Below are 115,343 nucleotides of genomic sequence, written 5' to 3'. Positions count from 1 at the left end.
AACAGTAACAGGTGATGCGTTTGGTAATCCTGACTGTATCCGTATCAGCTATGCTGCAAGTCAAGAACAAATTAAAGAAGCAATACAGAGAATTAAAGAAGCTGTTAGCTAAAATTTTTTATAATATATAACCATAAAGCCCTTAATTTTTTAAGGGCTTTTTTTTACGAATAATAATAGAGAATTAAAATTAAAAGAAACATTATTAACAAAAGAGAAACAATTTGTTTTTTCCTTCTAACTCTATGCTCTCTTCTCATTTTTTTTCTAATATTTTGACAATATTGTGTGTTTAAAATTAAGTGATCAAACTTTTCTTTTTCCACTTTATTATGCTTACTTCTTTTATACACAAACTTCTCTCTCTTATTATTTTTTAATAAGTTTCTATTGTTTTTAATTACAGAAGAAGATGAACCACCAAACATAATAGTTGACATTTATAGTTAAACAAACCCTTTATATATAAGTAGCTATTTCGCCTAAAAAGTTACATATCAATCAATTATAAAAACAAAACCTTTTTTTTCAATATCAAATTAATTTCTTTTTTCTATCTTAGTATTTCATTGCTATTAAAAAGAAAAAATTCATGAAATATTTACAATGTAAATACAAATTCCTATTTGTATTACTTTTCATTTACAGCTATTCCTTTTATGCTCAAAACGAGACTAATAACTGGTATTTTGGGGAATATTCTGGCTTAGACTTTAACTTTGCTCAAGTAAATATTCAATATGACAGTAGCATGTCTACTCCTGCAGGTTGCTCTAGTATATCTGATAGAGATGGAAATTTAATGTTTTATACCAATGGTCAAACCGTTTGGAATAAGAATCATGAAATAATGGATAATGGTGAAGGGCTAAATGCCGAAATAGATAACAACCAATCCAGTATAATTATTCCAGATCCAAATAATGACAATATATACTTTATTCTTACTACAAAAATTAGCACAAGTGGCGGTGGGATATTTTTTTCTAAAGTAGTGTTTAGTAACCAAAATCCTTTAGGCGTTGTAACAGACAAAAATGTTACAATTACTACGTCTTCTACTGAACGAATCACTGCTGTTTACTCACCTGAGACTAACTCTGTTAAAGCTGTCGGAATAGGCAAAACAAACCCAAATAACGACAACTATAATGCTTTTTTTGTTATTACTGTCGGTGCTTACGGAGCATTTATTGACTCTTTAGCCTATCTATCCAATTACATAGTTTTAGATGAACCGTTTGAAAACACTTTAGGACCAATTAAATTTTCACCAAATGGAGAGTATATTGCTGTGGGAGATATCAGAACATCTACTTTCGTAAAACTATATAGTTTTAATATGGATAATGATGATATCAACCAATTAAGCTCTATAAATGCAGGCTATATTTTTACTCCTGTTAATGTTGAAGGTATTGAGTTTTCTGCAGACTCTAAAATATTATATTTTTCAGGTAATTTTAATGGAAATGGTTTTTTACACAAATACTTTATTGACGTAAACCAGCCATTTAACGATAAAGTTTTAATCGAATTTTCCAACAGAAGAAGTTTTGGTAACCTACAATTAGCAAGTAACTCTAAAATTTATATGACTAATTATTTAGCAGATAGACAACCCTACTCTCTTAAGCATCTAAGTGTAATAAATAATCCGGAAGATTTTGATAATATAGAATATAATCCTTCTCAAATAATATTTGAAGACTCAAGAACAACGCAAGGATTACCAAACTTTGTAACATCATATTTTAGAAATAGAATTATTGTAAAAAATGACTGTTTTTATACCACTCTTAACTTTTCTTTAGATGCTTATGCAACAATTACAAGTGCTACATGGGATTTTGGTGATGGCACAACAGGCACTGGTTTAAACCCATCACATCAATATCAAGAAGCAGGGACTTACATTGTTAAAGCAGTGATAACAGTTGGATCAAAAGTTATTGATTTATACAAAGAGGTTATAGCTTATCCAGTTATAAATCTTGAAGATTCTTACTCGATGTTACAATGTGATAACGACTTTGACGAAACATCTATATTTAATTTAAACGAAGTGCACTATGGTTTTGATATTGATGAATTAAACGAAGAAATAACTGATGGTTATCAACTAAATTTTTACACATCTATACAAGATGCTGAAAATGGTACAAATGAAATTGAAAATCCTGAAGCTTTTGAAAACACAACTAATCCACAAGAAATATTTGTTAAGATTACAACAGACAGAAACTGCGAAAACATTCAAAGTTTTTATATAGAAACACAATTTCAACCACTTGTAACAATTTCACCTTATATAGTTTGCGAAGATTCTGACGATGTTACTAATAATAATTTAGGCTATTTTGATTTTAATGAAAAAATGGATGAAATAAATACTTTATTAAACGTTTCAGAAACAGATCAAATTAGTTTTTACGATTCATATAATAACGCATTAACAAATAATAATCCGTTAGAAAGTGAGTACACATCAAGTAGTGGAGCTATTTGGATTATAGTTAGAGACGAAAACGGTAGTTGTGGTAGAATAGCTACTATGGATTTAATAGTTAATTCTTCAATAAACCTAGATATACAAGACTCATATCTATTATGCTATTTACAAGACAATCCAATATTAGATGGAAACAGCTCTAATAACACATGGACATGGTCTGATAGTAGCGGAAACATATTATCTACACAAAGACTATTTCAAATACAATCCTCAGGCGATTATAATGTTACAGTTACCAAAACAGAAAATGGATTAACCTGTTCTTACTCTAAAGATTTTACTGTACAAGAGCCTGAAAATGTTACTTTTAATAATATATCTATAGATGGCACAACACTTTATGTATCTGTTGATGGAAATAGTCTATATGAGTTTTCTTTAGACGACCAAACTTATGTTGGACAAGGAAACAATTATGTATTTCAAAATGTAACACCTGGTGTTATTGATGTTTATGTAAGAGATATTAATGATTGCGAAAGACCTATTAATACTCAGTTTTCATATATATTTTTCCCAAAATTCTTCACACCTAATAATGATAGAATTAACGATAAATGGATAGTTTATGGTATAAACGATAATCTATACAAAAAAGTAGAAATTACGATTTATGACAGGTATGGTAAAAGATTATATAATTATAGCCTAAAGACTATTAGACATGGTTGGGATGGCAAATACAATGGAACATTATTGCCTAATTCTGACTATTGGTATAAAGCAACATTAATTGACAAAAATGACCAAATAATTGAAAAATCTGGGCATTTTACCTTGAAAAGGTAACTACCTATTTCTCCAAAAAAACGGTGTAAATAAAATTAGCACAGTAAATAATTCTAAACGACCAATTAACATCAAAAAGCTAGACCACCAAAGTCCAATTGGTGGCAATGCTGCATAATTATTTACTGGTCCAAAAACACCTAAAGCAGGACCAACATTTCCTAAACTAGAAGCTGCAATACCTATAGAAGACTCAAAATCAAATCCCATCATAGAAAAACCTAATGCACCTGTAATGAAAGAAATCATGTAAAGAATAAAAAATCCAAGGATGTTAAATACAATAATACCAGAGACCGATTTACGGTTATATCTAACAGGCAAAATAGCGTTTGGGTGCAGTGTTCTTTTAAATTCTAAGAAACCGTTTTTTATCATTACTAAATGACGTACTACTTTAACTCCACCTGAAGTACTGCCTGCAGATCCACCCAAGAACATTAAACCAAAAAACATAACTGTTAAAAATGGTGTCCATAAAGAATAATCTGCACTAATAAAACCTGTAGTAGTCACAACTGTTAACACCTGAAATAAAGCATGTCTAAAAGCACTTTCTCCTTCTCCTAATACTTGTGGATGAGATATGCTTGACATTGAAATATCTGCTTTAAAATAAATTAAAAGAGAAGCAACTAGTGTAAAAACTGCTATAAATTTAAAATACAACTTAAACTCCTCATCCTTAATTATCTTTTGCACTTTTCCTTTAAACGCATAATAACTTAAAACAAAGTTAGTACCCGCTAAGAACATAAATAATATTATGATGTATTGAATTAAAGGATTATCATTCCAATAGGCAACACTTGCATTTTTAGTTGAAAAACCTCCTGTAGAAAGCGTACTCATTGAATGGTTAATAGCGTCAAAAAAGCTCATTCCTGCAACTTTAAGCAAAATTGTTTCAGCTGCTGTATATCCAAAATAAATTAGCCATAATCTTTTAGCTGTGTCTGTAATACGAGGATGTAATTTGTCTGCGCTTGGTCCTGGTGCTTCGGCAGCAAACAACTGCATTCCTCCAATTCCTAATAAAGGAAGAATTGCAACTGCTAAAACGATAATTCCCATACCACCAATCCAATGGGTTAGGCTTCTCCAAAACAGAACACCTTTTGGCACGACTTCTATATCATTTAAAATAGACGCTCCTGTTGTAGTAAAACCAGACATAGTTTCAAAAAAAGCGCTAGTAAAGTTGGGTATTGCTCCAGTTGCAACATAAGGTATTGCTCCAGAAAGAGACATTACAACCCAACCAAAAGCTACTACAATATAACCTTCTCGTTTATTCATCTCTTTATTATGGTTACGATGATGTAACATTCCAAAGAGACCAAAAATTAAGGTTACAATTCCTGAAAGAAAAATTTGTAACGTTACTCCATCTTGATAAATCAAACTTACCAAAGAGGATAATAACATAAAACCACCATTAAAAACTAATAGTAGCCCAAAAAAATAAAATATAATTTTATAGTTAAGATGAAGTCGCTTTCTCATGTAATTACAAGAATAATTTTTCTACTTCTTTAATAGATCTTGGCAAACAACAAACAACAATGTAATCTCCTTCTTTTACTTTAAATCCTCCTAAGGCTATTAATCCTTCTCCATTTCTAATAACACCACCGACAATTGCAGATCTAGGAAACTCTACATTTTTAATTAATTTATTGCAAATTTTTGATGTTGGCTTGACTTTAAACTCTAACAACTCTGCATTCATGTTGTTTAGTTTTGTCATTGCTATTACTTCTCCTTTACGTATATATCTAAATATATTGTTGGCTGCTAGAAGTTTTTTGTTAATAAGTGTATCTATTCCTATGGATTGAGATAATTCAAAATAATCCATATTTTCTACTAAAGCAATTGTCTTTCTTACACCTTTTGACTTAGCTACTAAGCAAGACATAATATTGGTTTCAGAGTTACCAGTTACCGATATAAATGCATCCATATCGTTAATATTTTCTTCTTCAAGTAACTCTACATTACGTCCGTCACCATTTATAACTAATACTTTTGGCAGCTCATCTGCTAGATCAAAAGCACTATCTTTATTGTTTTCTATAAGCTTAACATTAAACCCATTTGCAGATAAATCTCTACTAGTTTTAAATCCTATTTTACTACCGCCAAGAATCATTACATCTTTAATTGATGCATTAGTTTTACCTGTCATTTTACACAATTCTTGATCTCCACCTTCACTAGTAATAAACACTACGCTATCTCCTTCTCTAAACTCGGTATCACCACGAGGAATAATTGTGTATTGAGTTCCAAAACGTTGTATTGCTATAGGCACAAAATGAATTTCTGAAAACAATTGTCCTGCCTCTTTTACAGTTTTACCAACAAAATTAGCTGTTCTAGATAACGTTAAACTCACCATAGTTAATGCACCGTCTTCAAACTCATAACTATCTTTAAAAGCCGATTGATTTAAAAGTAATTCTATCTCTGATGCTGCTAAACTTTCTGGAGAAATTAGCTCGTCAATTCCAAATCTTGTAAAACCAACTTCATCTTTATGCTTAATAAACTCGGTATTAGAAATTCTTGCAATTGTTCTTTTTGTTCCTAATTGTTTAGCAAGGACACAAGCTGTAATATTTGTAGTTTCTGAAGCGGTTACACCTATAAATAAATCTGATGCTTCTACCCTAGATTCTTTTAAAATGGCAATAGATGTTGCATCACCTTTAATAACCTTAATATCAAGATGGTTATCTGCGTAAGTTAAGCTTTCTCTATCGGTATCAATTAAAGTAATTTCTTGAGACTCGTAAGACAGTAATTTTGCTAAATGAAATCCAACTTCACCTGCTCCTGCAATAATTATTTTCATAGATTGTATAAAATATGGGGTACAAAGATAAATATTTTAAATATTTAAGCCTTAAATAATTATCCTTTTGAAGTTTTAAGAGAATATGTAAAGCCTTATCTTTGCCAAAATTTTAGTTTTGACAAAAGTAAATCCTTATAAAAATAGTGACTTAGGCAAGAAAGAACAAGTCACAAAAATGTTTGATACAATCTCTAAAGATTATGATGGTTTAAACCGTGTTATTTCTTTTGGAATTGATATTAAATGGCGAAAAAGAGTTGTTGAAATAGTAAAAAAACAACAACCTAAAACCATTTTAGATATTGCTACAGGCACAGGTGATTTAGCTATAAATTTAGCCGAAACTTCTGCAGAAGAAATTGTTGGATTAGACATTAGTCCAGGAATGTTAGAAGTAGGAAAAGAAAAAGTTAAGGCTAAACAGTTAAACAATCGTGTTAAAATGATTATTGGCGATTCTGAAAACATGCCATTTGAAGACAACACTTTTGATGCTATAACTGTTGCTTTTGGGGTAAGAAATTTTGAAACTTTAGAAAATGGTTTAAAGGACATCTTACGCGTATTAAAACCTGGTGGTACTTTTGTAATTTTAGAAACTTCTGTGCCTACTAAATTCCCTTTTAAACAAGGCTATAAAGCCTATTCTAAATTTATCCTACCAAGCATTGGCAGACTCTTTTCTAAAGACAAAACGGCTTACAAATATTTAAGCGAAAGCGCTTCTGTTTTTCCTTATGGTGAAGCTTTAAACAATATTTTACGTAATATTGGGTTTATTAATGTGGAAGATAAACCACAAACATTTGGTGTAGCTACAATCTATACAGCATCAAAACAATAATTTACATGAAATATATTTTTTCTTTACTTTTTGTTGTATCAAGCATAACAACGTCTAATGCCCAATTATTTTCAAAAGAAAAAGTACAAAACCTACAAAGTGTAGACAAATCCACCTTAAGTTGGGGCTATTATTTAGGATTTAATAATTTAGACTTTAAATTTGATTATAACAACAATTTAGGCGACATACAAACTGAACGAAGTGTTGGTTTTAATGTAGGTTTAATTGGTAATTTACGCATTAATGATCATTTTGACTTACGTTTAGAACCTGGTTTAGTAATATCTCAACGTAACCTAAACTACTCTATTAATTACTTTGATAATTTTGAAGATGAAGTGTCTGATTCTGATTTACTACGAGAAGTAAAATCTACTTATGTATATTTTCCTTTACTTTTAAAAATTTCAACTAAGAGGATTAATAATATAAAACCTTTTATCCTAACTGGTATATCTACAGCTATTAACTTATCTAGCAACGAAAAAAATCCTGACGATAATTCTGCTGGAGAATTTAGAATGAAAAAAAACGCACAGTTTTATGAGCTTGGGTTTGGTATAGATTTTTACTTAGATCGTTTTAAGTTTACACCATCAATACGTGGTGTCTTTGCTTTAAATGACGAACTTATCAGAGATAAAGATCCAAATAGTCCTTGGACAAGTAACATAAACAAAATGCAAACTCGCGGAGTTTTTATAAATTTTACAGTTCAATAAAAATTTAATTACTCCTTCTAAACTCACTTAACAAAATAGCTCCTGCTGTAGCTACATTTAAGCTTTCTGTTTCTTGCAAATCTCCAAATCTTGGTATGCTAATGCGCTGATTTACGTGTTTTTCAATAGATTGACTAATACCATTGGCTTCATTACCTAATACTAAAATACCGTCGGCAGGTAAATTAGATGCGTAAACATTTTCACCATCCATAAAAGCTCCAAAAACAGTCTGTTTAGTTTCTTCTAAATAATGATTTAAATCTATATAAAACACATTAACACGTGTTAAACTTCCCATGGTTGCTTGCACTACTTTTGGATTAAAACAATCTACTGTTTCTTTACTACATAATAATTGTTTTACACCAAACCAATCGCAAAGTCTAATTATAGTTCCTAGATTTCCTGGATCTCTTAAAGCATCTAAAGCTACTATCAACCCTTTACTTTCTATTAAGGATAGTTTAGGAATTTCAAAAACCGCCAAAGCAGTATTTGGTGTTTTTAAAGCACTAATTTTTTTTAGTTCTGCTTCGGTTATTAGTGTTTCGTTTTTAACATTAAAAGTTTTGGTGGTAAATAAATCGACTAATTTAAATGTCGAATTTAAAAACTCATTAATCACTTTTACGCCTTCAGCAATAAATAAACCTTCTTGCTGTCTATATTTTTTTTGCTGTAAACGCGTTATATTTTTAATCTGATTTTTAGAAATCACTTTTATCTTAAATTTTTTATAAAGTAACAGAAAAAAAAGGAGTTTAGATATTTACACCTAAGCTTTATTCAATATTTAATGTATTTTTGAACTAGCCTTAAATAAGAGGCACAACTTTTGATTAAAATTGCTTAGCTTTTTAAAACATCATTGAAAACATTTCAACCAAAAATAATCGTTTTTTTATTAATTGTTACGCTATTTAACAGCTGTAATTCGGTTAAACGTGTTGGCGAAAACCAGCATCTTTTAACTGAAAACAATTTAATTATAAATGGAGAAAAAATAGCAAACGACACTATTTCTAACACTATTGTACAAAAACCAAACACTCGAATACCTTTAATAAAAACGCCTTTACGCCTATTTATTTATAATATAGCTAGACCTAATATAGATTCTATTTTAATGGAAAAGTATTACAACAATCCAGAAAAAATGGAACGCAAGTCAAAACTTCTTTCTAGAAAACAATTAGATAAACTTATAGAAAGCAAATCTAATTTTAATAAATGGATTAAAAATACAGGTGAAGCTCCAGTAGTAATCAATGAAGAGTTAACTAAAAAATCCACAAAAAATCTCGAAAACTATTATAAATCTAACGGTTGGTTTAATGTAAAAACCGATTATAAAATAAATAGAAAAGACAATAAAAGAGGAACAATTGACTATAAAATAGAAACAGGAAGTCCCTTTATTTTAGATACAGTATATGCAACAATCGCATCCCCATCAGTAAAAAAAATTTATGAAGAACATAAAAATGAAAGCTTTATAAAAGCAGGTAAACAGTTTAAAGACAATTATCTTTATAGCGAAGAAGATCGTATTACCAATCTAATGCGCAACAATGGTGTTTATCATTTTTCTCAAGATTACGTACGCTATGTATCTGATACTTTAAGAGGCAACAGCACTATGACTTTAGAAACAGTTATAGATAACCGCTTAATAAGAGAAGAAGACGAATCTAGACGAGAACCCTTTAAAATTTATAGCATAAAAGATGTAAATATCTATACCAATAGCTCTTTTAAAAACAGAAATGCAACTTTAACAGACTCTGTAAATTATGACGGTTACAATATATATAGCGTTGGTAAATTAAGATACAAACCTAAAGCTATTACTAATGCTGTTTTTATTTCGCCAAACACCATTTTTAAAGACCAAGCAAGACCATTAACATCAAGATTAATAAGCAATCTACGTACGTTTAAATACCCAAATATTGAATATGTAGAAAATCAAGATACTACGCTAACCGCAAATATTTATCTAACACCATTAAAAAAGTTTGAGTTAGGTATTAGTGCAGAAACGTTTCAAAGCAACATACAAACTGTAGGATTTTCTTTTAATCCAAGTTTATTAATTAGAAATGTGTTTAGAGGTGCAGAAACGTTAGAGCTTTCTGGATTTGCTTCTATTGGTGCTTCAAAAGATGCAAATAATGGTAATGATCAATTTTTTGATATTAATGAGCTTGGAGCTAATTTAAAACTAAGTTTCCCTAGGATATTCTTTCCTATTAATACCGAAAAGATCATTCCTAAATCCATGTTTCCTAGTACAAAAATTTCTCTTTCGGCTTCAAGCCAAACCAATATTGGTTTAGATAGACAAACCTTTACCGGCATATTTAACTACCAATGGTATCCTAGTAAAAAAGTTACAAATAGATTAGATTTTTTTAATATTCAATTTGTAAAAAACCTAAACACCGCAAACTACTTTAACGTATATCAAAACTCTTTTGATGCTTTAAATGAAATTGCTCAAAACAGTGGTTTTATAGCAACAAACCAAACCTTAGGCATACCAACACAAGCAGATAATTTTTTAAATGAAATTAGAAACGGAACATATAACAACACTTTATCTAATGACGATTTAACAGCTGCAAATGCAATTGCCGAAAGAAAAATAAGATTAACAGAAGACAACTTAATCTTCTCTACTAACTTTAATTACGTAAAAGATAGAAGAGATAATCTTTTAGATGAAGATTTTTCTATATTACGACTTAAACTAGAATTAGCAGGTAACTTCTTATCTACAGTATCTTCTTTAATTGGTGTAGAAAAAAATGACAATGATAAATACGAGCTTTTTAATGTAGCTTTTTCTCAATACGTAAAAACCGAATTTGATTATATCAAGCATTGGCGTCTAGGATACAAAAACGTTTTTGCAGTAAGAAGTTTTGTAGGTATTGCAATACCATACGGAAATTCGACCAACATACCCTTCTCTAAAAGTTTCTTTGCAGGTGGCGCTAATGACAACAGAGCTTGGACAGCATATAACTTAGGACCAGGAAGTTTAAACACGACTAACGAGTTTAATGAAGCTAACTTTAAAATTGCTCTTAGCGCAGAACAACGTTTTAACCTATTTGGTGATTTAAACGGCGCTTTATTTGTAGATGCAGGAAACATTTGGAACGTTTTTGATGATATTGAAGACGACCGTGCAACGTTTTCTGGATTTGACTCTTTAAAAGACATAGCTGTTGGTTCTGGTTTTGGATTAAGGTACGATTTTGGCTTTTTTGTACTACGTGGCGATATTGGATTTAAAACCTATAATCCTGCTTATTCAGAAGGCAATAGATGGTTTAAAGATTATAACTTCTCTAACGCGGTATATAATATTGGTATAAATTATCCTTTCTAAACAGGCTTAATTTTGCGATAACGTTTGCGTGGTTTTGTACCTAAAAACTTAAAAATAACATCTAATTTCCTTACTTTTACAAACATTACTAATTCAACAAATTAAATTAAAATGGCTCATAACATTAAACCTGGAGTTGCAACCGGAAAAGAAGTTCAAGAAATTTTTAAACTAGCTAAAGAAAAAGGCTTTGCATTACCTGCTGTTAACGTAATTGGATCTAATACAATTAATGGTGTTTTAGAAACTGCAGCAGAATTAAACGCTCCTGTTATTATACAGTTCTCAAATGGTGGTGCTCAATTTAACGCCGGTAAAGGTTTAAGTAACGAAGATCAAAAAGCTGCTATAGCTGGTAGTATTGCAGGTGCAAAACATGTACACCAAATGGCAGACGCTTATGGTGTTCCTGTAATTTTACATACAGATCACTGTGCAAAAAAATTATTACCTTGGATTGACGGATTATTAGACGCTAGTGAGCAACACTTTAAAGAAACAGGTAAACCGCTTTACAGCTCTCATATGATTGATTTAAGTGAAGAGCCTTTAGAAGAAAACATTGAAATCTGTAAAACTTATCTTGAGCGAATGAGCAAGATGGGAATGACTTTAGAAATAGAACTTGGTATTACAGGCGGTGAAGAAGATGGTGTAGACAATAGTGATGTAGACGAGTCTAAATTATACACACAACCAGAAGAAGTAGCTTACGCTTATGAAGAGTTAAGCAAAGTAAGTGATCAATTTACTATTGCTGCTGCATTTGGAAATGTACATGGAGTTTATAAACCAGGAAATGTAAAGTTAACTCCAAAAATTCTTAAAAATTCTCAAGAATATATTTCAGAAAAATATAATGTACCCCACAACCATATTGACTTCGTATTTCATGGTGGATCAGGTTCTACTTTAGAAGAAATTAGAGAAGCTATAGGTTACGGTGTTATAAAAATGAATATAGACACAGATATGCAATATGCATTTATGTCTGGTGTCAGGGATTATATGGGAGAAAAAGCAGATTATTTAAAATCTCAGATTGGTAGTCCTGATGGACCAGATTCTCCTAACAAAAAACACTATGATCCACGTGTTTGGCTACGTAAAGGAGAACAAACATTTGTAAGTCGTCTTAAACAAGCATTTGAAGATTTAAATAACGTAAATACACTTTAAACGTTAAATTTTAAAACAAATAAATCCTGCTTATATACTATAACCATTTAGTTAAGCAGGATTTTTTATATGTTTACAAGTCTAAAATTAACAGTTAAACATTTCAATTTTTTGAGATTAAATAATAAATACTGTAATTTTGTACGCTTGATTACTTAAAAACTAACTAATAGCAAAACCGGTTTTTCAAGCATAATTTTAAAACCGTAAATAAAAATCGTAAATCAATATGGCTTGGTTTAAAAGAAAAGAAAAAGGTATACAAACCTCTACAGAACAAAAAAAAGATACTCCTAAAGGCTTATGGTATAAGTCTCCAACTGGTAAAATAGTAGACTCTAAAGAATTAGAGAAAAATTTCTATGTAAGCCCAGAAGATGGATACCACGTAAGAATAGGAAGTAAAGAATATTTTGAAATTTTATTTGATGATAACAAGTTTAAAGAGCTAGATGCTAACCTAACATCTAAAGACCCTTTAAAATTTGAAGACACAAAAAAGTATCCAGACCGTTTAAAAGCTGCTGAAAAGAAAACAAATTTAAAAGACGCTGTACGTTGCGCTGTTGGTAAATCTAAAGGAAAAGATTTAGTAATTGCTTGTATGGATTTTGCTTTTATAGGTGGATCAATGGGTAGTGTTGTTGGAGAAAAAATTGCTCGTGCTGCAGATTATGCATTAAAGAAAAAACTTCCATTTATGATTATATCCAAATCTGGTGGTGCACGTATGATGGAAGCTGCTTTATCATTAATGCAATTAGCAAAAACATCTGCTAAATTAGGACAACTTGCAGATGCTGGTTTACCTTACATCTCTTTATGTACAGATCCAACAACTGGAGGTACTACTGCTTCTTTTGCGATGTTAGGAGATATAAACATTGCAGAACCAGGTGCTTTAATAGGATTTGCTGGACCACGTGTTGTACGTGATACTACAGGACAAGAGTTACCAGAAGGCTTCCAAACCTCAGAGTTTTTATTAGAGCATGGTTTCTTAGATTTTATTACACATCGTAAAGATTTAAAAAACAAAGTTAATAAGTACATAGACTTAATAACTAATCAGCCGTTAAGAGCTTAAAATATAAAAAAAAGACCTTTTTACAAAGGTCTTTTTTTTATAAATCATATATTTAATTTCATCCTTTTCTAAAGAAAATTTTAAAAGTAGTTCCTTTATCTACCTGGCTTTCAACTTCAATTTTTCCTCCCATAGACTCTACGTGATTCTTTGTTATAAATAAACCAACACCTGTTGCATCCTTGTTATAATGAAACGTTTTATAAAGTTTAAATAAACTATCTCCAAACTTATCCAAGTCTATACCTAAGCCATTATCTTTAATTTTTAAAATATTAAATTGTCCTTTTATTTCATTTTCAATAGTCACTTCTAATGGTCTTTCATTAGATCTATACTTAATAGCATTTGTCAAAAAATTAAGAATAACACTATCTAAATATGCTGGTATAGCTTTTATTTCACAATTAGCTTCAACTTTGTTTACTATTTTACAATCTATATTTTTAGCTAAAGCACTTACGTTGTAAATAGTTTTGCTAACGTATTCGCATAAATTAAGATTATCTAACTTATTTTCTTTAATTGTTTTTATTTTAGATATTTCTGTTAAATGAAGTACGGTATCATTTAAATTAGTGACCGAGTCTTTTAGCATTTTAAAATCTTCTCTAGGCTTTATTTCAGGAATATCCTCTTCAATAAAATCTACAAGCGTAGATAAATTAAATACATGAGTTTTTAAATTGTGGGTAATAATCTCTGTAAAATCAGATAAACGCTCATTTTGAATCTTTACGATATCTAGCATTGATTTTAATTTATTCTCATTTTTTATCATTTGACTTATATCTGATATTTGAGAAATAAAATATTGAGGTTTATCTAAATTGTCTTTAACTAAAGACACACTTAGCCTAGCCCAAATTACACGACCATCTTTATGAAAATATCTTTTTTTCATAGAATAGCTAGGTATAGTCCCTGATAGTAAAGATTTCATCTTAGATAAATCTATATCAAGATCATCTTTATGGGTAATCTCTTTAAAAGTCATACTATAAAGCTCTTCTTTAGTATAACCTAAAGTATTTAGCACACTAGCATTAACTTTTACCCATTCTCCCCTTAAACTAACAATAGCAATCCCTTCTTTAGCTTGGTTAAAGATATTTTCAAAAAGATCGTTTTTGACCTTTTCGATTTCGAAGTTCATAATATATTGATTTATAGCGATATAAAATTACATCATTAAGAGGTAAGTATCAAAAAAACTCGTTATAAACTCAAAAAAAATTAAAAAAATATCTAATTAGATGTTTTATACATTTAAACATAGAGTTTTAATAAAAATACTTATATTTGCCGCTCGAAAGATAACCTTTCGTGTACATAACAATCATTTACAATAATATTAGCATGTATTTATCAAAAGAAAAAAAAGAAGAAATCTTCGCAAAACACGGTAAAGGAGCAAACGATACTGGTTCTGCAGAAGGACAGATTGCATTATTCACTTACAGAATTAACCACTTAACAGAACACTTAAAAAAGAATCGTAAAGATTTTAACTCAGAGCGTTCTCTTGTAAAAATGGTAGGTAAGCGTCGTGCGCTTTTAGACTATTTAACTAAAAAAGATATCATGAGATATCGTGCAATAGTGAAAGAATTAGGATTAAGAAAATAATTAAAAAGAGGCTTCGCGCCTCTTTTTTTCATTATATAACTCGCTTTCGAACGAGTATAACTATCGGAATTGAAGAAGCTAATTATAGTTTTTCATTGGTCACACAACAACTACACAACAACACAACGACCATTGTTTAATTAGAATTAAAAAATTTATGATTCCAAAAACTTACAAAGAGGTCATTGACCTTGGGGACGGTAGAGAAATATCTATCGAAACCGGAAAACTTGCAAAACAGGCTCATGGTTCTGTTGTTGTGCAATCAGGAAAATGTATGTTATTATGTACAGTTGTTTCCAACTATAAAGCTGCAGACGTAGACTTCTTACCGTTAACAGTAGATTATAGAGAAAAATTTGCTGCTGCTGGTCGTTACCCTGGTGGTTTCTTTAAAAGAGAAGCAAGACCAAGCGACGGAGAAGTATTAACTATGCGTCTTGTGGACCGTGTTTTACGTCCATTATTCCCAAAAGATTACCACAGCGAAACTCAGGTAATGATTCAATTAATGTCTCATGACCCAGAAGTTATGCCAGACGCCATGGCTGGTTTAGCTGCATCTGCCGCTATACAATTATCAGATATTCCTTTTGAAACTCCTATTTCAGAAGTAAGAGTTGGACGTATTAATGGAGAGTTTATCATTAACCCAACATTAGCACAATTAGCAGAATCTGATATCGACATGATGATTGGTGCATCTGCTGATTCTGTAATGATGGTAGAAGGTGAAATGGATGAGATTTCTGAAGAAGAAATGACAGAAGCTATCAAAGCTGCTCACGAAGCTATTAAAATACAGTGTGAAGCACAAACAAAATTAGCTGAAGCATTTGGTAAAAAAGAAACCAGAGAATACGAACCAGAAAGAGCAGACGAAGATTTAGCTAAAAAGATCCACGATATGGCATACGATAAAGTATATGCTGTAGCAAAAGCAGGATCTTCTAAGCACGAACGTGGTGCTGCATTTGCAGAAATTAAAGAAGAAATAATCGCTTCATTCTCTCAAGAAGAAGTTGAAGATTTTGGCGATTTAATTTCAAAATATTACAGCAAAGCTGAAAAAGCTGCTGTACGTGACTTAACATTAAACGAAGGATTACGTTTAGATGGTCGTAAAACAACAGAGATTAGACCAATTTGGTGTGAGGTAGATTACTTACCATCAACACATGGTTCTTCTATCTTTACTCGTGGAGAAACGCAAGCATTAGCAACCGTTACTTTAGGTACAAGTAGAGAAGCTAACCAAATAGACATGCCATCTTTTGAAGGTGAAGAGCGTTTCTATTTACACTATAACTTCCCTCCATTTTCAACAGGTGAAGCAAGACCTATTAGAGGTACTTCTAGACGTGAAGTTGGACACGGTAACTTAGCGCAACGTGCTTTAAAAGGTATGGTACCAGAAGATTGTCCATATACAGTACGTGTAGTATCAGAAGTATTAGAATCTAACGGTTCTTCTTCTATGGCAACAGTTTGTGCTGGTACTATGGCACTTATGGATGCTGGTGTAAAATTAAAGAAACCTGTTTCTGGTATTGCAATGGGATTAATTACAGATACAGAATCTGGTAAATACGCTGTATTATCTGATATTTTAGGGGACGAAGATCACTTAGGAGATATGGACTTTAAAGTAACTGGTACCGCAGATGGTATTACTGCTTGCCAAATGGATATAAAGGTTAAAGGATTATCATATGAGATTTTAGTAAATGCACTAAAACAAGCTCGCGATGGTCGTTTACACATCTTAAGCAAATTAACAGATACTATTGCAGAACCTAATACAGATGTTAAAGATCATGCTCCAAAAATGGTAACAAGACGTATTCCTAATGAATTTATTGGAGCACTTATTGGACCTGGCGGTAAGAACATTCAAGAGTTACAAAAAGAAACAGAAACAACTATCGTTATCAACGAAGATCCTGTTACAGAAGAAGGAATTGTTGAAGTTTTAGGAGTTGGCTCAAAAGGTATAGATGCTGTTTTAGCTCGTATTGATGCGATGTTATTTAAACCAGAAGTTGGTAGCATCTACGAAGTAAAAGTGATTAAAATGCTAGATTTTGGAGCTGTTGTAGAGTATACAGAAGCACCAGGAAACGAAGTGTTATTACACGTAAGCGAATTAGCTTGGGAACGTACAGAAAATGTATCTGATGTTGTAAACATGGGAGACGTTTTTGATGTAAAATACTTTGGTATTGATCCAAGAACAAGAAAAGAAAAAGTATCTCGTAAAGCTATTTTACCAAAACCAGAAGGATGGCAAGACAGACCTAAGCGCGATAACAATAAAGGTGGAAATCGTGAACGCAACAACAAACGTGACGACAGAAAACCTAGAAATGACAAAAAAGACTAATTCTTTTTTAAAAACTAAAAAATTAAACCTCGTAATTCTTTACGAGGTTTTTTTATAAAGTTTTCTTAAAAATTAATTTACCAAAGTCTGCACTTTAGATTAAGGCGTAAATATGATAAACAATCATTTATTTATGCACAACTCAACACTTAACCAAAACAAATTTTTCAAATCAATTAAAAAACTTTTATCTACTCCAATAACCAAAACTGAAAACACTCAAAATAGAGCGATATTAATAAGTTCGTTTATTTTTATTGCTTTTGGACTGTACTTACTTTCTATCTTTTATGCAGACTTAGAGACATTCAATAATAATAGAAAAGAATCTTTATTGGGTCTAAGCTTTCTCATCATTGCTACTTCATTATTTATATACAAAGCGTTTTTTTTCATATATACCACATATAACTATTTTAAATATAAACCTATAGCATCTGTTAAAGATCAAAGTTTACCAACATGCACAGTAATCATTCCTGCATATAACGAAGGTAAACAAGTGTATGATACATTAATAAGCATTTCAAAAAGTGATTATCCAAAAAACAAACTACAATTAATAGCTATAGATGATGGTAGCTTAGACAATACTTGGTCATGGATTAAGAAAGCTAAAGAAGAGCTTAAAGATGAATTAGAAATTTTCAAGCAACCAAAAAACCAAGGAAAAAGGCATGCTCTATATCGTGGTTTTAATTTAGGTAAAGGAGACGTTTTTGTGACAATTGATAGCGACTCTATTGTAACTAAAGATACATTGCGCAACCTTGTTAGTCCATTTTCTAAAGATGAAAATTGTGCTGCTGTAGCAGGAAATATTAGAGTACTAAACAATAAAAAACGAATTATCCCTAAAATGCTAGATGTTAGTTTTGTAATGAGTTTTGAGTTTGTAAGATCTGCAGAAAGTAACTTAAACACCGTATTATGTACACCTGGTGCACTAGCAGCATACAAAAGAGATGCTGTATTAGCGTGTTTAGATAATTGGATTAATCAAAAATTTATGGGAAAACCATCTGACATTGGTGAAGATAGAGCTTTAACAAATATGATATTAAAACAAGGAAAAAATGTTCTATTTCAACGTAATGCTATTGCCTATACTAATGTTCCAGAAGAATATCCTGGACTATATAAAATGTTTATAAGATGGTCTAGAAGTAATGTAAGAGAAAATCTAGAAATGTCTAAATACGTATTTACTAATTTTAGAAAAAACAATAAACTAGGAGCAAGACTATTATTTATCAGTCAATTTTCTAATTTACTTCTAAGTTATCCATTTGTCTTATTCATGCTATTTTTTGTAATGGTTCATCCTTTATTATTTTTAGGTACTACTCTATTTAGTATTTTAATAATTTCATCATTCTCATTACTGTTCTTTTTTACTAGATATAAATCACTACAAGGGTTTTGGGCATTTACATATAGCATTGTGTACACATTTGCATTGTTCTGGATAACTCCTTATGCAATAGCAACAGCTAGAAAACCTGGTTGGTTAACACGCTAGTTAATATTAAAATAATTAATTGGCACAGACTATAATTTAAACTGACAAAACCTCATTTTTGCGACACTATGTCAGTTTTCAGTTTTATTAATTTTTCAAAATACACTAAGGATTTTACTCAATAATTGAGAAACCTTCAAACTTTACTTAAATAATTTTCACATATAACAATTCTCAAAATTAATTCTTTTTTTTGGGTGTTCCGTATAGTCCTTGTGCAATAATAAGTGTATAATATTTAAAACCAACACTTTAAAAAACATGAAAGTATTAGTTATTGGAGCAGGAAATATGGGATTAACATACTCTGAAGGTATGGCTAGCTCACCACTTTTAGGTAAGCATAATCTTAAAATATTTGATACTGATCCAAAAAAAATCGAAACTTTAAGTAAAGAACCTCATTTTGATGTTTATGATAATTTAGACGATTGTTTACCAAAAGCAGATATCGTTTTTGTAGCTGTAAAGCCATATCATAGCGAGGATTTATTTAAAGAAATGAAGCCAAAAATTAACAACCAACAAATTATTGTGTCATTAATGGCTGGTGTAACAATAGATACAATTAAAGAACAATTAGGCGCTATTAAAGTTGTAAGAGCAATGCCTAACCTTCCAGCAAAAGTTGGAAAAGGTGTAACGTCTTACACAGAATCTGACGCTGTTAGTAAAATAGAGTTAATCATGGTTAGAAACCTTTTAGATACTACAGGTACTTCTATTCATGTTAATACAGAAAAATTTATCGATGCCTCTACAGGAATTTCTGGTAGTGGACCAGCATACGTCTTCTATTTTATGCAATCTATGTTAGAAGCTGCATTAAAAATGGGCTTCTCAGATTACGATTCTAAGATTTTAGTAAGCAATACTTTTGAAGGTGCAATAGAACTTTTTAATCAGTCAGATTTATCTCCAAAATCTTGGATAAACAGAGTTGCTTCTAAAGGAGGTACAACTCAAGCTGCAATAGATAGTATGGAAGATAATAATGTAAAACAGTTAATACAAGATGCTGCATATGCTGCGTTTGATAGAGCTGTAGAATTAGGTAAAGACAAATAAAATGGACGACGATATTAAAAAAATTGTAGTAAAAGTAGGAACCAACGTTCTTACAAATAAAGATAACCGAATTTTAGGACCGGTTTTAAGAGAATTAGTACGACAAATTTCTGTTTTAAATGAAAGAAACATAGACGTTGTATTAGTTTCATCTGGTTCTGCAATTGCAGGAAAAGAAGTCTTAGGCGAAATCAAAGCAACAGATAAAGCTATAAGACGTCAAATTTATTCTTCTGTAGGACAACCTCGTTTAATGCGTCATTACTATAGTATTTTTCATGATTATGGGATGCGATGCGCCCAAGTTTTAGCAACCAAAAGAGATTTTGATGCTGGTAAGCACCGTGAGAACATGATAAACTGTTATCAAGGTTTATTGGCAGAAGGTGTAACTCCTATTGCTAATGAGGATGACGCCGTTTCTTTAAGTATGTCTATGTTCTCTGATAATGATGAGTTAGCTAGTTTAGTTGCAGAATTAATAGACGCAGATAGGTTAATAATTTTATCTGATACAGACGGATTATATACCGGTCATCCAGATGATGAAGATTCAGAAAAAATTACTGAGGTCACCGTTGATCAAAATGTAGAAAAATATGTAAAAGCTTCTGGTAAAAAAGAAGGCGAAGGACGTGGTGGTATGGCTTCAAAATTAAAAATAGCCAAGGGAACCGCTAAAAAAGACATTCCGACTTACATCGCCAATGGTAAAAGAGAAAATGTAATTGTAGACATTGTAGACGATAAAGAAATAGGAACAAAATTTATTCACTAAAAAAAATTGAAAATGAAATTATTAGATAAAAACATAAAAAATAAAGTTCTAGATTCAATGATAACTATTATTGATAAAGAACGACATCAAATTATAGCCGAAAATAAAAAAGATTTAGACGCTTTTGATAAAGAAGACCAAGCATTATACGACCGTTTAGTTGTTGATAATGCAAAGGTTGACGGTATGATAAAAGCCATACAAGAAGTTAGAGATCAAGAAGATCCTGTTGGACAGACTATTTCTGATTTAACTTTAGATAGCGGACTTAAAGTCACCAACAAAACAGCGCCATTTGGCACTATTCTTATCATTTATGAGTCTAGACCAGATGTAACTATAGAAGCTGCTGTTTTAGCCTTTAAAGCCAATAATAAAATCTTATTAAAAGGTGGTAAAGAAGCTGTGAACAGTAATATTATTTTAGAAAAATGCTGGCATCAAGCTTTAGAAGAGAATGGATTATCAAAAGATTGGATTAAATTATTACATTTAAAAAGAGAAGAAACTCAAGATTTCTTAAAAAACCCACCAGAAAAAATAGATTTAATCGTACCGCGTGGTGGAGAACGCTTAATTAAATTTGTTAAAGACAATGCTACTTGCGCCATATTAATTAGCGGAAGAGGTAACAACTTTTTATACGTTGCAGAAGATGCAGATTGGTTAAAAGCCGTAAAAGTAATCGTTAATGCCAAAACCGATAAAATTTCAGGATGTAACGCACTTGATAAAGTATTAATCGATAAGAATATTCCTGAATACGAAAAGAAAATTCAAGAGTTAGAAACCATGTTACACAAACTTGGTGTGGATATTTTAGTAGATGAAAATGTAAGTGAAATTCTTCCAAATGAAACCCAAGTGAAAGATAACAACATTTGGTACGAAGAGTTTTTAGCTATGAAAATTATGCTAGCAGAAGTTAATAATGAAGATAACGCTATCGACATGATAAATAAATATTCTGGAGGTCACTCGGCAGCAATAATAACAGAAGATAAAGAATTAGCTAAAAAATTCATGCAGCAAGTAGATAGTGCAGCTGTATACCATAATGCCTCTACACGATTTACAGATGGTGGGCAAATGGGTGTTGGTGCAGAGCTTGCTATTAGTACAGATAAGTTACACCATCGTGGTCCATTAGGATTAAAGCAATTAGTTACAAATAAATACTACGTCTTTGGTGACGGACACATAAGAACAAGTTAATTTTAAAAAAAATTAAACTTTTTTGTAACAAAAAGTAATTGTCTTACGTATAACTATTGATAGCAAATTATTCACATTAAATAAATCACTCTATTTTTAGATGAGACAACTTAAAATTACGAAGCAGGTTACTAACAGAGAAACTGCTTCTTTAGACAAGTATCTTCAAGAAATTGGTAAGGTAGACCTTATTACTGCAGATGAAGAGGTAGAGTTAGCACAACGTATTAAAGCAGGAGACCAAGTAGCATTAGAAAAATTAACTAAAGCTAACTTACGTTTTGTTGTATCGGTTGCTAAACAATATCAAAACCAAGGTTTAACATTACCAGATTTAATTAACGAAGGTAACTTAGGTCTTATCAAAGCTGCTCAACGTTTTGACGAAACTCGTGGTTTTAAATTTATATCTTATGCTGTATGGTGGATTAGACAATCTATTTTACAAGCGTTAGCAGAGCAATCTAGAATTGTACGTTTACCTTTAAACAAAATTGGTTCTATTAACAAGATTAATAAAACTTTTGCATTTTTAGAGCAAGCACACGAGCGTCCACCAAGTGCAGAAGAAATTGCAAAAGAGTTAGACATGACTATTAACGATGTTAAAGAGTCTATGAAAAACTCTGGTCGTCACGTAAGTATGGATGCACCTTTAGTAGAAGGTGAAGATTCTAACCTATATGATGTATTAAACTCTGGCGAATCACCAAACCCAGATAGAGAATTATTACACGAATCTTTACGTACAGAAATTGAACGCGCTTTAGAAACGTTAACACCTCGTGAAGCAGATGTAATAAGACTTTACTTTGGTTTAGGTAACCAACATCCAATGACATTAGAAGAAATTGGAGAAACTTTTGACCTTACCAGAGAACGTGTAAGACAAATAAAAGAAAAAGCTATACGTAGATTAAAACATACGTCTAGAAGTAAAATATTAAAAACTTACTTAGGATAATAAGTACGTTTTTTACCCTAACAAACAGTTAATCATAACTGTTCGTTTTTTGATTGATGAAAGAACCCGAAGCTGATTACTTCGGGTTCATTTTTTATACCTATTTTTGCCAAAACAACAACACAATAAAATAAAAAAATGTCTTCAAAACTAATTGCGCCATCATTGCTAGCAGCAGATTTTGGCAACTTACAACGTGATATAGAAATGGTTAATTCTAGTGAAGCCGATTGGTTTCATATAGATATAATGGATGGTGTTTTTGTTCCAAACATTTCTTACGGAATGCCTGTTTTAAAAGCCATATCTAAACACGCTAAAAAAACTATTGATGTACACTTAATGATTGTAGATCCTGATAGATATATTAAAACATTTTCAGATTTAGGAAGTGATATATTAACGGTACATTATGAAGCTTGTACACATTTACACAGAACAGTTCAAGCTATTAAAGCAGAAGGTATGAAAGCTGGTGTAGCTCTAAATCCTCATACCAACATAAATGTTTTAGAAGATATTATTAACGATATTGATTTAGTGTTAATCATGAGTGTTAATCCTGGTTTTGGAGGACAAAGCTTTATAGAAAACACTTACAACAAAGTAAAACAACTAAAACAGCTTATAAAAGATAAAAACGCTAACGTTATGATTGAAATTGACGGTGGTGTAACTAATAAAAACGCAAAGCAATTAGTAGATGCTGGTGCAGATGCATTGGTAGCTGGTAGTTATGTCTTTAAAAGTGACAACCAAATAGAAACAATTAAAGATTTAAAAGCTTTAGCTAACTCATAAAAACAGATAAAGGCTACCAATAGGTAGCCTTTATCATTTTTAACCCTTAAACAAATTTTAGTACTGATTAATTAGATATTTAATCAAATCAGTTGTGGTTACTATGCCAACTAAAATTTCGTTATCTACTACTGGTAAGGCATGAAATTCTTTTTTTGCTAAAATTTCTGCAACCTCTTTTATGGTTGTATCACTAGAAACTGTAATCAATTTCTTAGCCATTACCTGTTCTATTGTAAACATATTATATACTACAGTATCTACGTCTTCTGCATAATCATCTATTGCGTCTGCAAAACTAATACGTAATAAATCGGTATAGCTTAACATACCAACAATCTCTTTTCCTGATACTACTGGAATATGTCTAATATTGTTTTTTTTAAATAAGCTTTCTGCTTTTTCTAAGTCATCATTAGTTTTTAACGAGATGACATTTTTTGTCATTATTTCTGAAATTGGTGTTCTTTTTTTCATCATTTAAGGCTTTAAATTCTACAATAAATTTAAAATTTAAAACCCTTAAAAATTATGATAAAAGTCAGTAAACTAATAATTAGCAAAATTGAAATTAAGCATACGCTTTACAAGTCTATACAACTCAGGAAATTGTCTTTTAAACTCACCTGGAGTTTCAATAAAAGTTTCTATAATGACTGACAAAAACTCAAATTGATTGGTATAAGCATAATCTCTAAAATATTCAGATTCTATTAGACGATTTTTATAATCTTCATTTGTTTCTATAAAATGTGCAATATCAGAAAACCCATTAATAAAAATAGCTGCTTTAAGTCCTTTTTGATTTAAACAATCCAAATGCATTGCATGTACAAATTCATGTATTGCCACATTAAAATTATCGTTGTCTATAGAGTAACCGTGTAAAACATCTTCCCAAGACAATACAATTGCTTTATAAGATGGGTTAAACTCACCTTTATGCATGTTTTCATTAAGTTTAGAATAAAAAGCTGTAGGATACAATAAAACCTTATCAAGAAGTTTAATCCTGTAGTTTCTAAACCCAAAATTAAGCAGTGAAGATGTTGCAGCTATAATCACCTTCATTTGTTCTGTAATTTGCAATTCTTGCTTTCCAATAAAGGTTATTTCTTTTAAAAATGTAGCTACACGATGCTCAAAATAAACTTGATGTTTTGGTGAGAGTTTTCTATAGAAAGTATATTCGTTTTTTAAAATAGAAAGTTGTAATGGTGTTAGCTTTTTTAGTTTAAAATACACATGATTAAACAGTGGTTTTTTAAAACGTGAAGCATAAAAAAACTGAAATGCTCTAGCTAGTTTATACACTATAAAAATTGCAATTAAAACAACACCAATTGGTATGATATATTCATAAATTAGTTGTCTTTCTAACTCTTCTTGTTGTTTTGTTTGAAGTAATAATTGCAACAACATTAACTAAATAGGTTTCTTTTTTGATGAATTTGTGACTGCGACAGGAGTCGAACCTACAACCGCTGGAGCCGAAATCCAGTGCTCTATCCAATTGAGCTACGCAGCCTTTTTTTAGTTATGCTAATTTAGCTTTAACAATATTAGAAATGGTTTTACCGTCAGCTCTACCTGCTAATTCTTTACTTGCCATACCCATAACTTTACCCATATCTTTCATACCGTCTGCACCAGTTTTTGCAATAATATCTTCTACAATTTTTGCTACCTCATCTTCACTTATTGCTTCTGGTAAAAACTGCTCGATAACTTTAGCTTCAGCTAACTCTGGCTCAGCCAAATCTTCTCTACCTTGATCGATATAAACAGCTGCACTATCTTTACGTTGCTTAACTTGTTTTTGTAATAATTTAAGTTCTTGCTCTTCTGTTAACTCTTCTTTTGATCCTGTTTCTGTTTGTGCCAAAAGAATAGCAGATTTTACTGCTCTTAAAGCGGTTAAAGCGGTTTGATCTTTACTTTTCATAGCCTCTTTTAAGGCTGTCATTACTTTTGCTGATAAGCTCATTTTAATTTGTTTTTTTAAGAGTACGAAGATACTAAAAAGTGACTATTAATATTAAAAAACAAAACCCGAAAAGCTTGAGGGAACTTTTCGGGCTATAGTTATAATTAATGAATTAATTAAAAATCTTAATCTACATTATCGTGTAAGAATGAATTGTTATTTCTTAATTGAATATCATCATTATCATCTACACCTAATGTAGTTCTAGAAATATTTGTATCTGAAGAATGTTGTCTATCTTCTAACTCTAATCCTTGACGCTTGTACGCTGGTACTTTCTCTATATCATCAATTTTAGAGGTATTAAATTTATAATTAAAGTTCTTCATTTTTTTTCTACGCTCTTCTGCTCTACTTTTTAGTAGTTCTGAAATTGGCGTATTCATTGGGTCTACTTCTACATCTGGTTGAATTTCTTTTGATTCTGCATCAGTCTCAACTGTTTTCTTTTCTAAAACAATTTCTTCTTGCTTTACTTCTGGTTTTGGATTTATAGCAGATTCTTTTATTTCGTAATCATCTAAAGCGTAACGTTTTTCTCCTGTCTCTGTATTTTCAGTAACAGGAATAACCTCTACAAAATCATTTACTTCTAAATCGGTTACATTGTCTGATAGATCCATAACTATTGGACCTTCGTCTTCTTCGGTAACTGGAGCAGATGTAGGTTCCTTTTCAGAAATAGGCATATCAAAACTAAGCATAGTTTGCTGTTTGTTTTGCTCTTCTTCTATTGGTTTAGGCGCTTCTTTTTTTGCTGTAGAGGTAATCTTAAATTCTTGATTTTCGTCTAAATTAACATCTACTTCGTAATAAGTTACATCTAAGTTTTTTATAAACTCACTTGTAGGTATTAAATCACGCTCTTCTATAGTTTGTTTTTTTACTTGATCCATTTCAAAAGAAGATAATGACTGTTTGGTTTCTTCTTCCTCTTCTTCTATTTCTAAAGTATGCTTAACAACTGGAGCTTCCTTCTTCTCTTCTAACTCAATATTTGGTAAGATTATAGCAGGATTTGGTTGTTCTCTGCTTAAATCTTGCTCCATACTCTGATCGTCTTCTAATGCATGAATTACTTTTTTTGCTTCAGTATTAGAAATTTCGTTTTGTTGTTCTACATCAAATCCTGTTGCAATTACTGTAACTGCAATAGACTCTTCTAAGCTTTCGTCTTCACCAACACCCATAATAATGTTAGCGCCATGACCTGCTTCATTTTGAATGTGGTCGTTAATTTCTCCAATCTCATCAATAGTAATTTCTTGAGCTCCAGAAACGATAAGCAACAATACGTTTTTGGCTCCTGTGATTTTATTATCGTTGAGTAATGGCGAATCTAATGCTTTTGAAATGGCTTCGTGTGCACGGTTTTGACCAGAAGCTGCTGCAGATCCCATAATCGCCGTACCACTATTACTTAAAACCGTTTTTGCATCACGCAAGTCAATGTTTTGTGTATAGTGATGTGTTATAACTTCTGCTATACCACGTGCTGCAGTTGCTAAAACCTCGTCTGCTTTAGAAAAACCTGCTTTAAAACCTAAATTACCGTAAACTTCACGTAATTTATTGTTGTTTATAACTACTAACGAGTCTACTTCTGCACGTAATTTTTCTATACCTATTTGAGCTTGTTCATTACGCATTTTTCCTTCAAATTGAAATGGCATTGTCACAATCCCAACTGTTAAAATGTCTAAGTCTTTAGCCATTTTTGCAATGATTGGTGCTGCTCCTGTTCCTGTTCCTCCGCCCATTCCTGCTGTGATAAATACCATTTTTGTATTGGTATCTAACATCATTTGGATGTCTTCAAAACTTTCTACAGCTGCTTGCTCTCCAACGTTTGGATTTGCTCCTGCACCTAATCCTTCTGTTAAATTAACACCTAACTGAATTTTGTTTGGTACACCGCTACTTTGTAGTGCTTGTGCATCTGTATTACAAATTACAAAGTCTACACCTTTTATTCCTTGCTGAAACATGTGGTTAATGGCATTACTACCACCGCCACCAACACCAATTACTTTAATGACGTTAGATTGATTTTTTGGTAAATCAAATGCTATGCTTTCGAATTCGTTGTTGCTCATAAATTCTATTTTTACTGGATCAATTCTTATTTAATAGCGAATCTGTACTTTCGCTGTATATTCATTTTACTTATTCTGCGTTATCTAAAAAGTCTTTTACTTTTTCTGTTAACTTATCTAGAAACGACTTACGTTGTTTTTTTGGCACTTCTATTTGTTCTTCTTCAGGCTTTTCTTCGTTTTCTTCTTTTACCGCTTGAATTTCTTCTTCAATAATAGCTTCTGCTTTTTTACGGTCTTGACGTTTTAAACCATCCATTACTAAACCTACTGCTGTTGCAAATAATGGACTTGTTATTACGTCGTCGCTATCGCCAGCCAAATGCTCATTTGGATAACCAATTCTGGTATCCATACCTGTAATATATTCTACTAACTGCTTTAAATGTTTTAATTGGCTGCCTCCACCTGTTAAAACGATACCTGCAATTAGTTTCTTTTTTTGTTCTTCGTGACCGTAGTTTTTTATTTCGACATATACTTGCTCAATAATTTCTACGACACGTGCATGGATAATTTTTGATAGATTTTTAAGGGTAATTTCTTTTGGTTCTCGTCCTCTTAATCCTGGTATTGAAACAATTTCATTATCCTTATTTTCTCCTGGCCAAGCACTACCAAATTTTATTTTCAGCAATTCGGCTTGCTTTTCTATGATAGAGCAACCTTCTTTTATATCTTCTGTAATTACGTTTCCTCCAAAAGGTATAACTGCTGTGTGACGGATTATACCATCTCTAAATATTGCTAAATCTGTTGTTCCTCCTCCTATATCAATTAATGCTACTCCTGCTTCTTTTTCTTCTTGACTTAACACTGCATTAGCACTTGCTAACGGTTCTAAAGTGATGCCTTCTAAATTTAAATCTGCACTTTGTACACAACGACCAATGTTTCTAATAGAAGATACTTGACCTACTACTACATGAAAGTTAGCTTCTAATCTACCTCCATACATACCTATTGGTTCTTTGATTTCGGCTTGACCGTCAACTTTATATTCTTGAGGTAATACGTGGATTATTTCTTCTCCTGGAAGCATTACCAACTTATGTACTTGGTTTATTAATCGTTCTATATCATCTTCATCTATAACAGTCTCACTATTTGGACGTGTTATATAATCGCTATGTTGTAAACTTCTAATATGCTGTCCCGCTATACCTACTGTTACTCCTTCTATTTTTGTAGCTGCTGCAGCTTCTGCTTCTTGTATTGCTATCTGTATAGATTGTATGGTTTGTGTAATGTTATTGACAACACCACGATGCACACCTAAGCTTTTGGATTTACCTATACCCAAAATTTCTACTTTGCCATATTCGTTTTTACGACCAATCATGGCTACTATTTTAGTAGTTCCTATATCTAACCCTACTGCAATGTTTTGCTCCATAACTTATGCTTTTGTACAAACAACTTGGTTGCCAAATTGCAAGTTTACTTTACTGTATTTATCTAAAACTTTATCTTTTGTAGCTTTTATGTAAAAGGCTTTTAGATTACTAATCTTTTTTTCTAATTGTTTTATCTGCCCCAAATGCACCACAAATTTGGTTTGTCTTAATTTTAAGTCTATGCTATTATTTTTATTTTGATGAATTTCTATCACGTTTTGTTTTAAAAATTCATCCTTTAATACGTAATCTGCTACTTTATAAACAATATCTAGATTACTTTTTTTTACAAAACCTGTTACAAAAGGAACACGTTCTGTATAATTTTTTGAAAGCGGCATGACACCACCATTACTATCTATATAATAACTATTATTACCTAAAACTCTAGCTATAGGTGTTTTTTGTTTAACCTTTGCTGTTAACTTACCTTCTACATTTACGTAAACTTCTGCAAACTCGATAATTGGGTTTTTATTTAGCGTCGACTCTAAACCATTCAAATCTAAAGTTTCTTTAGGCACATTTGTAACACCTTGTTGATTTTGTATTAACAATTTACTAACAGCTTCTTGGGTGATAAACAGGTTTTTATTGCCTATAAATTGAATATTAGGTTGAGATACTAAACGTTTTGAATTTCTTGCTGAAGAAAACGCATACAAAAACACTACTAAAATTAGCAGAACTATCATTTTTATGTAATTCCAATTAATTTTCATTTTCCAAAAGTGCTTCTTTTACTTTTAAGACTTGAGCTCCTATATCTCCTGCGCCAATAGTTAAAATTACATCGGCGTTACTTTGCTTTATTTGTAATATTAGATCTTCTTTATTAACTAATTTTTTATTACTATTTTCTATCAAACTTAACAGCCAACTTGAGGTTACACCTTCTATTGGTAACTCTCTTGCAGGATATATATCTAATAATATAATTTGATCAAACTGTGATAAGCTTTTAGCAAATTGTGTTGCAAAATCTTGTGTTCTAGAAAACAAATGTGGCTGAAATACTGCCAAAACTTTCTTTTCTGGATACATCTCTCTTACCGCTTGGTGTACAGCATTTATCTCTTCTGGATGATGTGCATAATCATCTATAAACACTAATTTATCGGTTTTAATATGGTAACTAAACCTACGCTTTACACCTTTGTAAGATGCTAATGCTTTGGCGAGCTGTTTGGTAGGGAGACCATATTCTACAGACATCGCCAGAGCAACTAAAGCGTTTGACAAATTATGTCTACCAGGTAGGTTAAACTCTATATTTTTAATTGTTGTATTTGGAGTTTTGACATCAAATACATACGTCCCGTTTTCTATTTTTATATTTTGAATGGAATAATCTGAACCATCTTCAATACCATAAGTTATTCCTTGAATTGGTAAACCATTTTTTACAAACAGCTTTCCGTTTGGTTTTATTTTTTTAGTAAAATCCTTAAATGTTTCTTCCAGTTGTGATGCATCACCATAAATATCTAAATGATCTGCATCCATTGAAGTGACAGCAGCTATATCTGGACTTAAAGTTAAAAACGAACGATCAAATTCATCTGCTTCAACAACTGACACCTTATCTCCGTTTAAGATTAAGTTAGAATTATAATTTTCACTTATCCCTCCTAAAAACGCTGTTAATTTAACATCACAAGATTTTAACAAGTGACCTAAAATACTTGTTGTTGTTGTTTTACCGTGCGTACCTGCAACTGCTAAACAGAAAGTATTTTCTGTTATAATACCTAAAATTTCTGAGCGTTTTAAAACCTTAAAACCATTAGATTTAAAATAATTTAACTGCTTATGATCTTTAGGTATTGCAGGTGTATAAACTACTAAAGTTTCGTCTATATCTAAAAATGAATTTTCTATACAACCTATTTCATCTTCAAAATGAACAGAAATATTAAGAGCTTCTAAACTATTAGTAATTTCCGTTTGTGTCTTATCATAACCTGCAACATTTTTATTTTGCGATTTAAAAAAACGTGCTATTGCTGACATACCGATACCACCGATGCCAACAAAATAGATGTTATGTATATTTTTTAAATTCATTATTTATTTAGAAGTTTTTCTACTTCGTCTGCTATATCTTTTGTTGCGTTTGTTAACGCTAATTTTTTAATGTTTTTGCTAAACTGTTCTTGCTTTTCTGGGTTAGCTACTAACTGTCCAAACTTGTTTTTAAAGTCTACTTTTAAATCTTCTTGAGCAATCATCATCGCTGCATTTTTACTAACTATTGCATCTGCATTTTTAGTTTGATGGTCTTCTGCCACGTACGGTGAAGGCACAAAAACTACAGGTTTACCAACGATACATAACTCACTTACAGAACCTGCTCCAGCACGTGATATAATAAAATCTGCAGCTGCATAAGCATAGTCCATATTATTTATAAACTGATGTACTTGTACATGCTTTGTATGACCGTACAGTTTGTATGTTTGGTAATACAGCTTACCGCATTGCCAAATGATTTGTAGGTTTAAAGTTTGCAGATAATCTAGCTCGCGTTCTATAAGTTCGTTTATTGCTTTAGCTCCTAAACTTCCTCCTAAAACCAGAAGTGTCTTTTTACCTTCAACTAAATCAAAATACTTAATAGCTTCTTCTCTTTTGCAAGAAATATCTAATAAGTCTTGTCTTACAGGATTACCTGTTTTAATAATTTTATCTACAGGGAAAAAGCGTTCTAAATTATCATAAGCCACACAAATTTTATCTACTTTTTTAGATAATAATTTATTAGTTATACCAGGAAAAGAGTTTTGCTCTTGTATTAAACAAGGTATTCCTTTTGAAGCAGCAACTTGTAATAATGGTCCGCTAGCAAATCCACCTGTCCCTATAACAACATCTGGTTTAAATTGCTTTACAATTTTTTTAGCATTCCATAAACTACTAATCAATTTAAAAGGAAATGAAAGGTTTTTAAGTGTTAACTTTCTTTGTATACCTGAAATCCAAAGTCCTTTTATATCGTATCCTGCTTGAGGTACTTTTTCCATTTCCATACGGTCTTTTGCACCTACAAACAAAAACTGAGCATCTGGATAACGCTGTTTAAGCTCATTAGCAATTGCTACTGCTGGGTATATGTGCCCACCAGTACCGCCGCCACTTAGAATGATTTTATATGTTTTATCTTTTTTACTCACTGTCCTTAAATCGTTTCTGAAAGAATTTCTAAAGGATTATCACCTTCATCTTGTGATTGTTTTTCTTTTATTTCTTCGCGTTTGGCGCTAACACTTAATATAATTCCTATTGCCATACAAGTCATCCAAATACTTGTTCCTCCGCTACTAATTAATGGTAGTGTTTGTCCTGTTACCGGAAAAAGCTCTACCGCTACCGCCATATTAATCATTGCTTGAAATATAATTGGCAATCCAACACCAAGCACAACTAATTTTCCAAATATGGTATCTGCTTTTTGTGATACAATAACAATTCTAAAAAGTAACCATAGATACATTACCATTAAAAACAATCCTCCAATCAAACCGTATTCTTCTATAATTATTGCGAAGATGAAATCTGATGAAGATTGCGGTAAAAAATTCTTCTGAATGCTCTTACCAGAACCTAAACCAACAACACCTCCAGAAGCAATTGCTATTTTAGCTTTTTCAATTTGATAATCTTCTTCTGTATCTTCTCCGTTTGCAAAATTTTCAATTCTACTCATCCATGTATCAACACGGTTTGGCATTGCTTCTGGAAAGGCTTTTGCTATTAAAATAAAAAATGTTAATCCTACCAAACCTGCTGCGCCCATAGCTAACAAATAACGTAATGGATAACCGCCTAAAAACAATAACATCATTGACATTACAAAGATGATTGCTGTTGTAGAAAAGTTTGATGGTAATATCAATGCTAAAACGATAAACAACGGAATCCATAATGGTAAAATAGATTCTTTAAAGGTGATTGTTTTATCTTTTATTTTTGATAAATATCTTGCTATGTAAACCATCAACACAACCGAAGCTAATGTTGATGTCTGGAAAGACATATTTATAAACGGAATACGTATCCATCTACTTGCATTTGCGCCTTCTATAGTCGTGCCTTGTAAAATGGTTACTATTAGTAGCACAAACACTAAAGGCATCATTACCATAGATAAACCTCTAAAATAACGATATGGTAGTTTATGTACACCATACATTATAGCAAAACCTAAAAACAAATGCATAAAATGCTTAACTAAAAATGCAAATGTATTACCACTACCACCAACATATGCCAAATTACTAGCAGCGCTATACACAGGTAAAAAAGAAAATATAGCCAATAGTGCTACAATAGCCCAAATTAGCTTATCTCCTTTAATATTATTTAGTATTGCTTTTTGCATTTATATTTAATTGTTTTACAAGTTTCTTACTGCTTCTTTAAATTGCCTACCTCTTTCTTCATAGTTTTCAAACAAATCAAAACTTGCACAAGCTGGTGACAATAACACGTTATCTCCAGATTCAGCAATTTTGTAGGCTATTTTTACAGCTTCACTCATAAACTGAGTTTCAACAATAACATCAACCATATTACCAAAGCTTTGTATTAACTTTTGGTTATCAACACCTAAACAAATGATTGCTTTTACTTTTTCATTTACAAACGGAAACAACTCTGTGTAATCATTTCCTTTATCAACACCACCAACTATCCAAACTGTAGGCGCATCCATACTTTCTAAAGCAAAATATGTAGCATTAACATTTGTTGCTTTAGAGTCGTTAATGTATTGCACTTTATTAATTTTAAGCACTTGTTCTAATCGATGTTCTACACCTTGAAAGTTTTCTAAACTTTCACGAATAGTTTGTTTTCTAATTTTTAATAAATGCGAAACGGTTGAAGCCGCCATAGCATTTTTAGTGTTATGCTTACCGTCTAAGGCAATGTTTTTTGCTGGCATAATTATCTTGTTGTTATTTATTGTTATTATTATATTATCATTGTCCAAATACGCTCCTTTTTCAACTTTTTTTATTAGTGAAAATGGTAATAATGTAGATTGAATTGCATGCTTTTTTAGATATTCTGAAATCACTTCATCATCTGCATCATAAATCAAATAATCGTCTTTAGTTTGATTTTGAGCTATTCTGAATTTTGATGCGATATAGTTATCAAATTTATAATCGTAACGATCTAAATGATCCGGAACAATATTGGTAATTACTGCAATTTTTGGTTTAAAATTGAAACAACCATCCAACTGAAAACTACTTATCTCTAGCACATAATTATCATAATTATGCTCTAAAACTTGCTTAGCAAAACTGTCGCCAATATTTCCAGCCAACCCAACATTAAGTTCTTGTTTTAACACATGATGTGTTAGCATAGATGTCGTTGTCTTACCATTACTACCAGTTATTGCAACTATTGTTGCATTTGTAAACTGGCTAGCAAATTCTATTTCAGAAATTACGGGAATACCTTTCTCTATAAGCGCCTTTACCATTGGCACTTTATCTGGTATTCCTGGACTTTTCATAACTACATCTGCATTTAAAATTTTAGCTTCTGTATGTTGTTGATCTTCCCATTCAATCTCATTATGTATAAGAACTTCTTTATATTTTTCTTTTATTTTTCCCTTATCGGAAACAAAAACTTCATAGCCTTTTTCTTTTCCTAAAAGTGCTGTTCCTACACCACTTTCTCCTGCTCCTAATACAACTAATCGTTTCATTTTTCTATCTCAACTTCAGTGTAACTATTGAAATGATTGCTAGAAAAATTCCAACAATCCAAAATCGTGTTACTATTTTACTTTCGTGATAGTTTTTCTTTTGATAATGATGATGTAAAGGCGACATTAAAAATATGCGTCGACCTTCGCCATATTTCTTTTTGGTATACTTGAACCAGCTTACTTGCAGGATTACTGATAAAGATTCTGCGAAGAAAATTCCGCATAACACAGGAATTAATAATTCTTTACGAACAGCGATTGCTATTACTGCAATGACACCACCAATTGTTAAACTACCTGTATCACCCATAAACACTTGAGCCGGATATGTGTTGTACCATAAAAACCCTATTAATGCTCCAACAAAAGCAGAGGTAAAAATTACCAACTCGCCCAATCGTGGTATGTACATGACATTTAAGTAATCTGAAAAGACAATATTACCAGAGATAAACGCAAAAATGGCTAGCGCAAAAACTATTATCGCACTACTTCCTGCTGCCAAACCATCTATACCATCTGTTAGATTTGCACCGTTAGACACTGCTGTTATTATAAAAATTACGATTGGTATAAAAATTAACCACGCGTACTTTGCATAATCATCGCCAAGCCATGTAATTAATTTTGAGTAATCAAACTCATTATCTTTTACAAACGGAATAGTTGTTAAAAGCGATTGCTCTTCTGGATTAAACTCTCTTGGTGAATTTTGAGTAATTTTTTCAGTTTCAAATTGCGGGTTAATTTTTTCTTGTTTAATTGTAACTCCGGGATGAAAGTACATTACAGCTCCAACAAATAAACCTAAGCCAACTTGCCCCATTACTTTAAACTTTCCGCTTAAGCCTGCCTTATCTTTTTTAAAGACTTTTATATAATCATCTGTAAAACCAACTGCGCCCATCCAAAGTGTTGTAACTATTAACATGATTACATAAATATTATCCAATCTTGCTAATAATAACACAGGAATTAACGTTGCTAAAATGATAATAATTCCTCCCATGGTTGGTGTACCAGCTTTTTGCATTTGTCCTTGTAAACCTAAATCCCTAACAGACTCTCCGACCTGTTTTTTTTGAAGCATTAAGATTATTTTTTTTCCGAAAATAGTAGAAAACAACAACGACAAAATGATAGCTAAAGCGGCTCTAAATGTGATAAATTGAAACACACTTGCGCCTGGCATTTGATATTGTTCTTCTAAAAATTCGAATAAATAGTATAACATTCTTTATTTATTTTTTTGCAGCTTAAACTTTATTAAGCAAACACTATTTTTGTAACTGTTTTAAAAAATCTTTTACAATTTTGAAATCGTCAAAATCTGTTCTTACGCCATTTACCTCTTGATAAGTTTCATGCCCTTTTCCAGCGATTAAAATGATATCATTAGGATTTGCCAATTGACATGCTGTTTTAATGGCTTGTTTTCTATCTACAATAGACATTGTTTTTTTAAAATTTTGAGCTTCTACGCCTTTTTCAATGTCATCAATAATCGTTTCTGGCACTTCTGTTCGTGGATTATCGCTAGTAAAAATCACCTTTGTACTTAAAGCCGAAGCAATATGCCCCATCTTTGGACGCTTGGTTTTATCCCTATCACCACCACAACCAACTACTGTAATTAATTCTTCGTTTTTGGTACGAATATCATTTATGGTTTCTAACACATTTTGCAATGCATCTGGTGTATGAGCATAATCTACAATTGCGGTAATTTTTTCATCAGAAATTAAAAATTGAAATCTTCCGCTTACACTTTCTAACTCGCTAATAAATCTTAACAATTCATCTTTTTCAAGACCTAATAATTCCGCGCAAGCGAAAATTGCCAAAATATTATAAGCGTTAAATGTGCCGATTAATCGTACCCAAACTTCGCTATCATTCAGCTTTAACAACAATCCGTTAAATTGATTTTCTAAAATTTGAGCTTTATAATCTGCATAGCTTTTTAAGGCATAGCTATACTGTTTTGCTTTTGTATTTTGAAGCATGATGCTTCCGTTTTTGTCATCGATATTTGTTAATGCAAAAGCAGTGCTTGGCAACTCATCAAAAAAGCGTTTTTTAACATCTCTGTATTCTGCAAAAGAATTGTGATAATCTAAATGATCGTGTGACAGATTAGTAAAAATTCCGCCTTCAAACTTCAAGCCTAATGTTCTGTTTTGGTCGATTCCGTGTGAGCTGACTTCCATAAAACAAAACTCTACACCTTCATCATTCATTTGCTTTAAATACGCGTTGATAGTTAATGAGTCTGGCGTTGTATGTGTTGCAGAAAACTCTTTATTATCTACCATGATTTTTACAGTAGATAATAAACCTACTTTAAAACCGGCTTTTTTAAATAATTGGTATAATAATGAAGCTATAGTTGTTTTTCCGTTTGTACCTGTTACACCTACTAACTTTAAATTTTCTGAAGGATTACCATAAAAGTTAGATGCCATTACTGCCAAAGCACGACTTGAGTCATCTACTTTAATATAGGTTACTTCTTTTTTTGTTATTGCAGGAATCACCTCACAAACTACAGCAATTGCTCCTTGACTTATAGCCGCATCTATATAGTTATGCCCATCTACAACAGTTCCCTTAACAGCTACAAACACATCATTAATTGCCACACTACGTGAATTAAAATGAATGTTACGCACCATAACATTTGTACTACCAATAACTGCATCTAAAGTTACCTTGTATAATATGTCTTTTAATGTAATCACTATGCTTTTAAAACTATTGTTTGATTTTTCTTAACTTTTGTTCCTTTACTAATGGATTGATTTTCTACCACTCCAACACCTTCAATTTTTACCTTCAAACCCATATTTTCTAATAACGCTACAGCATCCATAATTGGCAAACCTCTAACATCAGGCATTATAGTTTTATACCTATTTGCTATATCGTAATATGTTTTATACTCTTTTTCTACTTTAGCAGTTTTTACTTCTAAAGTTTCAACCTCATCAACAATTGGTGTATCTGTAAATATCTTTTGAGCTATTTTTTTAAATACAGGACCAGAAACATCTGCACCATAAAATCCTTTTTTAACACTTGGTTTATGAATGATAACTATACATGAGTATTTAGGATTGTCTGCTGGAAAATACCCTGCAAAAGACGAAATATATCGTGGGTTTTTGGACCAGTCCTTATGCCAATACTCTGTACGAGCCGTACCTGTCTTTCCGCCCATAGAGAAATAATCTGAATACAATGATGTACCTGTACCACGCTTTACAACATTTTCTAGCATGGTTTTAGCTTTTTTAAGTGTCTGATCAGAGCAAATCTTCTCATTAATTATTTCTTTTTCGAACACTTCTATTTTTTCATCAAGATTTCTTACCTCTCTAATAAATCTTGGCTTAACCATTACACCATTATTAGCAACAGCATTATAAAATGTTAATGTTTGTAACGGTGTTATTTTTAAACCATAACCATAAGCCAATGATGGCAATGCATTTCTACTCCAATTTTTATGTCCAGGTTTTGGTATCATTGGTTCTCCTTCACCTTTAATTGAAATGTTTAGCTTTTTATCTAAATTCCATTGACTTAAAATATTTAAAAAGCGCTCTGGATTTTTCGCGTATGCTTTATCTACTATAGTAGCTAAACCTATATTTGATGACACTTCAAAAGCTCTTGCTGCAGAAATCTTACCATAACCATGAGAATCTTTAATACCACGCCCATAAAACACTTTGTATCCATTTCCGGTATCTATTACATCTGATGTATCTACTTTTTTATCTTCTAAAGCAGCCATTAACGTCATAAGCTTAAATGTAGAACCAGGTTCATGCGCTTCGTAAACCGCGTAATTTCTTTTTTCGTAATAGGTATTTTTTGATGTTCTTCCAAGGTTTGAAATAGCTCTAATTTCACCTGTTTTCACTTCCATTACTACTACAGTTCCGTGCTCTGCTTCGTATTTTTCTAATTGCTCTAACAAAGCATGATGTGCGATATCTTGAATATTTACATCTATAGTTGTGTAGACATCGTAACCATCTTTTGGTTCAACTTCATTATCAACCGTAATTGGCTTCCATTGTCCTTTACCTATTTTTTGCTTGATACGCTTTCCGTCTGTTCCTCTTAAATAATCACTTCCAAAAGCACCATCTATTCCTGCTCTTGTTATATTTCCTTCGTCATCAACACGCTCGTAACCAATAGTACGTTGCGCAACTTCACCTAAAGGATGTTCGCGTTTTACATACTGCTCTACAATTAAACCACCTTTATACGGACCTAATTCTAACAATGGAAAACTTCTAAATTTTAGATATTCTGAATACCCAATATTTCTTGCTAACAAATAATACCTATTCTTGTTAGCTCGTGCTTTTTGCAATTCTTTCTTGTAATAAGAAACTGATTTACCTGAGTATTTTGAAAGCGCTTCACTTAAAGGTGTTAAGTACTCTTTAAATCGCTTATCGGTTGGCGTAATTGCATCAAACCTGATATCGTATTTTGGAATTGAAGTTGCTAAAAGACTTCCGTCTGCAGAGTATACATTACCACGGTTAGCAGGAATAGACACTTCTTTTATATTGCTTTCTTCTACTAAAGCCTTATACTTATCTCCTTGAATAAACTGAATGCTTAACAATTTAACCACAACAGCAATAGCGAAGATGAACATACATCCCGCTACAAAATACAATCTGTTTAATATGTTCTTTTCGTTAACTGCCACGATTGAGAACTTAATTTTGTGGTTTTACAATTATTTTGGTTGGCGGTATTACAGAAGGCGCCAAACCTTTTTCTTTCATTTTTTTTACAACAGAAGATTCCATTTTTAACTGCATTAATCTTGTTCTTCCGTCGTAAAGTTCCGATCGCAATTCTTTTACTTCGTTATTAAGTCTTGCTATCTCGTACACTTTTTTATCTGCGCTATGCGAACTTGCTATCATTATTATTGCCAACACAGAAATAAACAAGATGACGCGCCAGTTTTTAAACGAGTCTTCGCTAACTAAAAACGTTCCTCTTAATATGCTATAGATGCTTTTTTTCACTTTTATAGTTTTTCTGCTACTCTAAGTTTTGCACTTCTAGCTCTATTGTTTTCTTTTATCTCTTGTGCTGTTGGCACTATTAATTTTCCTACTTTTTTAAAAGGCACTTCAAATCTTCCAAAAACATCGCGTTCTGGCTCGCCTTCAAATAGCCCGTTTCGTATAAAACGCTTTACCAATCTATCTTCTAAAGAGTGATAAGAAATTAAACTTAATCTTCCGCCAGATTTTAAAACTTCTGGAGTTTGCATTAAAAACTCTTTTAAAGCTTCAATTTCTTGATTCACTTCTATTCTAATCGCTTGATAGATTTGAGCTAAAATTTTATTTTCATGCTTTGGCGATAAAAACTTTTTTAAAGCAAACTTTAACTGCTCTGATGTTTTTATTTCACCATTCATTCTTGTTTCCACAATCACTCTTGCCATAGCTGGCGCAGCTCTTAACTCGCCGTACTGTAACAACACATCACGCAAGTCTTCCTGACTATATTCATTTACAACATGATAGGCTGATAGTTGATTACTTTGATTCATTCTCATATCTAAATCTGCCTCAAAACGTGTTGAAAAACCACGTTCTGCCACATCAAATTGATGAGAAGATACACCAAAATCACCTAAGATTCCGTCCACTTCTTTTACACCATAAAACCTTAAAAATCGCTTTATGTATCTAAAGTTTTCATTGATTAGCGTAAAGCGACTATCATCTATTTTATTTTTAAGAGCGTCTTTATCTTGATCAAAAGCGTAAAGCCTTCCTTTTTCACCTAAACGACTTAAGATTTCTTTACTGTGTCCGCCACCACCAAAAGTGACATCTAAGTAAACTCCATCTTCTTTAATCGCTAAACCATCTACGGTTTCTTTTAATAAAACTGGATTATGATATTCCATCTTCGTCATCTTGTCCCATTACTTCTTCAGCTAAATCTGCAAAATCTACAGTTGCATCATCAATAGCTTTTTCATACTTCGTTTTATCCCAAATCTCAATAATATTAACCGCAGAGGACATTACAATATCCTTAGAGATAGAAGCAAAAACCACTAAATCTTTTGGTATTAACAACCTTCCGTTTGCATCAACATCCACCATTTTTACTCCAGCAGTAAACCTTCTAATAAAATCGTTGTTCTTTTTTTTGAATCGATTTAGCTTATTTATTTTCTGCATTAATGCATCCCATTCGGTCATTGGATACAATTCCAAACACTCTTGAAACACCGCTCTTTTAATCACAAACCCATTTTGCAACACACCATCCATCTGCTTTTTTAGAGCAGCAGGTAGCATTAGCCTTCCTTTGGCGTCTACTTTACATTCGTATGTTCCTATAAATGAGTTCAAAACAGTTTGAAACTGGGTTAATATTTAAAAATCAAATATATTGAAAATTTTACCACATTTTACCACATTTTACCACATTGTTAATAAGTTATGGTTTTTTAACATTTAAAAAGCGTGTAAATAATTGAAAATAGTAAGACAAACAACTTATCAAAAAGTGGGAAAGAAAAACAAATCTTAAGCGCTTTAATTTTTGGAAGTAAAAAGTTATATTAGGATTTGTTTTAAATGAAATACCTATATTTGTTGCTAAGCAAATGACTAACTGTTAATGACGCACAAACTTAAAAAAGAAGGAAAGTTTAATTACATAGAAGTTGGCACAGGACAACCAATTATTATTCTTCATGGACTTATGGGCGGACTTAGTAACTTTGACGCCGTAACCTCCTATTTTAGCACAAAAGGTTATAAAATAATAATTCCAGAATTACCTGTTTACACAATGTCTTTACTTAAAACAAACGTAAAGGCTTTTGCAAACTATCTACATGAATTTATAGATTTTAAAGGATTAGAAGATGTTATTTTATTAGGAAACTCTCTTGGTGGACATATTGGTTTATATCATACAAAATTATATCCTGACAAAGTTAAAGCTCTAGTTATAACTGGTAGCTCAGGACTTTATGAAAGCGCTATGGGTAGTGGCTACACAAAACGTAGTGACTATGAGGTTATTAAGAAAAAAGCACAAGATGTGTTTTATGACCCTGAAGTTGCAACTAAAGAAATTGTTGATGAAGTTTACGAAACCGTAAATGACAGAAATAAACTAATTAAAACATTAGCTATCGCTAAAAGCGCTATAAGACATAATATGGCAAAAGATTTACCAAAAATGCAAACACCAACTTGCATTATTTGGGGAAAAAATGACACTGTAACTCCACCTGAAGTTGCAGACGAATTTAACAGTCTTTTACCAGATTCAGAGCTATTCTGGATTGACAAATGTGGTCATGCTGCAATGATGGAACACCCTGAAACTTTTAATGAAATTCTATACGCTTGGTTAAAAAAGCGTGAGTTTTAATTTATCCTTTTTGCAGAAATAAAAATAAATCTAATGCATATTAAATCTGCTACATTTGTAATGAGCAACTCTGACGTTGCTAAATGCCCAAAAGATAAGCTACCAGAATACGCTTTTATTGGGCGTAGTAATGTCGGTAAGTCTTCTTTAATTAATATGCTAACCAACAGGAAGAGTTTAGCTAAAACCTCTGGAAGACCAGGAAAAACACAACTAATTAATCATTTTTTAATTAATGATAATTGGTTTTTGGTTGATTTACCTGGTTACGGTTATGCACGCGTTTCTAAAAGTACAAAAAAAGTATTTCAGAAGTTTATAACTGAATATTTTGAAAAGCGAAGACAACTAATTACCGCTTTTGTTTTAGTAGACATTAGACACAAACCTCAACCAATAGATTTAGAGTTTATGGAATACTTAGGCTTAAACGGTATACCATTTTCTATTGTGTTTACCAAAGCAGACAAACTTAAACCAAAAGCTATAGAAAGACATATAGAAGATTATAAAAACATACTTCTTGAAACCTGGCAAGACATGCCAAATTACTTCGTAACATCTTCAAGTAAAAATATAGGTAAAGACGAGTTACTTGGCTACATTGACCATTTAAATAACACTATAGAAGTTGAACAGTAAAATAAAAAAGACCGCATTATAGCGGTCTTTTTTTTAAATAGATTGTACAATTACTGATTTAACATCAAGTCCGTAATAGTTAGCACCTCTATTTCTTCTTCATTACCTTCTTCGTCTTCTACAACTTCTATTGATGTTTGATAGGTAATTTTAAAGTCTTCACCTATATATTCGTCTGTATCTAAATCATAATTTTCTAATACTTCTTCTGAAACATATTGAAATTTCATTGTTTGCTTTTCGCCTTTTACTTCTACAGTAAACACATAATTAAATTCTTCTGTCCCTTCATAGGTACCGCTTATTGCTTTTTGCGTTGAAGGCGTTATAAAAGCTGTTGACAAATAAGCAACTAATGCAAAAACTGAAACGATAAGTTTTGTCTTCATTTTAAAAATAATTAAAGTTAAGTTTGATTTATTTTGCTCGGAAATTTGCCACCTCAAGTCCGATTGCTTTTAGTATTACAATACCTTGTAATTACGTGTGGTAAGATGAACTGTGTACGCTTTGTAAAATCTTATAAGGTTACCAAAATTTGGCTATAAAAAGATCGAATACTTCTATTACGATTAATATGATTATGATCCACTCTAAAGTACTACTTTCTCTATGGTCCATTATATCTTTAAAAAGCTCTAGGTTTTCTTTTATAATTTCGATTCTTTCATGTATTAATCGATAACGTGCATGCAGGTCAAAAGACTGTTTTAAATCTGTATTTAATTTATTTAATTGCTCGTTTTCCCACGTTATTTCTGGCGAATCAAAAATATATAAGTTTTCAGAAATCTTGTTTTTAATATTTAACGTCTTGCCTATGAAGCGTTTTAGCTTATGTCCTGAAATGTCTAGTTTTCCTTTTTTTTCTAGATATAATGTATGTTGATGTGTTTGCTCAAGTAGTTCTTCTGTAATTTCAGAATATCTGTCTAATGCTACACTTTGCGATGCGTATAACATTACCAATCTTATCATTTCTTGATCAAGAGTTGGTAATTCTATGTGATTAAACTGGACTTTTAATGTTTTTGGCTTAATTAAAACCTCTGTTGCTTCAGACAGTTTTTCGAAGAAATAATTATTGGTATGCGGTTTTAAAGTATTTAATACTTCTGTTATTTGACTATCAGACATATTAAAAAAACTAACCATACCATATTGAAAAACATACACAAATGCATGTTGATCAATTTCGTAAAATAGCTCGTCACTATCTTGAAACAGCAATTGCCAAGACAATTGCTGTTTACAAGCTTTAATGTTTATACTACTAGCTATTTGATAAGCTACAACTTTATACATTGTTAAAAATCTTCGTCCTGCTCTTCGCTAGGCTCTATATCTGGATCTTGTACTGCTTCTGGATCATCACTATCAAAATCTTCGTAATCATCTTCGTCATAATTTTCCATAGTTTGTACTAACTTGGTACTTACTTTTACTAAATATTTAGTGTCTTCTGTTGTTACTTCTACAGCTTCTACTAATTCATTTTTAGCATTTCTAAATTCGATAATATGATCCTCGTCATATCCATCAGGATACTTATCTACTAAAAGCTTTAAGATTTCTGGTGTTAATTTTTTAAAGTCTACGATAACACGTTTTAGGTTGTCAGGCTTTTTCATGGAATAATTTTACTTTTTCGGGTATGTATTTTTATATTTTAAAGTTATAGGAAATTTTTACCAATCCAAAAGGTATGCAAAGATTAACGGCGCTACTATTGTAGCGTCACTTTCTACAATAAACTTTGGTGTATTAATATCTAGTTTTCCCCAAGTAATTTTTTCGTTTGGTACTGCTCCAGAATAAGAACCATAACTAGTTGTAGAATCGCTTATTTGACAGAAATAACTCCAAAATGGCGTATCTGTTCGCTCCATATCTTGATATAGCATTGGCACAACACAAATAGGAAAATCTCCTGCAATACCACCACCAATTTGAAAGAAACCAATTCCGTTTTGAGAATTTTCTGTATACCAATCTGCTAAAAAGGTCATATACTCTATACCAGATTTTATTGTACTTGCTTTAAGCTCTCCTTTTAATACGTAGCTTGCAAAAATATTACCCATAGTACTATCTTCCCAACCAGGAACAACTATTGGTAAATTTTTCTCTGCTGCTGCATACATCCAAGAGTCTTTTAAATCTATTTCGTAATACTCTTCTAACACACCAGAAAGTAACATTTTGTACATATATTCATGCGGAAAATAACGCTCTCCATTTGCTTCTGCATCTTTCCATATTTTATAAATATGCTGTTGCAGTCTTCTAAATGCTTCTTCTTCTGGTATACAAGTATCTGTTACTCGGTTTAATCCTTTTTCTAATAAATCCCACTCGTCTTGCGGTGTTAAATCACGATAATTAGGTACACGTTTGTAATGAGAATGTGCTACAAGATTCATAATATCTTCTTCAAGGTTTGCACCTGTACAGCTTATTATTTGAACCTTGTCTTGACGGATCATCTCTGCAAAGCTTTTACCTAATTCGGCAGTACTCATTGCACCAGCAAGAGATACTAACATTTTTGCACCGTTGTTTAATTGCGCTTCGTATCCTTTTGCTGCATCTACAAGAGCTGCAGAGTTAAAGTGTAAATAATGATGTTGTATAAATTGAGAAATTGGTCCTTTAGTACTCATCGTCTTCGTTGTATTTTGTGCTGTTATTTTTTTGTTTGTTTTCGTAATTATTATCGTATTCGTCGTCTATATTTTCATCTAAAAACTTATAGCTTAACATTTTATAATATAGTTTAGCTGCTAAAAAGTCTGAAGATTTTTCATCTTTATTTGGACAAAGCTCTACGATATCAAATCCTACTACATTTTTTTCTTCAAATATTTGTCTTAAAAAATCTAGGGTTTCGTACCATAATAATCCACCTGGTTCTGGCGTACCTGTACTTGGCATAATTGAAGGATCAAACACATCTAAATCTATTGTAATAAATACGTTATCTGTCATTTGGTCAATTGCACTATCCATCCATGTGCTATCTTCTACCATTTCATGAGCGAAGTAAGTTTTATCTTCATCCATTACGGTTTTTTCGATAGCATCCATAGATCTAATCCCTACTTGAATTAGATTTGTTGTTTGGCTTGCTTCGTAAACCGCACAAGCATGATTACATTTAGATCCTTCGTATTCTTTACGTAAATCTGCATGCGCGTCTAATTGTAACACTGTTAAGTTTGGATACATCTCGTTAAACGCACGAATTGTCCCAATAGATATCGAGTGCTCACCACCAAAAATAGTTACAAACTTATTTTTTTTAATATATCTTTTTGTTGCTTGATGCACAGCATCTACCATTGCTTCTGGACTACTGTTCTCTGTTACAGCGTCTGCCAAAAACACACCTTGCTGATACACTTCTGTATCAGTTTCTATATCGTATAATTCCATGTTTTCAGAAGCATCTAAAAAGGCTTGCGGACCTTTATCTGCTCCTTTTTGCCAAGTACTTGTACCGTCATAAGGCACAGGTATTAACACTACTTTTGCTTTTTCTAATTTTGCGAATTCTTCTGGAATTCCTGCATACGTTTTAGTTTGCATAACCTAAAATTTTAAGTAAGTCTTCACTTTTTTGTTGTTCTGAAAATAATTGTGTTTTGATGTTTCCATCATCATCTTTATCTATTAAGATATGTTTTGGGCTTGGTATTAAACAGTGTTGTAATCCTCCAAAACCTCCTATGGTTTCTTGGTAAGCGCCTGTATTAAAAAAGCCTATATATAATGGTTTATCTACGTTATATTTTGGTAGATATATAGCATTCATATGCTGCTCGCTATTGTAATAATCGTCACTATCACATGTTAATCCGCCTAACAATACACGCTCGTAACTATCTTGCCAACGGTTAATAGGCAACATAATAAATCTTTTATTAATTGCCCACGTGTCTGGCAATGTTGTTATGAAAGACGAATTTATCATATTCCATTTTTCGCGATCATTTTGTTGTTTTTGATACAACACTTGATAGATTGCTCCTCCGCTTTCACCTACGGTAAAACTTCCAAATTCTGTAAAAATATTTGGCACATCTACACCTTCTAAATCACAAATGGTTTGTATTTGATTTAAAATTTCATCTATCATATACTCGTAATCAAACTCAAAAGCTAACGAGTTTTTTATAGGAAATCCACCTCCAATATTTAAACTATCTAATGTTGGACATATCTTTTTTAAGCTAACATAAACACGTAAACATTTGATTAACTCGTTCCAGTAATATGCATTATCCCTTATACCTGTATTTATAAAAAAGTGAAGCATTTTAAGCTCTACTTTTGGATTATCTTTAATCTGGTTTTTATAAAATGGTACAATATTTTTGTAACCTATACCTAAACGAGAGGTATAAAACTCAAATTTTGGCTCTTCTTCTGATGCAATTCTAATACCTACTTTAAAGTTATCATTAATTTCTTCTGATAGTAGATTAATTTCTTCATAATTATCAATTATAGGGATACAATTATGATGACCATTATTAATTAATCTAGCAATGTTAGTTACATACTGCTCACGTTTAAAACCATTGCTAATAACAAAGGTATCATTAGTAATTTTTCCTTCTTTTTTAAGATTTTCGACAATATCTATATCAAATGCAGAAGATGTTTCTATATGAATATCGTTTTTTAAAGCTTCATTTAAAACATGTTTAAAGTGAGAGCTTTTTGTACAATAACAATAGTTGTATTTACCTTTATAATTATGCTTATCTATCGCGTTAGCAAACCACTGCTTTGCGCGTTGGATATTATTAGAAATTTGAGGTAGATAAGTAAATTTTAATGGCGCACCATATTCCTCAATCAACTTCATTAAATCTACGTCATGAAATTGTAATGTTTTATTTTTTAAATCAAACTCTTCTTGAGGAAAATCAAAAGTTTGACTTATTAAATCTATGTATTTAGTTTTCATTATTATTTTTTATAAATTTTCTAAAAAGTTACCAAAACAGTATAAATTTACTGTTAAAAAAATAATAAGAATTATATCAAATTTGGATTTTTAAGTCATAAGTTGGCACAAAGCCAAGCTGATGCTGACTAGCATAAATTGAAGTAAATGCGGAAGTTAGCTTTAAAATTCGGTCACTTAATCTGTAAGCTGCTTTTGAATATGACTTCCTAATTTTCAAAAGCCCGAACATAGAAACAGTTTTCAAAATGTTCAGCTAAATGCGTGACAAATGTAATTTTTTTTTTGACACGCAAAACTTTTTTTTGTTTTTTTTCAATTGTAACAAAAATCACAAAAAACACCTGTAAGATTTAGTATTTTGCACGACTAAAATTCAAGTTTCATAATTTATAAATGGAAAAATATTTAGACGCTTTTATTAACTCTTTTTTAGGAACGGTTAATTGGACTTATAAATCTATAATTTTTGAAGTCCCTTGGTATACAAATTATTTTTGGGGACTAATCTTTATATCTTTATTTGTTTGGGGATTAGAGATTGTTTTCCCATGGAGAAAAAACCAAGCTATTATTAGAAAAGACTTTTGGTTAGATGCTTTCTATATGTTTTTTAACTTTTTTGTTTTTTCTATAGTTATAAGTGGCTTTTATAAAATTATTAGTTTGTTTTTTGCAGAATTTAATATAACTACTCAAAGCTTAGCATTAATAAATATTTCTAATTGGTCGCCTTGGTTACAACTACTTGTTTTCTTTTTGATCTTAGATTTTGTACAATGGTTTACACACGTGCTACTTCATCGTTATGAAGTCTTATGGAATTTCCATAAAGTACATCATAGCGTTAAAGAAATGGGTTTTGCTGCACATTTACGCTACCATTGGATGGAAAACGTTTTATACAAACCTTTAAAGGTTTTTGGCGTTATGATTCTTGGTGGTTTTGAACCTGAACAAGCTTATATCGTTCATTTTATTGCAATTACTATTGGTCACCTAAATCATTCTAACATAAAGCTAACCTATGGTCCTTTAAAATATATTTTTAATAATCCTGTAATGCATCTTTATCATCATGCTTACACTATACCAGAAGGTAGACATGGTATTAACTACGGAATTAGCTTAAGCTTATGGGATTATATATTTAAAACTAATTTTGTACCAGAAGATAGTGGTACCATTGAAATTGGTTTTGAAGGTGACGACCAATTTCCTAAAGATTTTATTGGTCAAAACACCTACGGATTTAAGAAAGAAAAATAAAAAAAGCCAACTGTAAAAGTTGGCTTTTTTGTTATAACATTTTTAATGTATTTACTTCTTGCTCTGTTAAGATCTTCCAATTACCACGAGGAATATCTTTTTTGGTTAGATGTGCAATTGCTACACAGTCAATTTTTACAATATCGTATTTTAAATGATCAAAAATGGTTCTTAAAATTGTATTACCTGTATTTTTAATTTTAATACCTATTTCTTTTTTAGGAGAACCATCAATATAACTAACCTCTTCTACTGTAATTAATTTATCGTCTACTTTAAATCCTTCTTGAATTTTCTTTAAATCTTCAAGTTTAAGGTTTTTATCCAATTCTACATGAAATAATCTTGATACGCCATTTTTAGAATTTGTAAACTTTTTTACAATCTTTTCATCGTTTGTAAATAATAATAATCCTGTTGAGTTTCGTCCTAAACGACCAATTGGCTTAATTCTAGAGCTTGTTGCATTTGCAACCAAATCCATAACAGTACGACCTTTATCTGTACTAGTTGTTGTTGCAAAACCCTTTGGTTTATTTAATAAAACATATGCCTTTTTTTCTGGACTTACTCTTGCTCCATCATAACGCACTTCGTCATCTAACTTTACTTTGTAACCCATTTCGGTAACGATATTACCATTTACAGTTACCAGACCCATTGCTATATGTTGATCGGCCTCACGACGAGAACATATACCTGCGTTAGCTATGTATTTATTTAATCTGATTAAGTCAGAATCTGAAGACGCCTGTTTAGAAACCTTTTTAGGTTTTACTGGCGCGTTACCTCTTGCATAAGTTTTGCTTTTAGAGTTTCCTCTGCCTCTTCCAGAGTTTTTTCTCTTATCATTTGCACCTTGATGTCTACTCATAATTTATTTTTTTGCAAAGCTACAACGAATTTTTCACAAAATACGCTCTATAACTACATTATAGTCTATTAAAACAATACTTAAAACACCTGCCAATAAAATGAATTTCAAGATATTGTGCAACCACAAGTAATGGGTCTTTGTTTTAGATTTCCAGAGCAGAAATAAATAGACTATCAATAAGATTTCACAGATGTAGAAATAAAAATTCATCTTACCAATATTATACTGTGTAATTAAAAAATATGAAGGTATTAATGTAAGCGCAACCAAAACACTAATCATTTTTTTTGAAGTAGCCTCTCCATAAACTATCGGAATTGTTCTGTAGTTAAGCGTTAAATCTCCTTTAATATTTTCTAAGTCTTTGGTAAGTTCTCTTATTGAAAGTATTAAGAACAAAAATGATGCATGCATTAATATTACATTATCAAAATTTTTGTAATACACAAAAATGACAAAAAAGGGCGTTATTGTTAAAATAGCTGACACTAAATTGCCTACTATTGGCATTTTTTTTAGTTTATGAGAATAAAACCAGATCCCAAATATATAAACAGAAAAGAATAAGACTGGTTTAAAAGACACATAACTAGCCATAACTATTGCTGAAAAATTTAGCACAAAATATAAGGACAGTTTTGTATTTTGACTAACCAACCTATCTAACATAGATTTATTTGGTCTATTGATTAAGTCTTTTTCAGAATCGTAAAAATTATTGATAATATATCCACCAGCAATAACAGCAGCAGATGCTAAAACTAACATTAATAAATTTAAATCTAAGAGAACAGATTTTGCTGATTTATCATGTGCAAAAATAAAAATGGACGCTAAGTATTGCGCTACAATTATTACTAAAATATTATAACCTCTTACCACAGAAAACATGCTGAAAAATTTAAGCAACACATGTTTTTGTTTTCTGGACAGCATATAATTAAAGTAAATTATGCTTATGATAATTTTTAGAAGTTATAAACCACTTCTAATTTATAATCTTTTAAAGCTTCTTCTGCTTTTTTAAAATCTGGAGCAAATCCTAAAATATAACCGCCACCTCCAGAACCGCATAGTTTTAAATAGTAGTCATTGGTTTCTAAACCTTTTTTCCAAAGCTCATGGAATTGTGCAGGAATCATTGGTTTAAAATGATTAAAAACGACTTTAGATAATTGCTTTGTATTTTTAAACAGAGATTTAATATCTCCTTTTAAAAAGTCTTCTACACAAGCATCCGTATGTTTTATAAATTGGTCTTTAAGCATGTTTCTAAAACCTTCTTGTTTCATGTTTTCCATAAAAATAGAAACCATTGGTGCAGTTTCACCTACAACACCAGAATCTAATAAAAACACAGCACCTTTACCATCTGTACTTTGAGTTGGTATGCCCGTTGCTTCAATATTTTCTTTAGAGTTTATAAGAATTGGCAAGCTTAAGTAGCTATTTAATGGGTCTAATCCTGAAGATTTTCCGTGAAAGAAAGATTCCATCTCAGAAAAAATAGCTTTCAACTTTAATAGCTTATCTCTTGTTAAATTTTCTAAAACAGTAATTTTTTCATCTGCATATTTATCATAGATAGCAGCCACTAAAGCGCCACTACTTCCTACTCCATAACCTTGAGGTATTGAAGAGTCAAAAAACATACCTTGCGCTATATCTTGATTTAGTGCATCAATATCAAAAGTCACTAAATCTTTATTAATATTGGATAAATAGTCAGCAAAACGTTTCAAACTTTCGTTAGATGCTTTAGCTTCTTTAGACAAGTTATTATCTTTTTTTAACGCTCCGTTGTAGAAGTTGTATGGTATCGATAATCCTTTAGAATCTTTGATGATACCGTACTCACCAAAAAGTAAAATTTTAGAATAAAATAAGGGACCTTTCATAAGCTATTAATGCAATGGTTATATAAATTTACTGCTTTTTAGCACCAAAACCAATTTTATCGCAAATATAATGACCGTTTTGGCAATACGCAACTAACTCTGTGTTAATGAATTTTAATATTTTTTCTTCTTCTTTTGATGGATACAAAACATGAACGTTTGCTCCTGCATCTAATGTAAAACAAATTGGCAAACCTGTTTCTTTTCTAAATTGCCAAATTTTATTAATGATTTGAAGTGTGTTGGGTTTCATCAATATAAAGTAAGGCAAACTTGTCATCATCATTGCGTGTAATGTAAGTGCTTCACTTTCTACTAACTCTATAAATGCGTTTAAATCTCCTGACGCTAAAATAGATTTTAGTTTAGAGATATTTTCTTCTGCTTGAATAAATCTATTTTTTGCAAATGGATGTCCATGCATTAAATTATGACCAACAGTACTGCTTACTTGTTTCTCGCCTTTATCTACAAGTAAAATTGTGTCGTTAAAATTGCTAAAATTATCATGTACTTTATACGGATATTTAACACCAAAAAGATCGCTGCTTTCTTCAATTTCTGGATGATTACCCCAAACTACAATTGGTCCTTCAATACTCCTGCTGGCACTGCCAGAACCTAATCTTGCTAAAAATGACGCTTTTTTATTAAAGTAATCTTGTGTCATTTGTGGATTATGTAATTTTTCGACATCCATTAAACATAAAGCTAAAGCACTCATCCCAGAAGCTGAGGAAGCGATACCCGAACTATGAGGAAACGTATTTTTTGTATTTATAACAAAATGATAGTGTTTTAAAAATGGCAAATAACCTTCTACACGCTTGAAAAATGTAGCTATTTTAGATTTAAATTCTGGTTTAGCTTGATCGTCCAAAAGAACATCAAATGAAAATTCTTCTGTTAAATTTTTCTTAACAAATGTTAATTCTGTAATTGTTTTACACTGGTTTAAAGTGAAACTTATTGATGTATTTTCTGGAATTTGATGCTCTTTTTTTCCCCAATATTTGATTAAAGCAATATTGCTAGGAGATTCCCAAATCACGCTTCCTTCCTTAAGTTTACTAACATCTAATGAAAAACAAAACTGATCTATCAACATTTATTATTTATTTTTTGACAAAGATAGTTTTTATTATTCTATAATTTTAGTAGTTTTACAATGAATAGGCATTCAATTTAATTAATTGATTTATTTATTCACTTTGTGTAAATTTAAATGTTTAATTAACTAACTTAAGGTGGAAGTACTCCCAAAATTAACCAAAAACTTCTTTCACCTTATCAAATTTTTTGTATCCAAATGGATAAAAGACAACGAATAATTTTTACCATGCTAGAATTGGTGGTAAAACAAGGTGTTTATGCTACACCTATGTCACAAGTAGCAAAAGAGGCTAATGTTGCAGTTGGTACTATTTACCACTATTTTGACAACAAACAAGAAATCTTAGAGGAAATTTACAAAATGATTAACCAAGATTATGGTGTTGTTTTGATGGCTAATTTACCTGATACTGATTTTAAAACTCAATTTGAAGCAATTTGCTTAAATCTTTTTAACTATTACATTGGCAACCCATTAGCTTTTAAGTTTATGGAGTTTGTTGCTGTACCACCGTTAATGCCAAAAGAATTAGTTGAAGCTGTTAGAGAATACACAGCTGGATTAAGAGATTTTTTTCAAAAAGGAATTGATGAAGACCATCTTAGAAACGATGTAGAGTTAAGATTATTAATGCAAACAGCTTCTGGTTGTATTACATCTGCTGTAAAGCTTAAAGAAATGGGTGCAATAGAATTATCAGAAAAAGAAATTAAGCAAGTTACAGAAATGGCTTGGGATTGTGTTAGAAAACACTAGTCATCCTTACTAATTTCTAAAACTTTATTTATGGTTTTGTAATTACGTGCAGTAGCAATAACATTGAGCTTTTTTTCAAAAAAAGTATTATTACATTTTGCTCTTCCGTATCCAGCATTACAATAAAAATAAACAACTTTACTTGTTACAAAAAACTCTTCATTTGGATAACTTATTGATTGTATTTGATCAATACTTTTTTCTGATGGAGAGTTTTTTAATATAAAAAAATAACTCTCTTGCGTTTTCTCTTGTATAAATGGTGAGTTATCTAAAATAGCCTGTACTTCTTTGGGTTGTTTTACAATTACTTGTATGTTATAGTTGTATTTATTTTTAATTGCAGTAGTTATTTGTTTTTCTACAACTGTTTTATCTTTTATTTCTGTCTTAAAAATCACATTACCGCTTTGGATATATGTTTTAACATCCTTTAATCCTAAATTATTTAACAAATCTCTAAGATCATTCATTAATATTTTATGATGTCCACCAACATTAATACCTTTTAAAAAGGCTAAATATGTTTTCATATTTAAAAAAGGTTTTTAGATAATATATAGGCGCCTGTCCATGCGTTTTGAAAATTAAATCCGCCAGTAATTGCGTCTACATTAATGACTTCTCCCGCAAAATATAAGTTTTCAAAAAGCTTACTTTGGTAGTTTTTAAAGTTTACTTCTTTTAGGTCTATTCCGCCAGCTGTTACAAACTCTTCTTTAAAAGTACTTTTACCTTTTACATTAAATATTGCTTTTGTTAACTGATTTGACAATTGCTCTAATTGATATTTATTTATATCTGCCCATCTTGCTTCAGCGCTTATTTGTGCAGCTAAAACTAATTGATTCCATAAACGTTTTGGCAAATCAAACATTGCGTGATTAACAACAACCTTTTTGGCAAGATCTATTTTTATTTGTTTTAATGTTGATAAAGCATCGTCGTAATCTTGGTTAATAAAATTAATTTCAATTTGAAAATTATATTGCTTTTTAGCTAATTCTACAGCACCAAAAGCTGATAATTTTAGTATAGCAGGAGCACTCATTCCCCAATGTGTAATCAACAACGGTCCATTAGTCTCAAGATTAGTCCCTAACACTTTTACAGTTACATTTTGAGCCACAACACCTGGTATTTCTTTTATTCTAGAATCGTTAATATTAAACGTAAATAATGAAGGAACTGGTTGTACGATATTATGTCCAAGCTTATTTAATTCTGTCCAAATCTTAGTACTACTACCTGTTGCTATTATTAATTTTTCGCAAGAATATAAGTCTGTTTTGGTATTGACTTGCCAATATTCATCTTTATTAAAATTTGTTACAACTTGTTGTTTAATAACCTCAACACCAAGTTTTTTTGCTTCGTAAAGAAAGCAATCTATGATAGTTTGAGAACTGTTAGATTCTGGAAAAATACGCCCATCTTCTTCTATTTTTAGTGGTACGCCTTTTTTTTCGAACCATTCCATAGTGTCTCCTGTCATAAATGTATGAAAAGGTCCTAGTAATTCTTTTTCTCCTCTTGGGTAGTTTTTTACTAATTCTTGAGGAATAAACTCTGCATGCGTTACATTACAACGTCCACCACCAGAGACTTTTACTTTAGACAGTACTTCTTTACTTTTTTCTAAAATAGCTACAGTTACGTCTGGATATTGTTCTGCTATGTTAATAGCCGCAAAAAAACCTGCTGCGCCACCACCAACTATTATTACATCAAAATACCTCATATTCTATCTGGGTAATCACTTATTATAGCATCAACACCGTAAGACTTTATACGCTCAATAGACTCGTAATCATTAACAGTCCATGCATTTACTTTAAAACCTTCGTTTTGAGCCTCTTTTACGTTATTTTTACTTAAAAGTGCAAAATTAGGATGAATTGCAACTGCTTCTATTGTTTTTGCAAAACGTATAGAGGCATTTACACTTGCTTTGGTTAATACACCTAAAGGCATTTTTTTATCAAAATTATAAACAGCTTCTAACTCTTTTCTTTGAAAACTACTTATTAAAATATCATTGTAAGTCCAAGTTCCTTTATCAAAATATTGATGTAGCAACTTTACTGTTGGTAGCGCTGTTTTTTCTCCTTTTAACTCGATATTAAGTAAACATTTTGCTTTTATCAAGTCCAAAACTTCAGTTAACATTGGGATTTTATACTTACCATCTACCAATAAGTTTTGTAACTGACTAAGAGTTTGTTTTCCGATTTCGCCAGTACCATTAGTCATTCTATCTAAAGTAAAATCATGAAACACCACTAACTCTCCAGACGCACATAGATGCACATCTATTTCAATTCCGTCTACATTTAAATCTAATGCTTTTTGTATTGAAGGTAATGTGTTTTCTGATATGTAACCCTTTACGCCTCTGTGTCCCACTTTTAAGGTACTTTTCATTAATTTATAATTTTTTTATGAGTCTATTTTTTAATATAAATACAACAATACTTATATTCTATTCTCATTTAACAATTTACAATTTATGATTTTTAAGTTAAAACCTGCTGTCTTTTTAATATTACTTTTTATGTCTTGTCAAAGCGGAAAACTTACTGTTGTTGGGTCCATTGATAGCGATTTAAAAGAAGCATCTGCTGCAGAAATAGTTAACCACACAAATATTGTTTGGACTATTGAAGATGCTGGTAACAAAAACAATGTGTATGGTATGGACTACAAAGGAAATATTGTTAGAGATATAGATGTAAGCAACGTTAAAAATGAAGACTGGGAAGATCTTACTAGTGATGACGACGGAAATCTATATATCGGTGATTTTGGAAACAACAACAGAAAAAGGGATCATTTTTTTATTTATAAAATTGAAGATATAAATTCGGTAAAAGATAAAGCTACAGCAGATACTATTCATTTTACCTTACCAAAAAATGTAAAATCTGAAGATTTTGAGGCTTTCTTTTTGTTAAATAACAACTTTTACATTTTTACTAAAGAAACCAAAAATTTTAAAGTTTTAAAAGTTCCGAATACGCTAGGCACACATGTAGCAAAACTTGTAACGGAATATAATTTAGAAGGAAAGCACAACAAAATAACATCTGCAGATATTAGTGATGATGGAAAAACTGTTGTATTACTTAACCATGATAAATTATGGAAATTAACAGACTTTGAAGACGACAACTTTTTTGAAGGAAAGGTTGAAGCTGTAGATTTTAAACACGACTCTCAAAAAGAAGGTATTTGCTTTAAAGATAACAATACAGTAATTATAACAGATGAAGATTCTGGTAAAGAGGATAATAATATTTATGTATTAAAACTTTAAGAAAGCCGTTTCTAATTTTGATAAATCAGTTTCGTTTTTAATAACTTGCTTCGCATCTTTATACAAAGAATTAGCTTCTTTTTTTATAGCTTTAGAATACACTTCATTTTTTGAGTTAAGATATACGTATTCTAACATAGAAAATAATTTTAAAACAATAACTATATCGTGCTTAGAGTAAGTTCTTATAGGTGTTATTACAGAATATAAAAGCGACTTAAAGCTTACCGAATTAATCTTTACACAACCCATATCGTCTTGAGATAAAATAATTTGATCCTTTTTACTAAGTCTAATATTAAATAATTGTGTTAAGTAATCTATACATATTAGCGCTGTTCCTGGATCGTTAATTCCTGGCGACATAGATTTTACAGCTATTTCTGTCATTTGTTTAAAAGCTAAAACATAATTTTCTTCAATACGCTGGCTACTAGAAAAGTTAAACAAAGAATAAACTTTTTTTAATTCTTCTTCATTTAGCTTTTTATTGCATTTAAAAAGAATCTCATCTTCTAAAACAAAATTACCTTTAATAGGTAATACTTCAAATTTACAATTATGCGCTTTTGCAAAATCTAACAAAACACCTAAGACAATATCTTGCAAATAGCCTGAAGTTTTAGTATTGTAACAATTCCATTGTTCTGAATCTGGGAAATTAAGATTATCAGTTTCCTCAGAATCTATAAGTTTTTCTAGTCTACTTTTAGCTTTTTTATATATGTTTAAAATAATATTATTTACTTGAATTTCTTCAGAAATTGAATGAATAAAATATATAAAAGCACCTAAACAAACAGTCATAAATCCAATTGCTAATAACACCGAAAATCCTGGAAGCTGAAATTTTTCTTGGTTAGGTTCTATTTGTACCAAAGTAAAAATACAGTACAGCAAAGTAGCATTATAAATACCTAATATTTTTTGATGTCGCTTATTAGAAATTAAACCTGGTAATACTCTTGGAGAAAAATTACTTGAAGCCTGATTAAGTAACACCATTACCATAGAAAAGCTAAATACCATTATAGATATTAACCCAGCAATAAATGTTGTTAAAATATTTAGCGCAGTGTCTGTGCTATTAATAATTAGTTGCGGAATATTTTTATATAAATACTCTGATACCCCTAAATTTTCTGCACCATAAGTTAAAAATGAAATAGCGAGACCAATAACACTATAAAATGTTGGATAAAAGGCTATTTTACCTTCTAATTTATAGATGTATTTTATTAAGCTTAATAAGTAGTTTTTCATTTAAATTGATTAAAAACTTAAACCAAACCCAAAGGAAAATCTCCAGCCTTCCACACTATTAAAGAAGTTAAAGGTACCTGCTATTGTCTCGGCAGCAGCAATTGTAAATCCGCCTCCAAAGTCATTATGCCACTTATCGGATTCGTCATTTTTAAGCCATACACGACCAACGTCTCCTCCAGCAAAAAGACCTATTTGCAATGGTAACGTTTTTGTTTTAAAAGAACCTAATCTATAATGTACATCTGCGCTTCCGGCTAAACTATGTTGTCCTGTAAAACGTTGTAATCTAAACCCTCTTAAGCCTGTTTGCCCACCAAGATTAGCTGCTTGATAAAACACTAAATCGTCTCCAAAACGTATTTGTGTTCTTACATCTGTTTTAAGCACTAATTTTCTGTTTGTTGTTAAGGCATTATAAAACCCTAAATTACTGTCTATAAAACCGTATGTATATTTACTGTTGTCAATTTCTGTTTTTGCTCCTGCAGAGATATTAAACGTCATACCTCTTGTTGGGGTAATTTTACTATCAAAACTTTCATATTTAAAATCACCTTGTGCACCAGCAAAATATCTTCTTCCATAAAATTCTTCTGAAGCGTTTTGTGGTTGTAAAACCTCAATGTATCTATCTGGTGTTTCTTCTACTTCTATAGCTTCTGCAAGTATACTTACCCCATAGTCACTACCAAAATTACCTCGTTTTGATAAACCAAAACTTGCCGCATAAGTACTTGTTTTTACACGGTTGTAATCTAAACCTAAATCATCATCAAGGTTTACTGTTTCATTTCCATATCCAAAAAAGTTGTTAGTAAAATTCTCACTAGTTACTTTACCTGTAATGTGCAAATTCCATTCGTTAGTAAAGTTTGCAAAATCTCCTCTATAATCTAAACTAAAACCACTTGTTGCAAAGTAATATCCAGCTTTAAATTTATGTCTTTGCGTGTAAGGATTTCTGCTAAAACCTTTAACCGTGTACGTATCTTGAAGACCTAATAAAATACCATCATCCGGATTATAACCTATACTTGGCGCTAATATATTTGACTTTACAATATTACGTTGAAAGTCGAAAAGGTTATTATTGTAGATATCTGTTAAGCTTATTTTTGCACCTTTATTTTCAACAATTTCATTTGGCTTAGTTTTGTGATCGTAGACATGAACGCGTCTACCATTTTTTATAATGTACTTATCGTTATTTTGTCCACCAATAATACGTGTAAAAATTAGATTATTGGCTTTTCCTTTTACTTCAATGATATCATCATCATCAAGCGCATAAATCCATAGCTCTTTTGTTATCGATTTATCAAAAACTCTATCTACGATAACGTCTGCTTTTTCTCCGTCTTTATTTCTCCAAATGGTTACTTTTGTTTTATTATCTGCAATACGGTTAATTTCTATAAAATCATCTTTATCGGTTCCTGTTAAGATGACCAATTCATTTAAATATTTATAGTAACGTTCTGCTATATCTTTAAGGTTATCTCTTCTACCTTTTAAAAACTTTTTAATTTCAGCTAAAGATTCGTTTTTTGATGCTTCTGGTAATTTTGAAAAGGCTTTTTCTATAACTTGATCTGTTACATTTTCTTGAATAAATTTAGCTTGTTTTAACCAAACGTCTTTATCTGATTGTTGTATTAAAACCTTATCTAATTTAACGCCAGCACTGTTCATCCATTTTACATCTTTTAACTTATCGTCGTAAACCTGTAGTTGCTTAGATGCGCCAGACAGAAAACGCGTTACATCAAGTATTGCTCCGTCAAAATTAGAAAACACTTGATCCCTATCTCTTGGTATTGGTTTAAATAGCTTGTCTCCATTAGGTTGATCAAATTGCGCCCATCTCCATTGGTCTTGATGTCTATCCCAATCACCAATTAACATATCAAACAACCTTGCTCTTACATAAGAGTTTTCGTCAATTTTATATTTTTCGTCATCTCTTATTTTCTCTATAATATCATGTGTGCTTTCTATATCATCTGCATATCCAAAATTACGTTCGTTTGTGTAATTTTCTTCTGGACGCTCTTCAATCATATATAATTCGCCTCCATAATTTTTATTATAATCTCCAAGATATTTATGTTTTGGTATATAATATAATTTTGGATTTGTATGATATACATCTGCTGCATCTGCCAAGTCTGGTACTGCTAAAAATGCATATGGATGTGCTGCTGTATAGAAATCTAAAATTAAATTTTCTACAGTTGTTTTATCAAAGTCATCTTCTAGATAATTATCTTTAAATAAAACTGTTTGCAAATATTGCGTTGCGCTTTTACGCAATGCACGCATATTTAATTCTCTTCCATCTTTGGTTTTTAATCTTATGGATCTTGTTTGATGTCCGCCACCTTCTCTTACTATTTCTAAACCTCCATAAAGTGTATCTAATGTTGCAACTGGCACATCTATTTTTGTACTATATAAATCACGATAACGCTCTCCAAAAAAGGCTTCATAAACACCAGATTTATCAGTTTCTTCTTTAGTGTAAACTGATGCTTTTATAGTTTGAGGGAAATTATCTGGTAAAGTCGAAACATCAAATTCTTGTTTGCGTTGTTCAAAAACTTGATGTGTAAATAATAATTTAGGATTTTCATTTTCTTCGCCGTAATAGCTAACCCAAGCTTCTCCGTCTTTATAAACCGTTAATGTTGCAAAACCTTGCTTACCGTAAGCAAACAAACCATTTCTACTTAATGCTGCACCAGATTCTTTTGCTCCAGAACCAGAAACAATTTGTTTAATACCATCGTTTTCTATGTATTGCAAGGTATGTTCATGTCCTGATGCAAAGACAATATTATCATACTCTAAAGCTAAGGTTTCTACACGACTCATTAACTCATTATACCTTTCGTTATAACGATCTTGAATAGATACACCACCTTGCGTTCTTACTTGTACTAAAAACGACGCTAGGATAGGAACAGGAATTTTGCTTTGCGTTGGGTATAAGTGCTTTGATTTTTCGTAAAATCCACCATGAGTACCGTTGGTATACATTGGATGGTGCATTGCAACAATAACACGTTTATTTTGAGCTTTTTTAAATTCGCCTTCTAGTTCTAAAAAGAAACGCTTTCTTGTTTTTATTTCACACTTGTCATTTATCGTAGGATTATCATTCCAATTCTCCAAATACCATTGTGTATCTATAATGATAAGCTTTGTGTTTTCCCCAACATCATAATCTTCTAACGGACAACCATTTTCTGGTTGAAAGGTGTTTTTACCCAATGCATCTTCTATAAATTTTTCTTGTCGTTTTACACCTTTTACTCCATCTGCATACCAATCATGATTACCAGGAATAAAAACCACATCTCCTTCAAAACCATCTAAACTATTAACTTGTGCTTGTAGGTTGTTTTTAGCTTCAGAATAGTCTTCATCATCCTCATCAGGTAAACCTGCAGGATATATATTATCTCCTAAAAATATTGCATAAGTATTTTTAGTATTTTTATTTTTAATAAAACTTTTAAAAGCTTTTAATCCTTTAGAATAGCCATTAATTGGCGACTTACCTGCATCTCCTATAAGATAAAAAGTCTTATCTATTGGTTTATCTGGAAGTTGTTGAATTTTATTATCTTCTTCTTTATATTGTGCTTTGTAAGAAGCACAACTAGCTATTAAAAATATAATAAAAAACGTTAGAATTATGTTATTTTTTGACATAAATAGTATTTACGGTTAATTTTTGGTTATTTTAGGTTAGTTTAAAAAAATTATAAATGACTAAGCTTGTTGAAAAAACAGAATCCTTTGTATTTGAACTTTTTAAAAATGAACTACCGGATACGATAGTTTATCACAATCATACACATACAAAGCGTGTTTTTAAAAGTACAAAAGAAATAATTGAAAATTCTGAAATTAATGTTAATGATGCTGAAATTTTGATGCTAGCAGCATTATTACACGACACTGGTTACACCAAAACTAGGGATGATCATGAAGATGAAAGTGCCAAAATTGCAGAAGATTTTCTAAAAAAAGAAGGTGCTGATCAAAAGGTAATTGATAGCGTAAAAGATTGTATAATGGCTACAAAAGTAGCTAACGAACCTAAAACTGAGCTTGATAAAATCTTACGTGATGCAGATGCGTCTCATTTTGGAAAAAAATACTTTAACGAAGCTAGTGAGTTTTTAAGAAAAGAGCTTGAGGTTAACGGTATTGCCACATTTTCTCCTAGCGAATGGCTTGACGAAAACATTAAAATGCTATCAAAAAAGCATCGATTTTATACAGATTATGCTTTAAAGAATTGGCAACCAAGAAAAGAGAAAAATCTTGCTAAGCTTATTAAAACTAAAAAGAAGCACAAAAGAAAAATTAAAAAGGAAAAAATTAAGGCAAAATATAAAGCACAATATAAAAACGAAAGCCCAGAACGAGGCATCCAAACATTTTATAGAGTTGCTTTAAGAAACCATATTAAATTAAGTGACATTGCAGATACAAAAGCTAATATTTTGCTGTCTGTAAATGCCATTATCATATCGGTAGTTTTGGCTAATTTAATTTCTAAATTAGATACTAATCCTTACCTGACTTGGCCTACAGTAATTTTTACTGTATTTAGCGTGATTTCTATGGTAATGTCGATAATAGCTACTCGTCCTAACGTTACTAGCGGAGAATTTACCAAAGAAGATGTCGCTAATAAAGAAGTAAACTTAACCTTTTTTGGTAACTTCCATAAAATGGATTTAAAAGAATACGAATGGGCTATAGAAGAGCTTTTAAAAGATAAAAACTACGTTTATAAATCCCTTACTAAAGACTTATATTTTTTAGGTAAAGTGTTAGAAAGAAAATATAGATTACTACGTATAACTTATACTGTATTTATGATAGGTATTATTACGTCTTTAATTGCTTTTGGAATTGCTGTAAAGAACAATCCTGGAACTAACATAGAAGACGTTTTAGACACAACTTCTATTATTAAAACAGATATGCTTAAAGATAAAAAATCTACTTTTTATCTTTAAGCATGTCTTTATAAGTAAAGTAAACATCTTCTGCTTTATCGTTATAAAGAATATCTACTCGTATTGCTTTTAAACCAGTAACACCTTGCAAATCATCTAACTCTAATATTTCTAAATTATTTGCTAAACGTTTTTTTGCTTGTAAAAACTTAACGTATTGTAAATATTCTTTTTCATCTTCTTTTTGAGAGTATACAATTGTTAACTTTCCTTTTTGGGTAATTCTCTCGTCAGTACCTTTTATATAAGCTTTATCTACTCGCTTTTTTACTACTTCATATCTTGCATTGTATGTACCATCTACATCAAAATGCTTTTCATCTGTTCTAAAACGAATAGATAACGGTTGATTAAACACCAATATCATTGATGCAACATCTAAAGCTTTTGGATATTGATGTTGATGGTTGTAGTATGTATTTTCCATCTCGCACATGACTTGCATTTGCCATAACCTTAGATTATAAAGATAAATTTCGTTAAAAGAACTTTCCTTTGTAATTGACTCGCCAATGTACATGTTATGTTCTACACCATCAGTTTTAAAACGCTCAAAAAAGTGAGGATACATGCTTTGAGCTTCAATTTGCTTTCTATCTATAATAGACGCCATGTTTTTGTTGATTAAGCTAATGGTATCATCAAAATTTTTGCGATAAAAATAAATAACTTTTAAAGTATCGTCTATCTTATTAAAGTAATCTTCTATATCTTCCTTTAATTGTTGTTGTTTATTTAGTTGAAATCTAAATATAGGTTCTATTTCTCTATTAAAAAACTGCGTTAATTTTTGCTCTGTATCTACTTTAAACTGTTGTTTTAAATGGTCTTCAAATTGATCTATCTTAAACTTAATTTGCTGGTAAATTATTAAATCTTCTAGCGTTGAAGCTTTTTCAATTATATTTTTTACTAGTTTAAGTTGTAATTGAAGGTCTTTTAGTGTTGCTTCATTTCTTTCTTTTGAAGATCCTTTTACATCAATTTGCCCAAATAATGGATAAACTTTATCAAAACTAATACGTTTAAAGTTTGGGTTACGTTTACCTTCTTCTTGTTCTTTTTTAAATAATCTTGCTGCTTCTTCAAACTTCCATCTTACACTTGGATGTATAGATGTGCATTCTCTTTGTATTATAGCTTCTATTTCGTTTTCTTCCTCTTCTTTTGCGCGTTTAACAGCTGTAAGTATAAAAGGCATTACGTCTATTAACTTATTTGCGTTAATACTATTTAATTCTCCTTTTTGATTAGACACTAATTCTAAAATAGCTAACAGCTGTCCATCTTCTGCTATTGGAGCAAAAATAGCACTTTCTATACCTTGCTCGTGCAAAGCTTTAAGTTGTGGCTCTTTACCTTGTGTTAATTGATACAGCTTTTCTACATCAGAGATTGTGTAATAATTTTTATCTTTTATTAACTTATCATAAGAAAACATACAAAGTGCATCTTTACAGTGTATTGTTTCTTGATGGTTTAATAAAAAACTTTTTATATTACTTTGATAGGCTTGAGTAAGCGAATTGTCTTCTTGTGTAAATATTGAAAAACCAACTTTTATATTATTACTATTAAATAGTCTTTGAAAAACATTTTCAAAATTTTCTATAAACGTCTTCTTCTCTCTTTTATTTATTTGAATCAAAGTTGATTTTATGTTTGATATAGACTGATCGTCTGTTACATCAAACATACTTGACACTACAAATCCTTTAAATTGATAACTATTTGGCGGAAATTTTTCTTTCCACAGATCTATATTATCAAAATTATCTAATAACTCTTCATAATCTGCTTTAGTAAATTCTGGAGCATCTTTTGTAGGTAAAATCTCTATAAAATCTGCATTATAAAGGACTTTATAAGTTCTTAAAATTCCATTACCATCAGGTATATCGTAATAAATAGGACGTTTAAAATTTAATTTATAGCCATAGTACATGCTTATAATTATTGTACATCCAAAAATATACAAATCATCATCTGGCATGTTTTTTATTACCAAATCAAACTCTTTTCCAGCTTCTTTAACTATATTTTTAAAACGTTGCGAAGAAGATAAAACTATGTTTTGTAATGGTATTGTTGCAAACTTTATTTCGTTTAAAGTTAAGACTTCACTAAATACATCTTGAAGTATAATTTTAACTTCTTTTTGATATTCAGAAAGTATAGAATAATCTGTAAAACCTTCTTTTAGAATCGGGTTTTGTTCTGCAATTTCTAATATAGATTTAGCTTTTTTAGCTATAATTTCATTTTCACTTTTAGACAAAGCATCGTACTGGTTTAATAATTTATTAAAACCAATTTTTACAGAAAAAGGGAAAGTAATACTTGTGTCTATAGTTTTTAGCATATAATTTTATTTGTGCAAAATTAAAAAATATTGAGGTCTTTATTATAACTTCTTATATTTTTAAACTACAAAGGTATGTACAATATTTATTGTATTACCTATACTTCTTAATATAACTAATTTAGTTGACAATATATAATAACACCTATGAGTTACCTAAATAGTACAATCTTGCAAAAGATTACTTAATTGACTGATATTAAATTAATTAATAATTGATTGTCGTTAAAAAATAAAATAACTTACAACTATTACACTTTAGTTATTATAAAAACTATAGATGTTTAATTAGTATAATAGACAATTAATGAAGAAATTAATTAGACTTTAACATCTAAAGCATCTCGTAAAGCATTACCAACAAGCATAAAAGCCATAACCAAAAACATGATGCAAAGTCCTGGTAAAATTGCCAAGTAAGGCTTACCTAAAATAATATAATTGTAATGATCTTTTATCATTGCTCCCCAACTTGACATTGGCGGTTGTGCACCAATACCTAAAAAACTAAGACCTGATTCTATTAAAATTGCTGCTGCAAAATTAGCTGCACAAATTACTATTACTGGCGCTAAAATATTGGGTAAAATATGCTTGGTTATAATCCTAAAGTCATTAAACCCTAACGCTTTTGCTGCGGTAACATATTGCATTTCTTTTGCACTAATAATTTGACCTCTTACTACTCTTGCTACTTCTACCCACATGGTTAAGCCTACTGCTATAAATACTTGCCAAAACCCTTTACCTAAAGCTAAGGTTATAGCAATTACCAATAATAATGTAGGTATTGACCATGTTACGTTAATAATCCACATAATTGCTGCGTCGATTTTACCACCATAATAACCGGCAATACTTCCCATAAAAACACCTATTACTAACGAAATAAACACAGCTACAAAACCTATAAAGAACGAAATACGTGCACCAACCAAAAGCCTACTTAATAAATCCCTTCCGTATTTATCTGTTCCTAAATAAAATGTTCTTTTTTTTATGAATTGTTTTGCGGAATTATCTGAAATAAAATTAGCCTTTATGGTTTTTGTTTGACCTTGTAATCCATCAGAAACATACTCGGTATAAGTTAGCTGATTACCTTTTAATTTATAATTTGAAATAGGTATTTCTGTGTTTGTGTTTTTCTTTCCAAAAAAAATAATATCAAACCAATTTTGATCATTATCTACTTCTGAAGGAATAGTTAGCATATCAACCGAAAAACCAGGTGATTTAGAGTGAATAGAGACATGCATTTGATTGGCATTTTGCGAACTGTCTGGCGCAAAGACATATGCAAAAACCGAGATTATACCAACCAAGCCAATGTATATCAAACTAAAAACGCCCCAAAAGTTTTTTTTAAACTTTTGAAGCGCTAGTTGAGATAATGAGCTAGAGTTTTTACTCATTGATTATTAATCTTTAATTGTAGCTACTTTATTAATACGGTAAGTACTATTTAAGTCGTCTAACACGTTTAAAGCTTCTTCTACATAAACATCTTTACTTAAATTTTCATGCCATCTTTCGCGTTTTTGCTTTAATACAGTGTCTTGTTCAAACATTTTTTGTTCGTATGGTAAAGAGTTAAATGTTAGATTGGTTTTGTAATCTGAAATAGCATCAAACTGCTTAGCTTGCTCTTCGTTAAGCTTTAACTCTTCTTTATATTTTTTATAGTTTAATGAATATGTATTATCATCCATTTGCTTTTTAGCCCATTTTGCACTTTGTTCTATAAGTTTAAGCTGTTGGTTATTTGCCATACGCTGCTTACTTTTTGAAATAGTTGCATCATAATCAAAATAACTATCCCAAACATCATAATCTACTGGGGTAATTTTATCCCATGGTAAAGGGTTTTCTTGGTCACGTTCGCCAATATCAATAAAACTGTATCTGTCTGGAACTGCTATATCGCTTTTTACACCTTCTAATTGTGTTGATCCACCGTTAATACGGTAAAACTTTTGTCTTGTTAATTTTAAAGCACCTAAATCTCCGTGTGAACTATTACGTACCATTCTGTTAAGGTCAAGTACATTTTGTACAGTACCTTTTCCGTAGGTTTGTTTACTACCAATTATAATAGCTCTTTTATAATCTTGCATTGCAGCTGCTAAAATTTCTGAAGCTGATGCAGATAACTCATTAACCATAATTACTAATGGTCCGTCCCAAGTTATACTTCTATCGGTATCTTTTAAAACTTCTTTTTGAGATCCTGTTTCTCTTACTTGAACAATTGGCCCATCTTCTATAAATAAACCAGCCATATCAACTACGGTTTTTAAAGATCCACCACCATTGTTTCTTAGGTCTAAAACTAAACCTTCGATACCTTGCTCTTTTAAACGCTCAATTTCAAGTTTTATATCTGAAGCAGCATTACGTTCTTTGTAATCATTAAAATCTACATAAAACTTTGGTAAGTTGATTACACCATAAATTCTATCGTCTTTTTTTACAATTGAAGACTTTGCGTAGGTTTCTTCTAACTCTACCAAATCTCTTGTCACTTTTATATCTTCGATGGTACCATCAACCTTTTTCATGGTTAAAACAACATCTGTTCCTTTTGGTCCTTTTATAAGTTTTATAGCATCATCAATACGCATTCCTACAATGCTTACTGCTTCTTTTTCGTCACCTTGACGTACTTTTAAAATCACATCGCCTACTTCGATTTGTCCGTCTCTCCAAGCTGGTCCACCAGAGATTAACTCGACAATCTTAATGTAATCCATTTTCTTTTGTAGTCTTGCTCCTATTCCTTCAAGTTTACCCGACATCTGTTGATCAAAACGATCTTTATCTACTGGCGCCATGTAAGATGTATGCGGATCATACTCTTCTACTATTGTGTTTACATACATTGCAAACCAATCTTTACGTTCCATATCTTCTATATAGTCTGTAAAGTAATTATCAAGCGCTTTTAAGGTTTCGTTTCTAGCCTCATCTTCAAGTTCGGTTAAAGACTTTGGTGCTTCTGTATTATCTTCTTTAGCTTCGTCATTTTCTTGTTGCTCAATTAAAGTTTCATAATTTGATAGTGTATTAAACTTTAATTGTTGTCTCCATCTTTCTTTAAGCTGTTTTTTATTTTTTGAATACTCTAAATTCTCATAATCTGCGTTATATTCTTCATCCTTAGAAAAATCAAAAGGTTTTTCTAAAATCTCTTTATAATAAGCTTTTGCTTCTTCTTGACGCTTTATTAATCGTTCGTGTACTGCGTTAAAGAATGAAATATCATAAGCTTTTAATTGGTCATCAATTTCAGTTTCGTATTTTTTAAAATCATCAATATCTGACTTCAAAAAATAACGTTTTAAAGGATCTACTTGCTCTAAATAATCTTCAAATATTTCTTTTGAAAATGCATCATCTACAGTCTTTGGCTCAAAATGAAGTTGATCTAATGCCAAAGTTATTATTTGAATTAATAATTTATCTTTATCTGGGTTATCGTCTACCTTAGTGGTAAAGCTACAAGATCCAAATGCAAGCACTAAAACTAGTAGCAAAATATTATAATTCCTTCTCATTTTCTTCTTATTTATTGGGAAATTTCTACTAAAGTAAAGAAAAAACTATGCCAATAAAATCTATTTGCACTAATTTTTTGTTAAACTGAATAAATTAGGCGGTTACAGAAGTTTTTATGTATTTTAGCAATAGGGAAAAACAAATCTAATTATGAGTAAAAAACCTTTAATTTTAGTGACTAATGATGATGGAATCACAGCTCCAGGTATTTTAGCTCTAATTGAAGTTATGGAAACTTTAGGCGATGTGGTTGTAGTTGCACCAGATAGCCCACAAAGTGGTATGGGACATGCTATTACTATTAACAACACATTACACTTAGATAAGGTCTCTAAAAAAGGTGAAAAAACACTAAAATACAGTTGTTCCGGCACACCTGCAGATTGTGTGAAAATAGCTATAAACGAGGTATTAGACCGCAAGCCAGACTTATGTGTTTCTGGGATTAATCATGGTTCAAACAGTTCTATTAATGTTATTTATTCTGGCACGATGAGTGCAGCGATTGAAGCAGGTATAGAAGGCATACCTGCAATAGGATTTTCTAATTTAAATTATAACTGGGAAGCCAATTTTGAAGCCTCTAAAAAATACGTAAAACGCATCACAAAAAACGCTTTAAAACATGGTATTGCTGAAGGTGTTATTTTGAATGTTAACATTCCTGATTTAGAAGAAAAAGACATAAAAGGCATTAAAGTATGTAGACAAGCTAGAGCCAATTGGAAAGAGAAATTTGATAAACGAAAAACACCGCAAGGAAAAGATTATTATTGGCTTACAGGAAAATTTGTAAATTACGATAATGGAAGCGATACAGATGAATGGGCTTTAAAAGAAGGTTACGTTTCTGTTGTCCCTGTACAATTTGATTTGACTGCGCACCATTACATGCAGCAACTTAATACTTGGCAATTAAACGATTAAGTTTTAATATATTTAATAAATGAAATACTATATTATTTCGGGTGAAGCTTCTGGAGATTTACATGGCTCTAACCTTATGAAATCTTTACAAAAAGTAGATGCAAATGCAGACTTTAGATTTTGGGGCGGAGATTTGATGGAAACTGTTGGAGGCACTTTAGTAAAGCACTACAAAGAATTAGCTTTTATGGGATTTGTAGAAGTAGTGATGAACTTACGCACCATTGCCAAAAACTTGTCGTTTTGTAAAAAAGATATAGAAAATTACAATCCAGACGCCATCATTTTTATTGATTATCCTGGGTTTAACCTACGTATAGCCAAATGGGCAAAAGCAAAAGGTTTTAAAACACACTATTACATCTCACCTCAAATTTGGGCTTGGAAAGAAGGCAGAATTAAAGACATAAAACGAGATGTAAATCAAATGTATGTGATCCTTCCTTTTGAAAAAGATTTTTATGAAAAGAAACATAATTTTCCTGTTCATTTTGTAGGTCATCCCTTAATTGATGCTATTTCTAACCGGACACAAATTGATGATTCAGAATTTAGAAAAACACACAATTTAAGTGATAAACCAATTATTGCATTATTACCTGGTAGCCGTAAACAAGAAATCACAAAAATGCTTTCGGTTATGCTAAGTCTTGTTAATGATTATGAAGATTATCAGTTTGTAATTGCTGGCGCACCAGGACAAGATTACGACTTCTACAAGCAGTTTATAAAACAAGACAACGTTAACTTTATAAGTAACAAAACGTATGATTTACTAAGCTTATCTACAGCTGCGTTAGTAACTTCGGGTACTGCAACTTTAGAAACAGCACTTTTTAAAGTACCTCAAGTGGTTTGCTATAAAGGAAGTTGGATTTCTTACCAAATAGGGAAACGTGTTGTAAACCTTGATTTTATAAGCTTAGTCAATCTTATTTTAGAAAAAGAAGCTGTTACTGAACTTATTCAAAATGATTTTAATAAAAAACGTCTAAAAAAAGAATTAGATCTCATTTTAGATGAATACGAGCGTACTAAGTTTTTTATTGATTATTACGATTTAGAAAAAAAATTAGGAGGAAAAGGTGCCAGTTTAAAAACAGCAACTCTTATATTTGAGTCTCTAAATGATTAGCCTTTTAATGAAAAGATCTGCTTTAATTTTATTACTACTTACCATTTTTTCTTGTGGTGGCTCTAAAAACAGACATGTTATTGTTACAAAAAAAGAGGAAGAAAAAACTACCAAAACACCAGAAATACGCAAACCTTCTACTAGAGGAACTACTAAAAAAACAACAGCTTCAACTGAAGTTATTGTAGAAGAAATTGACAATGCATTAATTGAAAAAATCATTAAAAACGCAAGCACTTACGAAGGTGTTAAATACAAATATGGTGGTACTACAAAAAAAGGAATGGATTGTTCTGGCTTGATGTACACTGCTTTTTCTGAAGAAGATATTAACTTACCTCGCACCACAAGTCAGCTATCTACTTACGGAGATTGGGTAGATTTAAAAGAAGTAAAAGAAGGCGATTTACTATTTTTTGCTACTAGAAGAAATAGCAGGCAAGTTAATCACGTTGGTTTGGTTACTTCTGCGCGTTTAGGTCGTGTAGAATTTATTCATGCTAGTACAAGTCGTGGTGTTATTAGATCTTTACTATCTGAAAAATACTGGTATTTTGCTTTTGTACAAGCGCGTCGTGTATTGTAAGATACTTTAAAAACTTAAAATATTTCTTACAACATAGAACGAATAATCAATTATTTGCTATATTAGAGAAGTGAAGCTTCTCAAATTCAGCATAGTAAGACTAACCATAGGGTTGATTTTTGGAATCCTTTTATCAGAATTCTTTCTGATAGAAATTAATTATGCATTAGTAATTCTTATCGCTAGTTTTATAATTACAACTGGAGTTTACTTCATTTTTAAAGATAAATACAACAATACAGTTTGGTTTGGTTTTTCAGCAATTTTAACTTGTATTATTTTAGGCATTTTTGTCTCTACAATCAATAAAAGTCTTTTAGAAAAATCTCATTTTTTTCATTTTAAAGAAGAAAATCAAAAACCACAATTAATAAGTTTTCAAGTTAAAGAATTTTTAAAACCAAATGCTTTTAGCGACCGTTATTATATTGAAATTTTAAAAGTAGACTATCAAAACACCAACGGTAAAGCATTATTAAATATTGAAAAAGATTCTACTACAAACACATTAAAAGTTGATAATATTTACACAACTAAAACCGAAATATATGATATAAAATCTCCTTTAAATCCTGATCAATTTAGCTATAAAAACTATCTAAAAAATCAACAGGTTTTTTATCAATTATACAGTAAAGATTCAGAGCTTTTCCTTTTAAAGAATAACACAAATACACTACGCGGTCACGCCTCCAATTTTAGAAACCTTATCAATAAGAAGCTAAAAAACTACAATTTTACTAAAGACGAACTATCTATAATTAATGCTCTAATTTTAGGACAACGTCAAGGTATTGACAAAGATCTTTACGATAGTTACACCAATGCTGGTGCTATACATATTTTGGCAGTTTCTGGTTTACATGTTGGTATTATTTTACTCATTTTAAGTTTTGTTTTAAAACCTTTAGAACGCATTAAACATGGCTATTTTATAAAAACAATTGTCATTTTGTTGCTACTGTGGAGTTATGCCATAATTGCGGGTAGTTCTGCTTCAATTGTTCGTGCCACAACTATGTTTAGCATTGTTGCTATTGGTTTAAATTTAAAACGAACATCAAATATTTACAACACACTAGCGACTTCAATTTTTGTCCTTTTATTAATTAAACCTAGCTTCATTTTTGATGTAGGTTTTCAATTAAGTTATGCAGCTGTATTTTCAATAGTCAGTATTCAACCTATTATAGAACCATTAGTAAAACCAAAAAACAAATTACTTAACTTACTTTGGAAAACACTTACAGTTACCGTATCTGCACAATTTGGAATCATACCAATTAGCCTGTATTATTTTCATCAATTTCCTAGCTTGTTTTGGTTATCAAACTTGGTGGTTATTCCTGTTTTAGGGATTATATTAGGCTTAGGTCTATTAGTTATTACGCTAGCTTTGATTGATTTGTTACCTGAGTTTTTAGCCGATATTTTTTCTTTTGTTATAAGAATGATGAACACTTTTTTTGAATGGATTGCACGACAAGAAAGCTTTTTATTTCAAGACATTTCTTTCAATATATTTCAGGTGATTTTAAGTTATATACTGATTTTTACGTTGTATCAATTTTATTTAAACCGAAAAGCGAAATGGATATTCTATTCGTTAGCATTAATTATTGGTTTTCAAGCAAATTTCATCTTTAATACAAGTCAAAATAAAGGTGAAAGTTTGTATGTATTTCACAAAAGTAAATACACAATCATTGGTAAAAAAGTTGATAAAAAGCTTCAATTGTATTCTAATTTTGAAAGTGTTGAAACAAATACAATCTCAAGAACTTTTGCTGTAAAAAATAATTTAACCATTGAAAGACCAAAACCTATACAGCCTATTTTCAATATAAAAAACAAAACACTTTTAGTTGTTGATAGTTTAGGCGTATATCAAGTAAAAAAATTAAAAATTGATTATGCTTTACTTACGCAATCGCCAAAAATTAACTTAAATCGATTAATAGACAGCATACAGCCTAAAGCTATTATAGCAGATGGAAGTAATTATAAATCTTATATTTTACGTTGGAAAACTACTTGTTTAAAACAAAAAATCCCGTTTTACCAAACAGGAAAAACGGGAGCTTTTATAATTGATTAAATACTTTTATTTTTTGAACTGGAATTTAAAATTCTCATAATATGCGTTAAAATCTTCTTGAGTTTTCATTTCCTTATGATCGTTCTGTGCAAACATTTTTAAGTATAATTCTAAGCCTTGAGCATCTTTATATCCTACAATTGGAGCTAACACATTAGATTGTTCATCTAAAAACACTAAGGTAGGAAATGCTCTTATACCAAAAACACGAGATAACTGATGATTAGCGTTTCTTGTTTTTGCTTTTGCAGGATCATAACCAGGATTAGAATATGTTTTTCCTTTATAAGTTACCTCTTCATCTCCTTGAGCATTAAATTTGACTGCGTAGTAATATTTGTTAATATACTTTACAACGTCTTCATTTTTAAATGTGTTACGATCTAGCATTTTGCATGGTCCACACCAAACAGTGTAGGCATCTATAAATATTTTTTTAGGAGAAGTTTTTTGTGCCTCTAAAGCCTCTTCTAAAGACATCCAATTAATTTCTTGTGCGGTAATATTTAATGCAAAAAGCATTGTAAAGGCTATAAAAAATGTTTTCATATATATTGTTTTTTATTGTAGTCGCAAAATGTATTCCAAATTTACAAAAAATAAAAGCGCCTCTAAATTGAGACGCTTTTTTTATATTAATTACTTATAATTATTTTACACCGTGCATCATTCGCTTCATCATTGGATTAATAACAACCAATATAACAGCTGCTGCGATAGGAATTACTGTAAATATTAAAAAGAATGTTGACAGTCCATACTCTTCAGAAATTTGATCTATATAACTTCCTGTAATACCTCCTAAAAAGTTTGCTATAAAGTTTGCTATAAACCATATACCAAACATCAATCCAACTAATTTTAAAGGAGCTAACTTACTTACATAAGACAAACCTACTGGCGAAATACATAACTCTCCCAACGTATGAAATAAATAAGCTACAACTAAAAACATTAAGCTTACTGAAGCTGATTTTGCTCCTTCAGGAATTGCGGATGCTCCATAAGATAAAACAGCAAAACCAATACCTAACAATACTAAACCTAGTGCAAATTTTATAGGTCCTGATGGATTAAATTTACTTTCCCAAACCTTTGAAAACAATGGAGCAAATAATATAATGAATAATGAGTTTAAAACTGAAAACCAAGATGCTGGCACTTCTGTTGCATCAGAAGAGAATTCTTTTTTAAGCATCCAAATTACAATCCCCCAAATAATTAAAAAGCTTAAACCTAGCCACACATTAGACATAGAATATTTTCCGAAAGTTTGTTTAAATAGCATTATTAATACCCATGTTATTACTACCATTGGTACTAATGTAATAATTGTATTTACAATTTTAAATGTATTTGCAGCGCTACCTTCTAAAGCTCTATCTGTATAATCTGCTGCAAAAATAGTCATTGATCCTCCTGCTTGTTCAAATGCCCACCAGAAGAAGATTGTAAATACAGCAAAAATTCCAATAACTGTAATTCTATCTCTTACCACTTTAGAGTTTTCAGCTTCATCTGCCACATCTTCTATATTTTCACCTATTTCTTCAAAGGTATCTTCTACAGAGTCATCTAAATCTTGAGTTTGTTTAGGAGACAAACCTATGTTTCCAAATATTGATTGTGCAAAATAAAATTGTAACATTCCTAAGAACATAAATATCCCAGCTAATCCAAAACCATAGTGCCATCCAACTTTTTCACCAATATAACCACATAATAAAATTCCTAAAAATGCACCTGCATTAATACCCATGTAAAAAATAGTATATCCTGCATCTTTTTCTTTACCATTTCCTTTATATAATTGACCTACTATAGAAGAAATATTTGGTTTAAATAACCCATTACCTAATATTAAACATAATAAACCTAAATAGAAAAATATATTAGACATACCTTCTAAAGCCATACTTGCATGACCTAACGTCATTATAAATGCACCAAGGACAACTGCTTTTCTATATCCAAAAATTTTATCTGCTAAAAAACCTCCAATAATTGGCGTTAAATAAACTAATCCAGTATACCATGCATATAATACTAACGCATCACTTCTTTCCCAGCCCCAACCTTCTTCTAGTAATGATGACACTAAAAAAAGCACTAAAAGCGCACGCATTCCGTAGTAAGAAAAACGTTCCCACATTTCAGTAAAAAACAAGACAAATAGCCCTGAAGGATGACCTAAAACAGTCTTTTGATTGGTTTCTGAACCTCCAAATTTAAATTCCATAATGTATAATTTAGTTAGTTTTTATTTAAAGTTTATCGCCTAATGTACGATTTATAAAGTTTGTCATTTTAGTATATAACTGTAATCTTGTATTACCGCCATAAATACCATGATTTTTATCAGGGTAAATCATTAATTCAAACTGTTTGTTTGCTTGCACTAACGCTTCTACCATACGCATTGTATTTTGTACATGTACGTTATCGTCTCCTGATCCATGAATTAATAAAAAGTCGCCTTTTAATTTATCAACATGATTAATTGGTGAGTTTTCGTCATAACCACTTGGGTTTTCTTGTGGTGTTGTCATGTAACGTTCTGTATAAATAGAGTCGTAATAACGCCAGCTAGTTACTGGTGCTACTGCTATTGCCATTTTAAAGACATCATTACCTTTAAATAAGGCGTTACTTGACATAAAACCACCATAAGACCAGCCCCAAATTCCTATTCTTGACGCATCAATATAATTTCTTTGACCTAATAATTTTGCAGCGTCTATTTGGTCTTCAACTTCGTATTTTCCTAATTCCTTTTGAGTTACTTTTTTAAAATCTGCTCCTTTTAATCCTGTTCCTCTTCCGTCAACACATGCAACAATATAACCTTGCTGAGCTAATAGTTGATACCAATAATCGTTAGCACTGTTCCAACGGTTAGCTACTTGTTGAGATCCTGGTCCTGAATATTGAAACATGAACAATGGATATTGTTTTGAAGCATCAAAATTTGCAGGTTTAATCATCCACATGTTAAGGTCGTTTCCATTTACATTTATTGTAGAAAATTCTTTTTCTGATAATTGATAATCTGCTAATTGATTTTTTAAATCGCTATTATCTTTTATAGCTTTTAAAACCTTACCAGATTTTGCATCATTTAAAGTATATAAATATGGCGTTGAAGCATTTGAAAAGGTATTGATAAAATAAGTGAAATCTGCACTAAAATCTGCATTGTTTGTTCCCGTTTTATCTGTTAATCTTTGCTTTTTAGTTCCGTTTAATTTTATAGCATAAACATCTCTGTTAACACTTCCGTTTTCTACAGATTGGTAAAAAATTCTACCAGTTTTATTATCATAACCGTAGTAACTGGTTACTTCCCAATTTCCTTTGGTAACTTGGTTGATTAACTTTCCGTTTTTATCATAGTGATAAATGTGATTATATCCATCTTTTTCGCTTGTCCAAATAAAACTATCATCTTCTAAAAATGTTAAATCGAAAGTCACATCTATGTATGCTTTATCCGTTTCAGCTAAAACAATTTCAGCTTGATTTTTCTTTGCATTGATAAACCAAAGATCTAATTCGTTTTGGTGACGATTCATGTATTGCGCACTTAAAACATCTGGATTGTTGGTCCATTTAATACGTGGAATATAAAAATCGTTATAAGCTTTATCTACTTTAACTTCTTCTGCTTTATTTATTTTTAAATCATAAATATGAAGCGACACTTCTGCGTTTTTCTCTCCTGCTTTAGGGTATTTAAACACCGATTGTGTTGGGTATAAATCTTGACCATAAACATCCATCGAAAATTCTGGAACATCAGTTTCATCAAATCTGATAAATGCTATTTTGTTGCTATCTGCATTCCAATCGAAAGCGCGAACAAAACTAAATTCTTCTTCATAAACCCAATCGGTAATTCCGTTGATGATTTTATTTTTTTCGCCATCTGTAGTAAACTGAGTAATTTTACCAGAATTTAAATCTTTAACATACAAGTTGTTGTTTAAACCAAAAGCTATTTTTGTTCCGTCTGGAGAAAATGTTGGCTCTTGTATTTTGTCTTCGGTTACTAAAGTTGTTTTTCCTGTTTCTGCATCAAAAACAAAATATTTACCTAAAGTAGATCGTCTAAAAATAGACTCTTCTTCTGTAGCTAAAAGCACTTTGCTTTCATCTTCACTAAACGTATAATCTGTAAAGTAAGGTATAGCATCTATATCTGCAGAACTTACTAAAGTTTTAGTCTTCTCTAACGTTTTATAATCGTAAATATCTATAGTTGTTGCACGATTGGCTCTATCAAAATTTAAAACGGAATATTGTTGACCGTTTTTCATAGAGTGTAACGCTTGTAAACCTTCTGTTCTAAAGGTACCGTTCCAAATCTCTTCTAATGTAATTTGCTTGTTTTGAGCGGTTAAAGCAGATGTTGCTAAAACTAAAAAAAGGGAAAGAATTTTGAATATTTTCATCTAAAATTAAATATTTAATAAAAGGATGTCAAGTTTACTAAAAATTAGCCAAAAAACCGTAAATATTAACAGTAAATTCAACTTAAAACATCATTACAAATATCATTTAAATCAAATTTTACACCAAACTTAAAATGTTAACTTCAGTGTAGTATCTTTGCATTTCTAAATTTAATTACATGGCAGCATTAGTTTCTGGATTTTCTAAACTATCAAAAACCGAAAAAATTGATTGGTTAGTAACTCATCATTTTTCTAAAAACGACTCTATTAAACAAGCTTTAAAGCAATATTGGAACTCTGACGAAAAACTTCAACAGTTACACGACGAGTTTATAGAAAACACCATAACTAACTTTTACTTACCTTTTGGCGTTGCTCCTAATTTTGTGATTAACGACAAAATTTACACTATTCCTATGGCTATCGAGGAAAGCTCTGTAGTCGCAGCTGCAAGTAAAGCTGCAAAATTTTGGCAAACGCGTGGCGGATTTAAAACGAAGGTGATTAGCACAACAAAAATTGGCCAAGTTCATTTTATGTATCAAGGTAAAAAGGAAGCTTTAACCTCTTTTTTTGATGAAATAAAGTCGAAATTAATTACAGATGCCAAGCCAATTACCAAAAACATGGAAAAACGTGGTGGCGGTATTTTAGACATTCAACTTATAGATAAAACTACAGATTTAGATAATTACTACCAATTGCATGCAACTTTTGAAACGCTAGATGCAATGGGTGCAAACTTTATTAATTCGTGTTTAGAGCAATTTGCAAAAACATTTAAAGCTGAAGCTGAAACACAACTTGCAGAGCCTGTAGAGATTGTGATGAGTATTTTATCTAATTACGTACCTGAATGTTTAGTTAGAGCTGAAGTAAGTTGCAAAGTTGAAGATTTGGCCGAAAAAGATATTGACCCAAATACATTTGCCGAAAAGTTTGTACAAGCTGTAAAGATTGCCGAAATCGAACCTTACCGAGCTGTAACACACAACAAAGGTATAATGAATGGTATTGATGCTGTTGTTTTGGCTACTGGTAACGATTTTAGAGCTGTAGAAGCCGGTGTACATGCTTACGCATCAAAAAATGGACAATATTCTAGTTTAACACATGCTAAAGTTGAAAATGGTGTGTTTACTTTTTGGATGGAAATCCCGTTAGCTTTAGGTACTGTTGGCGGATTAACAAGTTTACATCCTTTAGTAAAATTAGCTTTAAATCTACTAGATCATCCTACAGCAAAGCAATTAATGCAAATTGTAGCAGTTGCTGGTTTAGCACAAAACTTTGCTGCTTTAAGAAGCTTGACAACTACAGGTATTCAAGAAGGACACATGAAAATGCATTTAATGAATATTTTAAATCAATTTGAAGCTACACCACAAGAAAAAGAAACTATTGTCGATCATTTTAAAAACAATACTGTTTCTCATAGCGCTGTTGTAGAACAGATTGAAAAATTAAGAGGATAAATGAAAACCTATTACAGTCACGGAAAATTATTACTAACCGCAGAATATGTGGTGCTTGATGGAGCAAAAGCATTAGCTATTCCTACTGTATTTGGACAATCACTTCATGTTGAAAAAGAAACAATAAACAAACTGACCTGGAACAGCTTAGACCATAATCAAAACGTTTGGTTTAGTGCAAAATTTTCATTTCAAGATAAATCTGTTTCAATTGAAAACACAACTAATCCTGAAATCTCAGATCGTTTATTACAAATTATAACAGCTGTAAAACAATTAAACCCTAATTTTTTAATAGATGAAGGTTTTAAAGTTTCAACTGTATTAGAATTTCCTAAAAATTGGGGATTAGGCACATCTTCAACTTTAATTAATAATATTGCTAACTGGGCTAATGTTGATGCTTATAAATTACTAGAATTAACGTTTGGCGGTAGTGGTTACGACATTGCGTGTGCACAAGAAGACCTAGCCTTAACTTATCAATTAAATGATAAAAAAAGAGTTATTGAAACTTTAAATTTTAATCCTAATTTTAAAAATAATCTATATTTTGTTCACTTAAATAAAAAACAAAATAGTAGAGATGGTATTGCACATTACAAAGCTAATAGAAACAATTTAGAAGCAACCATTGCTGCAATAAATGCAATTACAGAACAAATTATGATTTGTGAGACTTTAGAGAAGTTTCAATCGTTAATAGACCAACATGAACAGATTATTGCTTCTGTAACCAATCAAACACCTATAAAGCAATTACTTTTTGAAAATTTTGGAGGAAGTATAAAAAGTCTTGGTGCTTGGGGCGGAGATTTTGTTTTGGTGGCTTCCAAAAGTAATCCAACTGAGTATTTTAAAAGCAAAGGGTTTGACACCATTTTAAGTTATACTGATATGGTTTTATAGTTTTCATTTAAAGCTGAAAACAAACACAATAAAAAAAGCCTCTTGAAAATCAAGAGGCTTTTTTATAGTATTTTATTTAAAAATTACTGTACTGTATTAGCACGGTTATCTTCAATTTCAGCAGCTTCTTTTAAAGCATTGTACAATCTGTTTTGTACAGAATTTAATTTTTGTGTACTTACTTGATTTGCAAAAGGCTGATAGTTTTCTAACTCTGTTGCTGGTGTCTTTTTAGTTGTTTGTACCATAAATACACCTGTATTTCCTTTTACTAAACCAGAAGTTTCTCCTTCATTTAATCCAAATGCTGTACCAACAACCATTGGCTCGTTACCAGCACCAGAAATTGTTGGGTTTTTCATGTTGATAGCTACAGAGCTTCTTACATTTTGATTTTCTGCTTTTGCAAACTCTTCTAAAGTAGTTGCGCTTACTCTATCCATGATTAACTTAGCTTTCTTTTCTTTTCTAATCTCTGGTAAAGCTGTTACAGACGCATCTTCTACGCTCATTAACCCTGCTTCAGATTTTGAAGTTAATTGTGCAATAACTATACCTCCAGAAACTGTAAAACGTTTGTAGTCTCCTACATCTGTACCTTCTTCAAAAGCCCAACGTACAATTTGTCTTTGGTTACCTATACCAGGAATACTTTCGTCTAATTCTTTAGCTGTCATTGGTCTTACATCATAACTAGACTCTTTAGCTAATGTTGCAAATTCTGCATTTTCTAAGTTTACTTCAAAAGTAGATGCATCTCTAAATATTTTGTCGTTAGTATCTTCTGATGGTTCAATTTTTCTAGCTATAGTTGCTACTTTCACCATATCTGAAGATCCTTTTTGACCTTCAACTTCAATGATATGTAATCCAAATGCAGTTTCTACTACACCTAAATCTCCTGTTTTACCTTCAAAAGCAAAGTCTCTAAATTCTGGCACCATTCTGTCGTAAGCAAACCAATCGTAACGACCTTCGTTGTTTACACTTCCTTGGTCTGTAGAATATTCTGTAACAAACTCAGAGAATTTAGATTTATCTGATTTTAAAACTGTTAATAAACTATCTGCTAAAGCTTCTGCTTCTGCTTTTGGTTTAGCATCTGCTGGTGCTCTTGAAGCTCCTATAAATGGTATTAAAATGTGTCTTGTTTTTGCTGAGTCTGGTAAAGTAGTTCTATCTACTAGTTTTGATAATTTATAGTAGTTACCTTCTTTGTATGGTCCATAGATAAAGCCAATCTCTTGATTAAAAATTGTATCTGCAATAGTTTCTGGTAAAGCAGACTTCTTTAAAAATCTATCGTTATATTTTATATCGTCAGAATTTGCATTAACAAAATCTTCTACATCTTTTGTATTTATAAAACCTATTTCTGTACGTTTTTTGTCTTCTGCATTTTCATCGTAAACTTCTCTATCGTTTAATAATTCTTTTAAACTATTTTGGATATTCTTTTCGTCTTCAGCAGATGCTTCTTCTTTAAAGAATACATATTGAAAACTTCTACTAGCTTCTGTCTCGTAAGATTTTTTATGCTTAGAAATGTAATCTTTAATTTCAGATTTTGATACTTTAACAGTACTATCTGCTATAGAACTGTAAGGTACTTGTACATATTTAATATCTACTTTATCATTAGCTAATTTATGATCTAACTCTCCTTCTGCTAAAGTTGCAGTTGCACCAGCTTTAACCATGTTAAAGTAATCTGTTTGTAATGCTCCTACTGCTAATTGCTGCTCATAATTTACCCAGTTTTGGTATGCTTGAGCTGATGTAGATTTTAAGTTATCTATGTAAACTTTTAATTTAGACTCATCAAATATACCTGCTTCATTTAAAAATTCTGGGCTTGTAGATAGTGCATTTTTTAAAATATCTCTCATTTGATCAGTTTCGATAGATAGTCCTAACTTTTCAAACTGACCTTCCATAACAGCTTCTCTAACTTTAGCATCAAATACACGGTTCATTACCTGAGTTGAAGTTGCGTTTGCACCCATTTGTTGTTGTTGCTGTTCTACAAGACTCATAAACTCTACTCTGCTTATGTCTTTACCGTTAATGGTTGCAACTACGTCTTGAGATTTACCAAATAATGCATCTTTGTTATCAAATAAACTTGATAAAATAAATGCGAATAAGGCTAACGCGATAACCAAAATTAATACAACTGTTTTCTGTCTTATTTTATTTAAAATTGCCATTTTCTATGATAAATTTTATGAAATATAGTGGGCGAAAATACCATTTTCTATTCAATAATAAAAGTACTTTTTATAATAAATAATCAAATAATAAATTAAGCAGCTATTATAAAGATTTTCATGTAGTTGAAGCTAATCTTCTTCTTTAATTTTTAAGGCTACTAAATCTATTTTTGTATTGGATACTTCTAATATTTTGAATTCGAAATTGTCAATAGTTACGATTTCGTCTTGTTGCGGAATTTCTTCTGTAAAGTCTACAATTAAACCGCCTAAAGTTTCATAATTTTCACCTTCTGGCAAGTCTATTTTATAGGTTTCGTTAATGTAGTCTACTTCTAATCTTGCAGAAAACACAAAATTATCTTCATCTTTTTGTTCTTCAATTAAATCTACGCTATCATGCTCGTCTTCTATCTCTCCAAATAATTCTTCTACAATATCTTCTACAGTCATAATACCAGATGTACCACCGTACTCATCCACCACAACTGCTATACTTTTTCGTTTTTTGATAAGTACATTTAAGATATCTTTTATAAGCATGGTTTCTGGAACCAGCTCTATAGGCATAATCATAGAGCCTATATTTTTTGGCTTTTTGAATAAATCGAAAGAATGTACGTAACCTAAAATTTCGTCTATAGTTTCTTTATAAATTAAAATTTTAGAATAGCCTGTTTCTGTAAATAATTTGCTTAAATCGTCTACAGAATCATGAAGTTCTAGCGCTGTAATTTCGGTACGAGGTACCATAACTTCGCGTGCTTTTACTTCGGAAAACTCTAACGCATTTTGAAAAATTTGAATTTCGGTATCAATTTCTTCATGTTCTTCTACGCTTTCCATTTGCTCACTAATATAGTTACCTAATTCTACTTTTGTAAAAGCTAGTTGAACTTGATCGCCTTCTGTTTTGAAGAATTTTTTTAGTACCACATCACTAATCCAAATCACAAAATCTGAAATAAAAGTAAAAAGCACATAGAACAAATACGCTGGAAATGCTAGTATTTTTAATAGTGAATTGGCATAAATCTGAAAGAATACTTTTGGAAGAAATTCTGCAGTAAACAGTATAATTAATGTTGAAATTATGGTTTGGGTCAACAAGTTTAAATCGGTTAACAAATAGGTTACAAATCCGCTTTCTGAAGGCAAAAAGCTTTGAAACCACTGCACCAACAAATCTCCCATAAACAACCCATAAATAACTAATGCTATATTATTACCAATAAGCATAGTTGCAATAAATTTGGAAGGTTTAGCAGTAATTTTTGTTAGTATTTGCGCTAAAAAACCTTCTTGCTTTTTTTCAATTTCTATATGGATTTTGTTTGAAGACACATAAGCAATCTCCATACCCGAAAAAAAAGCCGATAGCAATAATGAACAAACAATAATTATTATTGAAGTTGCCATTATTTATTGTTATCAAATTTATTGTTGAATTTCTTTCTAAAAAAGAACATAAATACGGCTAAAGCCGCTAAGAATAATGAAAGGTATTTTACTTGTCCTGTACTATTGTATTCTGCAAACGCATCATAAACAAACAATACAGCAAATACGATATATGCGTATTGAAATAATTTAAATAATTTCATGTAATGAATTATAATTTAGGCTGTAAAGATACTAAAAAAGTAAAAGGTGCTACAATTATTCTGTAACTGCAAATTGACCGGTAACTCCTAAAACTTCGGCTTTATTAAAATCTCTATCAGAGTCAAAACCTTCGCCATTAGTTACGTAATCTTTAGATCTAAAGGTAACAGGTAAGTTTGTAAATAACCATTGTTTGGTTTGGTCGTAATATAATTGCTCTGCATAAAGTGTATCTTTTTCTGGAGTTGCAGCAACAACATTACCTCTTAAATCTATTAAATCTGTTTCGTTATAAACAATAGCATAATCTGAAATAATTGTTGTTCTTTGATTTTGCTTATCGTATAAGTAAAGTAAAATTCCATCAGGAAATTCGCTATAGGAAAAATTACGATTACTATAATCGTACATTTTTGGACTTATTAAATTAGCTGCTAAACGACCAGAATCTGTATATTTTACATTAATACTATCTGAAATACCTACAGGCTCGTTAGCAGACATATCCATTTTTTTAATGTCCTTTAAATTGCCTTTACATGCAAAAAACAAAGTCATAGCAAATGCTATGACTGAGTTTTTTATGATATGTAAGTTTTGATTTTGCATTATAAGCTTGGTACTGTTACACTTCTACCAATCCAACATCCAATTTTTATAGTCTGACCTTGGTTACCTTCGTTAAAAATCTGAGATTTAGAAGGTGCTTTTGCATTATAACTCTCTGCATATTTAGCTCCAGCACTACCTGCTTTTGAAGCCTCTTGAGCAGCTAACCAGAATACAGCTTGCTTATTAAAAGTTGTATCACCACAGCTATTTGCACTACTAGCATACATAGAAGCTATATAGATATGAGGTGTTTTATCTGATGGATTTAGACTTAATGCTTCTTGGAAGTATTGTCTTGCTTTACCAAAGCTACCTCTTTTCTTAAGGCCTAATGCAATCTTCTTAACTAACTTAGACTTTTTAAACGGATCTGTTTGTAAGTTTAAAGACTCTGTTAAATATCTTTCTTCTCCTGTTTTTAAGTATAAGTAGTATGCTGTATCTGCATCTGGAGATAACTCATATTTTCTATTTACTATTTTAATGAATAATGGGTCATCTGTACACTCTTTTTGATACATTTTATTTAATGCTCTTTGTAACCATTCTGCATTATCTTTATTAGCATCAAAGTTTTTAGTATAAAGCGGTATTAAATTATCACAATTTGCTCTTTTACCTAATTGAGAGTCTATACCATCTGCTACTTTACCAAAAGCATCAATCATTTGACCATGATATTTTTCATACTTAACTTCTCTCTTAGATAAAGCAGTACCAGCATCTTTTTTAGCTAATAACTTGTTTAACTTGTTAGTGTTATCTTCTACTTCGTATTCAATTTTTTCTGCAACATCATCATACTTATCAAATAACTGTTGTGCGGTCATACTTCCTGCATCATATAAATCTACAGCTAACTTAAAGTATAAATAAAGACCTTTTGTACTAGTAAAGTTTTCTTTATCTGTTTTGTAAGCGTTATCAAAACAATCATATAATTGCTGAGTAGATAAACCTAAAGCTTCTTTATTGTCGTACTTAAGAAGACATGCGTCTACCATTACTTTACCCGCTTCAGTTTTACTTGGGAAGTATTGAACTCTATCATTCCACATCTCTGTTAATTCTAAGATGTAAGTTTTTTTATCTTCTTTAGTTTCAACAAAGTTTTCTAAAATTTTCTCTCCGTATTGATAAATAGCAAGATTATACTTTGGGCAGTTTTCTCTTAACCATTTAAATGGCGCATATGCAGCTTCATAGTTTTTAGCTTTAGCAGCTTCTGCCATTAAAGATAATTTTGTACCACACTCTTGTTCGTTTTGAGAAAAACCAAAGCTTAAACTAAAAAATAGCGCGATTAGTAATGTAATCTTAGTTTTCATAATTATTAATTTTTATCTTGTTTTAGTTGTATTTTCTTTTTTGGAACCACCAATCGTTTAACGATAAACTTATATTGATATTAACAAAGTTTTCTTTTATTAAGTTAGCATCTGTTGTCCCTCGTTTTCCAAACTCTAATCCTATATTTGCGTTAGAAAATGGTGTTCTTGGTGTTCCTACTGGTAATCCTACTCCAAAAGACATGCCAAACTCATTTATAGTTTGATTATTGATATTTAAACCAGTATTTTCAAATCGCAATCCTGCTCTGTAAACTGTTTTCTTCCAGTAACTTGAAAACGCGTTATACTCTGGTATGTAGAATCCACCGATAGATAGTTTTGATGCGTCTTCAAAAGTCGTACCTGTATTTGCGTAAAGTGGATTGTTAAACTTACTAGTTTGTTGTGCTGTATATTCTATACCTGCAAACCATTTACGTGGTTGTCCTAAACCAACGCCAATACTATACTTAGATGGTAACGTTAATGTTGTTTCATCTAAATTATTTGCTTCTAAGTCTGCATCAAATTGATTTATAAAAGTTTCGGTACCATCATCAAAATTTATTGTTACTGTAGAAAATAGTCTTTCGTTTTTTGATGTTAAATTAGACTCTGGCGCATAAGTAAAAGAAGATTGTATTTCTAGTTTATCTGAAATCATCTCTCTAAAATGCAATCCAAAATTAAAACTTAAACCGCTTAAGCTAGAAGAGTTTGTTTCTTTAGAGTGATATGATAATAAATCTCCTTCTGTGTTATATCCGTAAACAAGCGTTGAGTTTTCTATATTACCAAAGTTATAATCTGCATTTGCACCAATACTTAAGGATTTTGTTAATTGATATCCTGTAGATAAAAATACTTTGTTAACTCCTCCGCTTCCTTCATATCTAGCTTCTGGATTACCATTATCTAAAAAGTTGTTTAATTTATAACCTACAGAACTGTAAGGTAAAAGTCCAAACCCAAAACCAAACTTATTTATAGGTACAGAAAGTGCTAAATAATCAAAAGAAGTTGTATTAGATTTATCACTACTAGAATTTGATTTTAATGTTGATGCAGAGTGACTTCCTCCAACTGTATACTTTACAGGTCTACTTTCATTTTTAAAACTAGCAATGTTATTATCTCCAAAAGTTGCTGGATTTGTAAAGTTAATATGTATACTGTCTTTATAGACAGCCATTCCTCCCATACTTCTATTCTCTACAGATCCTTTAAACTTCAAACTTCCTATTCCATAAAAAGAATATGGAGATCCGCCTCCTTGTTGTGCTTTACTTTGAATTGCTATTAATGCAATAAAAACTATTAAAAGTTTTTTTATCATTCGCTTATGTTGTTGAGTAAAATAAAATTCAAGCCTTCCAGCAAGAAATTTGAGTTGGCAAATATGCTACTTTTTAATTGTTTAGACAAAAAATTAGCATCTCCGCCTGTTAAAATTATTGTTAAATCACTAAATTTTTCTTTGTATTGGGCTATTATCCCATCAATTTCTACACTTAATCCATTAACAACACCGCTATTAATTGATGTTTTGGTTGTATTACCTGTAATACTTTCAATCTCCTCAGTTTCTAATAACGGTAATTTGGCTGTTTGATTATGTAAAGCCTTGTAACGCATTCTTAATCCTGGTGAAATTGCGCCACCTAAATATTCATTTTTAGAATTAATAAAATCGTACGTTATACATGTACCAGCATCTATAACTAATACGTTTTTATTAGGAAATTGATTTACAGCACCTGCTATTAAAGCTATTCTATCAATACCTAATGTATTTGGTGTTGCATATAAATTTTTAAAAGGAATTTTGGTTTGATGTGAAAGAAATAAAACCTGATAATTTTTAGTTAAATACGCTTTTATGTCTTCTCCCAAATTTCCTACAGAAGATACTATTACATGTTTAATATCTTTATAATCTTTATTTAGATTATTTACTGCTTCAATCAAACCTTCTTCTAAAACAACCTTTTTAATCAAAAGTTTTTTTTCTTCAAAAACAGCAAGCTTTATACTAGTATTTCCTACGTCAATAATTAAGTTCATACAATTACCAAAAGTGCCAAATTTACAAAACCGAATCATAAATTTTCTTAATTTATTTATAATATTGAATTAGAGACAAATACACATTCAAACAATGAAAGTTTTAAAACAAATTTTATTTTTTCCATTTTTTGTTTTGTCAGTTTTAAAAATGAATATATATTTGCATCCGCAATAATGCAACTGGTGCCTTAGCTCAGTTGGTAGAGCAAAGGACTGAAAATCCTTGTGTCCCTGGTTCGATTCCTGGAGGCACCACCACTAAAAACCCGAACAATTTGTTCGGGTTTTTTGGTTTTTACAATCTTCTTTTAAAAAAAATGTAATAAGCCAATATTTTTTTCGACATAAAACTGTAATTTCACTTTTTACGTAACTAAATACAAACACCAATTATGTCAAAAACTTACTATGATCCTACCGATTTAAGAAAATTTGGAAAAATCTCTGACTGGAACGAAGAGCTTGGTTCTAAATTTTTCGATTATTACAATACCGTTTTTCAAGAAGGCGCATTATCTGAAAGAGAAAAATCTTTAATCGCTTTAGCTGTTGCTCACACAATTCAATGCCCATATTGTATTGATGCATACACTGGAGACGGTTTACAACGCGGAATCACTAAAGAAGAAATGATGGAAGCCTTACATGTTGCTGGTGCAATACGTGGCGGCGCCTCTTTAGTACATGGTGTGCAAATGATGAATAAAGTGAATAAATTAGAAGGTTAATTTATGTCTAAATTAAAAACTCAATCTTTACATAAACGCGATAGTGAATTAGCAAAAACCAATAAACAGCTAGAGATTTTGTCAAATGGCATTTTTGCTAATGGCGAATTACCCACTTTTAAAGATAAAATTGCAGAAAGCAATCAATTTCCCCTTAAACCAAAACCTTTAGAAATCTTACAAATTAATGTAGGATATATGTGCAATCAAGTTTGCGAGCATTGTCATGTAGATGCCGGACCAGACCGTAAAGAGATTATGACGAAAGAAACTATGCAACAATGCTTAGATGTTATAAAATCTACAGGCGCACATACTTTAGACCTTACTGGTGGCGCACCAGAAATGAATCCTAATTTTAGATGGTTTGTAGAAGAGGCAGCTAAAGTAGGAATTAAAGATTTTATTGTTCGCTCTAACTTAACTATTATTCGAGCTAATAAAAAATATCACGATTTACCAGAGTTCTTTAAAAAACATAACGTACATGTAGTATCGTCAATGCCACACTGGACAAGAGGAAAAACAGATAAACAACGTGGCGAAGGTGTTTTTGACCAATCCATACAAGCTCTAAAAGATTTAAATGCTGTTGGATATGGTATGCCAGACAGCAATCTAAAATTAGATTTAGTTTATAATCCATCTGGCGCTTTCTTACCGGCTAATCAAGCTGCAATGGAAAAAGATTTTAAAAAGGCTTTGCTTGAAGATTTTGGTATTCAATTTCATAATTTATTTTCAATCACTAATTTACCTATTAGCCGCTTTTTAGATTTCCTAATTGCTAGTGAAAATTATGAAGATTACATGTACGCTTTAGTAGATGCATTTAATCCTTCGGCAGTAGCAAATGTAATGTGCACAAATACACTATCTGTAAGTTGGGATGGTTATTTATACGACTGCGATTTTAATCAAATGCTAGATTTAAAAGTCGCTAGTAAAACTAAACATATTAGCAACTATAATGAAGAAGTTTTACAAAACAGAGATATCATAATTTCTCAACATTGTTATGGTTGTACTGCTGGCGCAGGAAGTAGTTGTCAAGGTACTGTAGCTTAAAATGAAAGTCGTTTTTTTATACATATTTACCTTAATAGGAGTTCAAAGTTTTGGGCAAAAAACTTTAAATGATGTATTGAAAAAACACAATCGTTCTGATATACCTTACATTAGTGTACAAGAGTTAGCAATGCCAAAAACCAAAGCTAAAATTTTGGACGCTAGAAGTTTTGAAGAATATAAAATAAGTCATCTAAAAGATGCTGTATTTGTAGATTTTGAAAATTTCGACATAGAAAAAACAGCTCAACTTATTTCTGATAAAAACGAAATAATTGTCGTGTATTGCTCTATTGGTGTACGATCCGCAAAAATTGCTCAGCAATTAAAAGATGAAGGTTACACCAATGTTTTCAATTTGTATGGTGGTATTTTTGAATGGAAAAATAACAATTTTTCAGTTTTTGATTTAAATGAAAAAGCAACTGAAAAAGTACATGTTTACGACAAAAATTGGTCTAAATGGTTAACTAAAGGTGAAAAAGTTTTTTAAATGAATCAGAAAAATCTCATCATAACATTCACACGTAATCCAGAATTAGGAAAAGTAAAAACAAGGTTAGCTAAAACTATTGGCAATCCTTCCGCTTTAGCGATATATAAAAAATTATTAGAGCATACCGAAAGTGTGTTGAGACCATTAACCTGCGATAAAGCTGTCTATTATTCTGTAAAAATTAGAGAAAACGACGTTTGGGACAACTCTATTTATCAAAAACATCAACAACACGGTAATGATTTAGGTCAAAGAATGGCAAATGCTTTTAAACACGGTTTTGAAAATGATTATGAAAAAATAGTTATAGTTGGCAGTGACCTTTACGACTTAAAAATAGAACACATTAACCAAGCGTTTGAAGCTTTAGAAGACAATGATGTCGTGCTTGGACCTGCCGAAGATGGCGGTTATTATTTATTAGGAATGAAGGTATTACACGCTAAATTATTTCAAAATAAAAATTGGGGAACAAGTAGCGTTTTAAAAGAAACTTTAGACAATTTAGAGCAAGAAAATGTATTTTTGTTAGAGACCTTAAACGATATTGACGTTTATAGCGACATAGAAAAATATAACGATTTAAAAGCATTAATTAAACCATGATAAAATACATTAATAAAACTGTAGATTATTTAAAAGATAAAGGATTTGAACAACCAGAAATAGGGATTATTTTAGGCACTGGTTTAGGACAATTACCAAGTCATCTAGAAACCATTGCAGAAGTAAGTTATAATCATATTCCGCACTTCCCTACAGCTACAGTCGAGTTTCATAAAGGCAAATTAATTTTTGGTAAACTAGCAGGCAAAAAAGTAATTGTCATGCAAGGTCGTTTTCATATTTACGAAGGGTACACCTTACAAGATGTAACTTATCCTGTTAGAGTGATGGAAAAATTAGGTATAAAAACTTTATTAGTTTCTAACGCTGCTGGAGCTATAAATTTAGATTTTAAAAAAGGCGAACTTATGTTAATAGACGATCATATTAACTTACAAGGTAGTTCGCCATTAGCTTTTCAAGGTGTAGAAGCTTTAGGAGAACGCTTTGTAGACATGAGTGCTCCTTACAATTTAGACATTAACAGCGCAATAAAAACTATAGCGAAAAAACATAATATTTCTTTACATGAAGGTGTGTATGCAAGTGTTGTTGGTCCGCAATTAGAAACTAGAGCAGAATACAGAATGCTAAAAACTATTGGCGCAGATGCTGTAGGAATGAGCACCGTACCAGAAGTTATAGTCGCAAATCACTTAAATTTAAAAGTTGCTGCAGTCTCTGTATTAACAGACGAATGTGACCCAGAAAATTTAAAACCAGTAGATATACAAGAAATTATAGCTATGGCTAACAAAGCCGAACCTGATATGATTACTTTATTTAAAGATTTAATAGAAACATTATAATAGTTAGTAGTTTTTCAGCACTCAGTTTATAATTAAAACTAAAGACTGATTTCTACCAACTGCATACTTAAACTATGAGTTACTTAAACACCACAAAAGACGTTTACAAAGAAGCTGCACTAACACCAGATGTAGGCTTATGTTGTACTACAAATCCTATTTGGGAATTACCAGGATTAAAAATCCCAAAAATTATGCAAGAGATGAATTATGGTTGCGGATCAACCGTTCATCCTCGAGATTTAACTAACAGTCCAAAAATACTTTACGTTGGTGTTGGTGGCGGAATGGAGTTACTGCAATTCGCTTATTTTTCTCGACAAAAAAATGGCGTTATCGGTGTAGATGTTGTAGATGAAATGTTAGACGCTTCACGTAAAAATTTTAAAGAAGCCGAAGCTCAAAACACTTGGTTTAAAAGTGAATTTGTAGATCTTAAAAAAGGAGATGCTTTACACTTACCTGTTGAAGATAATAGCATTGATGTTGCAGCGCAAAACTGCTTATTCAATATTTTTAAAGCTGAAGAATTAAAGAAAGCAATAGACGAAATGTACCGTGTTTTAAAACCTCATGGTCGTTTAGTGATGAGTGATCCAACTTGCGAACAACCAATGAATGATACGTTACGCAACGACGAAAGATTACGTGCGCTTTGTTTAAGCGGTAGTTTACCAATTGCTGAGTATGTAAAAGCTTTAACCGATGCTGGTTTTGGAACTATCGAAATTAGAGCCCGAAAACCATACCGTATTTTAGACCCAAAACATTACCCAACAGACGAGCTAATCTATATAGAATCTATAGAAGTAGCCGCTATAAAAGATCCAATGCCTGCAGATGGACCTTGCATTTTTACAGGTAAAGCAGCTATTTATTATGGTGAAGACGATTATTTTGATGATAAAGCTGGTCACGTTTTATTAAAAAACCAACCATTGGCTATTTGCGATAAAACTGCTGGCGCTTTAGCTAGTCTTGGCAGAGATGATATTTTTATTAGCGAATCTACCTTCCATTACGATGGTGGCGGATGTTGCTAAAATTTCTGCGAAAGCAGAAATCTAAAATTCAAAAAACGTCTAATTAAAACTTAAAATTATTATGAAACACTTTATTTATCTATTTATTTTTAGTTGGACGTTTTTTGGTTTTTCTCAAGATTTAGATCATAAATTATGGTCAGAATTATTATCTAAACACGTTTCAGAATCTGGAGAAGTAAATTACAAGTCTTTCAAAAAAGATTCTGTAAAACTTAAAGACTACATATCATATTTAGCTAAAAATACGCCTTCAGATGATGCTACTAAAAATGAAAAATTAGCCTACTGGATTAATCAATACAATGTATTGACTGTAGATTTAATTGTGCGTCATTACCCAATAAAATCTATCAAAGACATAAAAAATCCTTGGAAACAACGATTATGGAAAACTGCAAATCTCAGTTATAATTTAGATGAAATTGAACACGATATTCTAAGAAAAATGAACGAACCTCGAATTCATTTTGCTATTGTTTGCGCATCAATTTCTTGTCCTAAACTTCAAAACAAAGCTTTTAAAGCAAATACTTTAGATGCTCAATTAACTAAAGCAACAAAAGAATTTTTAGCTGATAATACAAAAAATGAAATCACTAAAAATCAATTAAAACTCTCTAAAATTTTCAAGTGGTTTAGAAAAGATTTTGAAACTAACGGATCTGTTATTGATTTTATAAATCAATACACTTTAACTACAATTTCTAAAGACGCAAAAATTAACTATCAAGATTATAATTGGAATTTAAATGAATAGAATTTCTATTATAATTCCTATGTTAAATGAAGCAAAACACATTGGCAAATTGCTTCAATATCTTATTGAAAATGCTAAACAAAAGGACCAATTAGAACTTATTGTTATAGATGGAGGAAGTACTGATAATTCGGTTGAAATAGTTGAGAAAATGATTAACGACGCATCAAGTGATTCTGATTGTAATGAAGCATTGAATCGAGATGCTAGAAAAGTTCTCGATACAAAATTTCCAACAGAAAACTTCACTCGAACTGACGCTGAAGATAGAACAAAAATTGTCTTATTGAATTCCAAAAAAGGACGTGCCAAACAGATGAATATTGGCGCAAAAGCTGCTACAGGAACTATATTATATTTTTTACATGCCGATTCTTTTCCTCCAAAACACTTTGATCAATTCATTTTAAATGAAATACAAAAGGATAATCACGCAGGTTGTTTTAGATTAAAATTTGATAGTAACCATTGGTGGCTACGTATGGCTGGATGGTTTACAAAATTTAATTTTAAAGCATGTCGTGGCGGCGACCAAAGTTTATTTGTTTCAAAAGCATTGTTTAATAAAATTGGTGGTTTTGATGAGTCTTATATTATTTATGAAGACAATATTTTTATAAGTCAGTTATATGATTGCAATCAATTTATTGTAATTAACACACCTATAATTACTTCTTCAAGGTTATATAAAAAACATGGTGTGTTTAAACTTCAATATCATTTTTGGATGATATATTTAAAAAAATGGCTTGGCGCTTCGGCTATAGATTTGCACAAGTATTACAAGAAGCACATTTCTTAAAAATATTGGCCAATACCAAACACAAAACCTCTTGCATCGTTTTTAGAAATTCCGTAACCGTAATCAATTCTAAATACAGCATTAAAAATAGTTTTATGTATAAAACGTAATCCTAGACCAGGAAAAACTCTAATGTTATCTGAAGTTACAAAATCGGTAAAATTCCCTCCAGGATTTCGCCAACTTCCAGCATCTACAAATGCATTACCTTGCAACACAAACCAACCTTTTTCATATAAAGTACGTCTATATTCTGTATTTAAAACTATTGCTCCTGTTCCACGATCTATGGTGTTACCAACACCTCTAATATTTAAATTATTATCTAAAGAAAACGGTGCAAAAGCACTATCATTATTAGTAGCCAAACCTAATCGTAATCTTGATGCCCAATTGCCTTTTTCTCCTACTTTTTTGTAATAGTTAAAATCGTTCCAACCTATTAAAAATGTTGGTAAGACATCATTATTAGACATTACATATTGCAGATTTAGCAAACTTTTAAAACCTGTTACGTATTGATATTCAAAATCAAGATTATTATACTCATAAAGTCCTTTAACCATCACTTTATTAGCACTAATATTTTTAAACTGGTTTGAAATGGTTTGATCCTCTAGATAATCGTAATTCTCTTTAAATAAGTTTAATCCTAGTTCTAGTCGATTATTAAAATCTGGCTGATATAAACCAAGTACCTCATAAGATGTATTTTGATATTTATAATTTACAGTTCCTGAATTAAAAAACACTGGTTCTTGTGTTTGCCAATCCATATGATTTACTGCAAGACCAAATTTCCTATTAAACAAAAAAGGCGCTCTAAAATTTACACCATATGAGCTATAAATATCTTTTTGATAAAAACCACCAAAAGTCATGTTTTGACCAAATAAGTTAAACTCGTACAATCCTAATCTGTACGCAAACTCATCATCATTAGATGTATACACATTTACTGAAGGAATAATTGTAAAATTTTCTTCTACAATGTAAACCACTTCATAAGTACCGTCTTGTAGTTTTTTAGTTGTATAATTTGCATGAGCAATAGATGGAAGGCGTTTTAAAAGCTTGATATCTTCTTCTATTAAAGTTGAATCTAACACAGATTGCTCTGAAAGCCGAGAAACTTTATTTATAAAAGAAGTCTTTAGTTTTTTATTACCTTCAATTTTAAAATTTGAAACGTTTTGAGAAAAAGCGATTGTAAATAGCAATGAAAATAAAATGGTTTGTAAATATTTTATAGACATATTAATGATGTTTAGTTAGTATCACTCAATTTGATAATTATTAGTCTTAACTATCTTTACAACCTTACGTTTAAATACTTAACTAAACCTTTAAGCTTATTTTTTTCTTTTAATTAAACGATATGGATTAGTATTTCTTCCAGATTCGTTAGGATACATTTTGTAAACTTCATCGCTTTGAAATACCTGTTTTGTATCCAAATCTATTGCCGATAATTTACCCGTAAATGCTGCACCAGTATCTACATTCCAAATATTAACAGCGTGCATTGGTTGATTTTGAGAAAACCTGATAGTTGGTGTATGACCAATAAAAATTTCGGTGTAATGTTTTAATCGGTTTGGGTATAATTCTGAGTCTTTTTCAATGCGTTTATCCATGGTTATTGCCATTTCCCAAAGTGTACGATCGTAATAAAAATTCTCAATCTGGTATTCTCTTTCAACACCATGAACAGATGTAAATCCTGCATGAATAAACAGCCTATCATGTTCATCTAAGTGATACATTTGCATTGCTTCAAAAAATTGTAAGTGATACTGCTTTTCTTCATCAGAAAAAGTATTATAACTTTCAATAGTTTCTTTTCCACCATGTTGATACCAAGATTGATTAATCAAGTTTTCTCTAAGCCAATCTTCACACCAAGCGTCATGATTTCCTTTTATAAAAATACAAGTATTAGTTTTAGACAATGCTATTAAATATTGAATTACTTGAGCAGATTCGCTCCAACCATCTACGTAATCTCCTAAAAAAATAAGACAATCTTCTTCTGAAACTTTTGCGCGCTCCAATAGTTGAATTAGCGCTTTTAATCCGCCATGTATATCTCCAATAACTAATGTTCTCATAGATTATTTTTTATAATATTGCCTAATAATATCTTCGGCAGGTTTATTTTGTGGTGTAAACATGTTGTCTTTTGCTCCTCCAGATTGCTCATAATTATGAAACCACTTCCAGACAAATCCGCCTGCAAACCAATCTTCTTCCCAAAAGGTTTTAAATAAAGCTTTTGTAGTATTTACTTGCGCTTCTAGGTTTGGATTAGCGTCGTAATTACCGGTTAACCATGGTTTTTTTCCAGAAAAATCAAAACTACGGTAACCAAATTCGGTAAACAAAATAGGCTTTTTTGTGGTTTTTTGAACATTTTTAATATCTGATAAATGCGCATTCCAACCTTGCAAACAATCTTCTACAGTTGGTGTTTTTAAATCACTTACAGGAAAATACGCATCTATTCCAACGTAGTCTAAATCTGCCCAAAATGGTGTTTTTGTAAACTCGTTCCAATTGGCTGCATATGTAAGTTTACCTTTGTAAATCGTTCTAATTTTTTTAATTAATTGCGTCCAAAACTTTGGTCGATGTGTTACAAAATTTTCAAGTTCTGTACCAATGCAAAGCATTTCGGCGTTGATGTCTTCGGCTACTTTAGCAAAATCTAAAATAAAGTTTTCGTAAGTCTGTTCTAGTTCTTGCCATTCTTCTTCACTTTTCATTTTTATAAAACCAGTAAAAGCACCATGAGAAACCCATATTTGAGGTTTTATCATTACTTTAATTTGTTGTTTTTTAAGTGCTTTAATGTACTGTTTTACACCTTTATCAGTTTCGCCAAACCATTGTCTATCGGTATTATAAATAATTTCTGGATGTTCTAAACTTTTTATAAATCCAAATGGCATAATCGCAGCATAATTAGCATTTAAATTTACTACTGGTTTTGTATGTTCTTCTGAAATACTATCGCGAGAAGCCACAAAACTTACACCATTAATTTTTTCTGTTTTAGGCAAAGTCATGCTACACGAAACCAATAATAAGACCATACACAAAAGTGAAAAGTGCTTCATAACTGTTAATTTATTTATAAATTTAAACAAAGTTGAATAATGTAATTAAGGTTTTAACAAAAGCTTCGACTTAAAGCCTAACTAAACTAATTGTATGGAACACATAGCCATAATAGGTAATGGAATATCTGGCGTGACTTTAGCAAGACACATTAGAAAATTATCTGATAAAAAAATCACTATTATTTCTGCTGAAAGTGATTACTTTTTTTCGCGAACGGCGTTAATGTACGTCTATATGGGACATATGAAGTTTGAGCACACACAACCTTATGAAAATTGGTTTTGGAAGAAAAATAATATCGACTTAAAAAAAGGCTACGTCAACAGTATTGATACCGACAATAAAACAATTCATTTTACAGAAGGTGACCAAATGAGCTATGATAAATTAGTCATCGCAACAGGTAGTAAACCTAATAAATTTGGTTGGCCAGGAGAAGATCTAAAAGGCGTACAAGGCTTGTACAGTAAACAAGATTTAGAAAACCTTGAAATTTATGCGCCTAACAACAAAGTCTGTAAACGCGCCATCATTGTTGGTGGCGGATTAATTGGTATTGAACTGGCAGAAATGTTGAATTCTAGAAATATTCCTGTGACTTTCTTGGTGCGTGAAAGTAGTTTTTGGAATAGCGTTTTGCCAGAAGGCGAAAGCCAAATGATAAACAGACACATTAAAAATCATCATATCGATTTAAGGCTTTCAACTAATTTAAAAGAAATTATTTCTGATGAAAACGGAAAAGTAAAATCCATCATTATTAAAGACACTGGCGAAGAAATTCCTTGTGATTTTGTAGGCTTAACTGCTGGTGTTTCACCTAATATTTCTTTTTTAAAAGAAAGTAATATTGAAACCAACAAAGGCGTTTTGGTGAATCGTTTTTTAGAAACCAACATTAAAGATGTGTATGCTATTGGTGATTGTGCCGAACAGCGCGAAGCGATTGGTAATCGTAGACCAATTGAAGCGGTTTGGTACACAGGACGTATGATGGGCGAAACTTTAGCACAAACCATTTGTGGCAATAAACTAGAATATAAGCCAGGACATTGGTTTAACAGCGCAAAATTTTTAGATATTGAATACCAAACCTATGGTTGGGTTCATGGTAAAAAAGGAAAACCGGATTACGAAGCTCATTTTCACTGGAAACATGAAGACGACACCAAATGTATGACCATAGCTTATCACAGAGACACTAACGAGTTCTTAGGCATCAATACCTTTGGCATAAGAATGCGACACGAAGTTTTTGACAAATGGCTTACCGAAAAACGCGATTTAGACTATGTCATTAATCATCTAGAACAAGCCAATTTTGATCCAGAATTTTACAAAAGATTTGAAAACGAGATAAAAGAAACGTACAATAACACCTTACAAACTAACTAACATGAGCTTAAAATTAAATTACAGTATGTCTTTAGCTAATTCTTACGGATTAACAAAAACTCAAAAAATAGCGTCAGCAGTTGGTATGTTAGGTTTTTTTATTTTGGTGTTAGCATTATTTAATGTTCAATTCCCTAACAAGACTATAGCTTCGTCTATTGCTTTAACCTTAATGTTTATTGGGACTATATGGTTTTCTAATAGTTTATACTTAAACAAATCTAAAGGCATTAAAAATGATGGTGTTTGGTTTAAATCTTTATCTTCAAGAGGTTTAGTCGGTTGGCTAATTGGTGTCGTTTTAACCTTATTTTACATTGTACTTTATTTTTACCCTCAATATTTAGGATTAGCTCAAAAAGGTGAAGAAAACACAGGTTTAGTTGCTCTTTTTGATCCTTTAAGTCAGCTTTTAAGCGGAAGAAACGCCAGTCAATGGTTTGTATACGGTACGCTATATACAGTTGCGATTTTGGTCTTTGGTTATAAATTCATTTTAAAATATAGACATAATCGCTATGAGCAAATCCGCACTATTTCGGTCATGTTTTTTCAATTGGCTTTTGCGTTTTTAATTCCAGAATTTATGTACGTAATGAATAGCGATTTACCTTACTACGATTTAAAAAACATTTGGCCTCTTAATTATTATAATTTTGAAAGTTATCGCGTAAAAGCATTTATAAGCGCAGGAAACATTGGATTAGCGATGCTAATTTTTGGTATCGTTTCAATATTTGTTATTACACCTATTTTAACTTATAAGTACGGTAAACGTTGGTACTGTTCTTGGGTTTGTGGTTGTGGTGGATTAGCCGAAACAGCTGGTGATAGCTTTAGGCAATTAAGTGACAAATCTCAATTTGCTTGGAAAGTAGAGCGTTGGGTAATTCACTCGGTTTTAGTATTTGTTGTACTTATGACTACAGCTGTAATACATAGTTACTTAGGTAATGATACTAGCAAGTATTGGCTTACCAAATCATCGTTTTTAATTTTTGTTGCATCGTTTTTAACTATCATTTTTACTGGCACAATGATTTTTAAAAGAAATGAACTAGCAAAAGATGCTAAATATGGTGCTATTGGTTACTTTGTAATTATCATGGCGTTATTTGTTTTGCACTATTTTGGTAAAGACAATTCGTTATTTTTATTTAAATCTGAAAGTTTAAGAAAAAGCTACGGATTTTTAATCGGTTCTATATTTTCTGGTGTTATTGGTACTGGCTTCTACCCTATTTTTGGCAGTCGTGTTTGGTGTAGATTTGGTTGTCCTATGGCGGCAATTTTAGGATTTCAGCAACGTTTATTTTCAAAATTCAGAATTACTACCAACGGTGGACAATGTATTTCTTGCGGAAATTGCTCTACCTATTGCGAAATGGGAATAGATGTACGTGCTTATGCTCAAAAAGGCGAAAACATTGTACGTTCTAGTTGTGTTGGCTGCGGTATTTGTAGTGCAGTTTGTCCAAGAGGCGTTTTAAAATTAGAAAACGACAGCATGAAAGGACGTATAAACCCTAACGAAATCCTTCTTGGAAACGATGTAGATTTAATGGATTTAATAAATAACAAATAATCCAAAAACAATTGTATTTTTGCGCTAAGATTAAATGCCTAAATGCCCAAAATAAAAGTCATTATTCCTGCTTTTAACGAGCAAGACTCAATTGCAAATGTTATACAAGACATTCCTTCTTTAGTAGAAGAAGTTATTGTAGTTAGCAACAATTCTACAGATCTTACAGAAGTTAATGCAAAACATGCAGGTGCAACCGTATTAACAGAAAACAGAAAAGGTTATGGTTATGCGTGTTTAAAAGGTATGGATTACATCTCTAAGCAACAGTCTAAACCTGATATTATTGTATTTTTAGATGGTGATTATAGTGATTATCCAGAAGAGCTTACTAAAATAATTGCTCCTATTATTGAAGATAATATTGACTTAGTTATTGGTAGTCGTGTTAAAGAATTAAGAGAAGATGGTGCTATGACACCTCAACAAATCTTCGGAAATTGGCTAGCAACCAAATTAATGTCACTTTTTTTTAAGGCTAAATTTACAGACCTTGGTCCCTTTAGAGCTATTAAGTACGAAAAGCTGTTAGCCCTTAATATGGTTGACAAAACGTACGGTTGGACAGTAGAAATGCAGTTAAAAGCATTAAAGCAAAAACTTAGTTATACAGAAGTACCTGTAAACTACAGAAATAGAATTGGTGTCTCAAAAGTTTCAGGAACCATAAAAGGTAGTATATTTGCAGGCATAAAAATTTTGTCCTGGATTTTCAAATATAGTTTTAAATAGTGATTTTAGAAACCACATTAATAGTCATTTACAGCATTTCGCTAATTTTAATATTCATGTACGCGTTAGCGCAATTAAACTTAATGTTTAATTATTTAGCGGCTCAACGTAAAAAGGATAAGTGTCCAAAATTCAATTTAAATAATCCAGAAGAAGTACCTTATGTAACCATACAACTTCCTGTATTTAACGAGTTGTATGTTATGGACAGATTATTAGACAACATTGCTTTAATAGATTATCCAAAGGATAAATTAGAAATTCAAGTTTTAGATGATTCTACTGACGAAACCGTAATTACAACAAAAGCACACGTAGAAAAGCTTGCAGCAACAGGATTAGACATCAAACATATTACCAGAACCAACAGACAAGGGTTTAAAGCTGGTGCATTAAAAGAAGGATTAGAAATTGCAAAAGGAGAATTTATTGCCATTTTTGATGCCGATTTCTTACCAGAACACGACTGGTTACAAAAAACAATCCCATATTTTAAAAATGATAAAATTGGTGTTGTACAAACACGTTGGGCACATATCAACCGCGATTATTCAACATTAACAAAAATACAAGCATTTGCTTTAGATGCACATTTTACATTAGAGCAAGTTGGACGTAATAGCAAAGGTCATTTTATCAACTTTAACGGTACTGCTGGCGTATGGCGTAAAGATTGTATTATTGATGCAGGAAATTGGGAAGGCGATACACTTACCGAAGATTTAGATTTAAGTTACCGTGCGCAGCTTAAAAACTGGGAATTTAAATATCTAGAAGATGTCGAAACACCAGCCGAATTACCTGTAGTTATCAGTGCAGCAAGATCACAACAATTTAGATGGAATAAAGGTGGCGCAGAAAACTTTAGAAAAATGCTTTGGCGCGTTTTAACTAGCAAGAACATTTCTGCTAAAACCAAATTACACGGTATTTTACACTTGTTAAACAGTACCATGTTTTTAAACGTATTAATTGTTGGTATTTTAAGTATACCAATGCTTTACATTAAAAACGAATATGCACATTTAAGACCATACTTTTACATTATGAGCTTTTTTGTAATGAGTACTATTATCTTCTTTGTTTGTTATTGGATAATGTACAAACGTAGTCATGGCAATACGTTTAAAGATTTTATCAAATATATTGGTATGTTTTTTACGTTTTTCTCTATCGCAATGGGCTTTTCTTTACATAATTCTATTGCAGTTTTAGAAGGACATATTGGTAAACGAAGCGAGTTTGTACGTACGCCAAAATTCAACATTAGTTCACTTAAAGATAGCTGGAAAGGCAATAAATACTTACGTAAAAACATAAGTATTAACGTTGTTTTTGAAGGTCTTTTAATGCTTTATTTTGCTTTCGGAATGTACAGTGCATTCATAGTTGGTGATCAAGGTGGTGATTTTGGATTATTCCCTTTCCACTTAATGCTTACAATTGGTTTTGGATTTGTATTCTTTAAGTCTTTAACTTCAAAAGCTTAGTTTTTTTTGGGCGTTACCACAAGTGGTCGCGCTATCCATTACTAGTTTTGGCTCGATGCAAGCCTCGCCAAAAGCTAATCATTACTATCGCTAACGCATGTACTTGCCAACAACAAGTTCTAAACCTACTATAAAGCTTACTTTACAGCTTTATTAGCTATATTTGAGTAATGCAAATCAACACGACATTTTTCAAACTAAATAAGATTTCAATACTTCTTACGTTTGCTTGTTTATTATTCTATTTTAGTTTTGCCTATAATTTAGCACGGACAGACTATATTAAGCTTATAACACTTTACGTAGCTTTATTTATAGTAAGTTATAAATTAATACAAATAACTAGTGGTAACTTTAAGTTTTTACTTGTAGCAGCCATTTTATGTCGGCTTGTGTTTTTATTAGCAACTCCTAATCTATCACAAGATTTTTATCGCTTTATTTGGGACGGATACCTTAATCAATTAGGTATCAATCCATACCTATATTCTGCTACCGAAATTATTAATCAAAACTTAGTGTCTAACATTCCAAATCAGCAACAACTTTACGATGGTATGGGCTGGCTTAGTCAAGGTAACAACAGTAATTATCCGCCTATTAATCAGTTGTTTTTTGTACTTGGTAATTGGTTTCCGGGAAGCAGTATACTAAGTTCTATAATTGGAATGCGCGTATGTATTATCCTTGCTGATATTGGAGTGATATTTTATGGTAGAAAATTATTAAAAGCTTTTCAACTTCCAGAAAATTCTATTTTTCTATATGCGTTAAACCCTTTAATTATTATTGAATTAACTGGTAATTTGCATTTTGAAAGCATAATGATATTTTTTATCATATTTAGTCTTTACCTTCTTCATAAAGACAAATGGTTTTGGTCTGCTATATGTTTTGCATTTGCAATTTCAACAAAATTAATACCTATTTTATTATTACCATTTTTTATAAAATGGTTTTTAAAACACCACAACTTAAAATACTTAATTGGTTTTTATTTAGTTATTGGTATTACAGTATCACTATTATTTTTACCCTTTTTAAGCTCTGATTTTATTACAAATTATTCTAAAACAACAGCGCTTTGGTTTAATAATTTTGAATTTAATGCTAGTATCTATTATATAGCAAGAGCTATTGGATACAGTATATCTGGATATAATCAAATTGCTATTATTGGTAAATGCTTAGCACTTTTAATTTTTATAATTGTTTGGTCTTTAGCTTTGTTTAGAAAAGTAAATAATATGCAACAATTAATAGTTAACATGCTTTTAGGCTTGACAGTTTACTTTTTATTAAGCACTACCGTTCATCCATGGTATTTAGCTACATTGGTACTTCTTTCGGTGTTTTCTAACTACAAATATGTAATAGTCTGGAGCTTAGTTATCGTGTTAAGTTACCTAGCATATGCAAATAAAGATAATACCGAAAACTTGTGGTTAATTGGTATTGAATATTCTATCGTATTTCTATTTATTATTGGTGAAATTTTCAACCTAAAAACTATAAAAAACATTAAAATATAACAGCATTTTAACGCAAATGTTAAAATAATTAGGAATAGTGTATTTTAACATTTTGTAACTTTATGATACTTAATAAATGGTTAGCTAACTAGCCAATCTAAAACAATTATCATGAGTTTAATATCAGAAAACGTTATCCCTGGTAACCATGGGAAAGTATTTGAAACCAATGCAAAACAACTTGAAGATTTAGAGTTAATTAAAAACGCTGCTTTAAGAGTTGACGGTGTAGAAAAAGTGATTATAGATGCAGATACCTACCCAAAACAATTTACGGTACAAACCTCTAAATTAGTAGAGGTTATTACGATAGAAAACGAGATTAATAAAACTGGTTTTCATGCCATTCCTAAATCTATCTTTCCTTTATAAAAAAAGCGCCTAAAAAGGCGCTTTTTAAAATTCAAATAAATAGTGTAAAACTATTGCTTTACATAAATTTTGTATGTGTTTGGAGCTAACTCAATTGCATCGCCTTTTAATTGGATTGTTTGATTAGCAATGTAATCTAAATAACTTCCTTTTTGAGGTATGCTAGTTTTAATACTTTCATCTGAAATGTTTGCAATAAAAACAACCTCATCATCACCTTTTGTTCTGCTAAATGCAATCACACTTGGTCCTGCGTCTATTGCATTGTAAGCAGCTGCGTCTTTACCTCCGTTTAAGGCTGAATTTGTATTTTTTAATTCGCCTAAACGTTGTAATAACGTAAAGTAATCCCCTTTAGTTTTAGGGATGCTATCTTTTTCAAAAAACAATAATCTGTGATCTAAATCATACTCTTGCCCAGAATAAATTAAAGGCATACCAGGCATGGTATAAGTTAAAGCTGTAAATAGCTCTTTATTATTTGGCATTCGTTCTCTTAAAGTACCTGCCCAAGAGTTTTCGTCGTGATTTGTTACAAAGTTCATGTTGATATCATCGTCTTGCAACACTGTATCTTGCTTTTTAATATACGCTTGAAAATCGTCAGCATTTTTTTCTCCTTTAGCTAGTTCATTTAATAAATGATGTCCTTCCCAAGCATACTGCATGTCAAATGCCTTTTCTAACAATGCTGGTTGTTCTGCTTCTGCAAGCATAAAAACAGGTTTTATTTGCTTTAACTCTTTAGTCACTTCTTCAAAGAAATCTTGTGGCACTTTGTGCGCAACATCCATACGGTAACCATCAATATTAGCTTCGGTTAACCAATATTTTAGATCGTTAATCATTTCTTTACGCATCTCCGTATTATCATAATTTAAATCGGCAACATCAGTCCATCCCCAAGATTCACCTGTTTCAGGATTGATTGGATCTATAATTTCTCCTTTATCGTTTTGAGTGTACCAATCTGGATGAGCAGTAATCCATGGATGATCCCAACCTGTATGATTTGGTACCCAATCTACAATTACATAAATTCCATTATCATGTGCAGTATCTACTAAATTTTTAAAATCTTCTAGATTACCAAACTCTGGATTTATGGCTTTATAATCTGATACAGAATAGTAACTACCTAAATATTTTTCGCGTTCTTTTTCATCTTCAATATCGCTAGTAAATTGACCATCTGTAGCCTTTCTTTTAACTTTAGAGATTGGATTTATTGGCATTACCCAAATCACTTTTATACCTAAATCTTTTAAAACAGGCATATCTTTAGTAAACGCATTAAATGTGCCTTCTGGTGAGTATTGACGTATATTGACTTCGTAAATAATTCCGCTTTCTATATCTTCTTCTGTAATAGGTTTAAATGTGTCTTCTTGATTCGTTGTTGCTATAGATTGTTTTTGCTCTTCTTTACAAGCAAAAAACATTGTTAATACAACTAATAGGAATATTTTTTTCATATGTATTATTTGTTTGTTTTTATAGTTTGAATAACCAAGTTATAGCTTCTTCAAAGCTATTTTTCCAAAGTTTTTCGTTGTGTTTACCTTCTGGTTCTATTTTAGAATTAATATTTTGAGCAGGAAATCCTCCTGATTTTAAGAGTTCGATCATAGTATTCATGTCTTTTGCGGTTTTGCTAATACCTTCAAAAGTTGGATTACCACCTTCTTTTCCGCCAGCTAAAAAGTATAGTCTTAAATCTTTAATATTTGAATGCTCTTTACTGAAATCAAAAACTTCTTCTGAATACCAAAACGACGGTGAAAACACGCCTGCTTTACCAAAAACATCTGAATATTGTAAAGCTGTATAGTGAGAAATTAATCCACCCATAGACGATCCCATTATTGCTGTATTGTTTTTATCAGTTTTTGTTCTGTAAGTTTCATCTATTTTTGGTTTAAGTGTATTGACTATAAATTTTGCGTAGTCCATACCTTGACCTTTACCAAACTTTTGATGATCCCAAGGAGAATATTCATTTAACCGCTTATCTCCTCCATTATCTATCGCTACAACGATTAAACTAAAGCCTTTTTCTTCGTATAATTTATCTAAAGTTTCATCAACTTGCCATTCTCCACTGTATGATGTTTTTTTATCAAATACATTTTGACCATCATGCATATAAAGTACTGGATAATTGTCTTCTGAATTATGATAATTTGGCGGTAAATAAACTCTAATAGTGCGTTGTCTATCTAATTGAGGCATTAAGAAATTGTCTTCAAAAATTGATACATTTTTTGATGCTGTTGAAGGACTTTCAGTCATTTCTTCTGTTTTCCAGTTAACGATTTCAACGTTTACAGTTTCGTCTTTACCATCAAAACTATAAGTTCTATTTTCTATTGGGTTTCCGTCTAATTGACATTCTACAGATTCCCAATTTCCTTTAGTAAATTTAAAGTTGATTTGCTCTCTGTATTTAGGAACAGAAATACTGTAAACTTCATCTTTTTTATTCAATTTAAATAGGTCTCTTCCGCCAGACCAACCTTCAAAATCTCCTGAAATAAAAATGTCTTCTTCAAAATTATGGTTTTCTGGAAGTTTGTTGATTTTAAACGTCACAACCTCTTCTCCTAAAATAGGATTTTCGTTTTCCTTTTTACAAGAAAAACATACAAATAGCGTTAAAAAATATATGACAACTATATTTTTCATTTTTTAGTTGTTAGTATTAAGCTTCCTTTTTTATCAAGTTGAATTGTGTCTTCCCAAATTATAGTTTGACCAGAAACGATATTGGTTAACGTCTTTCCTTTTAAACCAACTTCGTTATAACGGTTTAAGTCTATTGTTATTGGATTTTCGTTTTTATTAATAATATGAACTACGGTTTCATCTTCTGCAATTCTAAATAAAAAGTAAGTCCCATTAAATGGTGCAAAATGTATGGTTTTACCATTATGTATGGCATTACTTTCTTTTCTATAATTAAGTAATGTTTTTATATAGCGTTGCATATCTAATTGCTCTTCTGTTAACCCTTTACCTGTAAACGCATTTACAGCATCATCTTGCCAACCGCCAGGAAAATCTGTACGAATTAATCCATGATCACCAGGTTTTTCAAAATCGTCCATTAAAATTTCTGTTCCGTAATAGATTTGAGGTATTCTTGGTAAGGTTAACATGTAACTTAATGCTGTTTTAGTTTTTGTTATATCACCATCAAACTGAGTAAAAACTCTACTTTTATCGTGATTATCTAAAAAAATCATGATGTCTTTTGGTGATGTATAACTAAAATCGTTAGCTAATCCTTCGTAGATTTTAATCAAACCACGATCCCAAGCTTCGTCTTGATTTAAAGCGTCTACAATATTTTGGTTCATTGCAAAATCCATTGTCGATTTTAAATGCCCATTGTAGCCATCTTTATTTTTATGTCCTGCTTGCCAATACCCAATAAGTAATGGATTATAACTCCACTCTTCTCCAACAATACTAAAGTTAGGATACTCTGTCATTATTTGTTTTGCCCAACTAGACATAAAATCTTTGTCAGGATATGGATAGGTATCTTGTCTAATTCCGCTAAGCTTTAAAGTTTCGATCCACCAAATGCTATTTTGCGTAATGTATTTAGCCATAAAAGGATTACGCTGGTTTAAATCTGGCATTGTTGGGACAAACCAACCTTCGGTCATTTCATTTTTATCTTGATTTGATGCGTATAAATCTTGGTTAACGGTACGTCTGTGATTAGAATTATTTAAAGGCGCTCCGTTTTTAAATTTAGATTGCTGATTGACCCAATCTTTAAACGGTAAATCTTTCATCCACCAATGAGAAACTCCGCAATGATTTGCGACTTGATCCATAATCATTCCCATACCTTTTTCTCTAGCTTTTTGGGATAGATTAATGTACTCTTCCATAGTTCCAAAACGTGGATCTACTTGATAATAATCTGTAATTGCATATCCATGATATGAGCCATTTTCCATATCGTTTGTTAGCAGTGGACAAGACCAAACTTGTGTAAAGCCCATATCGCTAATGTAATCTAAATGATTAGTAATCCCAGTTATATCACCACCATGACGTTTGTAATCATGATTTCTATCTACACCTTGTTCCTGCAAACCTTCAACACTATCGTTGTTTAGGTTTCCGTTAGAAAAACGGTCTGGCGTGATTAAATAAATAGCATCGCTACTGTCAAAACCAACAAATTGGTCTACTGCTTTGTCTCTGTCTTTTAGTTGATAGGTTTGTACTAATTTAGTACCATCTTCAAATTTAAAATGAATATTAAACTGTCCTGATTTTGCTATTTCTGAAATTTCTAAATCAATAAATAGATAATTTGGGCTATCTGCTTTATTAACTTTTTTAATAGCAACACCTGCATAAGATATACTTGGTGTTGCTTTTGAAATATTTGGATGATGAACCAATAACTGAAGTGATGTCTCTTTAAAACCAACCCACCAATGTGGCGGCTCTACACGGTTTACTTCATTTTTAATTTCTGTTACTGTTTCGGTTTTAGTACTTAATGCTTGGCCTTCTTCATTTTTACATGAAAAACATAATGTTAGCATTACAAAAAACAGCACTATGTTTTTAGTTAATTTCATCTTATTTATTTTCTATAATACTAATTGCATATCCACCAGCTGGTACAGATAATTGAGAGATTTTAGATTTGCTAGTTACCTTTTTAGTTGAAATTTTATAAGCTTGCGGATTAGTTTTATAATCTGCATCTTTTGCATCTGCGTAAATAGTTGCTGTATAAGTTTTATCCTTGTCAAGGAAGTCTAATTTTATGGTAGATGTTCTTGATTCCTTACCATTTACATTACCCACAAACCAGTTATTAGTTCCTTTTGCTTTACGTGCTACAGTAATGTAATCTCCTGGTTCTGCTTCTAAATAAATACTATCTTCCCAATCTACTGCTACGTCTTTTATAAATTGAAACGCATCCATAAACTGCTCATAATGCTCTGGTAAATCTGCAGCCATTTGTAATGGGCTATACATTGTTACGTAAAGTGCTAATTGATTTGCAATGGTACTATTTACATGCGAATTATTATCAGGATTTAATTTGCTAATATCCATCTCGAAAATACCTGGTGTATAATCCATTGGTCCACCAATTAAACGTGTAAACGGAAGAATAGTAACGTGATTAGGTTTAGAGCCACCAAATGCTTGAAACTCGGTTCCTCTTGCAGACTCATTACCAATTAAGTTAGGATATGTTCTGCAAATACCTGTTGGTCTAACCGCTTCGTGTGCGTTAACCATAACTTCATATTCTGCAGCTTTTTCTATAGCATATTGATAGTGATTAACAATCCATTGGCTATAATGGTGCTCGCCACGAGGTAAAATATTACCTACGTAACCACTTTTTACAGCATCGTAACCGTTATCTTTCATAAACTGATAAGCTTCATCCATGTGACGCTCGTAATTTCTTACAGACGAAGACGTTTCGTGGTGCATAATCATTTTTACACCTTTAGATTTTGCGTAAGCGTGAATTTCTTCTACATCAAAATCCGGATATGGCGTTACAAAATCAAACACATAATCTTTAGATTGACCAAACCAATCTTCCCAACCTTCATTCCAACCTTCAACTAAAACACCATCAAAACCATGCTCTGCAGCAAAGTCGATATAACGTTTTACTTTAGTGTTGTTTGCAGCGTGTGTTCCGTTAGGTGTCACTTTACTGTAATCTGTTTCTCCTAATTTTACTGATGGCAAATCGTTGGTGTATGACCAAGAGCTTTTACCTGTAATCATTTCCCACCAAACACCAATATATTTTACTGGTTTAATCCAAGATGTGTCTTCTATTGCGCAAGGTTCGTTTAAGTTTAAGGTTAGTTTTGAGGCTAAAATATCTCTAGCATCATCACTTACTATTATTGTACGCCAAGGTGTTTTTGTTGGTGACTGTAAATAACCTTTATCGCCTCTAGCATCTGGTGTTAAGTGTGAATTAAAAATCAAATTTTTATCATCTAGATCTAATGATAAACAAGAGTAATTAATTAAAGCTGCTTCATGTAAATTGATGTATAGACCTTTATCTGTTTTCATCATTAAAGCTGTTTGTACACCTGTTTTAGAAAACTGTTCTTGAGAAGCATTACCTGTTACTGCTTTATCAAATAAGCCTCTAATTTCTGAAAGTTTTGATTTTGTATAATCGTACTCTTGCGTGTCATAATCACCAGGAATCCAAAATGCAGTATGATCTCCTGTCATTGCAAATTGTGTACGTTCTTCTTTTATGGTAAAGTACACTAAGTTTTTTTGCGTAGGAAACTCGTATCTAAATCCTAAACCATCATCAAACAACCTAAAATTAACAACCATAATTCGGTCTGTTTCATTTTGTGTTAAAGTTACTTTTAACTGATTGTAATGATTAGTTATCTCTTTAACTTCTCCCCAAACCGGTTGCCATGTATCTTTAAAAGTAGATGTACTAGTATCTGTAACTTTAAAATCATCTAACAATGATTTTTTATCGTTTTTAAGATGAAACCCTAAACGACTTTCTTTTATAACTTCTTGATTTTTGTATTGTAATTTGTAAGTTGGTGTTCCGTCTTCTTGAAGTGAAAATTGCATGGTTAACTCGCCATTAGGTGATGTTAACTGTTGCGCAGTTACAATGCTTACAGAAAGACAAAGTAATATTATTAATGGTTTTAGTAATTTCATTTGTTTTGATGTATTAATAATGATGTTTATTTTACAGTTTTAGCTTGATTGTTTACTATTATATCTAAAGGTTGTCCTGAGATTAATTCAAAATTAGACTCATTTTGAGAAATAGTAACCTTAACAATTGTATCTCTAAAGTTTACTTTAAATGAATAAGCATTCCATTCTTTTGGGATTTTTGGTTCAAAATGAAGTTTATTGTCTTTAACTCGCATACCTCCAAAACCTTCAACTATACTCATCCATGTACCAGCCATACTGGTAATATGTAATCCTTCTTCTACTTCTTTATTATAATCGTCAAGATCTAAACGTGATGTACGTAAGTAAAATGCATAAGCTTGCTCCATTTGATTTAATTTTGCTGCCTGAATACTGTGTACACATGGCGATAGTGAGCTTTCGTGTACTGTAAATGGCTCATAAAAATCAAAATGACGTTTTAATTCTTCATCTGTAAAATGATCTTCGAAGAAGTAAAATCCTTGTAATGTATCTGCTTGTTTAATATAAGGAGAACGTAAAATACGGTCCCAACTCCATTTTTGATTAATTGGTCTTTGTGATTTTTCTAAATCTTCAACCGTGATTAACTCTTTGTCTAAAAAGCCATCTTGTTGCAGGTAAACATTATGTTTTTCGGAAAAAGGAAAATACATGTTGTTTGCAACGTCTTGCCAAATTTCCATTTCTTTAGGAGATAAAGAAACTTTGTCCATAATCCTGTTGTAATCTGAAGTAAATTCTTCTTTTACTTTTTCAATATTTTGCAAAGCATAATCTATACACCATTTTGCTATATAATTAGTGTACCAGTTATTGTTTACATTGTTTTCGTATTCGTTTGGACCAGTAACTCCTAAAATAACGTATTTATTTTTGTCTGAAGAAAATGTTGCACGTTGTTGCCAGAATCTAGCTATACCAATAAGTACTTCTAATCCCATTTCTGGAATGTAGCTATAATCGCCTGTATAACGGTAATAATTAAATATGGCAAAAGCAATTGCACCATTTCGATGAATTTCTTCAAAGGTAATTTCCCACTCATTATGACACTCTTCACCATTCATGGTTACCATTGGATAAAGCGCAGCACCGTTTTTAAACCCTAATTTTTGAGCGTTTTCTATAGCTTTTTCTAAATGATTATAACGGTATTGTAATAAGTTACGTGCTACTTTTTGGTCTTTGGTCGCCATGTAAAACGGTATACAATACGCTTCTGTATCCCAATAAGTACTACCGCCATATTTTTCGCCAGTAAATCCTTTTGGACCAATGTTTAACCTAGAATCTTTACCTAAATAGGTTTGGTTAAGCTGAAAAATATTAAATCTAATACCTTGTTGTGCTTTTACATCACCATCTATAGTAATATCTGACATCTTCCAAATCTCTGCCCAAGCTTGTTTTTGGTCTTCTAAAAGTGAATCAAAACCTTTTGTATTCGCTTTTGACAATGCTGTTTTTGCTGCCTCTATTAATTGATCCTTCTCATAATTTCTATCTACGGTATAACCACCAAACTTTACTAAGCTTGCGGTTTGATTTTGATCAACTTCTACATTATATGAAAATGCAATTGTTTGTTCTGTTGAAGTTGCTTCTGGCGCAATATCTTGCTTTTCGTCATTTATAAACGCATGAGACTGCATAAACGTGCAGGTATGAAAATTAGTTTTCATAGTATGTGCTTCTATAAATGCTTGATCGTTTATAACTTCAACATTTGTGGTATTCCAAAACTTATCATCCCAATTAGAATCTTCGTTAGTAATACCGCTATCTATATAAGGTTGAAACTGAATAGCTGCGCTTCCGTTTAATGGTTTTATGTTGAATTTTATCGCGCCAACTTCATCTAAATTTAAACTTAAAAAACGAACGATGTTGACTTCTACCTTTAAATCATTTTGAAGTGTTGCCTCAAAACTTCTAGATAGCCAGCCTTCTTTCATATTTAATTCTCTACGAAAGTTGTCTACGCTTTTTGCTTTAAAAAGGTCTAAAGCTTCACCATTAATGGTTACGTTAATACCAATCCAACTTGGTGCGTTAAGTACTTTGGCAAAATATTCTGGGTAACCATTTTTCCACCAACCAACACGAGTTTTATCTGGATAATACACGCCAGCAATATAACTACCTTGAAAGGTTGATCCTGAGTATTGCTCTTCAAAATTAGCACGTTGACCCATTGCGCCATTACCGATGCTAAATAAACTTTCTGAAGATTTTACGCGATCTACGTCAAATCCTTCTTCTATAATTGACCAATTGTTTGGTTGTATATAATCTTGATTCATTGTTAATGAATAATTTATCTTTTTATTAATTTATCTATAAATGCAGTGTCTATTTCTGTAAAATTTGAAAAGACATAATCTGCTTCATGTAATACGTTTTCTTCCCCTATACCTATAGAAATCATATTTGCTGTATTTGCAGCTTGAACACCTGCAACCGAATCTTCAAAAACAATACAATCTTCAGGGTTTACGTTTAATGATTTTGCTGCAATTAAAAACACTTCTGGATCTGGTTTTGCTTTGCTTACGTCATTACCATCTACAATTGCATCAAACTGCTTAAGCAAATCTACTTTTTCAAGAATTTGACGTGCATTTTTACTTGCCGATCCTAGAGAAACTGGTTGATTTTGTGTTTTTAAATAGTTTAAAATTTTTGGTACATCGGGAAGAATTTCCTCGTGATTCATTTTCGCTATAAAGCTTAAATAATCATCATTTTTTGATGCCATTAAGGCATTAAATTTGTCTTCGGAAATAGTTTTATTTCCCCATGCTAATATTTTTTCAAGAGATTTAACTCTGCTTACACCCTTAAGTTGTTCGTTTTGTTCGTGTGAAAAATCGATACCGATACTTTTTGCTAGTTTTTGCCAAGCTAAAAAGTGATATTTTGCTGTGTCTACGATAACACCATCTAAATCGAATATGAAGCCTTTTTTATTCATTTTAATTCTCTTCTATTTGATATGTAATTGCATTTTTGTTTGTAATTAACAGATTGCAAAGTCCAGCTATAACCAAACTTATACCTGCCACTGTCATAGCATTTATTGCTTCTTCGCCTAATAATCCAGAGATAAAATTAATACCACCAAGTGCAGCAATAATTTGAGGAATTACAAT

At 31.3% G+C, this 115,343-nt stretch carries 99 protein-coding genes and 2 tRNA genes (2 of these 101 cut by a window edge); 42 read left to right on the top strand and 59 right to left on the bottom strand.

From position 1 onward, the window contains the following. Both H574_RS0113295 and H574_RS0113285 read left to right on the top strand, forming a co-directional pair. A protein-coding gene (locus tag H574_RS0113295; RefSeq protein ID WP_027881052.1) for a pyridoxal phosphate-dependent aminotransferase crosses the window boundary here: on the top strand, window positions 1–112 show its 3' end. 1,079 nt of this gene lie to the left of the window's left edge; only the last 112 of its 1,191 coding nucleotides appear in the window; the start codon falls outside the window, past its left edge; its stop codon occupies window positions 110–112. A 480-nt stretch (window positions 113–592) separates the two neighbouring features. Further along, window positions 593–3,304 carry a T9SS type B sorting domain-containing protein gene (locus H574_RS0113285; protein ID WP_081653216.1) on the top strand — a complete coding sequence of 904 codons (2,712 nt, stop codon included), beginning with the start codon at window positions 593–595 and terminating at the stop codon, window positions 3,302–3,304. On the opposite strand, the gene H574_RS0113280 is transcribed toward H574_RS0113285, so the two are convergent. Both H574_RS0113280 and trkA read right to left on the bottom strand, forming a co-directional pair. Continuing rightward, the gene (locus H574_RS0113280; protein WP_027881049.1) at window positions 3,305–4,810 is read right to left on the bottom strand and encodes a TrkH family potassium uptake protein; all 1,506 of its coding nucleotides are present in this window, start codon (window positions 4,808–4,810) and stop codon (window positions 3,305–3,307) included. It lies immediately after the preceding gene. A gap of 4 nt (window positions 4,811–4,814) precedes the next feature. Beyond that, window positions 4,815–6,164: a Trk system potassium transporter TrkA gene (trkA, locus tag H574_RS0113275; protein ID WP_027881048.1), complete on the bottom strand. Its 1,350-nt coding sequence runs from the start codon at window positions 6,162–6,164 to the stop codon at window positions 4,815–4,817. 118 nt (window positions 6,165–6,282) lie between these two features. Here trkA and ubiE point away from each other — a divergent pair, with 118 nt between their 5' ends. Continuing rightward, a complete protein-coding gene (gene ubiE / locus H574_RS0113270; protein WP_027881047.1) occupies window positions 6,283–7,011 on the top strand; it encodes a bifunctional demethylmenaquinone methyltransferase/2-methoxy-6-polyprenyl-1,4-benzoquinol methylase UbiE in 729 nt (242 codons plus the stop codon). A gap of 5 nt (window positions 7,012–7,016) precedes the next feature. Beyond that, window positions 7,017–7,736, top strand: a complete 720-nt coding sequence (gene porT, locus H574_RS0113265; RefSeq protein ID WP_027881046.1) for a type IX secretion/gliding motility protein PorT/SprT — start codon at window positions 7,017–7,019, stop codon at window positions 7,734–7,736. 4 nt (window positions 7,737–7,740) lie between these two features. Here porT and H574_RS0113260 read toward each other — a convergent pair whose 3' ends face one another. Continuing rightward, window positions 7,741–8,457, bottom strand: a complete 717-nt coding sequence (locus H574_RS0113260; protein ID WP_027881045.1) for a TrmH family RNA methyltransferase — start codon at window positions 8,455–8,457, stop codon at window positions 7,741–7,743. Window positions 8,458–8,607: 150 nt separating this feature from the next. Between H574_RS0113260 and tamL the strand changes: the two genes are divergently transcribed. From tamL to accD, 3 genes are all read left to right on the top strand, one after another. Next, the gene (gene tamL, locus H574_RS0113255; protein WP_027881044.1) at window positions 8,608–11,139 is read left to right on the top strand and encodes a translocation and assembly module lipoprotein TamL; all 2,532 of its coding nucleotides are present in this window, start codon (window positions 8,608–8,610) and stop codon (window positions 11,137–11,139) included. 111 nt (window positions 11,140–11,250) lie between these two features. After that, a complete protein-coding gene (fbaA, locus tag H574_RS0113245) occupies window positions 11,251–12,318 on the top strand; it encodes a class II fructose-bisphosphate aldolase (protein WP_027881043.1) in 1,068 nt (355 codons plus the stop codon). Window positions 12,319–12,547: 229 nt separating this feature from the next. After that, entirely contained in the window at window positions 12,548–13,405 is an 858-nt protein-coding gene (gene accD, locus H574_RS0113240; protein WP_027881042.1) for an acetyl-CoA carboxylase, carboxyltransferase subunit beta, read from the top strand. A 58-nt stretch (window positions 13,406–13,463) separates the two neighbouring features. Here the strand turns inward: accD and H574_RS0113235 are convergent, their stop codons facing one another. Continuing rightward, a complete protein-coding gene (locus tag H574_RS0113235; RefSeq protein WP_027881041.1) occupies window positions 13,464–14,561 on the bottom strand; it encodes a sensor histidine kinase in 1,098 nt (365 codons plus the stop codon). Between the two features lie 203 nt (window positions 14,562–14,764). On the opposite strand from H574_RS0113235, the gene rpsO reads away from it, so the two are divergent. The 8 genes from rpsO (at window position 14,765) to rpe (ending at window position 23,765) form a co-directional block, all read left to right on the top strand. Continuing rightward, window positions 14,765–15,034, top strand: a complete 270-nt coding sequence (gene rpsO / locus H574_RS0113230; protein WP_027881040.1) for a 30S ribosomal protein S15 — start codon at window positions 14,765–14,767, stop codon at window positions 15,032–15,034. Window positions 15,035–15,191: 157 nt separating this feature from the next. Next, window positions 15,192–17,417 carry a polyribonucleotide nucleotidyltransferase gene (locus tag H574_RS0113225; protein WP_027881039.1) on the top strand — a complete coding sequence of 742 codons (2,226 nt, stop codon included), beginning with the start codon at window positions 15,192–15,194 and terminating at the stop codon, window positions 17,415–17,417. 112 nt (window positions 17,418–17,529) lie between these two features. Continuing rightward, window positions 17,530–18,939 carry a glycosyltransferase family 2 protein gene (locus H574_RS0113220; RefSeq protein ID WP_240471274.1) on the top strand — a complete coding sequence of 470 codons (1,410 nt, stop codon included), beginning with the start codon at window positions 17,530–17,532 and terminating at the stop codon, window positions 18,937–18,939. 234 nt (window positions 18,940–19,173) lie between these two features. Beyond that, on the top strand, window positions 19,174–20,007 hold the full coding sequence (gene proC / locus H574_RS0113215) for a pyrroline-5-carboxylate reductase (protein ID WP_255593140.1): 834 nt from the start codon (window positions 19,174–19,176) through the stop codon (window positions 20,005–20,007). A 1-nt stretch (window position 20,008) separates the two neighbouring features. Further along, the gene (gene proB / locus H574_RS0113210) at window positions 20,009–20,785 is read left to right on the top strand and encodes a glutamate 5-kinase (protein WP_027881036.1); all 777 of its coding nucleotides are present in this window, start codon (window positions 20,009–20,011) and stop codon (window positions 20,783–20,785) included. Window positions 20,786–20,797: 12 nt separating this feature from the next. Further along, the gene (locus H574_RS0113205) at window positions 20,798–22,000 is read left to right on the top strand and encodes a glutamate-5-semialdehyde dehydrogenase (RefSeq protein WP_027881035.1); all 1,203 of its coding nucleotides are present in this window, start codon (window positions 20,798–20,800) and stop codon (window positions 21,998–22,000) included. Window positions 22,001–22,100: 100 nt separating this feature from the next. Further along, complete coding sequence (locus tag H574_RS0113200; RefSeq protein WP_013869172.1) at window positions 22,101–22,964, top strand: sigma-70 family RNA polymerase sigma factor; 864 nt, start codon at window positions 22,101–22,103, stop codon at window positions 22,962–22,964. Window positions 22,965–23,102: 138 nt separating this feature from the next. Then, on the top strand, window positions 23,103–23,765 hold the full coding sequence (gene rpe / locus H574_RS0113195; protein ID WP_027881034.1) for a ribulose-phosphate 3-epimerase: 663 nt from the start codon (window positions 23,103–23,105) through the stop codon (window positions 23,763–23,765). A 57-nt stretch (window positions 23,766–23,822) separates the two neighbouring features. On the opposite strand, the gene H574_RS0113190 is transcribed toward rpe, so the two are convergent. From H574_RS0113190 to mraZ, 17 genes are all read right to left on the bottom strand, one after another. Beyond that, entirely contained in the window at window positions 23,823–24,242 is a 420-nt protein-coding gene (locus tag H574_RS0113190) for a CBS domain-containing protein (RefSeq protein WP_027881033.1), read from the bottom strand. 72 nt (window positions 24,243–24,314) lie between these two features. Further along, on the bottom strand, window positions 24,315–25,187 hold the full coding sequence (locus H574_RS0113185; RefSeq protein ID WP_051169899.1) for a zinc-dependent peptidase: 873 nt from the start codon (window positions 25,185–25,187) through the stop codon (window positions 24,315–24,317). 32 nt (window positions 25,188–25,219) lie between these two features. After that, a tRNA-Arg gene (locus tag H574_RS0113180) sits at window positions 25,220–25,293 on the bottom strand. Window positions 25,294–25,302: 9 nt separating this feature from the next. Next, the gene (locus tag H574_RS0113175; RefSeq protein WP_027881031.1) at window positions 25,303–25,752 is read right to left on the bottom strand and encodes a GatB/YqeY domain-containing protein; all 450 of its coding nucleotides are present in this window, start codon (window positions 25,750–25,752) and stop codon (window positions 25,303–25,305) included. A gap of 125 nt (window positions 25,753–25,877) precedes the next feature. Then, window positions 25,878–27,848 carry a cell division protein FtsZ gene (gene ftsZ, locus H574_RS0113170; protein WP_027881030.1) on the bottom strand — a complete coding sequence of 657 codons (1,971 nt, stop codon included), beginning with the start codon at window positions 27,846–27,848 and terminating at the stop codon, window positions 25,878–25,880. Window positions 27,849–27,918: 70 nt separating this feature from the next. After that, the gene (gene ftsA / locus H574_RS0113165) at window positions 27,919–29,244 is read right to left on the bottom strand and encodes a cell division protein FtsA (RefSeq protein WP_027881029.1); all 1,326 of its coding nucleotides are present in this window, start codon (window positions 29,242–29,244) and stop codon (window positions 27,919–27,921) included. 3 nt (window positions 29,245–29,247) lie between these two features. Next, a complete protein-coding gene (locus H574_RS0113160; RefSeq protein WP_317044634.1) occupies window positions 29,248–29,940 on the bottom strand; it encodes a cell division protein FtsQ/DivIB in 693 nt (230 codons plus the stop codon). 16 nt (window positions 29,941–29,956) lie between these two features. Continuing rightward, window positions 29,957–31,312: a UDP-N-acetylmuramate--L-alanine ligase gene (gene murC / locus H574_RS0113155; protein WP_036227648.1), complete on the bottom strand. Its 1,356-nt coding sequence runs from the start codon at window positions 31,310–31,312 to the stop codon at window positions 29,957–29,959. Beyond that, on the bottom strand, window positions 31,312–32,418 hold the full coding sequence (gene murG, locus H574_RS0113150) for an undecaprenyldiphospho-muramoylpentapeptide beta-N-acetylglucosaminyltransferase (RefSeq protein ID WP_027881026.1): 1,107 nt from the start codon (window positions 32,416–32,418) through the stop codon (window positions 31,312–31,314). The genes murC and murG overlap by 1 nt, the downstream gene beginning before the upstream one ends. Before the next feature lie 5 nt (window positions 32,419–32,423). Continuing rightward, window positions 32,424–33,626, bottom strand: coding sequence for an FtsW/RodA/SpoVE family cell cycle protein (locus H574_RS0113145; RefSeq protein WP_027881025.1), 1,203 nt, complete (start codon window positions 33,624–33,626; stop codon window positions 32,424–32,426). Between the two features lie 15 nt (window positions 33,627–33,641). Further along, window positions 33,642–34,973, bottom strand: coding sequence for a UDP-N-acetylmuramoyl-L-alanine--D-glutamate ligase (gene murD / locus H574_RS0113140; RefSeq protein ID WP_027881024.1), 1,332 nt, complete (start codon window positions 34,971–34,973; stop codon window positions 33,642–33,644). Window positions 34,974–34,977: 4 nt separating this feature from the next. Then, entirely contained in the window at window positions 34,978–36,210 is a 1,233-nt protein-coding gene (mraY, locus tag H574_RS0113135; protein WP_027881023.1) for a phospho-N-acetylmuramoyl-pentapeptide-transferase, read from the bottom strand. A gap of 43 nt (window positions 36,211–36,253) precedes the next feature. After that, window positions 36,254–37,717: a UDP-N-acetylmuramoyl-L-alanyl-D-glutamate--2,6-diaminopimelate ligase gene (locus H574_RS0113130; RefSeq protein WP_027881022.1), complete on the bottom strand. Its 1,464-nt coding sequence runs from the start codon at window positions 37,715–37,717 to the stop codon at window positions 36,254–36,256. Next, on the bottom strand, window positions 37,717–39,660 hold the full coding sequence (locus H574_RS0113125; RefSeq protein ID WP_051169898.1) for a penicillin-binding protein: 1,944 nt from the start codon (window positions 39,658–39,660) through the stop codon (window positions 37,717–37,719). The genes H574_RS0113130 and H574_RS0113125 overlap by 1 nt, the downstream gene beginning before the upstream one ends. A 64-nt stretch (window positions 39,661–39,724) precedes the next feature. Next, on the bottom strand, window positions 39,725–40,042 hold the full coding sequence (locus H574_RS0113120) for an FtsL-like putative cell division protein (protein ID WP_027881020.1): 318 nt from the start codon (window positions 40,040–40,042) through the stop codon (window positions 39,725–39,727). A gap of 2 nt (window positions 40,043–40,044) precedes the next feature. Then, window positions 40,045–40,941, bottom strand: coding sequence for a 16S rRNA (cytosine(1402)-N(4))-methyltransferase RsmH (gene rsmH / locus H574_RS0113115; RefSeq protein ID WP_027881019.1), 897 nt, complete (start codon window positions 40,939–40,941; stop codon window positions 40,045–40,047). After that, window positions 40,928–41,395 carry a division/cell wall cluster transcriptional repressor MraZ gene (gene mraZ, locus H574_RS0113110; RefSeq protein WP_027881018.1) on the bottom strand — a complete coding sequence of 156 codons (468 nt, stop codon included), beginning with the start codon at window positions 41,393–41,395 and terminating at the stop codon, window positions 40,928–40,930. Before mraZ ends, rsmH begins: the two co-directional genes overlap by 14 nt. Before the next feature lie 271 nt (window positions 41,396–41,666). Here mraZ and H574_RS0113105 point away from each other — a divergent pair, with 271 nt between their 5' ends. Then, window positions 41,667–42,431, top strand: a complete 765-nt coding sequence (locus tag H574_RS0113105) for an alpha/beta fold hydrolase (protein WP_027881017.1) — start codon at window positions 41,667–41,669, stop codon at window positions 42,429–42,431. 33 nt (window positions 42,432–42,464) lie between these two features. After that, complete coding sequence (gene yihA, locus H574_RS0113100; protein WP_027881016.1) at window positions 42,465–43,073, top strand: ribosome biogenesis GTP-binding protein YihA/YsxC; 609 nt, start codon at window positions 42,465–42,467, stop codon at window positions 43,071–43,073. Window positions 43,074–43,123: 50 nt separating this feature from the next. Here the strand turns inward: yihA and H574_RS0113095 are convergent, their stop codons facing one another. The 6 genes from H574_RS0113095 to H574_RS0113070 form a co-directional block, all read right to left on the bottom strand. Then, window positions 43,124–43,462, bottom strand: a complete 339-nt coding sequence (locus tag H574_RS0113095; protein WP_027881015.1) for a hypothetical protein — start codon at window positions 43,460–43,462, stop codon at window positions 43,124–43,126. 139 nt (window positions 43,463–43,601) lie between these two features. Then, window positions 43,602–44,378 (bottom strand): RMD1 family protein, encoded by a 777-nt coding sequence (locus tag H574_RS0113090; protein WP_027881014.1) that lies wholly within the window; start codon window positions 44,376–44,378, stop codon window positions 43,602–43,604. A 2-nt stretch (window positions 44,379–44,380) separates the two neighbouring features. Then, window positions 44,381–44,704, bottom strand: a complete 324-nt coding sequence (locus H574_RS0113085; RefSeq protein ID WP_027881013.1) for a hypothetical protein — start codon at window positions 44,702–44,704, stop codon at window positions 44,381–44,383. A 57-nt stretch (window positions 44,705–44,761) separates the two neighbouring features. Then, complete coding sequence (locus tag H574_RS0113080) at window positions 44,762–45,736, bottom strand: deoxyhypusine synthase family protein (protein WP_027881012.1); 975 nt, start codon at window positions 45,734–45,736, stop codon at window positions 44,762–44,764. Beyond that, window positions 45,726–46,661 carry an agmatinase gene (gene speB / locus H574_RS0113075; RefSeq protein ID WP_027881011.1) on the bottom strand — a complete coding sequence of 312 codons (936 nt, stop codon included), beginning with the start codon at window positions 46,659–46,661 and terminating at the stop codon, window positions 45,726–45,728. Before speB ends, H574_RS0113080 begins: the two co-directional genes overlap by 11 nt. After that, window positions 46,651–48,048, bottom strand: a complete 1,398-nt coding sequence (locus H574_RS0113070; RefSeq protein ID WP_027881010.1) for an arginine decarboxylase — start codon at window positions 48,046–48,048, stop codon at window positions 46,651–46,653. The genes speB and H574_RS0113070 overlap by 11 nt, the downstream gene beginning before the upstream one ends. A gap of 396 nt (window positions 48,049–48,444) precedes the next feature. On the opposite strand from H574_RS0113070, the gene H574_RS0113065 reads away from it, so the two are divergent. Then, window positions 48,445–49,317, top strand: coding sequence for a sterol desaturase family protein (locus H574_RS0113065; RefSeq protein WP_027881009.1), 873 nt, complete (start codon window positions 48,445–48,447; stop codon window positions 49,315–49,317). Between the two features lie 31 nt (window positions 49,318–49,348). Here the strand turns inward: H574_RS0113065 and H574_RS0113060 are convergent, their stop codons facing one another. Genes H574_RS0113060 through H574_RS0113045 form a run of 4 tightly spaced genes read right to left on the bottom strand, consistent with a single transcriptional unit; the run spans window position 49,349 to window position 53,200 of the window. After that, entirely contained in the window at window positions 49,349–50,191 is an 843-nt protein-coding gene (locus H574_RS0113060) for a pseudouridine synthase (protein WP_027881008.1), read from the bottom strand. A gap of 33 nt (window positions 50,192–50,224) precedes the next feature. After that, window positions 50,225–51,130 carry a geranylgeranylglycerol-phosphate geranylgeranyltransferase gene (locus H574_RS0113055; RefSeq protein WP_027881007.1) on the bottom strand — a complete coding sequence of 302 codons (906 nt, stop codon included), beginning with the start codon at window positions 51,128–51,130 and terminating at the stop codon, window positions 50,225–50,227. 32 nt (window positions 51,131–51,162) lie between these two features. Beyond that, entirely contained in the window at window positions 51,163–52,092 is a 930-nt protein-coding gene (locus H574_RS0113050) for a mevalonate kinase family protein (RefSeq protein WP_027881006.1), read from the bottom strand. Window positions 52,093–52,120: 28 nt separating this feature from the next. Next, on the bottom strand, window positions 52,121–53,200 hold the full coding sequence (locus H574_RS0113045) for a diphosphomevalonate decarboxylase (RefSeq protein WP_027881005.1): 1,080 nt from the start codon (window positions 53,198–53,200) through the stop codon (window positions 52,121–52,123). Window positions 53,201–53,401: 201 nt separating this feature from the next. Between H574_RS0113045 and H574_RS14495 the strand changes: the two genes are divergently transcribed. Beyond that, window positions 53,402–53,962: a TetR/AcrR family transcriptional regulator gene (locus H574_RS14495; RefSeq protein WP_051169897.1), complete on the top strand. Its 561-nt coding sequence runs from the start codon at window positions 53,402–53,404 to the stop codon at window positions 53,960–53,962. Here the strand turns inward: H574_RS14495 and H574_RS0113035 are convergent. Genes H574_RS0113035 through H574_RS0113025 form a run of 3 tightly spaced genes read right to left on the bottom strand, consistent with a single transcriptional unit; the run spans window position 53,959 to window position 56,386 of the window. Then, the gene (locus tag H574_RS0113035) at window positions 53,959–54,495 is read right to left on the bottom strand and encodes a DUF1697 domain-containing protein (RefSeq protein ID WP_027881004.1); all 537 of its coding nucleotides are present in this window, start codon (window positions 54,493–54,495) and stop codon (window positions 53,959–53,961) included. The two genes, H574_RS14495 and H574_RS0113035, sit on opposite strands and share 4 nt — an antisense overlap. Window positions 54,496–54,497: 2 nt before the next feature. Continuing rightward, a complete protein-coding gene (locus tag H574_RS0113030; protein WP_027881003.1) occupies window positions 54,498–55,703 on the bottom strand; it encodes a BaiN/RdsA family NAD(P)/FAD-dependent oxidoreductase in 1,206 nt (401 codons plus the stop codon). Further along, window positions 55,700–56,386: a glycerophosphodiester phosphodiesterase gene (locus tag H574_RS0113025; protein WP_027881002.1), complete on the bottom strand. Its 687-nt coding sequence runs from the start codon at window positions 56,384–56,386 to the stop codon at window positions 55,700–55,702. Before H574_RS0113025 ends, H574_RS0113030 begins: the two co-directional genes overlap by 4 nt. Before the next feature lie 85 nt (window positions 56,387–56,471). Between H574_RS0113025 and H574_RS0113020 the strand changes: the two genes are divergently transcribed. After that, window positions 56,472–57,278, top strand: coding sequence for a hypothetical protein (locus tag H574_RS0113020; RefSeq protein ID WP_027881001.1), 807 nt, complete (start codon window positions 56,472–56,474; stop codon window positions 57,276–57,278). On the opposite strand, the gene H574_RS0113015 is transcribed toward H574_RS0113020, so the two are convergent. Together H574_RS0113015 and H574_RS0113010 are read right to left on the bottom strand one after the other, a co-directional pair. Next, window positions 57,267–58,541, bottom strand: a complete 1,275-nt coding sequence (locus tag H574_RS0113015) for a DUF2254 domain-containing protein (protein ID WP_027881000.1) — start codon at window positions 58,539–58,541, stop codon at window positions 57,267–57,269. The two genes, H574_RS0113020 and H574_RS0113015, sit on opposite strands and share 12 nt — an antisense overlap. Before the next feature lie 9 nt (window positions 58,542–58,550). Next, window positions 58,551–62,261 carry a metallophosphoesterase gene (locus H574_RS0113010; protein WP_027880999.1) on the bottom strand — a complete coding sequence of 1,237 codons (3,711 nt, stop codon included), beginning with the start codon at window positions 62,259–62,261 and terminating at the stop codon, window positions 58,551–58,553. Window positions 62,262–62,317: 56 nt separating this feature from the next. Between H574_RS0113010 and H574_RS0113005 the strand changes: the two genes are divergently transcribed. Then, window positions 62,318–63,583 carry a Pycsar system effector family protein gene (locus H574_RS0113005; protein WP_027880998.1) on the top strand — a complete coding sequence of 422 codons (1,266 nt, stop codon included), beginning with the start codon at window positions 62,318–62,320 and terminating at the stop codon, window positions 63,581–63,583. Here H574_RS0113005 and H574_RS0113000 read toward each other — a convergent pair. The 3 genes from H574_RS0113000 to H574_RS0112990 form a co-directional block, all read right to left on the bottom strand. Then, window positions 63,567–65,945 carry a hypothetical protein gene (locus H574_RS0113000; protein ID WP_027880997.1) on the bottom strand — a complete coding sequence of 793 codons (2,379 nt, stop codon included), beginning with the start codon at window positions 65,943–65,945 and terminating at the stop codon, window positions 63,567–63,569. The two genes, H574_RS0113005 and H574_RS0113000, sit on opposite strands and share 17 nt — an antisense overlap. Window positions 65,946–66,265: 320 nt before the next feature. Then, on the bottom strand, window positions 66,266–67,360 hold the full coding sequence (locus tag H574_RS0112995; protein WP_027880996.1) for an ABC transporter permease: 1,095 nt from the start codon (window positions 67,358–67,360) through the stop codon (window positions 66,266–66,268). Window positions 67,361–67,366: 6 nt separating this feature from the next. Next, entirely contained in the window at window positions 67,367–69,502 is a 2,136-nt protein-coding gene (locus tag H574_RS0112990; protein ID WP_027880995.1) for a carboxy terminal-processing peptidase, read from the bottom strand. A gap of 151 nt (window positions 69,503–69,653) precedes the next feature. On the opposite strand from H574_RS0112990, the gene surE reads away from it, so the two are divergent. From surE to H574_RS0112970, 4 genes are all read left to right on the top strand, one after another. Next, window positions 69,654–70,430, top strand: a complete 777-nt coding sequence (gene surE, locus H574_RS0112985) for a 5'/3'-nucleotidase SurE (protein WP_027880994.1) — start codon at window positions 69,654–69,656, stop codon at window positions 70,428–70,430. 19 nt (window positions 70,431–70,449) lie between these two features. Beyond that, a complete protein-coding gene (lpxB, locus tag H574_RS0112980) occupies window positions 70,450–71,565 on the top strand; it encodes a lipid-A-disaccharide synthase (RefSeq protein WP_027880993.1) in 1,116 nt (371 codons plus the stop codon). Between the two features lie 7 nt (window positions 71,566–71,572). Continuing rightward, window positions 71,573–72,151, top strand: coding sequence for a C40 family peptidase (locus H574_RS0112975; RefSeq protein ID WP_027880992.1), 579 nt, complete (start codon window positions 71,573–71,575; stop codon window positions 72,149–72,151). A gap of 70 nt (window positions 72,152–72,221) precedes the next feature. Further along, window positions 72,222–74,249 (top strand): ComEC/Rec2 family competence protein, encoded by a 2,028-nt coding sequence (locus H574_RS0112970; RefSeq protein WP_027880991.1) that lies wholly within the window; start codon window positions 72,222–72,224, stop codon window positions 74,247–74,249. A 6-nt stretch (window positions 74,250–74,255) separates the two neighbouring features. On the opposite strand, the gene H574_RS0112965 is transcribed toward H574_RS0112970, so the two are convergent. The 3 genes from H574_RS0112965 to H574_RS0112955 form a co-directional block, all read right to left on the bottom strand. Further along, window positions 74,256–74,798: a thioredoxin family protein gene (locus H574_RS0112965; RefSeq protein ID WP_027880990.1), complete on the bottom strand. Its 543-nt coding sequence runs from the start codon at window positions 74,796–74,798 to the stop codon at window positions 74,256–74,258. Window positions 74,799–74,898: 100 nt separating this feature from the next. Continuing rightward, a complete protein-coding gene (locus tag H574_RS0112960) occupies window positions 74,899–76,488 on the bottom strand; it encodes a peptide MFS transporter (protein WP_027880989.1) in 1,590 nt (529 codons plus the stop codon). 25 nt (window positions 76,489–76,513) lie between these two features. After that, window positions 76,514–78,700 carry a S9 family peptidase gene (locus H574_RS0112955; RefSeq protein WP_027880988.1) on the bottom strand — a complete coding sequence of 729 codons (2,187 nt, stop codon included), beginning with the start codon at window positions 78,698–78,700 and terminating at the stop codon, window positions 76,514–76,516. Window positions 78,701–78,879: 179 nt separating this feature from the next. On the opposite strand from H574_RS0112955, the gene H574_RS0112950 reads away from it, so the two are divergent. Together H574_RS0112950 and H574_RS0112945 are read left to right on the top strand one after the other, a co-directional pair. Continuing rightward, entirely contained in the window at window positions 78,880–80,178 is a 1,299-nt protein-coding gene (locus H574_RS0112950; protein WP_027880987.1) for a hydroxymethylglutaryl-CoA reductase, degradative, read from the top strand. Then, window positions 80,179–81,087 (top strand): GYDIA family GHMP kinase, encoded by a 909-nt coding sequence (locus tag H574_RS0112945; RefSeq protein ID WP_027880986.1) that lies wholly within the window; start codon window positions 80,179–80,181, stop codon window positions 81,085–81,087. An 83-nt stretch (window positions 81,088–81,170) separates the two neighbouring features. Here H574_RS0112945 and H574_RS0112940 read toward each other — a convergent pair whose 3' ends face one another. From H574_RS0112940 to H574_RS0112910, 7 genes are all read right to left on the bottom strand, one after another. Further along, the gene (locus tag H574_RS0112940) at window positions 81,171–83,297 is read right to left on the bottom strand and encodes a peptidylprolyl isomerase (protein WP_027880985.1); all 2,127 of its coding nucleotides are present in this window, start codon (window positions 83,295–83,297) and stop codon (window positions 81,171–81,173) included. Window positions 83,298–83,429: 132 nt separating this feature from the next. After that, a complete protein-coding gene (locus H574_RS0112935; RefSeq protein ID WP_027880984.1) occupies window positions 83,430–84,719 on the bottom strand; it encodes a hemolysin family protein in 1,290 nt (429 codons plus the stop codon). After that, window positions 84,719–84,904, bottom strand: coding sequence for a hypothetical protein (locus H574_RS0112930; RefSeq protein ID WP_027880983.1), 186 nt, complete (start codon window positions 84,902–84,904; stop codon window positions 84,719–84,721). The genes H574_RS0112935 and H574_RS0112930 overlap by 1 nt, the downstream gene beginning before the upstream one ends. A 55-nt stretch (window positions 84,905–84,959) precedes the next feature. Then, window positions 84,960–85,514, bottom strand: coding sequence for an LPS export ABC transporter periplasmic protein LptC (gene lptC / locus H574_RS0112925; protein WP_027880982.1), 555 nt, complete (start codon window positions 85,512–85,514; stop codon window positions 84,960–84,962). Continuing rightward, window positions 85,514–86,845: a hypothetical protein gene (locus tag H574_RS0112920; protein WP_027880981.1), complete on the bottom strand. Its 1,332-nt coding sequence runs from the start codon at window positions 86,843–86,845 to the stop codon at window positions 85,514–85,516. The genes lptC and H574_RS0112920 overlap by 1 nt, the downstream gene beginning before the upstream one ends. A 22-nt stretch (window positions 86,846–86,867) precedes the next feature. Continuing rightward, window positions 86,868–88,184, bottom strand: a complete 1,317-nt coding sequence (gene bamG / locus H574_RS0112915) for a BamG family beta-barrel-assembly machinery protein (RefSeq protein WP_027880980.1) — start codon at window positions 88,182–88,184, stop codon at window positions 86,868–86,870. After that, window positions 88,181–88,912, bottom strand: coding sequence for a type III pantothenate kinase (locus tag H574_RS0112910; RefSeq protein WP_027880979.1), 732 nt, complete (start codon window positions 88,910–88,912; stop codon window positions 88,181–88,183). The genes bamG and H574_RS0112910 overlap by 4 nt, the downstream gene beginning before the upstream one ends. 185 nt (window positions 88,913–89,097) lie before the next feature. Here H574_RS0112910 and H574_RS0112905 point away from each other — a divergent pair. The 9 genes from H574_RS0112905 (at window position 89,098) to H574_RS0112865 (ending at window position 95,227) form a co-directional block, all read left to right on the top strand. Next, window positions 89,098–89,173, top strand: a tRNA-Phe gene (locus H574_RS0112905). A gap of 134 nt (window positions 89,174–89,307) precedes the next feature. Then, window positions 89,308–89,643 (top strand): arsenosugar biosynthesis-associated peroxidase-like protein, encoded by a 336-nt coding sequence (locus tag H574_RS0112900; RefSeq protein ID WP_027880978.1) that lies wholly within the window; start codon window positions 89,308–89,310, stop codon window positions 89,641–89,643. A gap of 3 nt (window positions 89,644–89,646) precedes the next feature. Further along, window positions 89,647–90,711, top strand: a complete 1,065-nt coding sequence (arsS, locus tag H574_RS0112895; protein ID WP_027880977.1) for an arsenosugar biosynthesis radical SAM (seleno)protein ArsS — start codon at window positions 89,647–89,649, stop codon at window positions 90,709–90,711. A gap of 1 nt (window position 90,712) precedes the next feature. Further along, entirely contained in the window at window positions 90,713–91,204 is a 492-nt protein-coding gene (locus H574_RS0112890; RefSeq protein WP_027880976.1) for a rhodanese-like domain-containing protein, read from the top strand. Next, window positions 91,205–91,813: a TIGR04282 family arsenosugar biosynthesis glycosyltransferase gene (locus H574_RS0112885; protein WP_027880975.1), complete on the top strand. Its 609-nt coding sequence runs from the start codon at window positions 91,205–91,207 to the stop codon at window positions 91,811–91,813. Continuing rightward, window positions 91,810–92,622 carry a purine-nucleoside phosphorylase gene (locus H574_RS0112880; RefSeq protein ID WP_027880974.1) on the top strand — a complete coding sequence of 271 codons (813 nt, stop codon included), beginning with the start codon at window positions 91,810–91,812 and terminating at the stop codon, window positions 92,620–92,622. Before H574_RS0112885 ends, H574_RS0112880 begins: the two co-directional genes overlap by 4 nt. Window positions 92,623–92,696: 74 nt before the next feature. Then, window positions 92,697–93,665 carry an arsenosugar biosynthesis arsenite methyltransferase ArsM gene (gene arsM / locus H574_RS0112875; RefSeq protein WP_027880973.1) on the top strand — a complete coding sequence of 323 codons (969 nt, stop codon included), beginning with the start codon at window positions 92,697–92,699 and terminating at the stop codon, window positions 93,663–93,665. Window positions 93,666–93,726: 61 nt separating this feature from the next. Then, the gene (locus H574_RS0112870; protein WP_027880972.1) at window positions 93,727–94,425 is read left to right on the top strand and encodes a DUF547 domain-containing protein; all 699 of its coding nucleotides are present in this window, start codon (window positions 93,727–93,729) and stop codon (window positions 94,423–94,425) included. After that, complete coding sequence (locus tag H574_RS0112865) at window positions 94,418–95,227, top strand: TIGR04283 family arsenosugar biosynthesis glycosyltransferase (RefSeq protein WP_027880971.1); 810 nt, start codon at window positions 94,418–94,420, stop codon at window positions 95,225–95,227. Before H574_RS0112870 ends, H574_RS0112865 begins: the two co-directional genes overlap by 8 nt. On the opposite strand, the gene H574_RS0112860 is transcribed toward H574_RS0112865, so the two are convergent. The 3 genes from H574_RS0112860 to H574_RS0112850 form a co-directional block, all read right to left on the bottom strand. Beyond that, complete coding sequence (locus H574_RS0112860) at window positions 95,224–96,483, bottom strand: POTRA domain-containing protein (protein WP_027880970.1); 1,260 nt, start codon at window positions 96,481–96,483, stop codon at window positions 95,224–95,226. The two genes, H574_RS0112865 and H574_RS0112860, sit on opposite strands and share 4 nt — an antisense overlap. Window positions 96,484–96,579: 96 nt before the next feature. Further along, window positions 96,580–97,338: a metallophosphoesterase family protein gene (locus H574_RS14265; RefSeq protein ID WP_051169896.1), complete on the bottom strand. Its 759-nt coding sequence runs from the start codon at window positions 97,336–97,338 to the stop codon at window positions 96,580–96,582. A 3-nt stretch (window positions 97,339–97,341) separates the two neighbouring features. Further along, window positions 97,342–98,346, bottom strand: coding sequence for a glycoside hydrolase family 113 (locus H574_RS0112850; protein ID WP_027880969.1), 1,005 nt, complete (start codon window positions 98,344–98,346; stop codon window positions 97,342–97,344). A 94-nt stretch (window positions 98,347–98,440) separates the two neighbouring features. On the opposite strand from H574_RS0112850, the gene H574_RS0112845 reads away from it, so the two are divergent. From H574_RS0112845 to H574_RS0112820, 6 genes are all read left to right on the top strand, one after another. Further along, a complete protein-coding gene (locus tag H574_RS0112845) occupies window positions 98,441–99,745 on the top strand; it encodes an NAD(P)/FAD-dependent oxidoreductase (protein ID WP_027880968.1) in 1,305 nt (434 codons plus the stop codon). Window position 99,746: 1 nt separating this feature from the next. Then, a complete protein-coding gene (locus H574_RS0112840; RefSeq protein ID WP_027880967.1) occupies window positions 99,747–101,330 on the top strand; it encodes a 4Fe-4S binding protein in 1,584 nt (527 codons plus the stop codon). A gap of 42 nt (window positions 101,331–101,372) precedes the next feature. Continuing rightward, window positions 101,373–102,062: a glycosyltransferase family 2 protein gene (locus H574_RS0112835; protein ID WP_027880966.1), complete on the top strand. Its 690-nt coding sequence runs from the start codon at window positions 101,373–101,375 to the stop codon at window positions 102,060–102,062. A gap of 56 nt (window positions 102,063–102,118) precedes the next feature. Then, complete coding sequence (locus tag H574_RS0112830) at window positions 102,119–103,552, top strand: cellulose synthase family protein (protein WP_221184965.1); 1,434 nt, start codon at window positions 102,119–102,121, stop codon at window positions 103,550–103,552. 170 nt (window positions 103,553–103,722) lie between these two features. Beyond that, complete coding sequence (locus H574_RS0112825; RefSeq protein ID WP_027880964.1) at window positions 103,723–105,084, top strand: glycosyltransferase family 87 protein; 1,362 nt, start codon at window positions 103,723–103,725, stop codon at window positions 105,082–105,084. Window positions 105,085–105,195: 111 nt separating this feature from the next. Then, complete coding sequence (locus H574_RS0112820) at window positions 105,196–105,456, top strand: heavy-metal-associated domain-containing protein (protein ID WP_027880963.1); 261 nt, start codon at window positions 105,196–105,198, stop codon at window positions 105,454–105,456. 50 nt (window positions 105,457–105,506) lie between these two features. Here the strand turns inward: H574_RS0112820 and H574_RS0112815 are convergent, their stop codons facing one another. The 7 genes in view from H574_RS0112815 to H574_RS0112785 are tightly spaced (at most 26 nt apart) and all read right to left on the bottom strand, a layout consistent with a single transcriptional unit that may run on beyond the window. Then, a complete protein-coding gene (locus H574_RS0112815; RefSeq protein ID WP_027880962.1) occupies window positions 105,507–106,931 on the bottom strand; it encodes an alpha-amylase family glycosyl hydrolase in 1,425 nt (474 codons plus the stop codon). A gap of 19 nt (window positions 106,932–106,950) precedes the next feature. Continuing rightward, a complete protein-coding gene (locus H574_RS0112810) occupies window positions 106,951–108,141 on the bottom strand; it encodes an alpha/beta hydrolase-fold protein (RefSeq protein ID WP_051169895.1) in 1,191 nt (396 codons plus the stop codon). Further along, window positions 108,138–110,066: a glycoside hydrolase family 13 protein gene (locus H574_RS0112805; RefSeq protein ID WP_027880960.1), complete on the bottom strand. Its 1,929-nt coding sequence runs from the start codon at window positions 110,064–110,066 to the stop codon at window positions 108,138–108,140. Before H574_RS0112805 ends, H574_RS0112810 begins: the two co-directional genes overlap by 4 nt. Window position 110,067: 1 nt before the next feature. Next, complete coding sequence (locus tag H574_RS0112800; RefSeq protein ID WP_027880959.1) at window positions 110,068–112,182, bottom strand: glycoside hydrolase family 97 protein; 2,115 nt, start codon at window positions 112,180–112,182, stop codon at window positions 110,068–110,070. Window positions 112,183–112,208: 26 nt separating this feature from the next. Continuing rightward, on the bottom strand, window positions 112,209–114,494 hold the full coding sequence (locus H574_RS0112795; protein WP_027880958.1) for a glycoside hydrolase family 65 protein: 2,286 nt from the start codon (window positions 114,492–114,494) through the stop codon (window positions 112,209–112,211). A gap of 14 nt (window positions 114,495–114,508) precedes the next feature. Then, entirely contained in the window at window positions 114,509–115,165 is a 657-nt protein-coding gene (gene pgmB / locus H574_RS0112790; RefSeq protein ID WP_027880957.1) for a beta-phosphoglucomutase, read from the bottom strand. A 1-nt stretch (window position 115,166) separates the two neighbouring features. Next, window positions 115,167–115,343, bottom strand: the final stretch of a protein-coding gene (locus tag H574_RS0112785; RefSeq protein WP_027880956.1) for an MFS transporter. 1,197 nt of this gene lie beyond the right edge of the window; the window shows 177 of its 1,374 coding nt (coding positions 1,198–1,374); its start codon lies off the right edge, out of view; its stop codon occupies window positions 115,167–115,169.

Source organism: Mesoflavibacter zeaxanthinifaciens DSM 18436, from assembly GCF_000422365.1.
In the GTDB taxonomy this organism is placed as follows: Bacteria; Bacteroidota; Bacteroidia; order Flavobacteriales; family Flavobacteriaceae; genus Mesoflavibacter; species Mesoflavibacter zeaxanthinifaciens.
The sequence above is the reverse complement of the archived record's forward strand: the minus strand, read 5'-3'. Positions and strand labels throughout refer to the sequence as shown.

Bases quoted from the DNA above. Each gene is read 5' to 3' on its own strand.
- H574_RS0113285 (WP_081653216.1), top strand. From the start codon at position 593: ATGAAATATTTACAATGTAAATACAAATTCCTATTTGTATTACTTTTC.
- H574_RS0113280 (WP_027881049.1), bottom strand. From the start codon at position 4,810: ATGAGAAAGCGACTTCATCTTAACTATAAAATTATATTTTATTTTTTT.
- trkA (WP_027881048.1), bottom strand. From the start codon at position 6,164: ATGAAAATAATTATTGCAGGAGCAGGTGAAGTTGGATTTCATTTAGCA.
- porT (WP_027881046.1), top strand. From the start codon at position 7,017: ATGAAATATATTTTTTCTTTACTTTTTGTTGTATCAAGCATAACAACG.
- fbaA (WP_027881043.1), top strand. From the start codon at position 11,251: ATGGCTCATAACATTAAACCTGGAGTTGCAACCGGAAAAGAAGTTCAA.
- accD (WP_027881042.1), top strand. From the start codon at position 12,548: ATGGCTTGGTTTAAAAGAAAAGAAAAAGGTATACAAACCTCTACAGAA.
- H574_RS0113235 (WP_027881041.1), bottom strand. From the start codon at position 14,561: ATGAACTTCGAAATCGAAAAGGTCAAAAACGATCTTTTTGAAAATATC.
- rpsO (WP_027881040.1), top strand. From the start codon at position 14,765: ATGTATTTATCAAAAGAAAAAAAAGAAGAAATCTTCGCAAAACACGGT.
- H574_RS0113225 (WP_027881039.1), top strand. From the start codon at position 15,192: ATGATTCCAAAAACTTACAAAGAGGTCATTGACCTTGGGGACGGTAGA.
- H574_RS0113220 (WP_240471274.1), top strand. From the start codon at position 17,530: ATGATAAACAATCATTTATTTATGCACAACTCAACACTTAACCAAAAC.
- proB (WP_027881036.1), top strand. From the start codon at position 20,009: ATGGACGACGATATTAAAAAAATTGTAGTAAAAGTAGGAACCAACGTT.
- H574_RS0113205 (WP_027881035.1), top strand. From the start codon at position 20,798: ATGAAATTATTAGATAAAAACATAAAAAATAAAGTTCTAGATTCAATG.
- H574_RS0113200 (WP_013869172.1), top strand. From the start codon at position 22,101: ATGAGACAACTTAAAATTACGAAGCAGGTTACTAACAGAGAAACTGCT.
- rpe (WP_027881034.1), top strand. From the start codon at position 23,103: ATGTCTTCAAAACTAATTGCGCCATCATTGCTAGCAGCAGATTTTGGC.
- H574_RS0113190 (WP_027881033.1), bottom strand. From the start codon at position 24,242: ATGAAAAAAAGAACACCAATTTCAGAAATAATGACAAAAAATGTCATC.
- H574_RS0113185 (WP_051169899.1), bottom strand. From the start codon at position 25,187: ATGTTGTTGCAATTATTACTTCAAACAAAACAACAAGAAGAGTTAGAA.
- H574_RS0113175 (WP_027881031.1), bottom strand. From the start codon at position 25,752: ATGAGCTTATCAGCAAAAGTAATGACAGCCTTAAAAGAGGCTATGAAA.
- ftsZ (WP_027881030.1), bottom strand. From the start codon at position 27,848: ATGAGCAACAACGAATTCGAAAGCATAGCATTTGATTTACCAAAAAAT.
- ftsA (WP_027881029.1), bottom strand. From the start codon at position 29,244: ATGGAGCAAAACATTGCAGTAGGGTTAGATATAGGAACTACTAAAATA.
- H574_RS0113160 (WP_317044634.1), bottom strand. From the start codon at position 29,940: ATGATAGTTCTGCTAATTTTAGTAGTGTTTTTGTATGCGTTTTCTTCA.
- murC (WP_036227648.1), bottom strand. From the start codon at position 31,312: ATGAATTTAAAAAATATACATAACATCTATTTTGTTGGCATCGGTGGT.
- H574_RS0113145 (WP_027881025.1), bottom strand. From the start codon at position 33,626: ATGCAAAAAGCAATACTAAATAATATTAAAGGAGATAAGCTAATTTGG.
- murD (WP_027881024.1), bottom strand. From the start codon at position 34,973: ATGAAACGATTAGTTGTATTAGGAGCAGGAGAAAGTGGTGTAGGAACA.
- mraY (WP_027881023.1), bottom strand. From the start codon at position 36,210: ATGTTATACTATTTATTCGAATTTTTAGAAGAACAATATCAAATGCCA.
- H574_RS0113125 (WP_051169898.1), bottom strand. From the start codon at position 39,660: ATGTTCATCTTCGCTATTGCTGTTGTGGTTAAATTGTTAAGCATTCAG.
- rsmH (WP_027881019.1), bottom strand. From the start codon at position 40,941: ATGGAATATCATAATCCAGTTTTATTAAAAGAAACCGTAGATGGTTTA.
- H574_RS0113105 (WP_027881017.1), top strand. From the start codon at position 41,667: ATGACGCACAAACTTAAAAAAGAAGGAAAGTTTAATTACATAGAAGTT.
- yihA (WP_027881016.1), top strand. From the start codon at position 42,465: ATGCATATTAAATCTGCTACATTTGTAATGAGCAACTCTGACGTTGCT.
- H574_RS0113095 (WP_027881015.1), bottom strand. From the start codon at position 43,462: ATGAAGACAAAACTTATCGTTTCAGTTTTTGCATTAGTTGCTTATTTG.
- H574_RS0113090 (WP_027881014.1), bottom strand. From the start codon at position 44,378: ATGTATAAAGTTGTAGCTTATCAAATAGCTAGTAGTATAAACATTAAA.
- H574_RS0113085 (WP_027881013.1), bottom strand. From the start codon at position 44,704: ATGAAAAAGCCTGACAACCTAAAACGTGTTATCGTAGACTTTAAAAAA.
- H574_RS0113080 (WP_027881012.1), bottom strand. From the start codon at position 45,736: ATGAGTACTAAAGGACCAATTTCTCAATTTATACAACATCATTATTTA.
- speB (WP_027881011.1), bottom strand. From the start codon at position 46,661: ATGCAAACTAAAACGTATGCAGGAATTCCAGAAGAATTCGCAAAATTA.
- H574_RS0113070 (WP_027881010.1), bottom strand. From the start codon at position 48,048: ATGAAAACTAAATACATAGATTTAATAAGTCAAACTTTTGATTTTCCT.
- H574_RS0113065 (WP_027881009.1), top strand. From the start codon at position 48,445: ATGGAAAAATATTTAGACGCTTTTATTAACTCTTTTTTAGGAACGGTT.
- H574_RS0113060 (WP_027881008.1), bottom strand. From the start codon at position 50,191: ATGAGTAGACATCAAGGTGCAAATGATAAGAGAAAAAACTCTGGAAGA.
- H574_RS0113055 (WP_027881007.1), bottom strand. From the start codon at position 51,130: ATGCTGTCCAGAAAACAAAAACATGTGTTGCTTAAATTTTTCAGCATG.
- H574_RS0113050 (WP_027881006.1), bottom strand. From the start codon at position 52,092: ATGAAAGGTCCCTTATTTTATTCTAAAATTTTACTTTTTGGTGAGTAC.
- H574_RS0113045 (WP_027881005.1), bottom strand. From the start codon at position 53,200: ATGTTGATAGATCAGTTTTGTTTTTCATTAGATGTTAGTAAACTTAAG.
- H574_RS14495 (WP_051169897.1), top strand. From the start codon at position 53,402: ATGGATAAAAGACAACGAATAATTTTTACCATGCTAGAATTGGTGGTA.
- H574_RS0113035 (WP_027881004.1), bottom strand. From the start codon at position 54,495: ATGAAAACATATTTAGCCTTTTTAAAAGGTATTAATGTTGGTGGACAT.
- H574_RS0113030 (WP_027881003.1), bottom strand. From the start codon at position 55,703: ATGAGGTATTTTGATGTAATAATAGTTGGTGGTGGCGCAGCAGGTTTT.
- H574_RS0113025 (WP_027881002.1), bottom strand. From the start codon at position 56,386: ATGAAAAGTACCTTAAAAGTGGGACACAGAGGCGTAAAGGGTTACATA.
- H574_RS0113020 (WP_027881001.1), top strand. From the start codon at position 56,472: ATGATTTTTAAGTTAAAACCTGCTGTCTTTTTAATATTACTTTTTATG.
- H574_RS0113015 (WP_027881000.1), bottom strand. From the start codon at position 58,541: ATGAAAAACTACTTATTAAGCTTAATAAAATACATCTATAAATTAGAA.
- H574_RS0113010 (WP_027880999.1), bottom strand. From the start codon at position 62,261: ATGTCAAAAAATAACATAATTCTAACGTTTTTTATTATATTTTTAATA.
- H574_RS0113005 (WP_027880998.1), top strand. From the start codon at position 62,318: ATGACTAAGCTTGTTGAAAAAACAGAATCCTTTGTATTTGAACTTTTT.
- H574_RS0113000 (WP_027880997.1), bottom strand. From the start codon at position 65,945: ATGCTAAAAACTATAGACACAAGTATTACTTTCCCTTTTTCTGTAAAA.
- H574_RS0112995 (WP_027880996.1), bottom strand. From the start codon at position 67,360: ATGAGTAAAAACTCTAGCTCATTATCTCAACTAGCGCTTCAAAAGTTT.
- H574_RS0112990 (WP_027880995.1), bottom strand. From the start codon at position 69,502: ATGAGAAGGAATTATAATATTTTGCTACTAGTTTTAGTGCTTGCATTT.
- surE (WP_027880994.1), top strand. From the start codon at position 69,654: ATGAGTAAAAAACCTTTAATTTTAGTGACTAATGATGATGGAATCACA.
- lpxB (WP_027880993.1), top strand. From the start codon at position 70,450: ATGAAATACTATATTATTTCGGGTGAAGCTTCTGGAGATTTACATGGC.
- H574_RS0112975 (WP_027880992.1), top strand. From the start codon at position 71,573: ATGAAAAGATCTGCTTTAATTTTATTACTACTTACCATTTTTTCTTGT.
- H574_RS0112965 (WP_027880990.1), bottom strand. From the start codon at position 74,798: ATGAAAACATTTTTTATAGCCTTTACAATGCTTTTTGCATTAAATATT.
- H574_RS0112960 (WP_027880989.1), bottom strand. From the start codon at position 76,488: ATGGAATTTAAATTTGGAGGTTCAGAAACCAATCAAAAGACTGTTTTA.
- H574_RS0112955 (WP_027880988.1), bottom strand. From the start codon at position 78,700: ATGAAAATATTCAAAATTCTTTCCCTTTTTTTAGTTTTAGCAACATCT.
- H574_RS0112950 (WP_027880987.1), top strand. From the start codon at position 78,880: ATGGCAGCATTAGTTTCTGGATTTTCTAAACTATCAAAAACCGAAAAA.
- H574_RS0112945 (WP_027880986.1), top strand. From the start codon at position 80,179: ATGAAAACCTATTACAGTCACGGAAAATTATTACTAACCGCAGAATAT.
- H574_RS0112940 (WP_027880985.1), bottom strand. From the start codon at position 83,297: ATGGCAATTTTAAATAAAATAAGACAGAAAACAGTTGTATTAATTTTG.
- H574_RS0112935 (WP_027880984.1), bottom strand. From the start codon at position 84,719: ATGGCAACTTCAATAATAATTATTGTTTGTTCATTATTGCTATCGGCT.
- H574_RS0112930 (WP_027880983.1), bottom strand. From the start codon at position 84,904: ATGAAATTATTTAAATTATTTCAATACGCATATATCGTATTTGCTGTA.
- lptC (WP_027880982.1), bottom strand. From the start codon at position 85,514: ATGCAAAATCAAAACTTACATATCATAAAAAACTCAGTCATAGCATTT.
- H574_RS0112920 (WP_027880981.1), bottom strand. From the start codon at position 86,845: ATGAAAACTAAGATTACATTACTAATCGCGCTATTTTTTAGTTTAAGC.
- bamG (WP_027880980.1), bottom strand. From the start codon at position 88,184: ATGATAAAAAAACTTTTAATAGTTTTTATTGCATTAATAGCAATTCAA.
- H574_RS0112910 (WP_027880979.1), bottom strand. From the start codon at position 88,912: ATGAACTTAATTATTGACGTAGGAAATACTAGTATAAAGCTTGCTGTT.
- H574_RS0112900 (WP_027880978.1), top strand. From the start codon at position 89,308: ATGTCAAAAACTTACTATGATCCTACCGATTTAAGAAAATTTGGAAAA.
- arsS (WP_027880977.1), top strand. From the start codon at position 89,647: ATGTCTAAATTAAAAACTCAATCTTTACATAAACGCGATAGTGAATTA.
- H574_RS0112890 (WP_027880976.1), top strand. From the start codon at position 90,713: ATGAAAGTCGTTTTTTTATACATATTTACCTTAATAGGAGTTCAAAGT.
- H574_RS0112885 (WP_027880975.1), top strand. From the start codon at position 91,205: ATGAATCAGAAAAATCTCATCATAACATTCACACGTAATCCAGAATTA.
- H574_RS0112880 (WP_027880974.1), top strand. From the start codon at position 91,810: ATGATAAAATACATTAATAAAACTGTAGATTATTTAAAAGATAAAGGA.
- arsM (WP_027880973.1), top strand. From the start codon at position 92,697: ATGAGTTACTTAAACACCACAAAAGACGTTTACAAAGAAGCTGCACTA.
- H574_RS0112870 (WP_027880972.1), top strand. From the start codon at position 93,727: ATGAAACACTTTATTTATCTATTTATTTTTAGTTGGACGTTTTTTGGT.
- H574_RS0112865 (WP_027880971.1), top strand. From the start codon at position 94,418: ATGAATAGAATTTCTATTATAATTCCTATGTTAAATGAAGCAAAACAC.
- H574_RS0112860 (WP_027880970.1), bottom strand. From the start codon at position 96,483: ATGTCTATAAAATATTTACAAACCATTTTATTTTCATTGCTATTTACA.
- H574_RS14265 (WP_051169896.1), bottom strand. From the start codon at position 97,338: ATGAGAACATTAGTTATTGGAGATATACATGGCGGATTAAAAGCGCTA.
- H574_RS0112850 (WP_027880969.1), bottom strand. From the start codon at position 98,346: ATGAAGCACTTTTCACTTTTGTGTATGGTCTTATTATTGGTTTCGTGT.
- H574_RS0112845 (WP_027880968.1), top strand. From the start codon at position 98,441: ATGGAACACATAGCCATAATAGGTAATGGAATATCTGGCGTGACTTTA.
- H574_RS0112840 (WP_027880967.1), top strand. From the start codon at position 99,747: ATGAGCTTAAAATTAAATTACAGTATGTCTTTAGCTAATTCTTACGGA.
- H574_RS0112835 (WP_027880966.1), top strand. From the start codon at position 101,373: ATGCCCAAAATAAAAGTCATTATTCCTGCTTTTAACGAGCAAGACTCA.
- H574_RS0112830 (WP_221184965.1), top strand. From the start codon at position 102,119: ATGTACGCGTTAGCGCAATTAAACTTAATGTTTAATTATTTAGCGGCT.
- H574_RS0112825 (WP_027880964.1), top strand. From the start codon at position 103,723: ATGCAAATCAACACGACATTTTTCAAACTAAATAAGATTTCAATACTT.
- H574_RS0112820 (WP_027880963.1), top strand. From the start codon at position 105,196: ATGAGTTTAATATCAGAAAACGTTATCCCTGGTAACCATGGGAAAGTA.
- H574_RS0112815 (WP_027880962.1), bottom strand. From the start codon at position 106,931: ATGAAAAAAATATTCCTATTAGTTGTATTAACAATGTTTTTTGCTTGT.
- H574_RS0112810 (WP_051169895.1), bottom strand. From the start codon at position 108,141: ATGAAAAATATAGTTGTCATATATTTTTTAACGCTATTTGTATGTTTT.
- H574_RS0112805 (WP_027880960.1), bottom strand. From the start codon at position 110,066: ATGAAATTAACTAAAAACATAGTGCTGTTTTTTGTAATGCTAACATTA.
- H574_RS0112800 (WP_027880959.1), bottom strand. From the start codon at position 112,182: ATGAAATTACTAAAACCATTAATAATATTACTTTGTCTTTCTGTAAGC.
- H574_RS0112795 (WP_027880958.1), bottom strand. From the start codon at position 114,494: ATGAATCAAGATTATATACAACCAAACAATTGGTCAATTATAGAAGAA.
- pgmB (WP_027880957.1), bottom strand. From the start codon at position 115,165: ATGAATAAAAAAGGCTTCATATTCGATTTAGATGGTGTTATCGTAGAC.